Genomic DNA, 115,343 nt, shown 5'->3' on the forward strand with positions numbered 1-115,343 from the left:
GATTCCCCTTTCAGGCCCTGCCAGAAGGCTGAAAAACCATACCCCAACCACGGATGTCTGAGGATGGCCTCCCAGACCTGCTGCCAGATGGCCGTGCGCCCGGTAAGTGTCGCATCGCGTCCCATCAGGGCCACGAGCAGAGGGAAATAGACCCAGGCTGCCCATGCAGTTGCGACAGCGAGTACGATCGCCACGCCCAGCAGCATCGTCCGGGCCGAAGGCGCAGATCGAAACAGCAGCAGCAGGAACACATAGAGCCCCAGCACCACGGCGGCAATCGCCCAGGCACCGCGCGATCCACTCATGATCAGGACGGCCGTAAACAGAAGCAGGCACCCCAGACGGATGACATTCAGCCGTCCAAAGGAAAAGATGGCTGCAATGGCAAACACCATTGCGCGTCCGCAGGCATTCTTCTGGGTAAAGATGCCCTGCCAGTTTCCAAAGTGGCCTGTGGATGCCTCCAGTCCGATGGAAGGGACCGTCCATGCAAGTATGGAACTGGCCAGGGCCGCAACCAGCATCGTCATGCAAAAGAGAAAGAGCTGCTTTCTCACGGGAAATCTGGCCGCAAAGTACAGGCCGAACAGACAGGCCAGCACAAATGCTATCGAGCGGCGTGCTGTAGTTACAGGGTCCTGCGACCAGAGGGACGAGAGCGCCGCCCATGTTGCAAAAACTGCGCTCCATTGCAGAGCAAATCGCAGGCGGTAAAGCCTCCGCCATTGATGGACCACCAGCGCAGCAATCCAGCCGTCCACGATAAGCTGTGATCCGATGCCTGCAATCTTCATCCATGAAGTCGCCGCGGCATTTGTCATCTCCGCCGCCTGGTTGGGAGCAATTCCCGGAATGGCCCCCTGCATGGCAAAGAAGAGCAGAACCAAAACGCAGCCTGCCTCCGCAATGCCGGGCTTGCCTTTAGCGCGCTGCATAGATGGCCGCCGAGCTGGTGGAAGAAAGGATCCCCGATGCGCCTACCACAACATTTCTGGCCATGCTGAAGGGAATGTAAAGCACGTCGCCAGCTTCCAGTTCCATGTCCGGCTGGCTTCCTCGTTCCATGTCTTTCAGCGGAATGGTCTGCTCCTGATATCGGCCCTGGACCTTCCGCAGCAGGCGTGCGGCATTTTCTTTTGCCGAGCGGTTGGCGCCAGCAGCCAGTGCGATGGCCTGCAGGACAGTAAGCTTTGCATCATCCTGCATCACATAGCCGCCAGGACGTCCCACATCACCCAGCACATAGACCACGCCTGCCTTCGGCACCAGAACGGTATCTCCGGGATGGACCATCACCGTATTTTTCAGATCGGTCGAGGCATCGTTTGGAACAAAAACCGTCAGACTCCCGCTTTTATCTCCGCGCTCGATCGTGATGTGCCGGTCGGCGACATCTGTCAGTCCTCCGGCGAGAGAAAGTACGTCCAGAAGGCTGCGTGAGGTCATTAATGGGACCGCACCTGGGCGGGCCACCTGTCCCAGCACAGACACCTGCTGCGTCGCATACTCTTCAATCAGCACTGAGACCTGGGGATGGTTTAGATACTTCCCCTGTTCATACGCCTGCGCAATTTTCAGCGCAGCTTCTCCCGGGACGAGTCCGACCACAGAGACGGCACCGACCAGGTCGAGATCAATTTCACCCGAATCCCTCACGCGCACATGCTGCTCCAGGTCCGGCTCGCGAAAAACGGAGACATGCAATAAATCACCGCTGGAAATCCGCAGACTTTCTTTTTTGTCTGCAGCCCGTGCGGAAAGAGCAGAAAAGCAGAACAGGAGTGCGAGCAATATGCCTCTGCGGGCCGCTGTCCTAAGCCCCATGACCTTTACTCCGATATCCGTAGTATTCGTAGAAGTCAGACGAACCTTCCGGGACAGCATTCAGCACGGCCCCCATCACCATACCGGCCGGAGCATGGCGCAGCAGCGTGTCCCAGCCGCGCTTGAGTGCTCGTCTCTCCGTAAGGCCATGTCGGCAAAGAAGCAGCACAGCATCACAGTGCCGGAGCAGGACCGCAGCATCAGCCACTGGCAGTAGCGGAGGACCATCCAATACCACGAAGTCGTACTCATTTCTCCAACGCTGCACCAGATTCTGCATTCTGCGCGAACCAAGTAATTCTGCCGGGAAGGGAGGTGCCGGCCCGCCGAGCAGAACATCCAGATTCGGCATCTCCGGCAGTGGTTCCGGCGCCGGAGAGATCCCTTCATTGGACAGGGCCGCACTAAGGGCCGATCGAGACTGGACGCCGGTGCGCCCAGAAAGGACCGGACGGCGCAGATCACACTCTGCCAGCAACACCCGCGCGCCCTGCTGGGCCAGCACAGAAGCCAGCTCCAAAGAAACGGTGCTCTTGCCCTCACCCGCGCCTGGACTGGTGACCAGCAGGACCTGCGGCGGGTTGCTGCTTCTTGAAAGCATCAATGTGGTACGAAGCATCCGCAGGGATTCGGCGAAGGGAGCGTCTGTATAGCGGATGGTCATGATCTGGTCTGAGGCCCGGGCCTTCGTCATGGCTGGTCCGCAGCCCGGTACAGGTACCAGCCCCAGCACCGGCCCGCCCGTCATCTTCTCCACACTTTCCAAGGAACGGATGGTATGGTCCGCGGCGTGTTCCACAAAGGCGGCCGCAGAGCCAGAGAACAGACCCATGACGAGGGCCGCAGCAAAACAGAGCAGGACATTGGGGCTCTTCGGATGTGCGGGCGACGGAACTCGTGCAGGATTCACCACGGTAATGTTGGTGGACCGCAGACCTTCAAGCACGCCGGCCTCTTTCAGCTTGGCCAGAAGGTTCTCATAAACCTGACGACTCCCTTCTGCCTCCTGCTTTGCCAGGGCAAAGGCCACGGCCTTGTTGTTCAGATCGCCGGCCAGTCTCTTCTGTTTTTCAAAGGCAGTGTGTGCATCAACTTCTGCGCGCCGGGCAATCTCATAATCCGTGCGTGCCCGCTCTCCGATGCGGTGGACTTCCTCCTGGATGGCCTTCTGTATGCTGTTCCATTCGGCCTGTAGTTCAGCAATGCGCGGATAGTTCTGCCCATACCGTACCCGGTCCTGGTCCAGCTCTGCCCTGACTGTGGCCTCCTGACTGCGCAGGCTCTGGAGCAGACCAAGAGAATTGGCCATGGAGGGAATGCTGCCTGCGGCGGCGTTTCCGCCAAGACCGGAAATCAGCTCCGGGTCTCCGCTGCTGGCAGCGCGGTAGATGGATTCTTTCAGGATGCGGTTGGACTCTGCCTCGGCCCATGCCTGGTTCAGAGCTTCCAGTCTCGCCAGAACAATGTTGTGCGATTCGTCCTCGCCATACACGCCGGTATCGCGCTCCAGCATCAGCGCTTTGGCCTGGAGACGCTCCGTTTGTCCACGGAGATCGTCCAGCTGCGCTGACAGCCATTGAGAGGCCTGCGAGGTAGCCGCAAAACGGGACTGATACGAATATTCCATCAAAGCCGCGATGAGGTGGTTGACCACGGCGGCCGCCAGCTTCGGGTCCGGGCTGGAATAACGCACCTCAATCAGACGGGTCCCCGTGATGGGCTCAACCTTCAAATGCGAGGCGAATCTCTTGAGGGCCGCATATCTGCGGTCCGGCGCCTGGTCCAGCCCCACCGTGAGAGGCTCCAGCGGCTTCTTCCAGAAAAACAGCCAGGAGGGAAGGCCCCACTGATCTTTTTTCGGGGGAAAGAAGTCCTGCGTCGTCTCCAGATGAAGCTCTCGGATGACCTGCAAGGCCAGCGAGTCAGACTGGAGGATCCTGGCCTCAGTCTGCAGGGTCACATTGTAGTCAAGCGCATCGGAGGTCGGTGCGTCCGCTCCACCCAGCACGCTTTCGTCCAAACCAAAAGATCCCAGGGTCTCTTTCTGGACCTGGATCTGCCCAATGGCCTGATAGCGGCGCGTGGCCAGCGCACAGTAGAGGGCCGCGGCAAGCATACAGGCACCAAAGACAACAAAAAATGTCCTGCGCCTCTGCTTCAGAATGGCAAACATCTGCGCAGGAGAAGCCTCCTCATCCCGTAGGGCGCGCAGGTCCACTCCTGGCAGGGCGCTCATTGGTGTTGTCTCAGGCATTCCGCATCATCACAACAGAGCCATCAAAATCAAAGCTGAATTCCATCTCGTGCGCCCCGGCCTCTGCCAGAACGGTGCGGAGACGGTTTCTGTCCTGCGTGTGAAACAACAGGAACCCGCTGCCTCCTGCACCGACCAGCTTCCCGCCGGTCGCTCCTCCCTTGCTCAGCGCAACTTCGTACAGGGAGTCAATGCGACTACTGGTCATGCCCGGCGAACGCTTGCGCTTGCGCAGCCAGTGTTCATGCATCAACCTGCCGAACTGACCCACCTGCCCGGATTCAAGGACACTTCGGATCTCTTCTCCCAGCTGCCGGGCGAAGTGCAGGTCTTTGAGCATCTCCGGATCTCGCTGCTCAGAGCGCTTTTTCTGGTCGGCCAGCAGGCAGGAGGCGCAGCGCGTCTGCCCTACAAAGAAAAGCATGAGGGAATCGCGCAACTCCCGCAGCGTGGTCTCACTCAGATGCAGAGGAAAAACATGCACAGAATCGTCTGTGCGATATTCCTGGCACAGCAGTCCTCCATAAGCTGCAATGTACTGGTCCTGCTTGCCTACCGGCTCCTGCAGCCGGTTCATCTCAATTTCGATGGCTTCTCGGGCCAGGTCTTCGGCAGTCACGCGCTTACGCTCATAGGCATACAGCGCATGAAGAAGTCCGACGGTAAATGTCCCGGAAGAGCCTAGCCCGGTCCCGGCCGGAACATCCGCAATGCTGACGATCTCCAGTGGATAGGGCGTTTCATGCAGGGTCAGGGCTTCGCGAAAGAGCGGGTGCCGGATCTGCTCACAGCTCTGGACATGTTCCATTTCGGAATATTTGAGGAAGTATCCCGGAAGAAAACTCTTGTTGATGCTGATATAGACATACTTGTTAATGGCAGCAGAGATCACGAAGCCGCCAAACTCCCGGTAATACGAAGGAAGGTCCGTACCGCCGCCGCCAATGGAAATCCGCAGGGGTGTGCGTGTGAGAATCATCCCGCCACTCCTGGAGACAACAGATTCCGGGCCAGATACTCTTCTGTCATGCGCAGCCCCTCAAAGGAGCCGATTTCATAGAACCGTCCATCTACTTCATGCGCAGCCAGCAGTCCTTGTGCGGCCAGACGGCCCATGACCTCTTCCAGATCAAAACAGGCGCCCTCCGGCCAGGCCTGCAACACCTCGGCACGCAGAATGTTCAGACCATAATCGATGTACTGCATCCCGTCTGTCCGGCAGCTTTTGCTGTAGCGAACGATCCTTCCCTCGCGGACCTCAACATTACTGGCATCCCATCTGCCTTCATTGCGGAAGATGGTCATCAGCGCCGGTTTTCCGGAATACAGAAAGTCGTTCCAAGCCGCAGCAAAGCCAGCCGTCAGATAGCTGTCCCCGTAAAGAACGAAAAACTCCTCCCCCAGTAAAGGGAGTGCGCGGCGCAAGGCCCCGCCCGTGCCCAGTGGAGCATCTCCGTCGTGAGAATAGAAAATCCTGCAACCGAAACGGGACCCATCGCCAGCAAAACTCCGGACCTGCTCTCCCTGATGGCCAATACAGAGGACGACCTCGCGCACCCCATGCGCAGCCAGTAATCGTAGCTGGTGGGCAAGGAAAGGCTCTCCACAAACCGGAAGCAGTGACTTTGGAATAGATCGCGTCAGCGCTCCCAGGCGGGTGGCCAGTCCGCCGGCAAGAAGTGCGAGTCTGGGCAGCGCCTCAGGCATAGCACAGCCTTTCTTCCTTCAGGATTTCCAGGAGCGAACGCTGCATGGCTTCATAGCTGGTAAATCGAGGACTCCATCCGAGCCGCTGGATTTTCTCTGTGTTTAAACGCACAACCGGCACATCGCCCTTCCAGCCCCGGTCTCCGCCTGAATACTCAAACTCGGGCATGGCATCCAGCTTGAGGCATTGCACAGCAAGATGAGCAATTTCCGTTACGGTGATGGCATCCTGTGTAGCGACATTGAAGACAGAGAAGGCCTCATGGCAGCGCTCTTCCACACACAGAACGGCGTCCACAACATCAGAAACATGGATGTAATGCTTGCTTTGCCTTCCATTGCCAAGGATGCGCAGCAGACGCGGATTTTCCCTCAGTTTGCGGACAAAGTCGAACCCCACGCCATGTGTCTGTCGCGCCCCCACAACATTGGCAAAGCGGAAAGCACGCGCAGTCATTCCAAACATAGAACAGTAAGCAGAGACCATGGCTTCCCCCGCCAGCTTGCTGGCGCCGTAAGTAGAGACAGGAAACCAGGGACCTTGCTCCTCACTCACGCTCCTGGGTCCCGTATCGCCATAGACACCGCTCCCGGATGCGTAGAGCAGGCGCGGCACTCCGGTGCGACGCATCGCTTCCAGCACATTGCTGGTCAGTGCTGTGCCTTGGCGGAAATCGATCTCTGGATCGCTTGCGGCTCGGGCGATCTCAGGGTTGGATGCAAGATGCAGGACCACATCATGTCCTGCCATTTCGTGTGAAAGCAATGCCAGGTCCGCGGCCTCTCCCTGCACGAAGCGGAAGCGAGGGGACTCCAGATGATGGTGAAAGTGCCACTCCCGTCCAGAAGAAAGATTGTCGTAGACCGTGACTGCAGCCACGCTCTCATTGCTGAGTAGTGCGTCTGCAAAGTGGCTGCCAAGAAAGCCGGCCCCGCCCACAAGGAAATATTTTCTTCCGCCGCCGTTGTATGGGGGAGAAACAGACATAGGCGAAATTCCTCAAGCGCAGACAAGCTGCGCCAAGTTTGTAGCTTGTTAGTAAAAGCAACTTAGCAGAGATAACTTCGACGAAAAACATTACGTAAGTTTGCCCGCGCAGAGTGATTTGCTTGACTAGCAATGGGGCCACCGCGATATATAACAGCTAACTTACGAGTTAAATTTATCTTTTTTACTTTGTTGCCTTTTCTGGCCTTGGCCCCGTCTGTGTTGTTTTTCAACCGACATGCCTGCGCGCAGAAAGGCATTGAGGAGTGGCCGTGCAGGATTGCTCGATTACTGTTGGTCTGCCTGTCTGCAATGCGATGCCTTATCTGCCCGAGGCGGTCGAAAGCCTGCTCTCGCAGACAGCAACCAACTTCCGGATTCTTGCCATCGTTGACGGCGGCAGGGACGAAAGCCTCGAATATCTTCTCTCAGTCCGCGATCCCCGTCTTCGGGTCATTCCGCAGGTCCACTGCGGTCTGGCTTATACGCTCAACCGGATGCTGCGCGAGGCGGAAACACCATGGCTGGTGCGGCAGGATGCCGATGACGTATCTCACCCTACGCGCCTGGCGCGCCTGCTCGATGCCATCGCAGAGCATCCGGACGCGGGCATGTTTTATTCGCTGGCCGAGTATTATCCCCCGGACCATAGTCTGGGCCACTTTCGCTGCACGCGCGGCACACCGCAGCAGCTCCGCCAGATTGTGCAGTCTGGCTACCTGCTTTCCATCTGCCATCCTTCTGTGGCCCTGAATGTTCAGAAGACGCTGGCCCTGGGGGGATATCGAAATCTGCTTCACGCTGAAGACGCAGACCTGTGGTGGCGGATGGCCTTGCAATATGAGATTTACCTGGTCCCGGAAGTATTGGTCGGGTTCCGGCACAACACGAGCAGCATCAGCTCACAACATTCCTATACACAGGAACTGCACGGTCTCTACATTCAATATCTGCTTGTCTCTCACTTAATCGGAAAGACCCCGCAGCCGCTCAGCCAGATTGCGCCACTGTTGCAGGCCCAAATCTCAGACAGACGGTTTGCTGCCAAGCAGCACCTTCGCCACCTGAACATGCACCTGGCGGCAAATCGCTACCTTCGGGCGGTGGCGAGCCTGGGCCGGTCATTTCTTTCCTCACCCGGATATCTTCTCCAGCGCATTCGGGAAGAGTTGCTGCCCTTGGGAAAGATTGCAAACGGCATTTCACCCGATGTTTTCTACCGCAGCATGGAGCTCTTTTGGCCATGAAAAGCAGCCCACGCTTCACCATCGCAGGTGTCCCTGTAGACCATACCACGCTGCGAGAAGCAGCAGCCATGGTCCTGGGCAGGCTCCTTGCGCCACGCGGTCCGCAGCCTATGCTCATCATGGGGCCCAATGCTCACCTGATGACTCTGGCCCAAAAACATGCCCGTTTTGCAGAAGCTTTGCGCGCTTCCGACCTGAATGTCCCCGATGGTATGTCCGTGGTCCTGGCGTCACGCATCCTCGGTCATTCCCTGCCGGAGCGAGTGACAGGAGGCGATCTGATGGAAGAGCTTTGCAGACAAGCCGCCCTGCATGGCCTCAGTATTTTTTTGCTCGGCGGTCTGCCCATGGCTGCGCGCCTGGCGGCCCGGAAGCTGCAACGCAAATATCCCGGACTGAAGGTCGCCGGCACATATTGTCCGCCGATGGGCTTTGAATCCTGCAGGGAAGAAAATTCACGGATCCAGGACCTGATTGCCGCGGCCCGGCCCGATCTGCTCTTCGTGGCCTTTGGCGCTCCGAAGCAGGAGCTATGGATGCATGAGATCTGCCGGTCGCTGCCCGTAGGTGCAGTCCTGTCAGTGGGTGCGGCGTTGGACACACAGGCAGGATTACGCCGCCGCGCTCCCAGATGGACGCACCGGACAGGCCTGGAGTGGTTTTACCGCCTCCTGCTTGAACCGCGCCGCCTCTGGCGCCGCTATCTCCTCGGAAACCCCTATTTTCTCTATCTCGTTCTCAGGCAGAGGTTCTTCCCGAAAGACTTCTGCCAGTTGCTCCCGGAGTTGCACACAAAATCATGACCTCCCTCGAACATCTCAACATCAAATTGTTTTGCGATGCGGCCGATTTCAGCAGCCTGCTGGCATGGTCCGCGGACCCTCGCATCCAGGGCTTCACCACCAACCCTACACTGATGCGCAAGGCCCGCGTCCTGGACTACGAGGCCTTTGGCCGCGAACTGGTGCGGGTCATCCCTGACCGTCCCATCTCCTTTGAGGTTCTGGCCGATGATCCGGAGACCATCGAAGAGCAGGCCCTGGCCATCGCAGGCTGGGGACCGAACGTATATGTAAAAGTTCCGGTTACAAATAGCTGGGGTGCCTTTCTCGGACCGGTCCTGCAAAACCTCTCACGGGCCGGTGTGCAGCTGAACGTGACCGCCCTTCTTACGGTCAACCAGGTAGAACAGGTTGCGGCCTGCCTGCATCCCTCGACCCCGGCCATCATCTCTGTTTTTGCCGGCAGAATTGCAGACACCGGAGTAGACCCGGTCCCCATCATGCGCCAGGCTGCGCGCATTACCGCCTCCCTGCCGGATGCAGAGCTACTCTGGGCCAGCCCTCGTGAGCTGCTCAACATTTTTCAGGCCGAAGAGGCAGGCTGTGACATCATCACGCTGCTCCCGGACATCCTCAGCAAGCTCGACCTGATTGGAAAAGACCTGGAAGCCTATTCGCTGGAGACGGTAAACATGTTTTACCGGGACGCATGCGCCGCAGCGTATCACATTGACACGCGCAAACCCGTGGGGCTGACGGCCTGATCCGCAACAATCCTTTGCACCGCGGCCCATAGGTCCGCAGCGACCAAATCGGCCGTGGTCCCTGCGGAAGCGTGGCTGGACACAAAAACTGTCTTCACGCCTGCTGCAAGGCCGCAGTGCACGTCCGTAATGCGGTCGCCAATCATCCAGGATGCATCAAGCTGCACTCCCAGCCGATCGCGCGCCTGAAAAAGGAAATAAGGCGATGGTTTGCGGCAAAGACAAGGTCCGGTAAATTCCGGATGGTGAAAGCAATAATAAGCAGCATCCAGAAAGAGGGACTGCTCTCGCAGAAGCGCTTCCAATCTTGCGTGGATCGCATCCAGCGTCTGCATGGTTGCCTTGCCCTTGGCCGCATTCGGCTGGTTAGAGACCAGCACCAGCAGGTAACCCGCATCGCGCAACAGCTTCAGCGCCGGGACAACTCCAGGCAGCAACTCCATCCGTTCCGGTGCAAGAGGCGATTCATAGGCTTGCGTCTTCGGGTTCCAGACATTGCGGTTGAGCGTGCCGTCGCGGTCAAGAAAAACGGCGCGCTTCATGCCACCACCATTTCTGATTCCCACTTCATTTCATTTGCTTTTAAGCGGGGATGGGAAACGATCAGGTGCCATACCACCGCCTGAAATGCCTCCACCAGCGGCGTCACGGTGTCCTCGGAAACTGTGGGAATGACAATGCAGGCATCCGCAGCCTGCGCCGTATGTCCGCCATCGCGCCCAACCACGCCGAGAATACGCGCGCCTACCCGCTGCGCCAGCTCCAGGCTGCGCACAAGGTTCATGCTGATGTTCCGCTCGCGGCTTCCACCCCCAACTGAAAACACAAACACCGCATCCCGAGCATGGATTCTGCTGCCGCGCAGCCAGTTGGCATAGCAGCTCTCCCACCCGTCATCGTTGATGCGTGCGGTCAACTCGGAGACGTTGTCGCTGGGCGCATAGCACTCTATCCCGGCAATCTTACGGAAGTCGTTCACCGCATGGCTGGCGTGTCCCGCGCCCCCTCCCACTCCGAGGAAGAACACGCGCCCGCCGTTTTCGCGCACCTCTGCCAAATGGGAAACCATCTCTTCGACCTTCTCTCTGTCCAGAAGCCGCGTGATGGTCTGCACTTCATCCAGAAAACGCTCGGTGTAGTTCGTCATGCTGAAACCGCTCCTCTGCCCTTCCGTAGCATGGACCTCGCAGCGTCCTGCGCTTCTCTCCAGGAAAGACACGGAAGAGAAAAAACAAGATCGTTTGGCCAAGGCCCGGACGCCCCCGCATGAAACACTCCCGAAACAACTCTGCGAAAGCAGCGGCCCCTGCGCCAGCTTTGCGCGCTCGCGTCACACATTCTGTCGCAATGAAAAATGAATACGCCTTTGCGGTCATGCGTTCGCGGTTGGCCCGCGCCCACTCCAGAGAAACGCGCCAGTCCCCCGAGCTGCTGACGCTTTGCTGGCCGCCTTCAATCTGCATGACGGTCAGCGCATCCGGCAGCATCACAATCTCCACGTCTTTACGCTGCGCGATTTTCAGCAACCAGTCCCAGTCCTGGTGCCGCTTCAGTCCTCTCTGAAACGGAACTTCGAGCAGCAGTTCCCGCTTTGCCAGCAGTGTTGAAGTCTGCAACATGCCATCGCCATAGGCGAGACCTTTCCGGCAAAAGAGATATTCGCTTACATCCTGACCGCGACGATACAGCCTGCGCGGCAAGACACGTCCACCTGCGATCAGCCGCGAGCCCACAACCGGATACTCCGCACCAGATGAAAGAGCGGCCTGCATCTGCTTTTCCAGCTTTTCTGGAAACCATTCGTCGTCATCATCGAGAAAAGCAATCCATTCACCCGAAGCTGCACGCACTCCGATGTTGCGCGCCTCCGCGCCACCAACGTTTTCGCGCAAAGAGATGGTCCGCAATCGAGGAGCAGAGATTTCCCTTACTGCACACTCCGTGATTTCATCCGGCCCATCGATCACCACGATGACTTCAACCGGAGCATAGCTTTGCGCCAGCGCGCTGCTTACCGCGCGTACGATCCATTGCGGCCTCCCCCGGGTTGGGATGACCGCGCTTACCAGCGGACGAGCAGGCAATCTGCTTTTTCCTTCATGGGTGGAATTTGCTCAAAGCATACAAAAGCAGCAGACACTCTGAAAGATACGAAGGGACAAAAATCTAAACCAAAGTAATGGAAGGTTTAGTCGAATTTGCCTGCCAGCATCTTTTTTCTCTGAGCAGGTGAAAAATGCTCGATTGCGTATCGCAATGTAGTCCGCGGAATGTATGCGTAATGTTTTTTGAGAAAAGCAAGAAGCACATCACGGTCCTGCACCCTACTTCAGATTCTCCTTTGACGGTTTTGAAATCCCGCGCCAGAGACGCAGCACGCTCTGGATTGCCGGCGGCTTTCAGGGCGCGTTCCAGGTGTATCCGTGCAGATGGACTTCCTATACATTTCTTCACTACGCAGCAACCTGCAAAACGACTATGATGTCCTACATTCATGGCAAGCGCAGCCCAGGCGGTCCTTCATCGAATCTTTGGGCCGGAACAACCTTCTGCGGCCGGGCGAGGTCATCTGTTGCCGCGATGGATTTTCCTTCGTGCCCTGGGCCTGATCTATTTTTCAGCATTTTATTCGCTGCTCTTTCAGATACGCGGTCTCATCGGCCCGGATGGTGTCCTGCCAGCGCAAAAATATCTGGCCCTGGTCATGCGTTCTTTTCCTGGATGGGAGCGCTTCTGGTTTGCTCCGTCGCTCTTCTGGCTTTCCAGCGGAGACCACATGCTGATGGCCATCACGATCACCGGACTGATTGCGTCGCTGCTGGTGGTCGCAAACGCCTGGCCACGGCCCATGCTGTTCATCTGTTTCGTGTGCTTTCTGTCCTTTGTCAGCGCCGCCGGCGACTTCTCAAATTACCAGTCAGACGGAATGCTGCTCGAAGCCGGCTTCCTCTCCCTCTTTTTTGCACCGCGGGGCCTTTGGCCTGGATTTGGCGCAGTTGACCCGCCTTCCCGGGCCAGCCTGTTTCTATTGCAATGGGAATGGTTTCGCATCTATTTTGAATCCGGTTTGGTGAAGCTGCTCAGCGGTGACCCTCAATGGCGGCACTTTACCGCCATGGACGAGTACTACCAGAACGGCCCTCTGCCTACCTGGGTCGGATGGTATATGCAGCACCTTCCGCACTGGTTTCAGGCAACAGCAACGGCGGCAACGCTGCTCATGGAACTGGTCATTGTCTTTTTGCTCTTCTTTCCGCGCCGCTTCCGACTTCTCTGCTTCTGGATTGTGACCCCGTGGGAGATCATCGTCATCCTTACGGCGAACTATACTTTCCTGAACTATCTGGTGCTCTCACTAGGCTTCCTGCTGCTGGATGACGGACACCTGCTGCGCTTTGTACCCGCCCGCTTCCGCCCCGCCCAGATCTCTTCTACGGGCCATCTGGAGCAAAGCCCGGAACCATCCCAGCTTGAGCATCCTGGGCCAAGCGCAGCGGAGCCGAAGGCCCTGCTTGATGCTCCGGGGGCCGCTGTCTCGGAGAAATCCGAAACCACGCGTGCCTCTTTCGTCGCGCCGACGAAGGGTAGAGTGCGCAATCACCTCACTGCGCTCCGTCGCTCCATCAGCACTGTCTTTCTCCTCTGGATTTTCTACGCAACGACCGCCGAACTCCTCCACATGCTCTGGCGAGAGGCCCCGGTGCCCTTCTTTCCCGTCGCTGTACTGGAGCCGCTCCGCATCGCCAACCAGTATGGTCTTTTTGCGGTCATGACCCGCGGCCGTTATGAAATTGAATTTCAGGGCTCGAACGATGGCCAGAACTGGACCGCGTATCCCTTCCGCTACAAACCGCAGAGACCCGATGAACCGCCGCGCATCTACGCTCCCTACCAGCCGCGTTTTGACTGGAACCTGTGGTTTGCCTCGCTCGGCGACTGGCGGCAGAACTCCCTGGTCCCATTGACAGAAGAGCGTCTGCTCGAAAACAGCCGTGACACGCTCTCGCTCTTTGCCGGCAATCCGTTTCCCCAGTCGCCGCCAAAGTACGTGCGGGCGGTATTGTGGCAGTACTGGTTCACTTCCATGGCAGAAAAGCGTGCAACCGGGCTATGGTGGAAGCGCCAGCTTCTGGGCCTTTACGCCCCTGTGCTTACAATCAATCCGGACGGACAATTTGTGGCCATCCAATGGCCGGAGCCGCTTCCTCCCCATGAATGACGACACCAGCCTCCTCATCGGATCAAAGCACCAGCACCCACCCCATGCAGTCGTCATTGGCGCAGGCCCGAACGGTCTGTCCGCGGCCATTGTGCTCGCCCAGGCAGGATGGCAGGTCGAGATTTACGAAGCACAGCCCACCATCGGCGGCGCTTCGCGGACCCTGCCGCTGACGCTTCCCGGCTTTCAGCACGATTTTGGCTCTGCCATTCACGCTCTCGCCGCAGGCTCACCGTTTTTCTCCACCCTGCCGCTGGAAACATACGGGCTCGAATGGGTGCACGCTCCTGCGCCGCTGGCCCATCCCTTTGATGACGGGACTGCAATCACGCTTGAGCGCAATCTCGACGATGCTGCGTTGATGCTGGAAGCAGATGGGAAACGCTGGCGCCATCTCTTTGGCCCATTTGCAGAACACTGGGACCAGATTGCACGGGGAGTGCTGGGCCCCGTGCTCCGCTTCCCCACGCATCCGTTTCTGATGGCACGGTTCGGCGCGTTTTCCTTCATGTCTGCACAGTTTTTTGCCATGCGCTTTTTGCAGACACCGCGGGCGCGCGCACTCTTTGCCGGAATCGCCGCCCACTCGGTCCTTCCTCTCGATGCCCCCTCAGCGCCTCGGCTGGAGTCTTGCTGGGGGCCGCGGCCCATGCCCTCGGATGGCCGATGCCCCGCGGCGGTGCACAAACCACGGTAAATGCTCTGGCGGGATATTTCGCTTCGCTGGGCGGAATCGTCTATACCAGTTCGCCGATTACCTCGCTGGAAGGCTTTTCGCCCCACACCGTCCTCGTCTGCGACCTCAGTCCGCGGCAATTGCTGGAGATCGCCGGCAACCGGCTCGAACCGGAATTCCAGCGGGAGCTGGGCCGCTTCCGCTATGGGCCGGGCGCATTTAAGGTGGATTATGCCCTCTCCGCACCCATTCCATGGAAGGCCGCGGACTGTGCACGGGCCGGCACGGTCCATCTGGGCGGAACACTTGAAGAAATTGCTGCGTCGGAAAGCGAAGTCTGGCAGGGAAAACACCCAGAGCGCCCGTTTGTCCTTCTTACGCAGCCAACCTTGTTTGATCCGTCACGCGCGCCCGCAGGAAAGCACATCGCTTGGGCCTATTGTCATGTGCCCAACGGGTCCACCTTTGAAATGACGGAACGGATTGAGGCCCAGATTGAACGCTTCGCGCCGGGCTTCCGCGACTGCATCCTGGCGCGGCACGTCTCATCGCCTGCGCTTCTCCAGACGATGGATGCCAACCTCGTTGGCGGAGACATCAACGGCGGGGCCATCTCCCTGCGTCAAGTGGCCTTCCGCCCCACATCGCGCCTATACACTACGCCCGATCCGAGCCTTTTTCTTTGCTCGGCCTCAACTCCGCCGCTGGGCGGAGTGCACGGCATGTGCGGTTATCACGCAGCCCGGACTGTGCTGCAAAAGATACGGTTCAGACCTTAGTAGCGTCGGCGTCCCGAATCCCGCTGCTGCCGGCCCCCGCGAGATCCGCCGCGGTTGCCTGCCTGGGCCTGATAGCAGCTCTTGCAGAAAACAGGACGGTCGCCCCGGGGTTCGAAGGGGACCGTGGTTTGCTGCCCGCAGCCGGCACAGATGACGCTGGTGCCCTGTGGAGCGGACCAGCGCTGGCCGCCTCCAAACGAATCACTCTTCTTCGCCTGACGGCAGGGCTTGCACCGCTTGGGGGTAGAGTAGCCGCGCTCCTGAAAGAACGCCTGGTCGGCCTCGGTAAAAGTAAACTCCTGTCCGCAGTCGCTGCAGGTCAGTTGCAGGTCCCCAGCCATAGATTCAGTTCCTCGCTTTCTTTGCGTTCCGGCTGGAGAGTTCCTGGAAAACTTGCGTACGGGAAATCCGGTCAGCGGTCCGACGATTGGCTTATTATCGCACTTCCCGGCCAATCTTGATAGCGGCCCGCTGATAAACTGAAAGAGACCACCATGTTTGAAAATCTCTCAGAAAAGCTCCAGCGGGCATTTAAAAACCTTCGCGGGCAGGGCACCGTCACAGAAGAAAATATCGGTGAGGCGCTGCGCGAGATCCGCGTTGCCCTGCTGGAAGCCGACGTTAACCTCAATGTCGTCAAAGACCTGATCGAGCACATCCGAACCAAGGCCCTGGGCCAGGAGGTGATGACCGCGCTTTCGCCGACCGAGCAGGTCATTAAGATTGTCCGCGACGAGCTGATCACGCTTCTGGGCAAGGACACGGCCCGCTTCAATTTTGCTTCGCGGCCCCCCACGGTCATTCTGATGGCCGGCCTTCAGGGTTCAGGAAAAACGACCACTTCGGGCAAGCTCGCCGCTTGGCTGAAAAAAGGCGGCCACCGCCCGATGCTGGTTTCCGTGGACGTCTACCGTCCAGCTGCCAGAGAGCAGTTGAAAGTCGTCGCCAACTCCATCAAGGCCAACCTCTATGAGGGCGATACAACGGGCGAACCAGCCGGCACGGCTCTGGTTGAGCGGCTGGCAAAAGAGGCCCGGCGCGAGGCCGTCATTTCCGGCTGTGACACGCTCATCGTAGACACCGCCGGCCGTCTGCACCTGGATGAGGAGCTGATGGGCGAAATGGAATCGCTCAAGAAACTCCTTGCCCCACAGGAGATCCTTTTTGTCGCCGACGCCATGACCGGGCAGGATGCCGTCAACTCCGCCGAACAGTTCCACAAACGACTTGGCCTCACGGGCGTCATCCTTACCAAAATGGACGGCGATGCCCGCGGCGGCGCGGCGCTTTCTATCCGCCATGTGACCGGACAGCCGGTGAAGTTCATCGGCGTGGGCGAAAAGCCGGACGCATTTGAACCTTTCCATCCGGACCGTATCGTCAGCCGCATCCTGGGCATGGGCGACATCATGACGCTCATTGAAAAGGCGGAGGAAAAGCTCGACCGCAAAAAGTCAGAAGAATTTGCCCGTAAGGCACTTTCCGGCGACGGCTTTTCCCTGGAAGACTTCCGCGACCAGCTCCGCCAGATCCGCAAGCTGGGCTCATTGCAGAGCATCATGAAAATGCTGCCCTCGGTCGGCCCGCTGGCGGGGATGCAGCAGATGGCCGATCAGGTGGACGAGAAGCAGTTCATCCGCGTCGAGGCAATCATCAACTCCATGACGCCGAAAGAGCGCAATCACCATGAGATCATCTCCGGCAGTCGACGCAAGCGCATCGCAGCCGGGTCAGGGACTACCGTCCAGGAAGTGAACCAACTTCTGCGGCAGTACGCGCAGATGCGCAAACTGTTTAAGAATGTTGGCAAAGGTGGGCTGCTCCAGCGCCGCGCCATGAGCATGTTAAGCGGCATGAGGGGCGGCTTCCGCTAAATTTTGCGAAACAGGAGCCGCCCGGAACGCAACCGTATCTCACTTGCAGAAATACAAGCCTATGATTGATCTCGACCATCGCCTGCAGGACCAACTTGACGAAATTACCGCGAACACGCGCAAGCTGGTACAGCCCGAACGGCTGGCCATCGCCGAGCAGGCCGTGGCCGACCTCTTTGCAAGCGGCATTGAGCAGCAGATTCTTTCCGTCGGCGAGAAGGCCCCGGAGTTCGCTTTGCCCGACGCTTCCGGCCGCATGGTCCATTCCTCTGACCTGCTGGCGGTGGCACCCCTTGTGGTGAATTTTTTTCGGGGCCGCTGGTGTCCTTATTGCGTTACAGAGCTGGAGGCCTGGCGCGATCTTTATACGGTGGTGCGCGAAAGGGGAGCACTGCTGGTAGGCATCTCGCCCCAGACCGTCCGGCAAAGCGACTTCACCGTCAGCCAGCACGAAATTCCCTTTCCCCTGCTGCATGACTCTCACTGTGACGTGGCCCAGCGCTTCGGACTGGCCTATAAGGTCCCACCATTTCTCCAGAACTACTACCGGAGCATCCTGGTAAACCTTTCGTTTATCAATGGCGATGAAAGCTGGCTGCTCCCTCTACCGGCAACCTACGTCCTGGCACAGGACGGCACGGTGCTCTTCGCAGAAGCCCATGCCGATTTTCGGGTGCGCCCGGAACCTGGAGAGGTCCTGAAATCTCTGCCTGTCCGCAAGTAGGCGCTGCCGATCCTCTGTCCACTTCCGGACACTCGGGTTCCGCAAATGGACACTGGTTCTGGAAGGCCCCTGGGCGCGGGCCGTTCATCCTGTTCATTCCAAATGGCCTGCTGCCAGTTAGAAAATGGAAGTTCACTTGCCTGGCACTCAGGAGAGGGCCCCGCCATGCAATCATTCCTGCAGGATTTTCGATACGCCGTGCGGCAATTGAGAAAGTCACCCGGATTCGGGCTGACGGTCATTGCCACACTGGCCTCAAGCATTGCCATCACTGCGGCAGTCTTCAGTGTGCTGTATGCCATGGTGGTCCGGCCTCTTCCTTATTCGCAGCCGGAAAGGATTACTGTGCTCCAGCCTTACTCCCCCGAGGGATATACGCAGCCGGCGTCGTATCCGGAGTATCTGGATTGGCGCAGGATGAACCACAGCTTTTCCGCCCTTGCGGCCTATAATCCGTACTACAACGTGAATTTTGAGGGCCCGGCGGGACCAGCTGCGCTACAGGCGGTGCGGGCAAGTGACAATTTCTTTGATGTCTTTGGCGTGCGTCCGGTCCTGGGCCGCACCTTTGCCCCCGGAGAAGACCAGGACGGCAAAAATGACGTTGTTGTCCTGAGTTATGAAATCTGGCAGCAGTTTTTTGGCTCACAGAAAAGCGTGATTGGCCAGAAAGTGAAGCTGGACGGGCGCCCCTACACCATCATCGGCGTCATGCCAGCCGGCTTCCGTTTTCCGATTGGAAAAATCAACGCGATTTACATCCCGCTGCATCTGTCGCAGCAGCAGCGCGAAGGACGCGGAAGCCACTGGCTGCCTACCGTGGGCCGTCTGAAGCCTGGGGTCTCTCTGAAGCAGGCCCAAGCCGACCTGGACCAGGTTTTTGCCGACCTGGGACGCTCCTACCCTGACACAAAGGGCAGAAAGGTCAAGCTATTGGAGGTCGCAAACTTCTTCCTGGGCGACACGCAGGATGCGCTGCGGCTACTCCTTTGCGCGGTGCTTGCGTTGCTCGCCATTGGTTGCGTGAATGTAGCAGGTCTGCTGCTGGTGCGCGGCGTCAAACGCGAGCGGGAGATGGCGCTGCGTTCCGCAGTGGGTGCAGACCGCCTGCGGATCGTCCGGCAGATGCTGACCGAGGCCCTGCTCTTTGCCCTCTGCGGAGCGCTCGGCGGTGTTCTGCTCGCTTATGCCCTGCTGCGCGGAATCCAGATGCTGCTGATTGCGGCTTTGTCTCGTGGCGCAGAGGTTGAGCTGAATCTGCCTGTATTGCTGGCGGCCTTGTTCGTCTCGATCCTCGTTACCATTCTGGCCTCCCTTGCCCCTGCTCTGCGCCTGTCCCGGACCTCCCCAGGGCTGGCCCTGCGATCTGGGGGAAATACCGGAACTTCCCGTGGGCAGCACCGCCTGCGGGCCGGATTTGTCATCACCCAGGTGGCCCTCGCACTGGCCCTGCTGGTGGTTTCCGGATTACTTCTCCATATGCTTGGCGGACTGAAAAATACGGACCTCGGATTCTCTCCGGACCGCATCCTCACTGCAGAAATTGACCTTTCTCCCGGAAGATACGGGGGCCGGGACGTCATGACTGATTTCTACAACCCGCTCTTTGAGAAGGTCCGCGCCATCCCCGGAGTCCGGGCCGTCGGCGTCATCCAGGTACTTCCCATCCAGGACTGGGGATGGAATTCTGAAATCCATGTTGCCGGCACGCCGGTCCCTCCGCCAAACGTAAACACGTTGGCCGAGCTGCGCATCGTGTCTCCGGGTTATTTTGACGTCTTTCAGGTCCCGCTACTGCGGGGCCGCCTGCTCGATGCTGGCCTGGACACGCCGGCATCCAAGCCAGTCATTGTCGTGAATGAAGCTTTTGTAAAAAAGTTCATCCCCGCAGGGCAGGACCCGATTGGCATGCATCTGGATACTGACGAAAAGCCAGTCATCATCGGAGTGGTGAAAAATATCCGCCAAAATCTCACCGAACCACCGCTGGCAGAAATGGACTATATCACCTCTCAGGTCCCCCGAGAGGAAAGCCTGCGTGTACTGGGAAATATGACGCTGGTCATCCGTACGGGCGTGCCTCCGGAAAGCATCATTCCCGCACTGCGCAGGGCCTATCACGAGGTAGATCCGGCACTCCCGTTCCGCACTCCTGTAACCATGCGCACCGTCATCGCTGATCGGTTGATTTTTGAGCGGCTGGAAAACTGGCTGTTTGGTGCCTTCGCCGCTCTGGCCGTTCTTCTCGCCGTCATTGGACTTTATGGCCTCATCTGCCATGAAGTTGAATTGGAGACCCGAGACATTGGCATTCGGATGGCGCTGGGGGCCAGTCGTCGCCATGTGATGGCTGACGTCTACCGTCGCGTAGGCTGGATGCTCAGCAGCGGGGTGATCATTGGTCTTGTCCTCACCTGGTCCATGCGCCGGTATATCAGCTCCGTGGTGACTCTGCGCCTGGAACAAGACCTGCTCCGGATCATGGCCCTGGCCGCTTTGCTGGCCGCAACAGGCCTTCTGGCTGCGATCTTCCCGGCTCGCCGCGCAGCTTCCATAGAACCTGTGGAAGCCCTCCGCGACGAGTAGTGCTCGGCTGCTTCTGCTCATGCGGCATTGGCTCCAGCCCAACATCGGCCTGATAGCATGGATGGAGAAACAGAAATTCTCTTTTCAGCTATGAGTTCATCTGCAGGTTTTATCCGTATTCAGTTTCCTGACGGCTCTCAAAAGGAAATGCCGGCCGGTTCAACGCCGCTGGACATTGCAAAAAGCATCTCACCCCGGCTCGCATCTGCCGCCGTGGTCGCACGCATCCGCCCATTGCATGGATTGGCCGCCTCCGATGCGGCCGCTTCTGCGCAGGAGGCCGAGGCTGAGGCAGCAATGTACAGCGCGGAAAACCCTCAGGGAGAGCGGCTGGTAGACCTGGACGCTCCGCTGCAGGAAGATGTGGCCATTGAACTCCTCACTGAAAAAGATCCGGAAGCACTCAAGGTGCTGCGCCACTCTGCGGCGCACGTGCTGGCGACCGCAGTACTGGAGCTGTTCCCGGAGACCAAGCTGGGACATGGTCCGGCAACCGACACAGGCTTCTTCTATGACTTTTACCGCCCGACGCCCTTTACTCCCGAAGACCTGAAGAAGATTGAAGAGAAGATGGCCGAGGTGGTGGCGCGCGATGAAAAGTTCGTCCGCGAGTGGGAGCCGCGCGAGGCAGGACTGGCCCGATTCAAGGCGGACAACGACTTCATGAAGGTCCATTTTATTGAGCGCTTCACAAAACCAGGCGAGCAGATCTCCCTTTATCGCAATGGCGCATTTGTGGACTTTTGCCGCGGGCCCCATGTCCCTTCCACCGGGCGCGTGAAAGCGTTTAAGGTCACGAACCTTGCCGGGGCCTACTGGCTGGGCGATGAAAAAAACCCACAGCTGCAGCGCGTCTATGGTACGGCTTTCTTTTCCAAAAAAGAACTGGATGAGCATTTTGCACGCCTGGAAGAAGCGGCCCGGCGCGACCATCGCCTGCTGGGCAAGCAGCTTGACCTGTTCTCGATCCAGGAACTGGCCGGTGCCGGACTCATCTTCTGGCATCCGAAGGGCGCCATCATCCGCAAGGTGATGGAAGACTGGATGCGCGAAGAATGTATCCGCCGTGGTTACGATCTGGTATACACGCCTCACGTCATGCGGACGGAATTATGGAAAGTCAGCGGCCACGAGGGGTTCTACGCGCAAAACATGTTTACTCCCATGGAGCTGGACGATGCAGACTATCGTCTGAAGCCGATGAATTGTCCCGGCCATATTTTGATCTACAAAAACTCGCCCAAAAGCTACCGCGACCTGCCGGTACGTCTGGCCGAGCTAGGAAATGTCTATCGCTACGAACGCTCCGGCACCATGCACGGCCTGCTGCGCGTACGTGGCTTTACCCAGGACGATGCGCATATCTTCTGCACGCCAGAGCAGATTGAAGATGAGGTGGTGGCCTGCATTGATTTTGCCCAGGCTGTCCTGAAGACCTTTGGCTTCAGCGAATTTAAGGTGGAGCTTTCCACCTGGGACCCGAAAGACCGTAAAAGCTATGCCGGTTCAGACGACAAGTGGGAACTGGCCATCCGGTCTCTGGAAAAAGCGCTGCAACGCAAAGGAATCACCTACAAAACCATCCCCGGTGAAGCAGCGTTTTACGGGCCAAAAATTGACGTAAAGCTGGTGGACGTTCTGGGGCGTCTGTGGCAGCTTTCGACCGTGCAGTTTGATTTTAATCTGCCTGCAAGGTTCGAGCTGGAATATGTAGGTGAGGACGGAGAGCGGCATCAGCCCGTCATGGTGCATCGTGCCTTGTTCGGCTCCGTAGAGCGTTTTTTTGGCGTCCTGATTGAGCACTATGCCGGGGCATTTCCACTGTGGCTTGCTCCCGTGCAGGTTGGCCTGGTGCCTATCAGTGAGCGGCATGTGGAGTATGCAAAAAAAGTGCAGCTACAGTTACAAAATGCCGGACTTCGAGTGGAGCTCGATGCGCGCAACGAGAAGATGAACGCCAAGATTCGGGACTTCACTCTGCAAAAAGTCCCCTACGTCCTGGTGATGGGCGACAAAGAAGCCGAGGCAGGCGCAGTAAGTGTACGTACACGCGGCAAAGGCGACCAGGGACAGATGCCAGTGGATGCATTTCTCACCCAGGCCGCCAGGCTGATTACGGAAAGGTCTACAGATCTGACATGACGCTGAACAATCTCCGCGTTCTGTTCATTGCTGAAATTGGTTATGGCACAGCAAGCGTGGGTCGATGGAACGCTTTACAGCGTCTTGGGCTGGATGAAGCCCAATGCATCAATGTAGAGGAGCACCTTCCCCTCTCAAGCACACTGGACAAGGTCCGCTATCGCACACAGTTCGGCCCAAAGATATGGAAATTCAACCGGCTTGTCTTAGACACGGTTGAAAAATACAGAATCAATGTTCTGCTCGCCGACAAGCCGCTCTCACTGACTCCCGGAACGTTGCGCAGACTTCGAAGCAGGGGCGTGTTTCTCATTGACCTGTTCATTGACAATCCCTTCGGCCCGCGCAAAGACCCGGGGAACCGCCTTTTTAAGAAGGCCCTCCCGGAATTTGACTTAAACGCCGTGCAGAGGAAAGTCAGCATCGAGGCATTTAAGGCCCACGGGGCAAGAGAGGTCATGCTGACACTCGTCGGCTTTGATCGCGACATACACTTTCCACCTCCATGTCCACTTACAGACAACGACAGGGTCAGGAATGTTTCCTTCATCGGGACGCCCTATGATCATCGGGCCGAATGGTTTACCGCCCTATGGCGTGATGGAATTCCCCTCGACATCTCGGGACCTCGCAACCGCTGGGAAAAAAAACTTGCACCTGAAGTGATGCAGGCCATCTTCAGAGATGGCCTGTTGCTAGGCAAGGAATATCGTGAAGCACTTTGGAAATCGAAGATCAATCTTAGCTTCGTGACCAAATCCAATCAGGATGAAGCTGCCGCGCGATCTTATGAAATCGCCGCCTGCGGAGCGTTTATGCTGGCGGAGCGGACACCAAAACATCTTGAGCTGTTCAAGGAGGACGAAGAGGCTGTCTTCTTCTCTTCCAGAGAAGAGTGCATCGCCAAAATCCAGCGCTATCTGCCCGATGAAGCTGCTCGCAATCGTATTGCAGCTGCCGGATGCCGGCGTGCGTGGTCCTCCGGATACGACCATGACTCGCTGATGAAGGAAATCCTGCAGAAAGCCATCGAAATCATGGGACGCAGCAAGGTATCCTCTACGGATGAAGCACAGGCCTGATTACGGCCCCGATGCTCCCGGCGTGCTGCGCACTTTGTTTCTCTTGGAACACCCGTCCTCATCGTCCATGACCATCCTCTCCATGCGCCTGCGGATGGTTTTCCGCGCGCATGGGAGAAGGCTTCTGCATCTGGGCGTGAGGATGTTCCTCCTGGGGACGCATTGGTTCCTGATGCTGCGGCTGGGCACGCATCGGCTCCGGACGCTGCTGTGGTTGTGGACGCATCTGTTCCGGGCGCTGCTCCTGCGGCCTCACTTCCTGCCGCGGTTGAGGAGCAGGCTGCGGACGGGGCTGCTGCTCGGCAGGTCTTGCCTGTTGCGGATGGACTTCAGGCCGAGGCTGGGCCTCTGGGCGGTTTACCGGCGATTGCGGACGGTACATCTGTTCCGGCCGCTGCTGCACTGGCTGCGGGTGCGCCTGTATCTGTCCTGTCTCCGGATGGACTCCCGGCCGTATCAAGTTAGGACGGCCCTGCTGCTCAGGATGGATCTGGCTGACGGGCGCCGGCTGCGGTGACTCCGGACGATGGATATTTTCCGGTCGCGCCTGCTGCTCGGCGCGATTGAACTGCGGTGTAGACATCCCACGCTGCGTCCGCACAAATCCCGGGTTCGCCACGCCACGCACGGGCGGCTGCGTGGCCGGTGCATGGTACGGCGTGGCCAGCGGATGGTCCAATGCCACCATCTGCGGACGACCACGGTTGGCTTGAAAGAACTGCGCACGGTTCTGTGCCGCCTCCCGGACAAGCTGCGTCTGCGCGCGCAGGGGAGGAAGATGACGCTCGCGCATCGCAATCTGCTCTGATGGCGTGGGACGCGCCTGAATGCCTCCAGGACCACCGTTATAGCTTATGCGGGTGACGTTGTAGTTATTGATGGTGACATTGTGCACATACACATTTCGGACAATGGTCATGTTTACGTTCGTCACAGCACGGTTGTAGAAGAAATTGCCGCGGTTCCAGTATCCGCCGTAATAGCCGTGTCCAATGTATCCGTTCCCGTAATTGATTCCACCGTAGTAACCAATGTGCGGGCCCCAGTATCCGGGATGCCACAGGAAGTGTCCCAGGGAGACAAACAACCAGAAGCCCGGCGTCCACAAAGCTCCGGTATAGGGAGCCAGGACCCATGTCCCCGGCACCCAATAGTATCCTGCTGGCGACCACGCCCAATATCCTGGCGTCCAGATATAGTTCGGGCCTGGGCACGGCGGCTGCACATACTCAGGAATGGGAGGCGGCGCTTCTGAGGCATATACGGGCTGCGCATATGCCGACTCATCGTAATATCCGCTCTGGTCCGGACTGATTTCGCTGTCAGGCACCGTGTTGTCTGCCGGATAAGGATTGCTTTCCGGATAAGAAGCAGAGGACGCCGACTCATCTGGCGGCGGGGGCGGTGTGCTGTCTGTGTCCGTACTGTAGGAGGGCTGCGCAGCCTGCCTCGACGTGCTGCTCGTCTGGGCCGGTACGCTCGAAGACGCTGCCCCTGCGTCGTTCGAATCAACCGGAGCCATATTGGCTGCCGCCGGGTCCGTACCCTGGTCCTGGGTCTGGTCCGGGACCTGCTGGTCACTCTGTTTATGACACCCTGCTGCCCCCAGAATGAGCCCGACCGTCAACGCAGGTGCCGCCATCTTCCTGAAAATTCGTTCCATCTCCCTGCTCCGAAGGCTTAGATGCAATCCTGGACGAAAAGTCGTGGTGTCCCACAAAAAAGCCCCTTTTTGCACCACGCCATGAATGGATATACCGTAGGCAAAGAACAGCTATGCCAGAAGAAGAACAAAACTCCAATCCAGCCACTCTGGCCCCGGGTCTGTATCTGGTAGGCACACCGATCGGCAATCTTGAGGACATTACTCTGCGCGCCCTGCGTGTCTTACGCTCAGCCAGCCTAATTGCATGTGAAGACACGCGCCAGACGCAGAAGCTCCTGAACCACTTCGGCATTCAAACCCCCGTCATCAGCTGCCACGAACATAACGAAGGCCAGCGAATCCCGGAACTGATTGCCGCCCTGCTGCGGGGTGAGCGCATTGCCGTTGTATCCGATGCGGGAATGCCCGGAATCTCTGACCCTGGAATGCGCCTGGCGGAGGCTGCCATCCGCGAAGGCATCCGGGTCTATCCGGTGCCGGGACCCAATGCTGCGCTCAGCGCGCTGGTTGCTTCTGGGCTCAACACCGAATGTTTCCTCTTTTGCGGATTTCTTCCCGCCAAAGCGGGTGCGCGCCGGTCCGAACTGGAGCGCCTGGCCGCAGGCACCGCGGAGGGCACCACACTCATCTTCTACGAGGCCCCACACCGCATTCTGGAAACGCTCGGCGACATGAAAGCCATCTGGGGGCCCGGCTGCCGGGTCGTGATTGCCCGCGAACTTACCAAGATGCATGAGGAGTTCCTGCGCGGCCCCATCGAAGAGGTCGCAGCCACGCTGAAAGGACGCGAGCGTATCCGGGGCGAGATGACCCTGTTGATCGAAGCGCGCCCGCCGCAGAAAAAGTCAGAACAATCGAGCATTTCCGACCGCATCGCGGCTTTACAGAACAGCGAGAACCTCGACGAGAAGGCCGCACTCAAGCGGATTGCGCGCGAGCGGGGCCTTTCCCGCAGTGAGGTTTACCGTGAACTGCAACGGGAACGCGGCAGATCGTAGTCCCCAGCAGTTCCCTGCATAGCGGGCCTGACCTGTCAGATAAACATACAGACAGGACAGGCCCACATGCGCTTCCGCCTTTTATTGCGCCTTGAATGCCGCCATCAGCGCTACCCATGTGTCCGAACCAGGGTCCGTGAAGGTCGCCGCCGTGCTCGTCGCATAGACAGCCAAGGCATCTTCTGAGATCGCAGAGAAGCCGCTGCTCCCCCGCAAACGGAAACCCGACCCTGCAGCGACCTGGTTCGATACGGCATCCGCATAACCAAAGACAAGATCATACGGAGCTGTAAGGGTCGCCGAGCCGCTGTTGAAGCTGCCCGAACTGGTCCCGGCCGATGAGCTGACCACATCCAGCGGTTTTGAAGTGTTCACACCGTGGTATTCGTGGATGTAGAGGACCGGATATTGCACCGAGGCGCTGAAGGTGAGCGTCACTGTGTCTGCGCCGGCCTTCGGGGCCACAGCATAGTAGATCCTGGAGGTAGAGGCAGAATTGTTCCAGGTCTTGCTCACTGCATCGTCCCAGGCAGAGGCCAGCGAGTCACCCACTGTAACAGTGCCGCCACCGCTCCAGCTCATGCCGATCACCAGCAGGTCCCCTGCCGCAACATTTGTCGGGAAGGTGCACCGCAGCGTCGTTCCTGAGCCTGCAATGCAGCTCTGGGACTGCACATAGGCAATTTTTGTGGAAGAAGCTGGGGCGAAGTTGGCCGTAACCGTGGTCGAGGCCGACAGGGTGACCGAGCAGGTGCCTGTGCCACTGCAAGCGCCACTCCATCCCGTAAAGGTAGACCCGCTTGCCGGGCTCGCCGTCAGTACCACCTTTGTCCCGGATGCAAAGGTCGCCGAACACTGGCTCCCGCAAGAGATGCCGCTGGGCAGACTTGTGACGGTGCCACTGCCAGTTCCATTCTTGGTCACGGTGAGCACAGGGGCAGCTGTTGCCGGCTTAAAGGATGCCAGCAGCGCCACCCAGCTCGTATTTCCCGGCAGGCCAAAGGTCGCCCCATAAGTGCCGCTCTTTGAGACAATGGCGTCTTCCGAAGCCGCCGAGAATGAGCTGGTCATACGCAGGGCGAATCCGCTGCCCGCGGTCATGTTATAGTTCACGCTGTCACCATAGGCAAACAGCAGCTCGCCGGAACTCGAAGCGCTTGTATTTCCGGTAACCGGGCTGGCTGAGGCCACTCCGGAGCTCCCGGTCGCGCCGTCCAGCGGGGAATTCGGCGCTACGCCTTTGTACTCATGCACGTAGACCGTTGGATAGCTGACCGTACCTCCAAATGAAACGTTCAGCGTATCTGTGCCGCCCGCAGGAGCAACCGCATAATACAGGCCGGAAGTGGCTCCGCCGTTGTTCCACGAGCGGGTCACGGCTTGCGTGAACTTGCTGTGCAGTGAATCAGAAATCGTTGGCGAGCCGCTGCCTGTCCATGACATGCCCACCACGATCAGGTCGCTCGCCGTCACCGGACTTGAAAAGGCGCAGGAAACGGAAGATGCAGAGTTGGAAACACAGGACTTTCCCTGCACCCAGGTGATTTTATTTCCTGACCCGGAACCAGAGCCGGTACCCGAGCTGGAGCCGCCGCTGGAGGTCCCACTCGATCCGCTGCTGCTCGATGACTGGTTAAACGTGGCTGAAACGGAAGCATTGCTGGTCATGCTGATCGTGCAGGCTCCTGTGCCCGTGCACGACCCGCTCCATCCGGCAAACGTGGAGTTTGAGCTGGGCGTGGCCGTCAGCGTGACTGATGTTCCGGTCGCATAAGTTGTACTGCATGTTGTACCGCAGGAAATTCCCGCCGGCGAACTGGTCACAGTCCCGGATCCGGAACCACTGGTACCCACACTCAGCGTATAGCTTGTCGTCGTCGTCCCCGTCGCTTGATAGGCACCCAACGTCCATCCTCCGGAAGAGGGACGTGTCGCCCCGGTGATGTCTATCGAAAAGTAAGAGGTAAGGTTCTGGCCAGCCGCAGTCAAAGGAGAACCCGCCAGGGGAGCCAGCAACGCTGACAGCAGCGGATTGGCCGTAACCATGTGAGCATCTCCCTGGGAAGGAGTGTTCCAGTAGGCCGTGTAATCATGCGACATGGACCCGGTACCGTCATCATTGGCAAAGGCCGTACCGCAGTTCACAAAGACATTGTTGATGGCCTTGCTGGCCGAGCCCAGTTCCCAGTGGATCGCATTTCCTCCAGCGCTCTCGCAATCCAGCGTGTTGTTATATACCTGACCGGAAGTGATGTTCTCCTTCATCTCCACGAGTCCATTGGTTGGGCCATACGGACCAGTATTGTTCAGCAGGTTGTTGTAGACCATCGGCGAAGGCATCGGGCCCTGGTCAGCTTCCATAAAAATGAAGGCCGTTGTGTGCGCGCCCCAGCTGCCATCAATGGTGTTGCCATAGACTCTGGGTGCATTCTGCTGGCCTCCGGACGACGTCCACACATGGATGCCATCGTTGTGGTTCCATACTGAGCAGCCACTCCAACAGCCGTCCCAGTTTGCACCGTCATGGATGTGGTTGCCGTGTATCTGCACATTGCTGATCGTGGTCCCGCTGCCTCCATCACCCAACACAATGCCGGTGGAGCAGTTGTACACATCGTTGTTGTAAACGTTCAGTCCGCTGGCATTGGGTCCACCCGTGTCAATGCAATAGTAGGCATCATGAAATTTTGAATTGCGGATGGTAAGGTTCGGTCCGCTCTCGGACGAAACACCAGAAGCAAGCTGGTTGCTGTCGCTGCTGCTGGTCCTTACATACAGTGGACCGCATTCTATGTTTTCGATGGTCACATTTGCAGCGTTCGAGTCGGTCCGGATGCAAACGCTGTCCTGTGCGATCTTGCCCGTACCCGAGTTTGTATCGAAAATCTGGCCATTTGCCCCGCCGTTGATCACAATCCAGCTCTGACCGTTCAGTGTGATCGCAGCCGGGTTCCAGACCGGCGCCTGCATGGAAGCACCGCTTTCAAAAAGCAGCGTGATCGGCGCCGAGCTGGTGCCAGAACCATAAAACGTAATCGGCGAACTAATGACTCCGCACAGATGCACCGTGTCTCCCGGTCCCACCTGCGCCGATCCCGTACCCCAGTTGGACGAGGAATTGAGCCATCCTACCGAATGCGCGTTGGAGCAGCTCGACCCAGAGTTGGCGCCCGCGGCGCTTTGTGCGATGTAGATGTCGTTCGCATGGGCCAGAGAGACTGCTGTGAAGACAAAACACAAAACAAAAATTACTTTTTTAAATGACATGAGCACTGCAAACCCTAATGCCTGAACCAGTCACACTTCGCCTCAAGGCGCAGCAGAGCTGTCCAGACCGAAACTTAGGTTGAAACTTTACAGATGGAGGAGAGGCAGCAGGAGCAGTCGAGCGTATGAAGAGGATTTCTCCCTGTCCACCCGGTATACCGGTGAGCGGTAAGAAACAAAATTACATGTGCTTCCATGCGGGCGGACCCGCGCCGGACATGAGCAGTACGAGGTTCATGGGGGAGGACCTTTCTGCCTTTCTATAAAATTAAGGATTTTGCAGAGCGGCAGTGCAAACGATTTACCATTTCACACTGTCCACCTCTGCCGAAAGAATTCAATTACTTACAAATACCCGCACTTTAGACACCCGTGTATCTATTACAAAGGGCGGTAAAAACTGCACTCCTGGACTAAGAAATTATTTCTTATTCGTAGATAAGAAAAACCCCATCCCTCAGGCAACGCTTTTTTGCGTTTGGGTTTACCCAAGCACATGACCAAAGTCATCGAATCCACTGTGGATTTTTGAGTTTTTTCTTGACTTTTTACAAAATTTATTATGTTTGCTAAAGCTCAATCCGCGGCGTCGAGGCGATCAGCGTCCGGGTGTATTCCTGCTGCGGAGAGCTGCAGATTTTGTCAGACGGCCCGTATTCCACGATCCGGCCCCGATGCAGCACGGCAATGCTGGTCGAAAGATAGCGGACCAGCGGCATGGAATGGCTGATAAACAGATATGTCAGTTGAAATTCGCGTTGGAGGCTGCGCAGAAGATTCATGACCTGCGCACCCACGCTTACGTCCAGCGCCGAAACAGGCTCATCCAGCACCAGCATCTCCGGCCGCAGCGCCAGCGCCCGGGCCAGATTGATGCGCTGTCGCTGCCCGCCTGAAAATTCGTGCGGCCAGCGGCTGAGCGCCGATTCCTCCAGCCCGACGGCCCGCAGCAAATCTGCCGCCCGATTGCGCAGATCCCTTCTGGGAACAGTGCGATGGATGACCATCGGCTCGGTAAGAATTTCCAATACCCGCATTCTTGGGTTGAGCGCAGCAAAGGGGTCCTGAAAGACCGGCTGCATCCGCCGCCGGATGTCATGCAAACTGCGCTGGGTTCTTCCGCTGATGGGCTGACCGTCGAAGCATACCCGTCCCGCTGTAGGTTCGACCAACCCCAGTACCATGCGTGCAATCGTGCTCTTGCCGGAGCCAGACTCGCCAACCAAGCCGAGTGTTTCGCCGCGTTCAATGTGGAAGGAGACACTGTCTACCGCGAGCACCTGCCGGGAGCGCAGGCCAACCCGCCGGGGGTAGCTCTTGGAGAGGTGCTCGACAGTAACCAGAGGCACGGTTTACGTTTCGCTCTGTAAAGACTCAACCGCCTGGGCCACGCGGAGAATCATGGCTTCCTGAAAATGGCCGCCAAGGACCTGCAATCCGATAGGCAGCCCCTCAGAGGATTTTCCGCAGGGCACGGAAACCCCGCAGATGCCCGCCAGACTCGCCGTTACCGTGTAAATATCGGCCAGATACATCGAGACAGGGTCATCGGTCTTCTCGCCCAGTCTGAAAGCAGGCGTAGGCGCTGTAGGAGTAAGAATGGCATCCACTTCCGCAAATGCTCTCAGAAAATCGTCCGTCAACAGGCGGCGTACCTGCTGCGCCTTCTTGTAATACGCATCGTAGTAGCCGGCACTCAGGGCATACGTGCCCAGCATGATGCGGCGCTTCACCTCCGGCCCGAAGCCCAGATCGCGCGAGCGGCGGTACATGGCGGAAAGGGTGTTCGCCTCCGCGGCACGGAAGCCGTATCGCACGCCATCAAACCGCGCCAGATTGGCGCTGGCCTCGGCCGTGGCAATCAGGTAATAGGTGGGAATCGCATAGCGCGTGTGCGGCAGTGAGATCGGCCGTATCTCTGCGCCAGCAGCACGAAGCTCATCCATGGTCCGCTCCACCACCGCCCGCACCTCAGGGTCAAGCCCCTCGGCAAAATACTCGGAGGGAACTCCAAGCTTCAGTCCGGCAACCCCCTGGTCCAGACCAGCGGCATAGTCTGGAACTGGCAGCGGAGAGGAGGTCGCATCCATCGGATCATGTCCTACCAGCACGCCCAGCACCGTCGCGGCATCGCGCACATTGGCAGCAAAGGGCCCCACACGGTCCAGCGAGGATGCAAAGGCAATCAGTCCATAGCGTGAAACGCGACCGTAGGTGGGCAGGAGGCCAACCACACCGCAGAAGGATGCCGGCTGGCGGATCGATCCTCCAGTATCCGTGCCCAGGGCCGCCACCGCCATGCCCGCCGCCACAGCTGCTGCCGATCCGCCGCTGGAACCACCCGGCACGCGGTCCAGCGCATGCGGGTTGCGTACCGGACCATAGGCTGAGTTCTCATTCGAAGAGCCCATGGCAAATTCATCGCAGTTGATCTTTCCCAGAATCACAGCACCCGCCTCTTCCAGCCTGCGGACAGAGGTCGCCGTGTAAGGAGCGATGTAGCCTTCCAGGATCTTCGATCCGGCCGTCGCCGGCAACCCTTCAATCGTGAGTACATCTTTGATTCCCACTGGCACCCCCGCCAGTGGAGGCAGTGGATCTCCTTTCGCCGCCATTTCATCGATTCGGCGCGCCTGCGCCAATGCACGCTCAGGGTGCAGCGAAAGATAGGCGTGGATCTGCGGATCGCGCAGACGGATCTGCTCGAAAACGGCCTCCGTCCATTCGACGGCCTTCCTGCTGCCAGATTCAATGGCGCGACGCACTTCACCAATGGAAGGCGGCCTGGAAACTGCTGTTTCAACTGTCATTACCGTTCAATCACTTTCGGAACTTTGAAGAAGGTCCCATCGGTCTCCGGGGCCGAAGCCATCACCTGCACTCGGTCCAGCGAGGAGCGCACCTCGTCCTTACGCAGAAAGGTGTCTGCCTGGGCCTGCTGCACAACTTCGCTGACCTGCGCCATCGGCTCTACATCCGATGTATCCAGTTCATTCATCTGCGCAACGTGGGCAAGAATGGCATTCAAATCACGTAACATGCGGCCTTCTTCTTCCGCTGTCAGTTCCAGGTTTGCAAGTTCGGCCACGTGGCGAACATCGTCAAGAGACACGCTCATGGATAGGCACTTTCCAGGGGACAACCAACCCCTTCTCCAAAGTATAGCGGGAAAGGGCTGGATGGAAGACGGGCTAATCGGCGCCAGGAAATTCAATTACAGGAACAGGGACGGTCTGCCGGGAAAGGCAGGCGGTGAGCGTTGACCACAGAAGAGCAAAGTCACTCCGCCAGGTTGCGCGCTGCATATATTCCCAATCCAACTTGGCCTTCAGAGGCTTGATCGTGCGTGCGTAGAAGTAATCCAGCTCATGTTGCGGGATTTTTTGCAGAATCTCCTCCTCGCAACGGAATGCAAGGGTCGCCGCTCCGGTGATTCCTGGACGGAAAGGCATGTGCAGGCTTTCATGGTGCGGCAGCTTGGGCCGTGGCCCCACAAAGCTCATATCGCCCTTGAGGACATTGATCAACTGGGGCAGTTCATCCAGTTTGAATTTCCGCAAAATGGCCCCGACTCGGGTAATGCGTGTATCCCCCTGCACCGTAATGGAAGGACCGTTTTCTGCCCCGTTTACCATCGTGCGGAATTTATAAATCGTAAACAGGCTTCCTCGCCTGCCCATGCGCTTCTGGCGGAACAACACCGGTCCCGGCGAGGTCAGAGCAATCGCAGCAGCAATGACCACCATGAGTGGAGAAAAGACAATCAGCCCCAGTGTCGCTGCCACCAGATCAAACATGCGCTTGCCATCGGAAAGACTCCAGGCGTTCCTGTGCAGTTGCGGGTGTGCGGCCGCCCGGCCCTGCGGGAAAGCAGGCGTGATTTGCACCTTTACAACTTCTTGCGATTCCAGATGAGACACAGAATTGGGCTTCAGAACAACGGGGGTAAAGTTCATAGCTCGATTCCTGATAGGGCAAAAATTACACTGCGCTTCTGCTTTTCTGAAACTCTGGTCTAGAAACTAAAACTCCAATTGTTGGACTTTGTTGTGGGCAAACTGTAAGTCTTTAATTTCTCAAACCAACCTCTTGTTTCTCAGAAAGGTGGCAACACCAGATGTCTGTCTACCACCTCGGCATCAAAAGCAAATCTTAAGGGATGGAGTACGATTGATTTTTTTAAAGTAGTGAAAATGTAGCTAACATCGTTTCAATTCGGGAACTGCATCCCGAAATTGCCTTTTTGATTATAAATTTTCTTTGGCATTCACTGGGTTGAGACGCTTCCACAAACCATCTGGGTTTTCTAAATAACGCTGATGGCGGCAGCACCTAACGCCAGCTGCGAAAAGAGCTGTGACCAGTCCAGGATACCGCGCAAAATCGTCGGCCGGAAGGTCTTCTCCGGGACCACAATCGTATCTCCCGGATAAATCTTTGCCGATTCAAACGTATTTCCCCAAAGTCCGCTGTTCACTGTGCGGCTCACCACTGACCCATCCGCACGAATGATGAACATGTGCTTTTTGTCCGCATCGCGGTTGGGACCACCTGCCATCTTCAGATAATCGCCCACCCGACGTCCGGGCATGAACATGAACGAATTCTGGTCATAAACTGCGCCTACAACGTTGACCGTGGAGGGCTTCGGAGGCACCACGAAGACATCGCCATCTTCCAGAGGCAGATCGGGAAGGCTGTCTACGCCTCTGGCATCGGGCCGGATCTGCAGAACAATCCGGCCGGTCGCACGTAGCTGGTGCAGGCGGGAGAGCAGGTCGCGGGCGCTGGCCTGCGCGGAAGTTGCACTGGCCACATCCTGCGCGGATGCGGCCGAAGCCGTTCCGGCAAGTACGCCGCGCTGTGTCTCCAGCTCCACACTCTGTACATACTCATCCAGACGCTGCTGCTGCAGTACACGGGTGGATTCGCGGGTAAATTCCGAGCCGTAAAGATAGGCCCCAGGGGTCAGGCCTCCGGCACGGACCACAAGCTGCCGCAGTGTTTCTCCCGGACGCACGCTGTAGATTCCAGCACTGACAAATTCTCCTTCCAGACGTACAAATTTCGTCTGCTGTTCCTGAGGCACCCGCAGATCGGCCTGCGAGAAGACCGTCACCACGTCTCCCGGCTGCAACGCCAGGTCTTGTGTGGGATCGTGTTCCAGCACCAGCTTGCCAAGATCAAAAGGGACCAGGGAGGTCTTCAGGGTCTGCGGGTCCATGCGCTCGATGACAGCATAATGCCAGTCAATCTCTGGCGCTGAAAGCTGCACATCATTCCGTCGCGTCGCCGAAGCTGTGTTCTGGGTTATCACCCGCCGGAATCCCAGGCTTCCGCTGCCCGTCAGTTGCGAGGGGTTCAGGGTGCTGCCGGACGACTGCATCGGGGAGGAAGAAGAACTCCCGGATTGCTGAAGCTGCAGGTTTTGAAAAAGATCAGTCCCCGTGCCGGAGGATGGTGCACCATTGGCCTGCGTTGGCGGGAGCAGCCCCTCATACTGTTGCGGCTGCTGGAGATACACGCTCCCCTGCGCATAAGGATATTCATTGGCGCCCGCTCGCCCCTGGCCGGTCTGACCATTCTGGTTTTGCTCATCAGGTCCGGGAGCAACCAGAGCATACTGTCCGTTCGGCAGCTTCTGGAAGCGGTTCTGCATCTGCCACTGCTGGTAGGCCTGCCGCGATTGCAGGTCCACCGGATGCGAAGGCTGATACTGCACCGGCCCGGAAACATAAGGCTGAAACTCCGGAGTCGGCAGCCCTAACTGGGCGCGCTTCCAGTAATAATCGCGCGTGATGAGGGAGTCCTTGTCCGGGATGAGGTCGCTCAACTTCATCCCCTCGTGCCAGGCAAAGCGCCCGGGATTGGCCGTATTGCCGCGAAGCGTCACCGTCTTTTCAAATCTTGCAGGGATCGAAAGGATGCGCAGCACATCTCCATCCCGCAGCACAGTGCCCAGACCAGCAGCGTTATAGGCAACTTCCATGGCCTCCCGCGCCTGGTGCCCATCGTTGCGCTCGATGGAAATGCGGGCGTCTGCCGCAAGGGAGGAAGCCCCTCCGGCATAGGCCAGCACTTGCTCGATCGTGGTCTTCGCATCCAGCAGCTCATAGATGCCCGGGTGGCGCACACTTCCGGTAAGCGCTACCTGCGGCCCGGCAGGTGGAATAAAGATGACATCGCCGGCAAGAAGCTGCACGTCCCTCGATTTGTCGCCATTCACAAGCAAGTCATAAAGATCAAAGTGCGTCACCGTCTGGCCATTGCGCTTCAGTTGAATGTCGCGCAAAGACCCCTGGCTCGATGGCCCTCCGGAGGAAAACAGCGCATTCACCAGCGTACTGAGTGCGCTGACGGTATACATGCCCGGACGCCTCGCCTGCCCCACCACATACACCTGGATCGAGCGGGTCTGTCCAATGTCCACGGTCAGATCAAAATTGCGGTAGACCCGTCCGATTTCCGTACGCAGATGCTGGTCCAGCGCCGAAAAAGGAAGCCCCGCGACATGGATGCTCCCCACCTGCGGAAGATAAATGGACCCCGTGCGGTCCACACGCACATCTGCATTGAAATTGACCTGCCCCCAGACCCGGATACGCAGCACATCGCCTGCGCCAATGACATAATCCGCCGTGACCGGCGCCTGTTCCAGCGGAGTAAACGTGGTGGGCACGTAGCGGAACAGGTCAGCCCCGAAAATCGGCAGCACTTCTCCTGTGGTTCCGGCCACAAACTTCTGGAACTCGGTCAGCGGTTCGGGAGGAGCAGGAACCGTTGTTGGCAGGATGCTTCTTTGCTGTTGATTACCGGAGGTCCCCAGGTCCGTGTATGTCCGCGTGCCCAGGGGTGCGCCCAGAGGAACATTTCTCTCTCCCGTCCCGGCGCCAAGGCCCAGTCCAAGGGACCCTTGGCCCGCTATGTCCACTGCTCCGCACGCTGCGGAGGCAGCATTGACCGGATCGGAACAGTCTACCTGCCCCTGGTTCTGGCTTTGCGCATCCATGTCCATAGCGCTTTGGGAGTGGACCTGCGTTGTGGCCGCCAGCAGGAACACCGCGAGAGGAAAGACCAGTTGCTTACGCATAACACATGCAGCACGCCTCTGAGGCCGGCCGCGTATTGACTCCTTGAAACAGCGTGTCGTTTTCAATCCCACGTGCAGGGGCCTTGCGCTGCTGCAACTCTACAGGCGGCCCCGGTGCGCCATCGTGCGCTCTTGCATCACTGCTTTTCGACTACATGGACGATAAACTTCATTTCCGCATGGCCCGCACCGCAAAACCGCGAGCAGCTTCCCGGAAAATCTCCTGTCTGCTCGGGAGTGACCTCTACTTCCACGGTCTTGTGCTTCGGCATCTCCTCACGGATACCAAGCCCTTTGACGGCCAGTCCATGATCCACATCATCTGAGATCAGCACCAGCCGCACAGGCTCGCCCTTCACCAACGTGATCTCTCCGGGGACAAACTGATACCGCTTGGCATGAATGGTGATGGTGCGTTCCGCCTGCGCCCCCAGAAAAGCAGGCACAACCCATACCATCATCAGAAAGACAAAGAAACAGCGCCGGACCTGGTTCACGAATCCTTTACCCTTGACTTCTTTTGAATCCCTAACCCTGACTTCCTTTATTGTACAGACGGGCGGGGGAAACAAAGGCGCTCCACGGCGGGGAGGATAAAACTGCTCAACCCTCTGCATCTTCAGGACCGCCGGCGAATCTTATCCTTGACATAGTACAAGCAGACTCCATGCAGCACAGAGGAGGACCAGACTTGATCCAGCAGCGCAGATTAGGACGACAGGGACCCACCGTTTCCGCCATCGGCCTGGGATGCATGGGCATGTCTGACTTCTACGGCCAGCAGAAGGACCGTGATGAGGCCGGGGCCATCGCCACCATCCACCGGGCAATCGAGCTGGGAATCAACTTCTTTGATACATCTGACATCTACGGCCCGCATACCAATGAGATTCTGGTCGGGCAGGCCTTGCGGCCATACCGGCAACAGGTCCTCATTGCCACGAAATTCGGCATCATCCGCAAAGAAGACGGCACCCGCAGTGTGAATGGCAGGCCGGAATATGTCCGCGCCGCCTGCGATGCCAGCCTCCGGCGTCTGGGCGTGGAGACCATTGACCTGTACTATCAGCATCGCGTAGACCCGGACACGCCCATCGAAGAGACCGTGGGTGCCATGTCCGATCTCGTCCGCCAGGGGAAGGTCCGCTATCTTGGCCTCTCTGAGGCTGGCCCGAAGACCATCCGCCGCGCCCATTCCGTCCACCCCATTGCCGCCCTGCAAAGCGAGTATTCCCTCTGGAGCCGCGATATCGAAGAAAATGGGGTCCTCGCCACGCTGCGGGAACTTGGAATAGGCCTGGTTGCGTATTCTCCGCTGGGAAGGGGCTTTCTTACGGGCCAGATCCGCAGCTTTGAGGACCTGGCGCCAGAAGACTGGCGGCGCACTTCACCACGTTTTCAGGGAGAAAACTTCCAGAAAAATCTGGACCTGGTGGCAAAAATAGAACAGCTTGCCCGCAAGAAAGGCGTTCGGGCCTCGCAACTGGTTTTGGCCTGGGTCCTAGCGCAAGGAGAAGACATCGTCCCCATTCCGGGGACCAAGCGGTGCAGCTACCTCGAAGAAAATGTGGCAGCAGTGGATGTCCAGCTGACCGTGGAAGACCTGGCAGAGCTCGATGCAATTGCACCCAAAGGGGCCGCAGCAGGAGATCGTTACGCTCCTGCCATGATGAAAATGTTAAACCTGTAATCCTTGTCCGGAAATGGACAGGCCATGCCCATTTCCGGACAGCATCGGGACAACGATGCTGGAAACGAAACCCTTATCCTTGCAACAATGGCCATGTCTTCTCGTGCGTTGGCCCATGGTTTGCTAACAGTTACAGAAAAAACAAGTCTTAGCTGACAAGGTTGCTGAAGAATTTTCCTTATGAAGCAGTTTGGTTGCTTCCGGATCGATGCTCAGAACGAATTGCTTTGGCGTGACGGCAAACCGGTGCCGCTCGCACCCAAGCCATTTGCCGTCCTGCGCTATCTGGTGGAGAGCCCCCAGCGCCTGATTACCCATGACGAGCTTCTTGATGCGCTCTGGCCGGAAACCTATGTTCAGCCTCAGGTACTGCGCACTTATATCCTGGAGCTGCGCAAGGTCCTCGGCGATGACCCTGACCGTCCGCAATATATTCTGACCGTTCCCAAGCGGGGATATCGCTTTGTATGCGGAGTTGAGGAGGTCCACGGTTCCTCACCGTCCGGCGCATCCGCAACCGAAGCAGGAGTGGGCCTTGTTGGACGTGAAGCCGAACTGGCAAAGCTTGAAAGCGATTTTGCCCGGGCCCTCCGGGGACAGCGCCAGATGGTCTTTCTCTGCGGCGATGCGGGCATGGGGAAGACCTTCCTTGTGGACGCCTTTTGTGAGCGTGTCGGTCACAGCAGCCATCTGCGGATTGCCCGGGGCCAGTCGATGGAGGGTTTCGGCGGCAAGGAGGCGCTCTACCCCGTCCGCGAGGCACTGGGGCAACTGCTAGCCTATGAAAGGCCCAGCCAGGTCCTGGCCAGACTGGTCCCGGGCTGGTTTGGCAAAAAGGCCGAGGACCCAGGCAGGCCTCCTTCCCTGGGAGAATTGTGCGAGGCAGTCGAAGCACTGGCACAGGAGGAACCGCTTTTACTGGTCTTTGAAGATCTGCATTGGGCCGACGCTTCCACGCTCGACTTCATCTCTGCTCTGGCCCGCAGGCGCGGGCAGGCCCGTCTGATGCTGCTGGCAAGCTGCCGTCCGGGAGAATTGGATGGGCAGCATCCGCTGAAGCGCCTGAAAGAGGACCTGACCACGCACCGCCTCTGTTGCGTCATCCCTCTTCTGGCCCTCGACCGCGAAGCCGTCGCCGGATATCTCAAGCGTCAGCTTCAGACCAGTTGCCTGCCCTCCGGCCTGGCCAGTTTCGTCCATCAGCACTCTGAAGGCAATCCGCTGTTCATGGCCGCCATTCTTGACCATTTGCAAAGAGAGCGTCTCATGGAGAACCAAAATGGCACCTGGCAGCTGTCGCTCCCTCTGTCAGAGATCGAACTGGGAATCCCCCAGGGCCTGCTCGGCATGATGGACCTCCAACTGGAGCGCCTGTCTGAGGCGGACCGGCGGCTGCTTGAAGCTGGCAGTATCGTCGGCGCCATTTTTCCTGCCTGGGCCGCAGCCGCTGCCTTAAAGACCGGCGTACCGGATGTGGAAGATGAGTTTGCCTCGCTTGCCAGGCGGACGCGCCTGCTGAATCCGGCCGGGCAGGATGAGCTGCCGGACGGTACGCGCTCCACGTTTTATGTGTTCGCGCATGGACTGTTTCGTGAAGCCCTCTACTCGCGACAGCCAGCGGCCCGCCGCGCAGAGCGGCACCGCCGCGTCGCAGAACATCTGAAGACCATGTTTGCCGGAAGTGAGGCAAATATTGCCTCGGAGCTGGCCCGTCACTATGAAGCCGCAGGCTGCTGGCAACAAGCCATTGAAGCGCTGCATCTGGCCGCCGACACCGCCGGAAACCGTGAAGCACAACACGCCGCCTGCGAGATGCTCCGCCACGCGCTGGACCTGTGTACCCATCTGAAGGCGCAGGAGCGCAAGGCCCTTGAACCGGTCCTCAAGAAAAAGCTGAAAAAATACTCCGAATGGACCTCGATGGAGATCGCCTGACGGCTTGGGCGGTACGTCTGCAGGTTGAGCGGGTGGGCTATGGCTGAACTTTGCCTCAGCGCGTGGGAATCGCAGTAGGCCGCACCGGCCCCATTTCTTTGGTCATCTGATAGGTGTAGCGGATACGATGGATGACGGTGATCGTGGAAAGAACGGCCAGCACCCAGAGCACAGGCGCCATCACCCCCCAGCGATTGAAGAGCGCGCCCAGAATGATCAGCACAATGCGCTCGGGACGCTCCATGAAACCCACTTTGCATTGCCCGATAAGCGCTTCGGCCCGCGCCCGCGTATAGCTGACCATCAATGAAGTGACCATGACAAAGGCGGCCAGCACCACGTAAAAGAAGCGGTTGCCCCGGGCATAAAACACGAGCAGCCCGAAGAACAGCACCACGTCCGAATAGCGGTCGATCACGGAATCAAAAAACGCCCCGAAGACCGTCACCTGGTCAGTCTGCCGGGCGACCCGACCATCCACCATGTCAAAGATTCCTGCGCCAATGATCACCAGGCCGGCATAGAGAAACATCCGCACGTAGTTGTGTTCGTTGGCGTAACCAAACAGAATGGCGGCAATCGTGTTGATCAGAAGCCCAATAAAGGTCAGGACATTCGGCGAAATGCGGGTCAGCGCCAGGCCATTCACGATGGCCTGGAGCAACACTCCACAGGCCCGCCCAAAGGCATTCGTCCAGCTTTTATTGGAGGCCATGACAGCTTATTCCGCTTTTGCTTCCACTTCATCGTGGATGGTCGTCAGCTTCAGGATCTCAAGCTGGCGCTTTCCATTGGGCGTGACTACGGTGACTTCATCGCCCACCTGTTTGCCGACCAGGGCCCGACCGATGGGAGAGGTGGTTGAAATCAGCCCCTTGCTCACATCAGACTCCTCACTGGTCACCAGCTTGTACTCAATTTCCTCGTCCTTGGAAGGATCATAGACGACCACTGTGGAGCCGAATGCCACGCGGTCTTTGGGAATATTGGCTAGATTGACCAGAGACAGCTCCGCCATGCGCTTTTTCAGCTGGCCCAGGCGCGCATTCACAAATTCCTGGCGCTGTTTGGCCATGTGATATTCGGCGTTTTCGCTCAGGTCCCCCAGCGCTGCCGCTTTCTTGATCTCCTGAGGAAGCTCGTGAGCAAGTTCATGCTCAAGCTGCTTGATTTCTTCGAGCAGTTTTTTCTTGATATGTTCAGGCATGGAAAATAGTCCGTCGCGGCCCTGGAGTTTAGGCAGGGCCGTTCCAGCACGGCCAAACCAGATCACCGCTGAACTTTTATTATACCGTCCCGGCGGCAATCACAAAGAGGGACCGCTCGTCTCTGGCCCCGGGGCATCTTGCCTTCTCGTCTCCAGGAACTCCTGGAGGACCAGCACAGCGGCCACCTGGTCCACTACACGGCCGTGCTCAGCACGATGACGTCCGGCCTCATACAGAATACGGTGCGCCTCGGCCGTTGTAAGCCGCTCGTCCCACAGATGGACCGGAAGCGCGGCCACCTCGGCCAGTGCCTGCGCAAATTTCTGGACTTTCTCTGCCTGCCGGCCCCTTTCTCCTGAAAGGTGGAGCGGGTGGCCCACGACAATCTCCTGGCAGCCATATTTTCTTGCCAGCCGCGCTAAAGAACGCAGGTCGGCCCGTGGGTTCTTACGCTCCAGTGTCAGCACCGGCTGCGCCGTCAGGCCCAGAGCATCGGAGACAGCCACGCCGATGCGGCGGTTTCCCACGTCCAGTCCCAGGATGCGCGGCACCTCTTCCATAAGAGTCATCTTACGCGCAGAATGGCCCGTCTCGATCTGGCGAAAAATACCCGCATCATACAATTCAGATAGGGAATCAAAACAACTTACAGGTCACTCTGGAATTGCGACGTCTATTACTTCTTGCAGTCATTGCAGTCCTGCTCTTCATCGGGTTTTCCCTTGATGTGCCTCGCGGGCCACGGTCGGAGACGTTTTTAGACATCCCGCCACGTACAGGATCCAGCCAGATCGCCGCGCTCTTGCAGTCTCGCGGCCTCATCTGGAACCGGTATGTGTTCGACGCCATGCGTCTCATCAAGGGTGGGACCCTGAAGGCCGGAGAGTATCGCTTTGATCACCCGGCGCGTATGTCTGAGGTGTACGCGCGTCTGGAAAGAGGAGACGTCTATACCGTGGCCTTCACCATCCCGGAAGGGGCCAATATTTTTGATGTGGCCCAGCGGGTGGAAACTGCCAGACTGGGCAGCAGAGAGGCATTTCTCCAGGCGGCACACAAGGACGTGAATTTGATCGCGGACATGGAGCCAAATGCACAGACCGTGGAAGGATACCTCTTTCCCGACACTTATCACTTTTCCCGTCACGCCACACCGGACCAGATGATCGCCGCCATGGTCCATCGCTTCCGGCAGGCGGCAGACAGCATTGACCTGCTGGGGAATTATCATGCAGTGGTGACCCTGGCCTCTCTGGTCGAGCGCGAAACCCCCATCCAGAGCGAGCGCCCGCTGGTGGCCAGCGTCTTCGTCAATCGCATGAACAAGGGGATGCCTTTGATGACAGACCCTTCTGTGATTTATGCCGATCTGTTAGAAGGGAAGTACAGGGGCACCATTTTCCGCTCCGACCTGGACGGCGATTCGCCCTATAACACGTATAAACATACGGGACTGCCGCCGGGTCCCATCTGCAATCCCGGTATCGTATCGCTCCAGGCCGCGATGCATCCGGCAAAGACCGAGTTTTTATACTTTGTCGCCGCAAGCGCGGACCCATCCGGCAACTCCCGCTTTGCCAAGACACTCGAAGAACACGAGAAAAATGTTCAGGCTTATAGAGAGTCCCAGAGGATGGCGGGACTGAAAAAATAAGGGAGCAATCGAGGAAACCTGCTCGGTTGGCGCTCGGAAATCGACCGCTGCCACCAGACTGGACGCCCCTCGTTTTTCCCTCGGAATCAAAAGCACAAAGACCTCTGTGAATATGGACCTTAAGGCCAGGATGAGAAGACTCTGGATTCAAGCATGTGCGACGACCTGTTTGCTGCCGGTCCTCACCGGATGCCTGATCCATACCCGCAAGGTCCCTCAGCCCAAGATGCCCAGCGTGGTCCTTTCCGCCGATGCTCAGCAGCTTGTCAGCAACATCAACCGGCAGTACGACTCTATCCAGACGCTGAACGCCACTGTCGAGTTCCAGGCCACCGTAGGGGGTGAGAAAAAAGGAAAGATCACCGACTACACCTCGATCCGAGGCTATATCCTTCTGCGCAAGCCCGAGATGCTGCGCGTGCTGGGGATGCTGCCCGTCATCAGTACACGGGCCTTTGATCTGGCCAGCGATGGTGACACTTTCAAGCTCTGGATCCCGCATGAGAACAAGGCCATCGTCGGCACCAATACAGTGACCAAGCCTTCGCCGAATGCTCTTGAGAACATGCGTCCTTACATTTTCTTTGATTCCCTGCTGATTCACAGCATCGGGCCCGATGATCTGCTCTCGCTCACCACAGACACCCGCACCATCACCGACCCCAGGCGAAAGGAGCTCCTGCTCCAGCCTGAATACAATCTGAATGTCTTTAAGCAGGACAGCGGCCAGAGCAATCTACTCATCCCGGCCCGGATCATCCATGTGGACCGCACCACCCTGCTGCCCAGCGGCGAAGACATTTACGACAAGGACGGCAACATCCAGACCCAGGCCATCTATGGACCCTACCAGAATTTCGGCAGCTTCCGTTTCCCCGGCAGTATCACCATCCGGAGGCCGCTTGAGGAATATCAGATTGTGATTACCTTCCAGAAGGTGACCGTCAACCAGCCTCTGCCAGACGACCAGTTCCAGTTGAAGATTCCCGAGGGCACAAAAATCCAGAAGCTGCCCTAGCTAAATCTTGGCCCGCATCTCCTGCCCAGCGCCAGAAGACGTCGGCACCACCGGCCTTGTCGCGGCCACCCCGGTGGTCTTTCCACCTTGCGACGCCGCGCTTCCGACCGGAGCACCCATCGGCCGCAGATGCACCGCCGGTTGATGCACGGTGGGCTGGTGCATACTCACGATAATGGCTTTGGCGGGGTCCTTTCCCGCACATCGATAAGAGTGAGGGGTACTGGCGTCAAAATAAACGCCGTCGCCTGCTTCGAGTACGTGGAGCTTTTCTCCGTGTCGGATCTCCAGCTCACCTTCGAGCACATAAAGAAATTCATATCCCGGATGCACATGGGACTGAATCGGAACCGGCTTCTTTACCGGGATAAACTCCGCATAGTATGGATCCAGCTGCCGGTCTGGCACCATATAGCCCATGCTTTCAAAGTAATAAGTGGGGTCATCTACGCCTGTCTGAGGAAGGCGCACACGATCACTCTTTTTGTGGATGCGGAAGACGGTATGCGGCTCGCTTTCAAAGAAGTAAGAAAGGTCTTTGCCAAAGACCATCGCAATGCGCGCAAGGTTGCGCAGCGTCGGCACCACCCGTCCGGTTTCAAGCTGGGACAGAAAGCTGGCAGACAGGCCCGTGTGCCGGCCCAGCTCCACCAGTCCCATGGACTTTTTCAGCCGCAGCCTCTTGATCCGCTCGCCGATATGCTTTTCGGCAATAAAGGATTCCGCACTTCCGGGGTCAATCGAAGACCGTTCTGCTTCCGGCCGTTTGCTTTTCATCTGACACCCCCACCCTCTAAGCACATGGATGCCGGGAAATCCCTGGATATGTTGCCTGCATGAAAAACTGTTTCAGGCATACACAATCGATGAATTTCCGTCAAGCCCGTCTTTATACGCATCTTACGTAGCATTACGCAACTTTCTCGTCTTCTGGATGTCATTTCAATGTCATTTCTCTGTCCCTAGGGAAGGAAACATGCATGTACTCGTCAGTGGCGCTTCCGGACTCATTGGTTCAGCACTCGTGCGTCGTCTGGAGTCGCGCGGTTCCAGTGTGCTGCGCCTCGTCCGTCGACAGCAGGGTAAACCGGGAGAGCTCTCCTTCCCTGAAGAGGGCAAAGCACCGCAAATCAGTGGTTTAACGGCGGCCATCCATCTTGCTGGAGCAGGGATTGCCTCCCACCGCTGGACCGCTGCCTATAAGCAAGAGATCCTGGAGAGCCGGGTCCGGCCAACGCGCAGGCTGGCCGAGTGGCTGGCAAGCCAGCAGGACCTCCCGCAGTTGCTGATCTGCGCCTCCGCCATAGGTATTTACGGAGACCGCGGCGAAGAGGTCCTTACCGAGGACGCTGCCGCGGGAGATGGCTTCCTGGCCGAGACCTGCCAGGCCTGGGAGGCTGCAGCCCAACCGGCGCGCGATGCCGGAATCCGCACCGTGCATCTTCGTTTTGGGATTGTCCTGGCGGCGCAAGGTGGTGCTTTGGCCAAAATGCTCCCGGCCTTTCGCCTGGGACTCGGCGGCAGACTGGGGAGCGGGAAACAGTGGATGAGTTGGGTTGCGCTGGAAGATGTTCTCCGTACCATTACTTTCGTCATGGAAAATAGCGCCATCTCCGGGCCTGTAAACACAACAGCCCCTCATCCGGTCATCAATGCGGCATTTACTCATGCCCTGGCCAGCGTCCTGCACCGGCCCGCTCTGCTCCCCGTCCCAGCCTTTGCCCTGCGCATGGCCCTGGGCGAAATGGCAGACGAGGGCCTGCTCGCAAGCACCCGCGCCGTCCCGCAAAAACTTGAACAGGCTGGTTTTCTCTTCGCCTGTCCGCATCTGCACGACGCGCTCTCTGCTACGCTGAAAAGGGAATGAGACTGAGGGCGAGTACATTTTCTGGCGAATTCATCCTGCTCGCCCTGCTTCTGCTGCTGACCTCCTGCGGACTGGAGTCCGCCCCTCACCCGCCCAGTCTCTATCTGCCCCAACCTGTCACAGACCTGACCGCCGAACGCATCGGCAATGAGGTCCACCTGCACTGGACCATGCCCAAGCGCTCCACGGACCGCGTCAAGCTGGAGGGCCTTCAGCAGGCGGTCCTGTGCCGCGGCCTCGCCGGCACCCCCTGCGAACGAGTAGGAAAAGCGGCCTATGCGCCCGGAGCGGCAGCCGACTTCACAGACCATCTCCCGACCAGCCTGGTCTCTGGCCCGCCGCAACTGCTTGTCTACACCGTCGAGCTGACCAATAGGAAGGGACATTCCGCCGGCGCTTCCAATCCCGCTTACACCGCCGCCGGAGCAGCTCCGGAAAGCATCACCGGTCTTTCAGCCGAGGTCCATGCCGACGGCATTCTGCTTCGCTGGCAGCCAGCTCAAGGAGCGGGAAACTTCGTCCGCCTGGATCGTGTCCTGACCAACCCGCACCAGACCTCCTCTGACTCCATGGCCGGCGTTCCCCCGCCGGTGGAACAGAAACTCGAAACTGCTTATGCGGCCAACCATGACCCCGGGGGCACGCTGGACGAAGATGCGGCATTGGATTTTATCTACCGCTACACCGCGCAGCGCGTGGCAACGTTTGAATCCGGCAGCCACAAGGTGGAAGTGGCCAGCACTCCGAGTGGACCGATTGTGGTCAACGCCCGCGATGTTTTTCCTCCTGCCGTACCGACAGGACTGGCCACTGTCGCCAATCCTGAAGGCCATTCGATTGACCTTTCGTGGACGCCGGACCAGGAAAGCGATCTTGCCGGATACATCGTCTACCGTCGCGAAGCCGGGTCCAATGCCGCTCCGGTGCGCATTTCGCCCGCACAGCCCATCACCGCACCTGCATTCTCTGACACACCCGTAAAATCCGGCCTGCGCTACGCATATTCTGTGAGCGCCATCGATAAAGACCATAACGAAAGCGCCCGCTCGGCAGAAGTAGAAGAGACCCTGCCGCAGCAGCAAGAATGATGACACGATGAAATACTGCCGTTTTCTCCTGGATTCCTACCCTCAATATGGCGAAGTGATAGACCGCGACGGGACGCCCTGGATTGTGCGGCTTCTTCCGCCGTTTGAAGAAGACCCGTGGACAAAACCTTCCAGCTCGCGTTTTACGCCCCTCCCGCTCGACCAGGCAAAGCTGCTGCCACCCACCCTGCCCTCCAAAATCGTTTGCGTGGGCAGAAACTACCGTGAGCACGCGGCCGAGCTGGGCAATGAAGTCCCGAAAGAGCCGCTGATTTTTCTCAAGGCCCCCTCCTCACTCATCGGCCATCAACAGGAAATCCGCCTTCCTTCCCTTTCTCAGCGTGTGGATTTTGAGGGCGAGCTGGCCCTCGTCATCGGCAAACGATGCTCCAAACTCGGCCCGGATGACGATGTGCGCTCTTTCATTCGCGGATACACCATCGTCAATGACGTGACCGCTCGCGACCTGCAAAAGCCTGACGGCCAGTGGTGGCGCGCCAAAGGCTTTGATACCTTCTGCCCCGTGGGGCCGATTGTGACCGATGAGGTTGATCCGGAAGCAGGCCTCACCGTCCAGACACGTTTGAACGGCGAGCTGAAGCAGAGCGGAAATACCCGTGATTTCATCTTCCCCATCGCGCATCTGCTGCGCCACATTACCGCTGCAATGACGTTGTACCCCGGCGACCTGGTCCCGACCGGGACCCCTTCCGGTGTCTCTGCCATGCAGCCCGGCGATACGGTAGAGGTCACGATTGACGGCATCGCAACACTCTCCAACCCCGTAATCATGGGATAATGAAAGAGACCGCGATTCGCTCTGCGGCATCCAAACAAGAGAGACCCGCGCCAGGAGGAACCATGCCGAAGACCCTGCTTGAACAACTCCGCGCAATGACCACCGTCGTTGCTGATACCGGAGACATTGAAGCCATTGAGAAAGTCAAGCCGCAGGATGCGACCACCAACCCGTCCCTGATTACCGCCGCCGCGCAGATGCCGCAGTATCAATCCATTGTGGATGGGGTGCTGCTGGATGCCCATAAGCAGCTCGGCGAAGGGGCCAGCGACAAGGACGTGGCGAACCTTGCCTTCAAACATCTGGCCATCGAGTTTGGCAAGCGGATCCTGCAGATCATCCCAGGGCGCGTTTCCACCGAAGTAGATGCTCGCCTCTCCTATGACACCGAAGGCACCATCAAGACTGCCCGCGAGATCATCTCCCTCTATGAGAAGGCCGGAATTTCCCGCGAACGCATCCTGATCAAGATTGCTTCCACCTGGGAAGGCATTCGCGCCGCTGAGCAACTGGAAAAAGAAGGAATCCACTGCAACCTGACCCTTCTTTTCGGACTCCATCAGGCCATTGCCTGTGCGGAAGCCGGTGTGACCCTGATTTCCCCCTTCGTCGGACGCATTCTCGACTGGTACAAGAAAAACACGGGCAAGGACTACAAGGGCGCGGAAGACCCTGGAGTCCAGTCCGTTACCCGCATCTACAACTACTTCAAAAAGTTTGGTTACAAAACCCAGGTCATGGGCGCCAGCTTCCGCAACACGGGTGAAATCATCGAGCTGGCCGGCTGCGACCTGCTGACCATCTCTCCGCAGCTGCTGCATGAGCTTGACTCTACCCAGGGAGAACTGCCGCGGAAGCTGGATCCGGAAAAGGCCAAAGCTGCGGACATTCAGAAGATCCCCATGGACAAGGCGACCTTCGATAAAATGCACGCCGAAGACAAGATGGCCTCGGACAAGCTGTCGGAAGGCATCGAAGGCTTCAGCAAGGCCCTTGAAAATCTTGAGCAGCTGCTGGCCAAGCGGCTGGCTGAGATCGAATCACGCCAGACCGTCAGTGCAGACTGAATCTCCCTTGAGCACTTCAAACAAAGGCGGCCCTCCGGCCGCCTTTTCCCTTTTCAACCCGGCTCGGAAAGGACCAGTTTCTCCGCCGGAAGCATCGCCCGGACTACCAGCGACACACCAAAGCAGATCAGTACACACTTCAACAGAAGCCAGGCATTGTAGCGCCAAGCCAGGACCGCAAAGCAGATGGTGGTGGAAAGGTAGTAGCCCTCCGCCACGACTGCCCTGCCCCATTGCGGCCGCCTTCCATGCCCTGGGACACGTGCGTGCAGACTCCACCCCAGGCGCGGCACGCGCTCCCGGTAGGCGCGATATGGCTCGCCCTGCTGCGCGAGAAGGTGGGCCTCCTCGGCCAGAATGAGACGAAAAAAGAAGACCATCTCCGCCAAGAGAAAGAAAATGGCCCCGCTCGGAGGCATGAGCAGCGCAACTGCCACGGAAAACAGCAGGCTGCCCAGATACAGTGGGTTCCGTGTGTGACGATAGGGGCCGTCCGCAAGAACGCTTCCTGCATACAGCGCTGGGCTTAACACCACCCCCGCACCCAGGTACGCCGTCCCCCACACGCGCAGAAAGGTCCCTGCGCAGGCCGCCGCCAGGGCCACTCCGGTAACCCCTAGCGTCGCAGTATCTAAAGAGAACCAGTGCGCGCTGGCCAGTGCTCCGGAAAGCTCCAGCCAGGCCGTGGTCGTAGGAGACGGACTTCCCGTATAACGCGACCAGGGTGACCAGAAGCCCAGCGTGTAGATGGCAAAGACAATCGCCACGCGGTGGCGAAATTCAAAGGAGGTGGCCTTCATTGGGGAATCCTTGAGGTCCAGCCTACAGCAAGAGCGTCGCGCTCCCAAGATATATCGGGAGCATTTGCTTTTTCGACTGTTTTTCGATATATCTTAAGTTATATCGAAGGAGTATTTTTATGTTTGAATCTTTTTCTCACCCCGAAGGTGGATCATGCAGCCCCTGGAAACACTTCCGTCGTCGCCGCGGCTGGTTTGCTGAGGCCGGTGAGTTCTGGGGACGGCATGGTCACCGCTTTGGCGGGGACTTCGGCGGCCGCCTCTTTGATCACGGCGAGCTGCGCTATGTCATCCTGCAGATGATCGCCGAAAAACCCAGCTACGGGTATGAGCTGATCAAGGCCATTGGCGAGCGCCTCTCCGGGGTCTACTCCCCCAGCGCTGGAGTTGTCTATCCCACCCTGACCCTGCTTGAAGAGGAAGGGCTGGCGACGGTCACTTTCGCCGAGGGTGGCAAAAAGCTCTACAGCATTACCGAGGCCGGACGACAGGAGCTGAAGGCCAACCAGGCGCTGGTGGATGCCATCTTCCACCGCATGGACAAAGTGGGCGCGGCCTTTGGGCGCGGTCGCTCGCCGCAGCTCATGCGCGCCATGCAGAACTTCAAGCTGGCCCTCAAACTGCGCTTTGCCAAAGGCGACCTTACTCCAGAAAAGATCAGCAAAATTGCGGAGATCATGGATGCAGCCGCAAAGCAAATCGAATCGCTCTGAAGAAGATGCACTGCTTGAGCGCCTTTATGAGCTTGAGGTGAAAAATGCTCAGCTCCAGACGCTCGTTGTCGAGCTGCTGGACAAAAACGAACGTCTGCGCATGGCGCTGGAGCAGACGGCTTCCTTTTAAAAAAAAACAAGACCCGGAGAGTGGCCGTCCCCGGGTCGATCGGGTGCCGCGGTTTATGCCCGCCCGATTGCCATGTGATGGCCCTCCAGCGAGACACCCGCGCGGCGCGTGACCTCAAAAGTGAGCCTGTTGGAGCGTGGATCCGCGTCGACCTTCACTTCGTCACCATGCAGGATCTCACCGTCGAGGATTTTGATCGCCAGTGGGTCCTGCACCAGCTTCTGCATCGCGCGCTTCAGCGGACGCGCCCCATACGCGCGGTCAAATCCCTGCGTAAAGAGCAGATGTTTTGCCGCATCGGTGAGCGTGATGAGTATATTGCGGTCGGCCAGCAGCTGCTTCAGGTCGTTGAGCCGCAGATCAATAATGTGTGTCAACTGCTCTTCGCCCAGCGGACGGAAGATCACAATATCGTCCACCCGGTTCAGAAACTCGGGACGGAAGTGTTGCCGCAGTACCTCCATGACCTGCTGCCGCGCCTTCTCAAAACCAACTTCGTCCTGCAGCGACTCGGCATTGAGAATGTGCGCACCCAGGTTTGAGGTCATGATGATGACCGTGTTCTTGAAGTCGACCGTGCGCCCCTTGGAATCGGTCAGACGCCCATCATCGAGTACCTGCAGCAGGACGTTGAAGACGTCCGGATGCGCCTTCTCAATCTCATCGAAAAGCACCACGGAGTAGGGCCGCCGCCGCACTGCCTCCGTCAGCTGACCGCCCTCATCAAAGCCCACGTAGCCCGGAGGCGCACCAATCAGCCGTGCGACGGCGTGCTTCTCCATGTACTCCGACATATCGATGCGCACCATCGCCTGCTCATCGTCAAAAAGGAACTCGGCCAGAGCGCGCGCCGTCTCCGTCTTACCGACTCCAGTCGGCCCCAGAAAGAGGAATGATCCAATCGGGCGCTTGGGATCGCTCAGCCCTGCCCGGGAACGCCGGATGGCATTCGCCACAATCGAGAGGGCCTCGTCCTGCCCGATGACGCGTTCGCGCAGCCTTGCTTCCATCTGGATGAGCTTCTTGACCTCGCCCTCCAGCATCTTGGCCACCGGGATTCCGGTCCACTTCGAGACGATGCGGGCAATGTCTTCCTCGTCCACCTCTTCCTTCAACATGCGCTGCGCATTCGCGTTGCCGTCCTGCGCGGCGTTCAGCTGCTTCAACTCCGCTTCGAGACGGGGCAGTTCGCCGTACTGGATTTGGGCGGCGCGCTCCAGATTGCCCTGACGTGTCTGCTCTTCGGCCTCAAAGCGCAGGGCCTCCACCTTCTTCTTCAATTCCGCAAGCCGCGTGATCGCATCGCGCTCTTTCTGCCAGCGCGCGCGCAGCCCGGTAATCTTCTCGCGCAGTGCCGCAAGTTCTCGTTCTACCTCCTGCAAACGTTTCTTGGAGTTCTCGTCGCTCTCGCGCTTCAGCGCCGCCTTCTCAATTTCGAGCGAAGTGGCCTCACGCTCCAGCTGGTCAATCTCGGTCGGCACAGAGCCAATCTGGATGGCCAGCGACGCCGCGGCTTCATCGACCAGGTCAATGGCCTTGTCGGGCAAAAAGCGGTCTGAAATGTAGCGGTGCGACAGCTCCGCCGCCGCGATGATGGCCGAATCTTTGATACGGACATTGTGATGCGCCTCGTAGCGCTCTTTCAGTCCGCGCAAGATGGCGATGGTGTCCTCCACGCTTGGCTCGCCCACATATACCGGCTGGAAGCGCCGCTCCAGTGCAGCATCTTTCTCAATGTACTTGCGATATTCGTTCAGCGTGGTAGCGCCTATGGCGCGCAGTTCACCGCGTGCCAGGGCCGGCTTTAGCATATTGGAGGCGTCAATTGCGCCTTCCGCCGCGCCTGCACCTACCAGCGTGTGCAGCTCGTCAATAAAAAGAATGATCTGCCCCTCTGACTCTTCGATCTCTTTCAGGACGGCCTTCAGGCGGTCTTCAAACTCGCCGCGATATTTTGCCCCAGCCAGCATCGAACCCAGGTCCAGCGAGATGACGCGCTTGCTACGCAACACCTCCGGCACGTCGCCTGAGACAATGCGCCGCGCCAGCCCTTCCACAATCGCTGTCTTGCCCACGCCAGGCTCGCCAATGAGCACCGGATTGTTCTTCGTGCGCCGCGAGAGCACCTGCACCACGCGACGGATCTCCTCATCGCGCCCAATCACTGGATCCAGCTTGCCCCGCCGCGCCAGTTCCGTCAGGTCCTTGGCGTATTTTTCCAAGGCCTGGTATTTGGCCTCAGGATTCTGGTCTGTGACGCGCTGATTGCCGCGCACTGCAGTCAGGCTCTTCAAAATTGCATCATGCGTTGCGCCGAAGGAAGCCAACAGCAACTGTGCGCCATCGTTCTTTTGCTGCGCCAGCGCCAGCAGCAGATGCTCCGTGGAAACGTACTCGTCCTTGAAGTTGTCTGCTTCTTTGAAGGCCTGCTCCAGGACCTTGTGCAATGCCGCAGACATGCCCGGCTGCGCTGCCGCCCCGGAAACCTTCGGCAGGCGGCTGATGGCTTCCTGCGCTTTCAACAGAAGCTGCGCTGTGGGCAAGCCAACCTTTTCAAGGACCGGCACAATAATGCCTTCCTTGTCCTGCAGCAGGGCGGCAAGCAGATGCAGGGGTAACAGCTCCGGATTCCCGTGTTCGGCTGCCAGAGAGCTTGCGGCCTGCACCGCTTCCTGCGATTTCACCGTGAATTTGTCCCAACGTATCGCCATAATTCAGTTCTCGATTCTGTGGTCTGTTGCTGGCCTTGGGTCCCCCCGAAATCCTGAGCGCCGCAAACAAGCCAGACAGAGCCAGACGGAGATGGATGGGCTTTTCCCCTTTCCATAGGACCCGGTCGAATCGGATAGGAAAAGCCGGGACCGGAAAGAGCCAACCTACAAAAGCGGCGGGGAAGTTACCCCGCCCCCATCATCGTTCGATGATCGTTCCAGCTTACGCGGCAGGTTTCTCACTCTTGCCTGCCTCAATCGGTTTGGGCGAAGAGCCAACATTTACCTTGATCTGCTTCGGCTTGGACTCAGCCTTCTTCTGCATCTCGATCTTCAGGACGCCGTCCTCATAGCTGGCCTGTACCGACTCAGTGTCCACCGTGCTCGGCACTGTGAAGGCACGATAAAAGCTGCCATAGCGCCGCTCAATGCGATGGAAGTTTTCCTGCTTCTCTTCTTTCTCAAATTTGCGCTCACCCCGGACCGTCAGAGTGTTGTTTTCCACACGAATGTCCAACTCCTCCTGTTTGATCCCAGGGACTTCCAGCTTCAGGACAACCTTATGTTCGTCCTCATAGATGTCCACCGGCGGAACAAAGGCGGCCGTCGTCAGAGCGTCCTGCTCACCCTGTCCACGCGTAAAGTCCTCAAAGAGCGAGTTCAGACGGCTCTGGAGAGCGAGTACGTCACGGAATGGGTCCCAACGAGTAATGGCCATAAGAGATTTTCCTCCTGCGTTTCTCAGGTTTTTCTGACTTACACCTCATCTGATTCAGACTATAGCATAACGGTTGCATAAAATATGAGTGATTTATTATCAATTTTGAGGGAAAAATATAAACTGCTATAAATCAATGGCTTACATGGAATGGGAAATGCCTCCCCATAGGCATTGCAGAATTTCCTTGGCGTGTGGAGGGGAAAAGAGGGCCGCTTTAAGTGGTAAGAAGACGCTGCTCGCCTTGGAGGCAATGGCCCTCAGTGGGCGGCAATGGGCGGTTTTCTTCCCGACTGCACTTTGCGGAACATCCACACCAGCAGCGTGCAGCCAAAACAGGTGAGAGCAATGTATCGGAAGACGTCCACGAAGGCCCAAAGCAGAGACTGGTGTCCGAGCTGCTGATAGAGCTGCATCTGGCTTGCTGCAACAGCGTTGGCGGGCGAGGTCTGGTGCCCCAGATAGCTGCTCAGGCCGGCCAGGCGCTGCTGCAACCAGTAATTTGAGCGCGCAATGGCAGCAGCCAGATCGTGTTGGTGCACATCAGCGCGCCGCGTCAGCATGGTCTGGGCCAGAGAGATCCCCACCGACCCGCCGATATTGCGGACCAGGTTAAAAATACCGCTCGCATTTCCAATCTGCTCATTTTTCAGCGTGGAATAGGCCTGCGTGGTAATCGGCACAAACACAAAACTCATGGCGAAACCGGTAATGATGATGGGCCATAGCAGCGTGGTGGGACTGGTATCCGGAGTCACGCTGCCAAAGATGAGCGAGGTGACGCCGAAGACACAAAACCCAAAGGTAAGCAGAAACCGGGCGTCGATCCTGCTTCCCAGAGTACCTACAATCGGCATGGCGGCAATGGCGCCAAACCCGCGCGGTCCCACCACCAGTCCCGCGGTAAAGGCGGTGTATCCCAGCACCTCCTGGTAGAAGAGCGGCAGGACGGTGATGGTAGAGTACACACTCAACCCCAGCAACAGCATCAGGGAGCACCCGATGGCGAAGTTCCAGTCCTTGAGCGTGCGCAGGTTGACCAGAGGGTCCTTTTTCCGCCAGGAATGGACAATAAACCAGACGAAGGCCACCACCACGGCCAGCACCGCCCAGCGGATCCAAACCGCCCCAAACCAGTCATCCTCCTGGCCCTTGTCCAGGACCACCTGCAGGCAGCCGGTCCATACGGCAAGCAGGCCAAAACCCAGGTTGTCAAAGGGACTGGCCTTCGCATTCCGGATGTAGGGCGGGTCGTGCACAAAGCGGCTGATCATGTAGATCGCCAGTGCCCCCACCGGAATATTGATATAAAACGCATACCGCCAACTGAAGGTGTCCGTCAGCCAGCCTCCGAGCGTAGGCCCCAGAATGGGGGCCACGACCACTCCAAAAGCAAAAACAGACATGGCCGCGGCCCTCTTCTTTGGAGGAAAACTCTCCAGCAGAATCGCCTGGGAAAGCGGCTGCAACGCCCCTCCGCCTGCCCCCTGCACCACGCGGGCAATCAGAATAAACGCCAACGATGGGGCCGCCCCACAGAAAAACGATGCGATGGTAAAAATCACCACACAGCTCAACAGGAAGCGTTTGCGCCCGAAGCGCAGCGAAAACCAGTGACTCGCCGGCAGAATGACGGCATTGGCCACCAGATAACTGGTCAATACCCATGTGGCTTCGTCGGTTGAGGCCGACAAAGACCCGGCAATGTATGGCAACGCAACCGAAGCGATGGCCGTGTCCAGAACCTCCATAAACGTGGCCAGCATCACGGACACGGCAATCAGCCAGGGATTGACCTCTTTTTCCGGCATAGGAGCAACAAAAAGGAACGGATTCCTTCTTAGATACAAAAAACTGCGAGAGCGATTCAGGATGCAGAATCAATTACTTACATTTTTTCTGCTCCCTCTGCATCCAGGTTTCTGAATTCCGCATCAGATAAGTTGACAATAAATGACTCAAGTGCGAAGCTGGAATAAAAGCAAGCGAACTCCAGCCGCGCACAAAGGCAGTGGGGCACAAGTTTATGGCAAAAATTATCGGAATCGATCTGGGTACAACCAACTCTGTGGTTGCCGTCATGGAAGGCGGCGAACCGAAGGTCATCGCCAACGAGGAAGGTGGCCGCACAACCCCTTCTGTTGTCGGTTTTACCAAAAGCGGGGAGCGTCTGGTAGGACAGGTGGCCAAACGTCAGGCCATCACCAATCCGCAAAACACCATTTATTCCATTAAGCGGTTCATGGGACGCCGCTACAACGAAGTCAATGACGAGATGAAGATGGTCCCCTACAAGGTGGTCCAGCAGGGAGACCATGTGGCGGTGGACGTTGAGGGCAAACTCTACACCCCACCGGAAATCTCGGCCATGATTTTGCAGAAACTGAAGAAGGCGGCCGAAGATTATCTGGGCACCACGGTGACCGAGGCCGTCATTACAGTCCCGGCCTACTTTAACGACGCCCAGCGTCAGGCCACAAAAGATGCTGGCAGAATTGCCGGTCTGGACGTAAAGCGCATTGTGAATGAGCCGACAGCGGCAGCGCTGGCCTATGGCCTGGACAAGAAGAAGGACGAGACCATTGCGGTTTACGACTTCGGCGGCGGCACCTTCGACATTTCCATTCTTGAGGTCGGCGACGGCGTGATTGAGGTCAAGTCCACCAATGGCGACACGCACCTGGGTGGCGACAACATCGACCAGCGCATTGTGGACTGGCTGATTGACGAGTTTAAAAAGGATGAGGGCCTCGACCTGCGCTCGAAGGGCAATGAAATGGCGCTGCAGCGTCTGAAGGACGCGGCGGAACGCGCCAAGATCGAGCTTTCGACTGCGCTGGAGACCGAGATCAATCTGCCCTTCATCACGGCCGACGCAACCGGCCCCAAGCATCTGGTCAAGAAGCTCTCGCGCGCCAAACTGGAGCAGCTGGTGGAAGACATCATCCAGCGCTCGGTGGAGCCCTGCAAAAAGGCCATGGCCGATGCTGGAGTGGATGCCAGCAAGATTGATGAAGTCGTGCTGGTTGGCGGCCAGACGCGCATGCCGCGCATCCAGCAGGTGGTCAAAGAGCTGTTTGGCAAAGAGCCGCACAAGGGCGTCAATCCCGATGAAGTCGTTGCCGTAGGTGCTGCTGTGCAGGCCGGTGTTCTTTCCGGTGAGGTGAAGGACCTGCTGCTGCTCGACGTCACTCCGCTGACGCTCTCGATTGAAACGCTGGGTGGTGTGGCCACGCCGATGATCCCGCGCAACACAACCATTCCGACCAAGAAGACAGAGGTCTTCTCGACGGCGGCCGACAATCAGACCGAGGTCGAAGTGCATGTGCTGCAGGGTGAGCGGCCGATGGCAGCGCAGAACCGCACGCTGGGCAAATTCAAGCTGGGCGGCATTCCTCCGGCCCCGCGCGGTGTGCCGCAGATCGAGGTGACGTTTGATATTGACGCCAACGGCATTCTCAATGTGACGGCAAAGGACCGCGCCACCGGCAAAGACCAGAAGATCACCATTACCTCGTCTTCTGGCCTGAGCAAGGAAGAGGTGGAGCGCATGGCCAAAGAGGCCGAGGCCCATGCCGCAGAGGACAAGGCCAAGCGCGAGGAGATCGAGGCCCGCAACCAGCTCGATAACCTGGTCTACAACATCGAAAAGATGCTGAAGGAGAGTGGCGACAAGGTCTCCGGCAGCGATAAAGCCGATGTGGAATCTGCGCTCGCCGAAGCCAAAAAGACGCTGGAGGGCACGCCTTCTGCCAGCGAGCTGAACGCGGCGCGCGAAAAACTCACGTCCGCATCTCACAAGCTGGCCGAGGCCATGTACAAGGCCAACGCTGCCGGTGCGGCCACGGCCCCATCCGATGGCCCCCAGGCCGCCGCGGGCACCACAGAGGAAAAGAAAGACGAAGGCGTGATTGACGCCGAATATGTAGACGTCGAAGACAAAAAATAAACGGGCGTTTTGCTCGCATCTCAATCAAGGGCGCGCCCGCGCGAAACGTTGGCGCGCCCCACGTGTTTATCAGAATGAAGAATGGAGTATTGGACACCATGACTGAAACCGTTTGGAAATGCGAACAGCTACGGGCAGGACAGGTGTACACGACCATGCTGTTTCAGACACGCGAAGAAGCTGAAAAATTCAAAGCGCAACTGCTGCGGGTGTCTCCAGACATGTTCTGCCGCATCGAACCTGTCCCGGTGAAGATGGTCTGGAACTAAGACCCTGACCTCCCGCTGCAGCATTCGTGGCGGGAGCTTCCTCTTTGTCCTACTGGTCATACCTCGAAATCACCCGCGTGTCCCATCCTGCGGGACACGCCCTGCCCAAGCGGTCGCAAGACCCCTTGCAATCCTGCACTCTTGTCCTCCCGGCCCCTCATTCCGGGTCAGTTTTTGCTTGACAATCGTATCTTCGCGCGAGCACACTCCAAAGTTCTGGAAGTGGTCTGACCTCATAGGAAGACGATTTCCCGAATGAAATTCTTTGTAGCAGTTACCAGAAAGAAGAGCCTGGAGCTCTCAAAGAACGCAAATTTCCTTCAGCGGAGGCGGAAGTGAAGCAAACAGCAGTGATTTCCAGGCTGTTCGCCTGTCTTGTACTTCTGGTCAGCACGGCCTTTGGCCAGTTGGCCGGAAAAGGCTCCATTCAGGGTACAGTCACCGATTCCACCGGCGCAGTCGTCAGCGGCGCCACAGTCACGGTCATCAATCAGGCCACCAACGTCAGGTCTGAGACGCGAAGCACGGGCGCAGGCGATTTCCAGTTCTCTCTCGACCCTGGCATTTACACGGTTACCGTCACAGCCACAGGCTTTAAGTCGGTGACCCAGGAACACGTCCCCGTGAACGCGCTGGAGACAGTCACCGTCAATACAACACTACCGGCCGGTTCTACGGCAGAGACCGTCACCGTAACCGCAGCGCCTCCGGTGATTGAGACCTCCAACGCCATGGTGGGCGCCACCATGCAGCAGGAGATTTACTCCTCCCTGCCCGTCCTGCAGAACGGGACGCAGCGACGCGCAACGGACTTCATCGCGCTTATGCCCGGCGTCAATGCGCAGCCCACCAATGGCGGCCTGGATACGAATGTCGGCGTAGTCAACGGATCAGGCAGCCGCGGGGCCGTTTCCGGTGTTTACATCAATGGAGTGCCCATCACCTCTGTGGCCGGAGAAGGTGACCCGCGTTTTATCTGGACCGCGATGCCGCTGGACTCCATCAACCAGTTCCAGGTATATACAGCTGCCTATCCGGCCATCTATGAGGGCCAGGGCGTCATTAACTACGACGTGAAGAGCGGCAGCAATCAAATCCACGGCAGCCTTTTTGAATTTTTCCGCAATACTGCGCTCGACACCTGGGGGTATCTTGCACCTGCTGCTGTAAACCCCGCCACCGGAGTGGCCACGAAACCTGCCGAACACCAGAACGAGTACGGCTTTACCCTTGGCTTCCCCGTGCTCAAAGACAAGCTCTTTCTCTTTGGAAGCTATGACGGCTACCGCTACATTGCGCCGCCGAACTACCAGTATGAAACCATTCCAACGCTGGCCATGCGTCAGGGGGACTTTACCGCAGCCGGATACAACATCTACGACCCGACCTCGACCGTCTGCACCTCGGCCAACGTCTGCACCCGCAAGCAGTTTATGGGTGTGCAGAATGGAGTGGCGACACCCAACGTCATTCCGTCCAATATGTTCTCCGCAGCTGCGCAGTACATGCAGAAGTTTCTGCCCACGCCCACCAATGATGCGGTAACGAACAATTACCTCACCGGTCCGGTCACCGGCCGCAGCAACTGGTCTACCGCCAACCGCATTGACTGGCACATCTCACCCTCGCACACAGTCTCCGGCGTGATTGCCTTCGGACGGCAGTCCACAACGGGAGCAGGCGGCGGCATTTCTGGCGCCCTGAGCACAAGCCAGAACCAGGCCGCGCCACCGTTCATCTCCTACCAGCAGTTTTTCGTCAAGACAAAAGTCTTCATTTTTGAAGACGACTATGTCATTTCGCCGCACGTAGTCAACCAGTTCAAATATGCCTTTGGCCGTTATGATTCCACCGGCCTGAACCAGGACATCAGTTCTGTATGGGCCGCATCGGCGGCAGGCATCACCGGACTGCCTGCTGGTCAGGCCTCCAGTTCCTTCCCGACAGTCAGCTTCAGCGGCAACTCCCAGAACATGAACCGCTGGGCCGGATACTCCGGCAATCGCAACGTCGCCAATGGCTATGTCGCGATTGATAACGTGCAGTGGCAGGTCGGCAAGCATACGCTTACCCTGGGCGGCCAGATCGCCTGGATGCAGTACAACTTCACCAACAACTCTACCGGGACCAACCCGCTCCAGTTGACCTTCAGCTCTTCGGAAACGGCAAAGTTTAAATCTGGCAGCACGCTGGACACGACCACTGGCTTTGCCTATGCCAGCTATCTTCTGGGAGCGGTCAACAGCGGCACCTTCACCCAGAGCGCCGCTCCGGAAACCGGAGCGCGTTTCCGCCCCATCTCACCTTATGTGCAGGATGATTGGAAGGTCTCTCCGAGGCTGACGGTCAACCTTGGCCTCCGTTGGGACTACTTTCCAAGCTACCGTGAAGCGGAAGACCGTCTCTCCTGGATGGATCCCGGCGTCACCAACACCCTGGTCAATTATCCCGGCGCCCTGGTTTTTGCCGGCCACGGCAGCGGCAAATGCAACTGCCGCACCAACGTAAACAACTACTATAAGAACTTTGGTCCGCGCATCGGCTTTGCCTTCCAGAGCGATCCCAAGATGGTGTGGCGGGGAAGCTGGGGCGTTTTCTACACCCACGGGAACAACGTCGGCGGCAGTGCGCTCTCCCGTCAGGGTGCCGGACTGCAGGGTTACAGCACCTCACCTAAGACGACGGTGACACAGCCTTCTCCCGGACAGGTGGGCACGCAATACTGGCAGCTGGACACTCCATTCCCCAGCTATCAGGCACCGCCGGTCTTTGATCCGACCCTCGGCACCTACTACACCACGGCCAGCACCGCCTCTTCACAGACGGTCACCTATGCTGACCCATACTATGGCGGACGCGCACCGCAATACATCAACTGGACCTTCGGTTTCCAGCGTCAGCTTACCGACAATATGGCCCTCACCATGACCTATGTCGGCTCGGAAGGACACTTCACCTATCTGGATTCCAACAACGCCCGCGGATACGCCTCCAACCAGCTCAATCCCAAATATCTTTATCTGGGAAATCAGCTCAGTAATAAGGCGACGGCCGCCAATCTGGCCGCTGCCGGAGTCACCGCGCCCTTCCCCACCTTCAGTCCCAGCACCGGAACCGTCGCCCAGGCGCTCAAACCCTTCCCGCAGTACAGCGGGGTCTCCGACGCTTACGGCGAAGTGGGCAACACTTCCTATCATGCGCTCCAGATCATGGTGCAGCAGCGTCTGAGCCGCGGATTTACCTTCATGGCCAACTACACCTGGTCCCGCAGCATCGACAATGCCGGCAGTTTCCGCTCCGGCTATGACATCCCCGCTGCCTTTGCCATGGACGGACAGTTCCACAAAGCGCGCTCTCTCGACCGCAGCCTCTCACTCAGTGACCAGCCGCAGAAGTTCGTCTTTACCGGAACATACGACCTTCCCTTGGGCCGTGGTCACATCGGCGATGGAAACGCTCTGGTCCGCGCCCTGGCCGGAGGCTGGCGGCTCTCGGCCATCTACCAGGCATACTCCGGCTCGCCTCTTGGCGTGGTCATGAGTTCCTGCAATACAAACCCCTCACAGACCACCTGCGAGCCGATCCTCAACCCTGGCTTTACCGGACCGGTGCGCATCAATGGCAATTATGGGCATGGTGCGACAGCACAGACGCTGAGCAAGATCCCCTACATCAACACAAATGCCTTTGCCAAAACTCCGGACTACATGTTCAGCACCCTGGCCCGTACCGCCCCGCTCAATCTTCGCAACTCTGGCAACTATGACCTGGATGCCAGCCTGCGGCGCAGCTTCCCGCTCTTTACTGAACGGGCAAAACTGAGTATCCAGGCCGACATGTTTAATGTGACTAACCACACCCGCTTTGGCTTCGCCACCAGCGGCACCACCATCAACTGGGGCACCTCCAGCTTTGGGACCGTGGGTGTTCTTAATAACTCAAGAGATGTGCAGCTTGCCGCGCATATTGACTTCTGATGGGGACAAAACCTGAGATGGCGGGCCGGTCTTCGGACCGGCCTTTTTTATGCTCGGGACAAGGACACGACGCCGGCTGCTCCCATCAGCCCTGCCCGCTCAGCGTCTGCCAGAGCAGAAATCCATTCAACGCTACGATGATGCTGACGGCAAACCAGCCCACGCTGCGAATCAGCCTGTTGTTGACGAAGGCGCCCATGACGTCGGGATTGCCAGTGAGCACCAGCAGCGGAATCAGCGCAAAGGGCAGGGTAAAGCTCAGGCACACCTGCGAGAGAATCAGGATCTTCAGCGGGTCCAGCCCCATAGCAATGACCACGATGGCCGGCACAAGGGTCAGCAGACGGCGCAGAAAGATGCTGAATTTCACATCCAGAAAGCCTTCCAGCACCACCTGGCCCGCCATGGTCCCTACGGTTGAGGAAGAAAGCCCGGAACAGAGCAGCGCAATCGCAAACACAGTGGCGGAAGTAGGCCCGAGCAGCGGTCCCAGCGTACGATGGGCTTCCTCAATGGACATCCCGTTCTGCCACTGGCGTCCTGCAAAGGCGGCGGCAGAAACGACGATCATGGCCGAATTGACCAGCCATGCTCCATTCATGGCGGCAAAAACGTCAATGGTCTCAAAGCGCAGGTGGCGAAGCCGTGCCAGATACTGGCGGCGCGGCGTATCGGACTTCTCTTCCTGGACGCGCGGCTGCACCAGCGCCGAATGCAGGTAGACAACATGCGGCATGACCGTCGCGCCCAGCATTCCTACGGCGATGTAGATGCTTTTGCTGTCGATCGTAGGAATGAGCGTGTGATAAGCGATGGCCTTCCAGTCCGGGTGAACGAAAAAAATCTCCACTGCGTAACAGAGGCCGATGACGCAGACGAAGCCCATGATGGCCATTTCCAGCTTGCGGAAGCCATACAGCTCAAGGGCAAGAATGGCGAAGACGCAAACGGCTGAAACCAGCGCAGCGGCCAGCAGGACCTGGGTCCGACTCCAACCAAGGCCCTCCAGCCAGGGGCCAAAAAGCAGATAGAAGCCCAGCGCAGCGCCCAGAAACTCCGCCAGATCGGTCGCCAGCGCCGAAATCTCCGCCGCGATCCAGAGACCAATCGTTGACCGCCGGGAAAAACGGTTGCGGCAGTTTTGTGGCAGGGTCTGGCCAGTCGCAATCCCCAGTTTGGCCGAAAGATATTGGATGAGGATGGCCATCGCATTGGACCACAGCAGCACCCACAGCAGCCGGTAGCCAAAACGCGCGCCGCCGTCGAAGTTTGTGGCGAAATTTCCCGGGTCAATATAGGCTATGCTGGCCACAAAGGCCGGTCCAAAGTAATACCAAAGCTCCGACGAGCGCATCCGTGGCAGCTTTTGCCGCTCCGTTTCCACCGATTGTGTCGGTATAGGGGCCATCGCTCTTGTGTGTTTTGAGTATAGGACGATTTTGCCTGGAAATAAACCATAGTTAACAAATTTTTGTTAATAATTATTCATGCATAACCTCTTCTGATTTCGAATCCAGCGGGTGTCAGGGAATTTCCCTTCATCCTGATAAAATAAAAATTGAAGGTCTGAAAAAGCACATCCGACGGGACGACGGACAAGTTTCTTCTTTTCTGATTGCTCCTGCTTAACCCATGCAGAATGAGGAATTTACAAATAACTCCTTGTCCATCAAGAATTTAGCTCTTTTTCTTTTTAGCAAGGTCCCGCACCCCGCTGAGAAAAATCCGAGGACCCAGGTCTCGCAACCCATTTTGTTTGAAGAATTTACAAAAATTGATGCTACAGAGGACGACTTCCCCTCGCGCCAAAGGCCGCTTCTTTGGGCCTGTAAAATAAAAGCGCATGAAGGTCCTCGTCATTGGTTCCGGAGGCCGCGAGCACGCGCTCGCATGGTCCCTTAGCAAATCGCCCCGAGTCAACGAAGTCGTATGCGCGCCAGGGAACGGCGGCATCGCGCAGGTAGCACGGCTGGCCCCGGCCAGCCAGAAAGACCTGAACGATCTGCTGCGCGTGGTCGCGGCTGAGGGCCCGGACCTGACGGTAGTCGGCCCTGAGGCCCCGCTGGCGCTCGGCCTGGTGGATGAGTTGCGGCGCCGCGGCCTCCTGGTCTTTGGCCCGACACGCGCCGCCGCCATGCTGGAAACCAGCAAGTCCTTTGCAAAAAGATTTATGCAGCGGCACAAGGTCCCTACGGCAAACTATGCCGTCTGTACGACGCAGGAAGAGGCCCTGGCCTCGCTGGACCTCTTCCACTTACCGGTAGTGATCAAGGCCGATGGACTCGCCGCGGGCAAAGGCGTCCTGATCTGCCAGACAAAAAAAGAAGCGCAGGAGGGCATTCAGGGGCTCTTCAATGGAAAGCTGCTGGGCACGATGGAAACCAGCGTGGTGATTGAGGAATTCCTTGAAGGGGAGGAACTTTCCTTTCTCGTCCTGAGTGACGGAAAGCATGTCGCACCGCTCGTCCCCGCGCAGGACCACAAGCGGATCGGGGAAGGCGATACCGGCCCGAACACCGGCGGAATGGGCGTTTATTCTACGGACGCCATGCTGGACCCGCAAATGCGCGACTGGATCCTGCACCACATTGTGCAGCCTACGATTGACGGCATGGCCGCCGAGGACACTCCCTTTGCTGGCGTGCTCTATTGTGGCCTGATGATGACCGCACGCGGGCCGATGGTGCTTGAATACAATGCGCGCTTTGGCGACCCGGAGACACAGGCAATTCTGGTGCGCCTGGAAAGTGACCTGGTGGAGGCCCTGGAAGCCAGCGCCAAGGGCCAGTTGAGCGACACCGAACTCCGCTGGAAACCGGGCGCTTCCGCTTGCGTGGTGGCAGCATCGGAGGGCTATCCCGGCAGCTATACGACTGGACACCGGATTACAGGGCTGGAAGAAGCCGCTCAAATTCCGGGGGTCCAGGTCTTCCACGCCGGGACAACATTTTCAGAGGGAAGGTATCTGACGAATGGCGGACGCGTGCTGGCCGTGACCGCTGCCGCGGACACATTGGAAAATGCGCTGGGGCTGGCTTATGAAGGCATTGAAAAGATCCATTTCGAAGGCATGTATTATCGGCGCGACATCGGACACCGCGCATTGAAAAACAAGAAGTGATTCGCGCCCCATACTGCGCTTGACCTCGAACCATCGCTCGCAAGCAGGCAAGGAACGCTCAGCTGTCCAGCTTCTTGGTCACGAGTTCATTCAGCAGAGCTGGATTCGCCTGTCCTTTTGACAACTTCATCACCTGGCCAACAAAGAAGGCTGCGACGGTCTTTTTCCCGCCGCGATACTGCTCTACCTGCTTCGGATTGGCGGCGATGACCTCGTCAATCATCTTTTCAAGGGCGGCGGGGTCGGTAATCTGTTGTGGCTTTTCCCGTTCGTAAACCACGGGAAAGTCCTCGCCCTTCTCAAAGGCGATATCGAAGAGCTGCTTCAACTGCTTGCTTGAGAGTTTGCCCTCTTCGGCAAGATCGGCGGCCATGGCAATGCCCTTCATACTGATGGGCGATTGCTCAAGCTCCAGTCCTTTGGCCTTCAGGCGGCTGGTCAGCTCGCTTTGTACAAGGTTGGCCACGCGTTTCGGGTTCTTTGCAGCGCGGGCCGCGGCCTCGAACTGGTCAGCAAAGGCACGGGTTGCGGTAAGCGTCTGCGCATCCTGCTCGCTGATCTCGTATTCGGCGACCATGCGCTTGCGGCGTGCCTCCGGCAGCTCCGGCATGAGTTTTGCCACTTCTTCTTTCAGCCGGGGAGTGAGTATGAGAGGCGGCAGGTCCGGTTCAGGGAAATAACGGTAGTCATGCGCCTGCTCTTTCGAGCGCATGGAGTAGGTACGACCTTCGTTCGCGTTCCAGAGCCGAGTTTCCTGCACAACGCGGCCGCCGCTTTCAATCACTTCAATCTGCCGCTCAATCTCATACTGGAGTGCAGCCCGGATGAAGCGGAAGCTGTTGACATTCTTGACCTCGGCCTTGGTACCGAACTTCTGGGCTCCGCGCAGGCGCACGCTCACGTTGGCATCGCAACGCAATGAGCCCTCTTCCATATTGCAGTCGCTCACGCCGGTAAAGAGCAGGATCTCCTTGAGCCGCGTGAGATACTCATAGGCTTCATCGGGTGTGCGGATATCAGGCTCGCTGACGATTTCAATTAACGGAGTGCCGCAGCGGTTCAGGTCCACGTAAGTGCGTGTGGCCGAATCGGGGAAGCCATCATGCAGGCTCTTGCCTGCATCCTCTTCCATGTGCAGGCGCGTAATGCCGATGCGTTTCGGACCGTCAGAGGCGGGGACTTCAATCCATCCATGCTCGGCGAGCGGTTTGTCGTACTGGGAAATCTGATAGCCCTTGGGAAGGTCGGGATAGAAGTAGTTTTTGCGTGCGAAAACCGAGCGGTCGCGCACCTGGCAATTCAGCGCCAATGCGGCCAGTGTGGCGTACTCCACGGCCTTTTCGTTCAGAACAGGAAGGGCACCGGGCAGTCCCAGGCAGACCGGGCAGATATTTGTATTCGGCGGCGCGCCGAACTGGTTGGCGCACCCGCAAAAGGCCTTGGTTGCCGTCAGAAGCTGGACGTGGACTTCAAGCCCGATGACTGCCTCGTACTTCGCCAGAACGTCTGGCGACACGCTCGCTGTTGTAGCCATAGATAGGTTGATTTTAGCAAGCGAAGATGACCTTCGCTGCGATCTGGCGGCATCGGCACCGCAGCATGCAGGATTTACTTTGTAAAAGAACTTTCCTACTTTTTGTCATACGTTGGAGAAAAGATGGCAGTGCGCCCAGAGTCCAGGGGCTGAAACGCCCTCGGGAACCCAATCATCGTGGCCGGTGGAACCCTTGTTAAACTAGTCCTTGCATGGTCCTCCCGTTCGTCCGTGAGCTGCTCGCGGACCTGGAGCATTCCTCAGCATTTGAACAGGCGCGAAGGCATCTGGCCCTTGCCCGTGGGCGCCGTCGTGTCTCCGGACTGACTGCAACGGCCCGCGCCCTCTATCTTCCTCTGTTTGCCAAGGCCGCAAATGTTCCGGTGGTTGTGGTTGTGGCGGACAATAAGGCCGCCGAAGCACTTGAAACGACCCTCCGCGCCGGATGCGAGCTGACCGGGGCCATTGCGCCGGAGCGTGTTTTGCGGCTGCCCGCGCATGATGTTCTGCCCTTTGAGAACCTGTCTCCGCACCCGGACATTCAGGAACAGCGCGCAGCCACTCTCTGGAAGATGGCCACCGGAGGGGCATCCATCACCATCGCACCGGTAGAGACCGCGGCGATGAAGTTCTTCCCGGCCGAGTACTACTCGGGGCTGGCGCAGACGCTAAGGCGCGGCGAAGAGATGGACCTGGATACGCTGATGGCGCACCTGAGCAGCGTGGGCTACAGTACCGCGGACATTGTTGAGATGCCTGGACAGTTCTCGCGGCGCGGCGGCATTCTGGATGTCTATTCGCCAGAGGCCGACCGGCCGGTGCGCGTCGAGTTCTTCGGCGATGAGATTGACTCCATCCGCAAGTTTGACCCTGAATCGCAGCGCTCTTCTACGGCGCTTGAGGAAGCAACACTGCTTCCTCTTACTGAAACGCCGATTACAGAGCGACTGCTGGCCGCAGTCCATGCGCGGTTAAGCGGAGCACGCATCGAAGCGACGGAAGACCCAGAGCTTGTGGCAGAAGCCGTGGCGGCTGGCGGCGTCAGCGTATTTCCAGGATGGGAGTTTTTTGCTGCAGTTGCTGGTGCTGATAAGACCCTGCTGGATCTGTTTCCACGCTGTGTCCTGTTTGTGGAAGAGCCGGCGATGGTCCGCAACCAGATAGACCGGTGGTGGAACAAGGTGGAACAGCGGCACGACCGCAGCGGTATTGGCTCACTGATCCAGCCACAGGACATCTACATGCGGCCTGAGAAGTTACAGGCATTGCTCCACTCGCATCCGGGGCTTGATCTCGACCAGCTCGGTGCGGTGGATGTTCTGGAAGACGACGCAACGCTGGGTGAAATTGAATTTGCCTCGCGGCCCACACTGCGCTTTCATGGCTCGATCCCTGCTTTCATCGAACAGATTCGCACGCTCATGCAGCAGGAAACGCGCATGTTGCTGGCTGTGCCCAACCAGGGCGAAGTCGAGCGACTGGCAAACCTTCTGCGCGAGTATGAGATCCCATACCGGTTGGGAAGCCGTATCCATCATTCGGGAAGCGAGACGGTCTACGATGAATCGAGCTATCTTGCCGGCGACCTGCGCACACCGATTCTGGTGCGCACGCAACTGGCGACAGGGGTCAGCCTGCCGGATGCCAACCTTGTCATCTTTGGCGCGAACGATTTTTCAGACGAGGCCGATGTTACGGCACGCCCGGCCCCCAAGAAATCGAAGACCTCAGCATTTGTCTCTGACTTCCGGGACCTGGCCGTGGGCGATTATGTTGTACACGTCGAACATGGCATCGCCCGCTACATGGGTCTCAAGGAGATCGCGCAGGACGGGGTCAACATCGAGTTCATGATTCTGGAGTTCGCGGAGCAGGCGCGTCTGTATGTTCCGCTTACAAGGCTGGACCTCATCCAGAAATACCGATCGAGCGAAGCCGGCACAGCGCCTGTGCTGCATAAACTGGGCTCGCAGCAATGGGCCAAAACCAAGGCCCGCGTGCGCAAGGCCATGCAGGACATGGCCGATGAGCTGCTGAAGCTCTACGCCCAGCGCAAAGCGGCGCAGGGCTATGCTTTTTCGCCGGACAACGAGTTTCAGCGCGAGTTTGAAGACGCCTTCGACTACAACGAAACAGAAGACCAACTTTCGGCCATTGCGGACATTAAACATGACATGGAATCCAACATGCCCATGGACCGCCTGTTGGTAGGGGATGTGGGCTACGGCAAGACCGAAGTGGCCATGCGCGCGGCCTTCAAGGCTGTGCAGGACGGCAAGCAGGTCGCAGTGCTGACGCCGACAACAGTCCTTAGCTTTCAGCACTTTGAGACGTTCAAGCGGCGCTTCCAGCAGTTCCCCATCACAATTGAGATGATCTCGCGCTTCCGCACGGCAAAGGAGCAGAAACAGATCATCGAGAGGGTCGAAGCAGGCAAGGTAGACATTCTGATTGGTACACACCGGCTGCTTTCAAAAGACATTCAATTTCATGATCTTGGACTGCTGATTGTTGACGAAGAGCAGCGCTTCGGCGTGCGCCACAAGGAACGGCTGAAGCAGATGCGGCAATCCATTGATGTACTGGCCATGTCGGCCACACCGATCCCGCGCACGCTGCACATGTCCCTGGTGGGCCTGCGCGACATGAGTGTGATTGAGACACCGCCCAAAGACCGCATGGCCATCCAGACGGTGGTGGCCAAATTTGATGAGAAACTGATCCGCTCTGCCATCGAGCTTGAGCTTGAGCGCGGCGGGCAGGTGTATTTTGTCCACAATCGCGTAGAGACGATTTACGAAATCGCAGCCAAAATCCAGGAACTGGTGCCAGCGGCGCGAATCACCGTAGGCCATGGTCAGATGAGCGAGGGCGAGCTGGAAAAGGTGATGCTCTCCTTTATGCACCATGAACACGATGTTCTGGTGGCGACGACCATCATCGAAAACGGGCTTGATATTCCGCTGGCCAACACCATAATCATTAATCGGGCCGATCGGCATGGATTGTCCGAGCTTTATCAGTTGCGAGGGCGTGTGGGCCGATCCAACCGTCGCGCCTATGCGTATCTGCTGATTCCGCCAGAGCAGGAACTGACCGACATTGCGCGGCGCAGACTGGCAGCCCTTAAGGAATTTTCTGACCTCGGCGCGGGATTCAAGATTGCAGCGCTCGACCTTGAGCTGCGCGGCGCAGGCAACATGCTGGGCGGCGAACAGAGCGGACATATTGAAGCAGTTGGTTTTGAGCTGTACACCACGATGCTCGAAGAGGCAGTGGCCAAGCTCAAAGGCGAGGAGCGAGTGGAGGTCCCGGTCACGCAGCTCAATCTGGGCATCAGCTTGCGTATTGACGAGAACTACATCAAGGAAGAAAACCAGCGTCTGCGGATCTACAAGCGCATCGCAGGAGCGCAGACCGAAACCGCGGTGGCCGATGTACGCGCCGAACTCGAAGACCGCTATGGTCCGCTCCCAGACGGGGTGAAGCTATTGCTGGAAGCAGCCTTATTGCGCGCTGAATGCGAACGCATTGGGATAGCGCAGATAGACCGTAAGCGTGACCAGTTGCACATCCGTTTTACGGAAAAGGCCCAGGTGGACACAGGCCGCCTGATGAAACTGGTGGCCCAGAATGCCAAACGCGGCGCACAATTCACGCCGCAGGGAATTTTGCACTACCCGCTAACGCAAACCAGGCCGGATGAGATACTCATGGAAATACGCTTGTTGCTGGATGATTTGACGCCGGAAGCTGTGGGTGCAAATTAAGGAGAGTGGGTTTTCTACACTCCGAGTAAGAATTCAACAGTGAAAGGGGGCCTTTTGAAAACAGCACAGATTTTTCTTGCTCTTGCTTTTGGGGGAATGATGACAGCCACTGCTGCACATGCCGACGCAAACGCGGACTTTCGCACGCTGGCCGACCAGTATTTTGACCAGGTGACATTTGCTTTCAGCCCATCCCAAGGCACGTCGGTGGGCTTTCACCAGTACGATGCGAAGCTGGAGGACTACAGCCGCCGCAGTATCGAGGCCGAGATCGCGGCACTGCACAACTTTGAGAAAAAATTCGAGGACCTTCGCCCAACCCAGCTCGACCTGTCCACGCGCGGCGATTATGAGATGGTCCTCAATGACATCCGCAGTAAACTGCTGACACTGGAGGTCATCCGTCCGTGGGAGAAAAACCCGGACACCTATTCAAGCGGGATCACGGCCAGCGCATTCACGCTGATGGAGCGCAAATTTGCCCCCGCCAATGACCGCCTGCGCTCTCTGGTCTCGCGGGAAAAACAGATGCCTGCCGCCCTGAAGGCTGCGCGGGAAAACCTGAAGAATCCACCGCGTATCTATACGGAAATTGCGCTCGAACAGATCCCGGGCCTCATCAGTTTTTTTGAGACCGACGTCCCGTCGGCATTTCAGGATGCCACCGACGCGAAGACGATTGCTGAATTTCATCAGACCAACGCTGAAGTCATCGCCGCGCTGCGCGAGTACGAATCCTGGCTGAAACAGGAAGTCCTTCCGCGATCCAATGGCGACTTCCGACTGGGTGCAGAAACTTTCTCCAAAAAGCTCCAGTATGACGAGATGGTAGACACGCCTCTGCCCAAGCTGCTCGATATCGCCTATGCTGACCTCCGCAAGAACCAGGCTGAGTTTGCGAGAATCGCGAAAGAAGTGGACCCCTCGAAAACACCTCAGGAAGTGCTGGCAGAGCTGGCAACGATCCACCCTGCACCGGACCAGCTTTTGCAGACCTTCCAGAACACATTCAGCAGCCTGATTTCTTTCATCAACTCTCACCACATCATCACGATTCCATCCGATGTGCGTCCTACTCTGGAAGAGACACCGCCTTTTATGCGTGCCACGACGCAGGCATCGATGGACCCGCCAGGGCCGTTTGAGACGCACTCGACAACGGCGTACTTCAACGTGACTTTGCCGGAAAAAAGCTGGTCGAAGGAGCACATTGCCGAGCACATGGCTGCTTTCAATGACGGCACCATTATCAGCACCTCGGTGCATGAAGCGTATCCGGGACACTATGTGCAATTTCTCTGGACCAGATATGCCAATCTGAGCAAGGTCCGCAAACTCATCGGTTCGAACACCAACATCGAAGGCTGGGCGCACTACTGCGAGCAGATGATGCTGGACGAAGGATACGGCCAGCCAGGCACAGGTGCGAAAGACGAGCGGGAAGCGAAACTTATCCGCCTGGGGCAGTTGCAGGATGCCTTGCTGCGCGATGCACGGTTTATCGTCGGTATCAAAATGCACACGGAAGGGATGTCTCTGGATGAAGCGCGCGCCTTCTTTGTAAAGGAAGGCTATCAATCGCCTTCGATTGCCGATGTTGAAACCAAGCGCGGCACCTCGGACCCGACGTATCTTTACTACACTCTGGGCAAGCTGGAGATCATGAAGTTACGTTCTGACCTGCAGAAGAAGGAAGGCAGTAGCTTTTCTCTGCAGAAGTTTCACGATGACTTTATGCGGCAGGGTGGCGCGCCGATTCAGATTGTCCGACAGGCGATGCTGGGGGACAACTCGCCTGCACTCTGAACAGAAAATCTGCATCCTATCCGGAGGGCAGTCACTGCCCTCCTGTACTTTTCTGCGGTACAATCCTCTGTCACGTGAGGGACCATCACTTCAGGTAAGGACATCGAATGAACAAAAAAGTGCGTAAAGCAGTATTTCCTGCAGCTGGACTCGGCACCCGGTTTCTTCCCGCCACCAAATCCATTCCGAAAGAAATGCTTGCCCTCGTAGACAAGCCCATCATCCAATACGGAGTGGAAGAGGCGCTCGCCGCGGGAATTGAGCAGATCATCATCGTCACGGGGCGCGGCAAGAGCGCCATTGAAGACCACTTTGATGTGAGCTTTGAGCTCGAAACCACACTGGAGCGCCGGGGCAAAAAGGAACTGCTCGCCATTACCCGCAATGTGTCAAACATGGTCGAGCTTTCGTATGTCCGACAGAAAGAGGCCCGGGGCCTGGGCCATGCTGTGCTGATGGCGCGCGACCTGGTGGGCGATGAGCCTTTCGCGGTCATTCTTCCTGATGATGTGATTGATGCGCCGGTCCCTTGCCTAAAGCAGATGCTGGAGGTCTTCAATCAGCACCACGGTTCCGTGCTGGCCACGCAGATTGTCGAGGGGCCGGCAATCTCTGCTTACGGCGTGCTGGATGGCAAACCGATCTCCGGAAATCCCCGTGTCATGGAAGTCAGAGGCATGGTGGAAAAACCAAAACCGTCCGAGGCCCCCTCAAAGAATGCCATCATTGGCCGCTATATTCTCACACCAAAGATCTTTGACCTGCTCGAAAAGACCCCGCTGGGTGCAGGCGGCGAACTGCAACTGACAGATGGTATCAAGGGCCTGCTTGAAACTGAAAAAGTCTACGGCTACACCTTCGAGGGCATCCGGCATGATGCCGGTGACAAACTGGGAATGCTGAAGGCGACCGTTGACTTTGCCTTAAAGCGGGACGACCTGGGACCGGCGTTTCGTGAATATCTGAAGTCGCTGTCTCTGTGAAGGAAACGCTCACCGGGGCTTCGCATGTTCCCGTCCTGAATGCGCAAAGCAGTGCGGTCCAGGATGGGAACATGCCATCGCTTCCCGGGCCTTTTCTATAAATTTTCTTGCCTGGATGCCCAGTGCTACTTCCACTTAATATTGCAGCCAATGCTTGGCTTTTGCACTGGATGAATGGGCTGCTCTGACAACAAAGCATCCATCGCGGCGCGGAGGTCCTTGCCTGTGACAGGAACATCGTTCCCCGGACGGCTGTCGTCAAACTGTCCGCGATACACCAGCTTCAGGTTTTGATCGAAGAGGAAGAAGTCCGGCGTGCAGGTTGCATCGTAAGCGCGGGCGATTTCCTGTGATTCGTCATAAAGATACGGGAAGACAAAGCCCAGCTCACGGGCCTGCACCGCGAGGCTGTCAGGAGCATCGTCGGGATAATTGACCGCGTCATTGCTGCTGATGGCCACAATGCCGATACCTTTGTTCTGGTAGTCCCGCCCCATCTGGGCCAGGGCCTTTTCCAGATGCTTGACAAAGGGACAATGACGGCAGATAAACATCACCAGCAGTCCTTTCGGCCCTGCGGCAGATTTCAAATCCACCGTCCTTCCGCTGACCACATCAGGAAGCGAAAATTCGGGTGCAGGTGTTCCTAATGGAAGCATGGCCGATTCCGTGCGTGCCATGGCAGTCTCTCCTCCTTTTTGGATTCAGTTCCAGTTAAAAAAGCGTCGGGTTCTGCCTGCGCGGCAGTGGCAATCCGAAATGTTCATAGGCAAGCCGGGTCGCCACGCGTCCGCGGGGCGTGCGTTCGAGGAAACCAATCTGGATCAGGAACGGCTCATAGACCTCTTCCAGGGCATCCTCTTCTTCGGCCAGAGTTGCTGCTAACGTGCCCAGTCCTACGGGGCCCCCATCATATTTTTCGATGATGGTTTTCATTAGACGGCGGTCCAGTTCATCAAAGCCATGCGCATCGACTTCAAGCAGCTTCAGCGCCTGCTCTGCAGTAGGCCGGTCAATGATGCCCGAACCACGCACCTGGGCAAAGTCGCGCACGCGCCGCAGCAACCTGTTGGCAATGCGTGGAGTACCTCGGGAACGCATGGCGATCTCCGCAGCGCCGTCCGGATCAATGGGGATATTCAGCACCTCAGCCGAGCGCTCGATGATGTAGCGCAGCTCATCATCGGTATAAAACTCAAGCCGCAAAAGAATCCCGAAGCGGGAGCGCAGCGGAGAGGAAAGCAGACCGGGACGGGTCGTAGCAGCAACAAAGGTAAATGGCTTGATGTCCATCACATGCGTACGGGCCGCCGGACCCTGTCCAATAATGATGTCCAGTTTGTAATCTTCGAGTGCCGTATAGAGCTTTTCCTCAAGCACGGGTTGCAAGCGGTGGATCTCGTCCAGAAACAGCACCTGCCGCTCACGCAGATTGGTCAGGATGGCCGTCAGGTCACCCTGGATCTGCAAGGCCGGCCCGGAGGTCTGCTGGAACCCGACATCGAGTTCATTGGCAATGATCGTGGCCAGGGTGGTTTTCCCCAGTCCGGGGGGGCCAAAAAGCAGCACATGGTCCAGCGCCTCGCCACGATTCTTGGCGGCCTCAAGCGCAATTGCAAGCTGCTCCTTGATCTTTGTCTGGCCGATGAATTCCCTGAGCCAGCGTGGACGCAGTTTCAGCTCAAAGGAGCTTTCGTCCTCTGCCCGCGCGGCACTGACCAGCCGTTCCGGATCCTCTTTTCCTGCCATCACTTCGGAGTGTAGCAGCTACAGGCTGCTCATGCAGAGGACGGCCTGGGTGAGGAGGATTCCACCTGTAATCCAGAAAAAAAGCCTTTGATATCGGGTCTCAAGTATGTCGGCAAAGACACCGCCAACAAACGTCAGCAGAAAGGGCACCGCCCAGAGCCAGGTTTCCGACTGCACGCCAGTAGTCATCAGCACCAGCAGCAAGGCAGAAACCAACAGCGGTGTAGTATTTCCAAAATAGCGGGAGCGCCGGAAGATGAGGTACAGCCCTAAAGACGCGGCGACGGCAATCGTGATTCCGGCATTCTGCAAAGGTAGAAACAAATCGCGTGCCGACCCCAAAGAAAACCACATCTTGCCTGCGGCACTGCGGAAAACATAGCTGAAGGCGTCAGGACGGAAAGCATAGGAAGCGAACAGCAGGAAGAAAGCGCCCAACACCCAGAGAATCAGCAAAGTTGGCAGATACGAACGGCGACCTTCGGCCACATACGCCATAAAGAGAATGGCGAGAACCAGCCCCACGATGAAGGCCGAAATATGGGCGGCGGCCGTAAATCCGAAAGCAAGCGTCAACAGCAGGATGCGCGGCCGCCACTTCTGCTTCGGGCCCTGCATCGCATGCGCTACGCCAATCGCAAGGTACACGGCCGAATAAAGCCCCAGCGCTGCGAGAATTTCGTTATTCGGTGAGGTGCAGGCATGGATGATGGGCGGGGCAAAGCAGTAGAGCCCTAGTGCGATGTATCCGCCAGTGTTGCCGTATAGCCTTCGCGTTACCCACCAGAGACATGCACCCAGGGCCAGCCCCGCGGCGATGAATGGTAAGCGCAGCAGCAGTAATACATAGCTAATCTCATGCCGCATCTCCCAGGTCGAGGTGGAGGACGCCTGTCCGGCAAAGATCCGCTGGATGGTCAGCGGCAGCCCGGCTGCGCGATAGGCCAGCGTGCCGTCATGAATGTTGCCGCAAGTCGTGAAATATCCGGCAAGCGGAGAGGGTCTTTCCCACATCTCTCGCCCGCAGCGGGCAAATTCATAATCTGTCTGACTCAGGACCTGGCGCCGCACCACCCAAAGACACTGTCCCAAAAGAACGAGCAGCAGAACTGCGGCAATCTGTTGCGGGCGGTTGAAGCGAAATTTGCGCAGGCTGTGTGCTGTCGAAGGTGGCATCGTATCGTGAAATGCCAGTGTACAGGAGAAACATGGATCTCCAGCGCAGGGCCAGGCTAGGCGCCTATTTGTCCTGGGCTGCAAGAATGACGCATCCCACTGTCAACGCTACAACGATGATCACTAAGTTGCGCAGATGATGGCTGTGATGCGTAGATGGGGACTGGTTCTGTGTATTGGTCGGAGATGTTTGCCCGGCAAGAGGAGGCGCGATGTCCTTGCTTGCTACCGTCATGCTTACTTCCATCTGGGTCCCACATTGACAGTTTCCGGTCCTAAGAATGGAAGGACCTGCCGCTTTAAGGCTTATGGGAATTTGGTCCTTGAGGACAGAAGCCGTTGCGCTTTGTACAGAAGCAGCGACCATGATGACCATCATGAAAATTGTTGCTCGTGTTTTCACTCCAGTTTTCCTTGCTGAATTTTATCCTGAGGTTGCTGGTGATCTGGTCGGACTTCACAACTGTGGACTTGTATGCCCTTCGCTCTGCGGAACTGCCTTGTGTGCTCCGTCTGCAATTTGCCGAAAACCAGCAAACAGACGGATGCCCACCATTGTTCGCAACGCCCGGGGCAAACCTCTCAGCTGCTAAAATCAACTTTAGCAATTGCAACTAAAATCCGTCACGAGAGAAATTCAAAGAAGCCTCCCAAGTCAGTTCCTGCAAACCCCTGAATCCAATAGACTAAGCCCGGATTGCTGACCTGTAACTATTTTAGTATCATAGAGATAGATTCATTTCATCCGGCTATTGTCCTGTCTCTGCTGACGTGATGGCTGTGTGAAATTTTCGTGACATCTATCTATGGCAGACGAACAAAACCCACAACTTCCTCTTGGCGATGGCGGTAATGGCGACATCGGCCCCGGCGCAGCCAATATCCTCCCGATCAACGTGGAAGAGGAGATGCGGCGCTCGTATCTCGACTATTCGATGTCAGTCATTATCGGGCGCGCTTTGCCGGATGTGCGTGATGGCTTTAAGCCTGTGCATCGCCGCATCCTGTACACGATGCACGAAATGGGGCTCCAGTACAACAAGAAGTACACGAAGTGCGCCAAGGTCGTCGGGCAAGCGATGGGCCAGTACCACCCGCACGGCGACTCAGCCATTTATGACGCACTGGTGCGTTTGGCGCAGCCCTTCAGCATGAGATATCCGCTGGTAGACGGCCAGGGAAATTTTGGGTCTGTGGATGGCGACCCTCCAGCGGCCATGCGTTACACCGAGTGCCGCATGATGCGCGTTGCTGGCGAACTGCTGGCCGACATTGACCAGGAGACCGTAGATTTTGTCCCCAACTATGACGAGTCGACTTACGAGCCTTCTGTTCTGCCTACCCGCATTCCAAATCTGATTATTAACGGCGCAAACGGCATCGCCGTAGGTATGGCGACCAACATTCCGCCGCATAATCTGACGGAAGTCGTCAACGCCGCCATCGAGATGGTCAACAATCCTCATGCCGGGCTGGCCGAGGTCCTTAAGCACGTACAAGGACCAGACTTCCCAACCGGCGGCTTCATCTATGGTCGCAGCGGCATTGCACAGGCTTATAAAACCGGCCGAGGACGGTTCCTGATGCGCGCCAAATGCGCCATTGAGAACCTGACGCAGGGCCGTCAGGCGATCATCGTCAGCGAGATTCCGTATCAGGTCAACAAGAACACGCTCATCAAGCGCATTGCTGAACTGGTCAACGATAAGACCATCGACGACATTTCGGACGTTCGCGATGAAAGCGACCGCGATGGAATGCGCATCGTGATTGAGCTGAAACGCGGGGCCGAACCACAGATTGTCCTGAACCAGCTTTACAAGCACACGCAGATGCAGGAAAGCTTCTCGATGATCTTCCTGGCCGTCGTCAATGGCCAGCCGCGCGAGCTTTCCCTGCCTGACGCTATACGCCATTTCATTGATCATCGAATCGATGTTGTCCGTCGCCGCACCGCATTTCTCTTGCGCAAAGCGCGCGAACGCGAACACATTCTCATTGGCTACCAAATCGCGCTGGACCATCTGGACCAGGTCATCCGGATCATTCGCGGATCCAATTCCCGAGCCGATGCCCGCGAAAATCTGTTCCAGTTCTTTTCCGGCAAAACAATTACCGTCGGTGACCAAGCGCTCAAGGGCGTCACGCTCGATCCGGCAAAGTATGCCATTGATCCGGCAACGCTGATCGCGCCTACGCTCACCCTGAGCTACCGCCAGATTGATGCCATCCTTGAACTGCAGCTCTACCGCCTGACGCAGCTTTCCATTGACGAGCTGCTGAAGGAACTAGCCGACGTGCGCGACCGGATTGCTGAATATGAGTCCATCCTGGCCTCAGAAAAGAAGCTGCGTTCTGTGATTGTGAAGGAGCTGGAAGCCATCCGCAAAGACTACGGGGATGAGCGCCGCACTGAAATCATCGACGAGGCGGCAGAGCTGAAACTGGAAGACCTTATCGCTGACGAACAGGTTGCTGTCACAGTTTCCCACCAGGGTTATCTCAAGCGGACACCAATTTCCACCTATCGCCAGCAGCGGCGCGGCGGCCAGGGCCGCACCGGCATGAAAACGCGCGACGAGGATTTTGTTTCACAACTCATCGTCGAATCCACACATGCCTATCTGCTCTGCTTCACCAATACAGGGCGCGTCTATTGGCTCAAAGTCTATGAGATCCCCGATGTAGGCGCAGCAGGCAAGGGCAAATCGATTCAGAGCCTGCTCAGCCTGCAGCCAGGTGAGACTGTCCGTACCATTCTTGGCGTACGAAACCTTGAAGAAGAAGGCAAGTACATCTTCTTTGCCACGCGCAATGGTACGGTCAAGAAGACGCCGCTCAAGGACTTCTCCAACGTAATGTCTCGCGGCATCATCGCCATCGGGCTGGACGAAGAAGATGAGCTGGTGGGTGCACGCATCACGGACGGCAAGCAGATTGTGTTTCTCGCCACACATGAAGGTATGGCCATCCGCTTTGATGAGGAGGACGTCCGCTCTATGGGCCGTCCGGCACGTGGCGTGCGCGGTATCGAACTGGGTAAGAACGATTATGTCGTCGGCATTGCCGTCACTCCCAAGGAGCGCAAAAACGAAAACGGCGTAAGCTGCCCCTGCCTCATTCTCAGCGTGACGGAAAATGGCTATGGCAAACGCACCGACGTAGACGAATACCGTTTGCAGTCGCGCGGCGGCAAGGGCGTCATTAACGTTAAAACAACAGCGCGAAACGGCAAGGTCTCCTCCATCCAGCTCGTGGATGAAACATCAGAGCTGATGATCATCAGCCAGTACGGCAAGATTATCCGTATTGATACCAAGACCATCCGCGAAGCCGGCCGCTCTACCCAGGGTGTAAAGCTTCTGACCCTTGAGGAAGATGACAAAGTGGCTGCCGCAGTTGTCATCCCTCCGGAAGAAGCCAAGCAGGAACAAGAAAACGGCACCTTGCTCCAATAGCTGTGCCTTCTGCAATCTCTTCGTCCAGGCACCGCTAATGCGGTGCCTTTTTTGCTGCACCGGACCGGGCAGGTCGTGATATCAGCTTTGCCGAAACGGCCGCGCTCTGCGTATACTCCCAATGCCAATCGAGAGAGGATTTCTTGTGCGGCGAAATGTTATCCCCGGGGGCCCCGGTTCTTTATGGACCTCGTTCTTGTACGCATTCTTTTTGCCTTGATTTTTGCCGCTGCCTGCTACTATTTCAGGCCCTTCGGGCTGTCAGAGATTGTTTCAGCATCGCTTGGAGTTGCCATCGCCGCTGTGGTCATCGTCTTTGAGGTGCGCGTGCGGGCCCTGAGCCTGCGGCGTCTGATTGGCGCAGTTGCCGGAAGTGTTCCGGGTATCTTTGGGGCCTTTCTCTTCTGCCTGGTGCTGTCCAGCAGCCTGCCCGCGGGGAGCGCACGCAGTATTCTACAGATTTTCGTCCTCCTACTCATGTCCTATGTTGGACTCGTTGTAGGAGCCAGTAAAGGTGACCTGCTGGACCTGACGGCACTTGGCGGCCTGTTCAGCAGCGAACGGCAGATAAAACATGCGGTAAAACTGCTGGACACCAGCGCCATTATTGATGGACGCATTGCCGACATGGCCGAAACTGGTTTTGTAGATGGCACCCTGGTGGTCCCCGAATTTGTACTGCATGAATTACAAATGGTGGCTGATTCCGCTGATGCTTCCAAACGGCAGCGTGGACGCCGCGGTCTGGACGTGCTGCAACGCATGCAGGGAAATTCCCTGTTGAATGTACAGATCGTCAAAGATGATTTTCCCCAGGTACGCGAAGTAGACCTGAAGCTGATTGAACTGGCCAGGAAATTGGAGGCCAAAATCATCACCAATGATTTCAACCTGAACAAAGTGGCGCAGCTACACCGCGTTCAGGCATTAAATATCAATGATCTGGCCAATTCGCTCAAGCCCGTTGTCCTGCCAGGAGAAAAGATGCACGTGGCCATTCTGAAAGAAGGCAAAGAGTATGACCAGGGCGTAGGATACCTTGACGATGGAACAATGGTGGTGGTGGACCATGCGCGGCGCATGATTGGGCGATCGGTAGAAATCTCTGTGACCTCTGTTCTGCAGACGGCTTCAGGCAAAATGATCTTTGGCAGGGTGGAAGAAGTCCCGCAAAGATCGGAAGCCATGCGCAATGTACCGGATGTCCGGGGAGTGTCCGGCGAATCGGAATACCAGCCGTCTACAAAGTAAGCCCAGAAATCTTTTCAGTCTTCCCGCTTCAATCTGCGGTGTTCGGCCAGCATCCCCATGCTATGCATCAGGTTCTGGAGAGTCACGATTCCAATCACTTTGCCACCCTCGGTGACAGGCACGAGCGACATTTTGCCGCCTGCCATGCGGCGGATCATGGCCCCCAGAGAATCATCGGGCTGGGCGGCGAGAAGGGCGCGCGACATAATGGACTGAACGTATCCATTCCCCTCACTACGTAATGCCTCGATGATGCCCTGGCGTGAAACCACTCCAACCAGGTTGGCCCCGCGCACCACCGGGAACTCATCCTGCAGACTGTGGATCGCCTTGGACAAGGCATCTTCGAGTGTGTCAGAAGGAGAGAGGGTCGTGAAGTCGGTCAGCATGACGTCACGCATGGTTACAGTGTCTACAACAAACTGGAACATCAGCCCCTGGTCTTCAAGCTGTGCGCCGACGAAGATAAAAAAGCCGCTCATGATGAGCCATGGACTAAGCTCTGTACCCAGTCCAGCCCCGGGAAGAAAGAGCAGCGCTATGCCTACCAGTACGGCCAACAGGCCAATCACTTGTCCCAGTCCGGAAGCGGCACGCGTTGCCTTGACCATGCCGTGGGCGCGGCTGAAGCCGCTGCGGAGGACCCGACCGGCGTCCAGCGGGTAGGCGGGGACGAAATTCAGTGCTCCCAGAATCACATTGAGCCAGACGGTCGAACGCATCAGATGCAAGGGAGTGACCAGAGGCCTGGCAAATACCGGGACATCCGGGGAGGCCCCAGCGATGAGGCATCCTACTGCCAGGGCAAAGGCAAAATTGGTCAAAGGACCAATCGCAGCAATCGAGGTCTGTACCTTGCCTTCACTGGCGCGTTCTGCGCTGTCAGGATTGGCGTAAGAGAAGAGTCCTCCAATGGGCAGCAAAAGAATACTGCGCAATTGAACACCGTGATAGGCCGCAGTGATGACGCGCGCAATTTCACGGACGAGGACCGCAAGTAACAAAATTCCCCAGAGAAAAACCGCACGCCAGGTAGGCACATTCAGGCTTGTGGCCAGCAGACAAAGGCCGAGCAGCAACAAAAAGAAGGTATGGATGCGCAAATCTACGCCCATCCAGCGACCCAGCGGAAATGACCAGCCGCGCATTGCCGTTCTTCCTCGTCATTTCAATTGTATATGGCGTTACCATCTAGAGAATGCGGGTGATTGCCGGGAAATTCCGTTCACGCACTTTGACTGCTCCTCGCGGCATGAATACGCGACCAACAAGCGACCGTCTGCGTGAAACGCTGTTTAATGTGCTGGCCCCGAGGATTGAAGGCGCTGCTTTTCTGGACCTTTATGCAGGCTCGGGTGCAAACGGAATTGAGGCACTGAGCCGGGGGGCCAGATGCGCGGTCTTTGTAGAAAAATCTGCCGCGGCCATCTTCTCTCTGCGCAGAAACCTGAAGGGACTGGGCATTGATGATGGCTTTCAGCTTGAAGCACGAAGTGTTACGCAGGCGCTTCAAAATCTGCAAAAAATGCAGAGGAAATTCGACATCATTTTTCTCGATCCTCCTTATCAAGCCGAGGACCAGTACAGAATCACGATGGAAATGCTTGGCGGAGAAATGGCCTCTCTGCTTGCTGCAGACGCCATAGTCGTGGCAGAACACCATCGTAAGCAGGCACTGGAACCTATATATGGCACGCTTTCCCGATATCGCCTACTGGCGCAGGGAGATGCGGCCTTGAGCTTTTACAAGACTCTGTTATAAAGCAGACCGTCCAGGAACTACAGATGTTTCTTTGATTTTGGCGCCGGAAAGCGTCTCCCAGCCACGCCGCGAGAGGTCCCACTTGATGAGATATCCGGCAACAGCCGCCAGCACCAGCAGCACGGTCCCGGCCATCCATTCACCGAAAACATATTTGCCGAGCCCGAAGAGTGTGCCGTACACCAGAATGCAACCCATCACAGTATCAAACGCGTTTGCGGCGAAGTCGTGTACCTGCGGCAAGTCCGGAGCAAGCTGGGCAATGTGCTTCCATCCATAAGCAGCGGGCAAAACGCGCCGATAGAAATTGAGCAGCGTCTCTTCTTTCTCCGGCCTGGTGAGGAAAGTAAAGGCAATCCATGCAACAGTGGTGATTCCCGCAGTAATCAGCGTGGATTTGGCAAAGACCACTGCATCATTTCCGGTGAAGTGGACATGCGATAGGGCCATTGCCACCACTGCGGCCACGATCATTGCGGAAATCTCACTCCACGCATTCACGCGCCACCAGAACCACCGCAGAATATAGACCGCTCCTGTACCTGCGCCCAGGTTCAGAACCAGTTCCCATCCGGCGCTGATCGAAGTAAGCTGGCTGGCCACATATCCGCTGGCCAACACCAGAACCACAGTAATGATCTTGCTGACGAAGACGTAGTGCCGTTCGCTGCCCTGCCGGACCCAGAAGCGGCGGTAAAAATCATTCACCAGATAGGATGTGCCCCAGTTGAGCTGTGTCCCAATTGTGGACATATAGGCGGCCAAAAACGCTGCCACCATAAGCCCACGCAGCGCAGGAGGCAGATAATCGCGCAGCACCATCACATAGCCCTGCTGCGGATTGGCTGCAAAGGCCGCGCTGGGATGCAGGCCGCCATGCGGCGAGTAGACCGCGAGCGCCACCAGCCCGGTTACAATCCACGGCCACGGACGGAGTGCGTAGTGCGCAATGTTGAACCACAGGGTCGCACCCAGCGAATGCTGCTCATTCTTTGCGCTGAACATGCGCTGGGCCACGTATCCGCCGCCTCCAGGCTCTGCTCCCGGATACCACGAGGCCCACCACTGCACGCCAATGTACATCATGAAGGTGAGCAGGGGCAGTGTCCAGAGATGGTTTGTGACCAATCCAGCATGAAAGTCGGGCAGGAACGAAAGAACATTGGAAGTCGGCTGTCCAGCTGCGCGAGTGGCCGCATCTACCACGGAAAGCTGCACCTTGAGAGCGTGCATTCCGCCGAGGTCTACCACTGCAATCCAGGCAAGGACGATAATCATCGCCATCTTGAGCGCGAACTGGAAGAGGTCGGTCACCAGCACACCCCACAGCCCGCCAAGAAATGTATACAGGCCGGTAAAGGGCACCAAAATGAAGATGCAGATGGCAAGCGCCGTATGACGCGGATCGCCCAGCATATAGTGCATCAGCGCGTGCCCGCCGATGCTGAGCTCCAGAACGCGCCCCTGAGCTATGACCGGACCGAGCACGACGGCGATGATGTCCACCATCGCACGCGTCACCCATCCCAGGATGAAGCAGTTCATCAGCAAACCGAGATAGATTGCCTTAAATCCGCGAAGAAACGCCGCAGGCCTGCCGCCATAACGAATCTCAACCAGCTCCACGTCCGTAAGGATTTCCGCGCGCCGCCAGTAGCGCGCGAAGAAAAAGACCGTTGTCATGCCGCTCAGGCACAGACTCCACCAAATCCAGTTGCCAGAGATGCCCTGTGTTGCTACCAGTCCACAGACCAGCAGCGGAGTATCGGCGGCAAATGTTGTCGCCACCATCGAGGTACCTGCGAGCCACCAGGAAACATCGCGCCCCGAAACAAAAAAGTCCTCGGTGGAGCCACTGGCCTTGCTGCGATAGTAAAGACCAATCAGCAGATTAAAAAGCAGGTATCCGGCAATGACAAGCCAGTCAGTCAGGGTAAGCGGCATCGGGGTTCTCTCTGAATGCTGAATTATGGATGTGCAAGCAGTATATACAGGTTTACATCCCCAGAAAACAACTTTCTATGGATTGAATCAGAGAGTCCTTCTTCTCTTTCTCGCTGAGGATGTTGACGGGAGGCATACTGCAGCCAAATTTTTCCCGCCAACAGCCTTCTCTTCTGTTGCGTTCCAGCAACGGCATCAGGGTGTGATGACAGAAACAATCTGCTGGTCCGGAGCGCTCCATGCCTCAGCTCCGGTATGAGTAAGCCTTTGATGCGCATCGTCCCAATGGAGGTGGGTGATTTTTGCGTCCCCCTTTTCATAGGCATATGTGGTGCCATCGTCATCAAAAAGGGTAAAGTCGGCATCTGCTCCGGGATAGATACTGACTTTGACAATCTTCTGCGGCTGCGCCGTACTCTCAATATACGAACCCAACGGAACAATCGAGCCCGCGCGTACAAAGAGGGGAAGTGTATCAATCGGTGCGTTTACAGTGATGGTCTGGCCACCCTTGATTCGCTCCCGGGTCCAGTAGTTATACCAGTCAGATCCAGCAGGAAGGTAGACTTTACGACTGGTTGCGCCCTGCACCGTCACAGGGGCAACCAGAAATGCCGGCCCGAACATATACTCATCGCGTAGATCGCTTACGTTTGGATCCGTCGGGAAATCCATGAAAAGTGCACGCATAAAAGGCGCTCCCGTTTTATAAGTCTGGTACCCCAGCGAATAAATGTAGGGCAGCAGTTCGTATCTCAGCCTCAGATACTTTTCCAGAATCGGCTCAGCCTGCTTTCCATACGACCAGACTTCGTTATAGCGACGGCTGCCGTGCGTGCGGAACACAGGCAGGAAGCTGGCATACTCAAACCAGCGGGTATACAACTCAGGGTAATCGTCGTCATCATAGACATTTTCGCGTGCGTCGGAGGGGTCCAGTAGCGGAGGGTGCTCAGGATGATGCACTTGCGGCAAAGGCTGCCATCCTCCCGTGTCATTACTCCAGTAAGTAAGCCCAGTCGCAGCGAAGTCCAACCCGGTAGGGACCTGGCGCCGAAAAGCATCCCAGGTGGGTGTAATGTCTGAAGACCAGAAAATTGCTGCATTGCGCTGCGCCCCGAGATAGGCATCTCGTGAAAGGATGAGGGCGCGATGGGGCATGTCTTTGCGAAAGCCGTTGTAGATCGCTGCGGTATGGAACAGAGGATATACGTTGAAATACTCTGTGCCGGGCCCGATGTGCAGATAACTTCCGTTGGGCGGCAGATCCGGTTCAGTCTCATCGGCCCAAATAGAATCAAACCCTTTGCTCAGAATATTTTCTCGAATGCGGTCCCAATACCAGTGGGCGGCATCCGGGTCCGTAGTATCGATGTCGGATCCGGCCTTGTCGTAAGGCAGGCCATTGGTCGGGGTGCCATCGGCCAGATGCTCAAACCATCCCTTTTGCAGCAGAAAGTCGTAGTAGCGTGAGCCGGGTTCAAAACGAGGCCAGACGCTGATCATGGTCTGAAAACCCATCTGATGAAGCTGCCTGTTCATTGCCAGCGGGTCAGGCCACAAAGAAGGAATGAAATCCATCTGCCCCATTTTGGTGTAGTAGAACCAGTCCACCACAATCACATCTGCAGGAAGGTGGCGCTCGCGATAGCCTCTGGCCACAGCGAGGACCTCATCCTGAGACCGATACCTTTGTTTGCATTGGATATATCCGTAGGCGGCCTTTGGCAGCATGGGCGTGGGCCCGGTCAGCAGGCGATAGCCGGCGTAGATCTCATCGATATTTTTGCCCGCAATCAGAAAGAACGAAACACGGTCCCCCACGTCTGAGGTCCACGTGGTGCGATCGTTAAATCCAGGGGCTACAGTGGTCTTGGAAGGATTGTCCCAGATCACACCATAGCCATAATTTGTAACCATAAAAGGTACACATACGCTTTGCCCGCCGGGTGCATTGTAATCATGCCAGCAATGGACCACATGCCCTCGATGATCGAGGTACCCTTCCTGGTTCTGGCCCAACCCATAGTAGTGTTCATCTGCGGGCGACACAAAGCTTGCTCCAACCTGGTAGAACTCCGGATCGGAAGGCCGGCGGTCATAGAGGAGCTGTGAGTTGCCGTCTTTGTGGTTCAGAACAGACATGGACCAGCCATCCATTTCGGCAAGTTTCTTCCCCTCTGGGGTGGAAAAAACAATGTCCGCGCCAGGAGTGGAGCCGCTGAAGTATTTTCCAGGATCCATCACAGACTGGGGCACGGGATATTTTCCCGGCCGCCATCCTTTGATCGTCACGACCATACGCGGCGACTGATACACCTCATCCATGGCTTTGCGCTGATGCGTCCAGCCGGCAGCATCAGGGGACGCTGTCACACCATATCCGGGAGGAGCCAAAGCAGCGTCCCTCTTCAGACTGAGCGTTACGCGAATCACGTTCGGCGCATACGGTTCCAGCACGATGGTGGATGGGCCACGCTCCACGACGACACGAGGTTCTGTGGTCTGTGTATGCGCAAAAAAAGACACTGCCAGACAGATGCTAAAGAAAACGGTCCTACGGATCATCGGCGCAAAGCTCCTGAGTGATCTAGCGCCATCATTGTAAATCGTTTTATTCATTTGCGCTTCCACTTGTCACGATTCCTGCACGACCGCACAAAGTCTGTAGCGGAAGGCGCGATACAGGGCATAATATGGTTGCCCCCATGCAAACGCACCCGACACAGATACACATCCGCCGCGCAGCCCTGAATGAGATGGACGCTGCTTATGAAATTGTGTGCGAATACTATGAAGCTGTTGGAGTTCTGGTGCGCGAAGACAGAGCTTCCTTTGAACATCAGTATTCGGGAGAGGGAGCCGGGGTCTGGCTGGCCTCAGCCGCGGGGGAGGTTGTTGGCTGCATCGCCCTGCGCCGCCTCTCCCCTCGCTCAAAGAGCGGCGAGATCAAGCGTCTGTATGTTCGTCCGGAACATCGTGGACATGGGATTGCTGAGGCGCTTCTGCATCATTTGGAAAAATACGCCCGGAATTGTGGATATAAAACACTTTTCCTTGATTCGAAAAAAGATCTGATGCCCGCGGTCCGTTTTTACCGCAGGCATGGATATGAGTTCTGTGGCCGCTATAACGACAACCCCCAGGCAACCATCTTCATGCGTAAAGAGCTTTAGGCCTGTCCGGGAAAGGCCATAACCAGACGACCTGTTTCTGATAAACTAAAGTGGCACCTGACATGATGCCGACGTAGCTCAGTTGGTAGAGCAGCCGATTCGTAATCGGCAGGTCACCGGTTCAAGTCCGGTCGTCGGCTCCAGCATTTTGGGGCATTTTCTATCGCCCAGCATTTCGGGCCTTGTTACTCAAAACGCCCCGGAGACCAATCTTTTCAAAACTGGGCCAGTGTTTCCAGAAGTTTGCGGGCCACAGCCTGTCTGCCCTCTTCGTTCAAATGGCCGCCATCATACGTGTACTCCGGGGCCAGAGTGTAGATTTTTTCCCCATGAGAGATGAAATATACGCGAGACCCGTCGGGAAGAGTGGACTCTGCCTCTGCAAGGTCAAAGAGAGGCTGTTTTCCGGCATATTCCTGTCGAAGAAGCTGATTGAAGTGATGTCGTTTTTCTGCGATGGCGCGCTCGGTAGGACGACCAAGCAGGTTTTTCAGCCATGCCTTCCATGATGGCTCGACGGTCGTCAGCGGGATCGTGACATGAATGAGAGTCAATTGCGGATAGCGTGCGGCCAGCATACGCATGTTCTCCCGGTAGTCTGCGAACATTTTGTTTATGTCTGTCTCAGGACGAATGTCCACAAAGCAGTATTTGTAGAGGGCGATGCCTCCCTGCTCTCCGAATCCTTTCTCGATGATGTCGCGAAAAGCCAGATTTTTCGACTCAGGGTCTCCGTTACGACCGATATGCGATTCCATCCATGCCGGCCCCGGCACGCGATGCGGGTCCTCACTCGAAATGATGTGCAGATTGTTTCTATGAGCCTGCTTTTCAATATCGCGCACACCGTCCAGTATGTTTTCTCCGACCGATTGATGACCGAAGTAAATGCGCAAAGATTCAAGCTTTTTCCATTGTGTCTCTGAGATCATGACCGGCTGATGTTCCTTTTTTTGGCAGGAAGAGAGTACTGGTAAAACAAACAGGAGCGCTATGGCCAACTTTTGCATTACGATGCCACAGTTTTGCATTCCCGCAGCGCGGCCTTCACCACTTTGCCAGATGCATTTTTGGGCAACACATCCAGAAAGACAAATTCTTTGGGAACCTGCATGGATGGAAGGGTCCTGAGGCAGAATTCACGCAAAGACAGCTCCGTTTGCGATGCCTTGCCCTCACGAAGAACGACATACGCTTTCACTGCTTCTCCTAAGATTTCATCGGGCACGCCAATCACGGCAGCCTCCAGCAGGTCTCCACACTCAAGAAGTTTCTCTTCGATTGCGCGGCAGCTTACACGGTTCCCACCGCATTTGATGAAGTCCTTGGCACGGTCCACCACGTAGATATAACCATCGCTATCTACTGTGGCCAGATCACCAGTATGAAGCTGGCCATTCTGGAAGACGGCCGCTGTGTCCTCAGGCGAGCGCCAATAACCCTGGGCAATGTTCTCGCCTTCAGCAACAATCTCTCCCACTTCTCCTGGGGCGGCCTCCCGTCCTTCACACAGGACCCGAAGCTTGACACCCGGTATTCCCTTTCCGATCGATCCCGGCTTGCTGTCCAGCATTTGCGGAGGCAAATAAGAAAGCCGTGCTGTCGCTTCGGTCTGCCCGTACATAAGAAAAACCTCAACCCCGGGCAATGCGTCGCGCAATTCATGTACGAATGCCGGGGCCAGATGTCCTCCAGCCTGCTGCACATAACGGAGACATGGGAAGCTATATTTTCTTAACGACGATTTACGCAACAAGATCTGGTAGTGGCTTGGGACCCCAGCAAAGCCCGTACAGCGGGTCTCAAGCATTCTCTCCAGAATCTTCTCAGGAAACAGAAAGCGCGGATCGATTACGAGGCTTCCTCCTACGCGAAGATGGGTATGCAGAAGAGAGGCCCCAAAGCAATAGTGGAAGGGCAGGACCGTCATGATGCGGTCACTGCTGGTAAGCCTTAGATATTCAAGAATAGATTGCGTGTTAGCAATGATGTTTCCATGCGAAATCATCACCCCGCGGGGCCTGCCTGTGGTACCGCTGGTGAACATCAGAGCTGCAAGGTCCTTGCGGCAGATTTCAGGAAAGTCCAGATCTGAACCGAAGCGGTTTTGCTGCTGCTGGACCGACCCTTCCTGCCGGTATAAAGGAACATCCGAAATTACCGGCACGCTCAAGGAAAGCTTATTCTTCAAAAACACCCGGGCCGGAGCACAGGCAGCTTTTGGCGCGGCCACTTCGAGAATGTAGGCCAGTGTTTCCTGATCAACATTCGCTGGCAGCGGCACGCAGACCAGACCGGCCCGCAAAATCCCAAGATAAGCCGCAACCCAGAAGTACCCGTTTTCTCCAATCAGGAGCACGCGGTCTCCTTTGCGACACCCTAGCTGCAGCAGATGGGAAGCCATGCACTGTGCTCCAAACGCCAGATCGCCATAGGTCTTCTCAGAATCCAGCAGGAGGAGCGCTGTCTGCTCCGGATCTTTCCCGGCGAGCAGGTAGTCATAGACACTTGAAGAAGCTTCGTTTTCTGGCGTTTGGGTTTCGTGCGTCCCAGACTGGAGCAACAAGGGTCTTTTCCTTTCTCTTCTTTGGTTTTCGAGGGCCCGTCGGGTCAAATCTCGCATTCATCCACGGGTTCCACCAGCAGAGGTTCCATGCGCAGATATCGCGTGACAGACCGCTTCGCGTCAATCTGTTGATAGGCGCGCTCCACTGCACTGACGGAAAGTCCTGCACACTGGGCGATTTCCTCGGGCGGCAGTTCATGGTTCCGGCCAAAAAGACAGAGGTCAAACTGACGCAGAGGCATCGAAAAGTAAAACTCTTCCTGAGTCTGCTCCAGAGAATAGGTGTCGGTTGTTGGCGGCCGCTTCCGTATCTCCTCAGGGACGCCCAGATACTCAGCCAACTGATACACCTGGGACTTATATAAATGTGCAATGGGCTTAAAGTCCGCCGCTCCGTCCCCATTCTTCACAAAAAAACCCTGATCGTATTCAAGACGATTCGGCGTGCCAGCCACGGCAAACTGGTACCGGTCTGCATAGTGATACTCAATCATCTTGCGGGCGCGCTGCTTAAAGTTGGTTGAGGCAAGAATGCCCAGGTAAGCCTCCGCCGTAAGTCTTCTCTTGTGGACCGTACCATCCGGGGCCTGTACAACGAGAGAAAAGAGGGAATACTTGCTGTCTTCGTGAATGGAAGGCAGGACAATCTTCATTTTGTATCCCTGCCCATACTCGGGAAAAACCGTGCGGATGGCTTCGTCCCGCCGCTCATAGCAACGGGCGCCTTTTAAAATGGGGCTGATGTCTTCAATAAACGCGCGCGCACCAAGTGCTTGAGCGACGCTCTGGCCGAGACGCAGACTGTCATTGGAAGAATCAAGCTCGGGCGTAAAGAGAAGGACGGTACGTTCCGGGCCGAGAGCGCGGGCACACAAAAACGCCACAACACTACTGTCAATTCCGCCAGAAACACCGATCACAGCACCCTTGCGCCTCAGGCGCCTGAAGACCATCTCCCGAATAGAAGACTCGATACGCTGCACCTCGGCTTCGGCATCCAGTCGCAGCGGATCGCTGAGCAAGGTCATGGACTCTGTTTGCTTCACGGTTTGTCTCCGTTCACACCTGCAGCTGCAAGTTCCGGCTCTGCAGAAGCCGACTTCAGGGCCAACTTGCGGGAAATATAGGCGACGAGGTTGTCGATTGAGTCCAGGTTTTCCGGAATGAGCTCGTGGTCCTCAACCTGGATCTGATACGTCTCCTCAATATGGAGAACGAGTTCCAGGACACCGGTGGAATCAATTACGCCCTTGCTGATAAAAGAATCTTTGTCTGTCAGCCCGGCGTCGTCACCGAACAGATAATTCGTTACGATGAAATCGCGAAGTTCTCGCTGTAGGTCGTACATTCGCTTTCCTGCTTTCTCTCTATTTTTCGATTCTGGTCAATCAATTGGTCTATCAGGAGTGACGTGGAGAGGATGCCAACCAACGCCATATTGTCTCCGGCATTGGTAGGCCGCCCGGACCGGAATTTCTCCAACAGCATCCGGACTGGTTCTGGTTTAAAGATGCCTGTATTCTTCAGCGCTTCAGGCGACAAAAGCTCGTCTACATAGCTGCATGCTTTTCCGGTAACAAAACTCCGGCCATCCGGAGCTCGATAAGGCTGCTTGGGGCGCGACAGAATGGACTCAGGCACGAGCCCTTTGGCCATGCGCTTCAGCAGATGTTTCTCATCAAGCGCCTTCATCTTCAGCCTGGGCGAAAGACGTGAAGCAAATTCGACGACGCGGTAATCCAAAAACGGATAGCGGCCCTCAATCGAATGAGCCATGGCCACCCTGTCCCCTTGCGCCGAGAGAATATAGCTGGGGAGAAGATGTGCAGTCTCCAGGTACTGGGCCTGACAAAATCCGTCCCACCCTGAAAATCCTTCTGGAAGACCATCCAGCATCTCAGACATGCAGTCATAACCGGCAAGCTGAGAGTGCACTTCATCACTGAAGAAGTTTTTGGCACGCGAGGTAAGCGTCCAGCGCGGCAGATGAGAAAAGAAAGGATCATTTAAGCCAGATGGATCTACGTGAAAAAACCGTTGCAGGTAGGCAGGAGATTGCTTTTGCACCGATTCTATATAGGGGTAGAGCTTCTTGAGCAGAAGAGGACGCAACCTGGAATTCAAGTCCCTGGCTATGAAACGGCGCACCTTCGCCTCTTTGAAGATGTCATAGCCTCCCAGTATCTCGTCGGACCCCTCGCCTGTAAGGACAACCTTGAATCCGTTCTCACGCACCAGCCGGGACAACAGATAAAGCGGAGCAGGTGCCGTGCGCAGGACAGGCTGCTCCATATGCCAAACTACATCGGGGAAAATTTCTCCAATGTCCTGTGCTGAGCAGCGGATGGTTTCATGCCGGGTCCCAAAGAATCTTGCAGCTTCGCGCTGCCAGAGGCTCTCATCAAGATCCGCATCCTCAAATGCGACAGAGAATGTTTGCAGATTTTCCGGAACAAATCTGGTAATGAGCGCGGTCGTGACTGCCGAATCCAAGCCGCCGCTCAGATACGCTCCTACCGGCACATCGGCACGAAGGCGGATCCGTGCCGCGTCCAGAAGCAGTTCAAAAAGCAAGTCAGAGGCGCGGTCCGCCGCCTGAGGCGAGTCGTCCACATCCCACTCATAATGCAGCTTCCAGTATTGCCAAACTTTAAGATCGCCATCTTTCAAAATGGCGGAATGCCCCGGAGGAAGCTGATGAATGCCTTTAAAAATTGTCCGTGAAGGAAGCGGGCACCAGAAAGTGAAGATCTGATCGAGTGCCTGCAAATCAATCTGCCGAGGGACACGAGGGTAGGTAAGGATGGCCTTTATCTCTGAGGCAAAAAGAAAGGCCCTCCCCACGCTTGCATAATAGAGTGGCCGAATGCCCAGGCGGTCACGCGACAAAAACAACTGCTGCCGGATATCGTCCCAGATGGCAAAGGCCCATTGACCATTCATCCGCTGAACAAAATCCGGGCCATACTCCTGATAAAGATGCAGAATGACTTCTGTGTCTGATTTGGTCTTGAACGAATGCCCCTTCTGCTCCAGCTCCCGTCTAAGTTCGATGTAGTTAAAGATCTCCCCATTAAAGGTAATCCACAACGGAGCATCGTGAAGCTGCATGGGCTGTTGCCCACCGGCCAGGTCCAGGATGCTCAGGCGCGCGTGCCCCAGCGACGCAGTACCGTCGATATGCAGTCCCTGCTCATCGGGTCCGCGGTGAACCAGCGTCTGCACCATGCGCTCCAGTGCAAGAGCCCGGAAGGCAGTGGAATCCTGGCTGATGATCCCGGCAATGCCACACATAATTCAGCCTCTCACCCGTATCAGCAAGCAATTTGGCTTCCAGAAAAGGCACCACTGATGGCCGGAACAACAAATAACCCGCACCTTGCGGTAGGAATTTTGCCTTGAAATACAGGCGAGACGGCATAATGACCCACAGGCCACAAATGATTTTCCCTTTGAGAAAAACTTTTCACAAAGGCGGCAGCACGTTGCCGCCACGAGAAAGGCCGTCCCTCTTCATGCGTTGGCCCAAAACTTAAATTTGCGGATCTCGCCTTTCGGCATTCGGTTTGCAATGTAAGAAACAGGCTTCATTTCACCCAGGAGTAAGAGGTCCGTCCCCAAACAGATGAAAAATACAATCCATCGACCAAAGTACGTGATGCAGACGCTGTTTTTCTGTTTCGCCCTGAAAGAGAGAAAGTAATCATGCGCGAAACGGATCCCAGCTTGTTTCCTGCAAGAATGCCGATTGAACTTCGGTTTCCTGACGATGGTCCTGTCCTTGAGGGGGTGATCGCAGAAGTACGGGGGAGAAAACTCTTCTTCTACACGAATTGCCAGATGAAGCAAGGAGATGTTGTTTTTGTCGTGAGTATTCCTCCTGAACTTACGATGGAGCCTACGATCAACATTGCCGGCTCAGGAAGGATTCTGGACATTGAGACCATTTCGGCCAGAAATTTCTATGTTGAGATGGAAATTGACGAAGCGGCACCTTTGACGAGGGCCGCTTCTCATTATCCGTTTGCCAATGTACGAACGCCCAGAACGCGATAATCCTTGATCGCGCTTTTCGGAATATAGACAAGCCTGTTGTTGCTGCCAGGATCCGATGGATGCAGAAAGAACCCATCTGCAATTAAATGATGGATGGAGTTGTGTACTGTGCCCTCCATAATCTCATCATCCTTGAATTGGACTTCCACCCAGATGGCCCCGACCTCTGGACCGTGAATATAGTAGCGCAAATTGTTACGCTCGCTGTTTCCCGTGAAGGAATTCACAAAAAACATGGCCTTGATGCTAGAAAGGTCTACCTGCACGGGGCTTCTGTCTTCTGAAGAAAAAACAGTGATCGTTTCCTGAAAATTCTGCCGAGGCCTTTCCAGTACAGATTGCAGGTCTTTCGGATCTTCGACAGGCAGGAAACCTTTTACAATCTGCCCACCTTCTAGATGGACCACTACCTTTTCTTCCGATTTTGAATTTCTTTTCTCTTTTACATGCCTGGATGCTGTATCTTCTGCCTCTGTTTTCATCTTTATGCCCTTATGGATTGAGGTTCAGAGAGACCATAGTCCCGGATCTTATACAAGAGCGCTTTGTAACTGATCTTCAATTCTGCTGCCGCCTGGCGTCTGCTCCAGTTGTTGCGATCGAGGGCCGCCACGATGGCTTCGGCTTCTGCATCGGCCTTCACACGGCGTACGAGCTTTTTCAGGCTCATCGCAGTTGTATCAGCACTCTGATTTGCACTAGGGAAAGACCTGCGATCTCCGCGCAATTCGGCCATCATCATCTGCTCATCGCCCAAGACAAGAAGGCGCTTAACAAAGTTTTCCAATTCCCGCAGGTTTCCAGGCCAGGGATAACTCTTACAGGCACGCAGCATTTCATCGGAAAGCGTCAAAGACTTTTGTCCATACTTGTCCGACAGCTTGCGTACAAAGTGGCGAATCAGGATGGGAATTTCTTCTCTCCGCTCGCGCAAGGGTGGCAAGTGAAGAGAAAAACCGTTCAACCGATAGAAAAGATCTTCCCGGAAGCGGCGTTCCGCAATGGCCACCTTCATATCAATATTTGTGGCCGCTACCACTCGCACGTTGACTTTGATTGTGGTGCGCCCGCCTAACCGGGAAAAGCTGCCGTCCTGCAATACATGCAAAAGCTTGGCCTGAAGCGCAGGAGGCATTTCACCAATTTCATCAAGAAAAATAGTGCCGTTGTTGCAAAGTTCAAATTTTCCTGGCTTCGCTTTTACAGCGCCCGTAAATGCACCCTGCTCATAGCCGAACAACTCGCTTTCCAGAAGGTCTGCTGGCATTGCGGCGCAGTTGACCTTGAGAAAGGTTCGATGGGCCGCGGGTGACATCTTATGAATAAACTGGGCCAAAACTTCTTTGCCCGTACCGCTCTCTCCCAAAATGAGCACTGGCAGATCCACGCGAGCAATGGTTGTGCATTGAGAAAACACCGTCCTCATGCGCTCGCTGGCAAATACAAAAGAATTACCGTCAGCCAGGGGGACCTCGCGCGCCTGGTTTTCCAGAGAGCAATCCACGATTTGAACACAGCGACGGAGCGTTTCGACCACATCGTTCTTGAACAGTGGCTTCAGAATGACGTCGAGTGCCCCGCGTCGCATGGCATCAACAATTAGGCGCGGGTCATAAGAGCACGACATAATGACACAGGGAACGCTCGGATAGATCTCGCGCACCATTGATAAAAAAGCAAGCCCATCTTGCCCTTGCAAGTGCGCGTCAATAAGAATCGCGTCCGGTCGAGGACCGCTCTTGAGTTTTGCCAATGCTTCCTCGCTTCGGGAAGCTCCGGTGACCCGGCAGGCTTCGCCGGCAAGAAGTGAGCGTAGATGTTCCAATACTCCTGGCTGATCGACCAGAAATATCTGGGCGCCATTGAGTCCAGAGTTAAGGCCAGAATGAAAACCTGGATTGGCAGGCGGCAGAGCTTGTACGGTTGCCATGTTCGTTTCTCCAAGGCGATACGGATTTCTTCCATGAAATACTGCGTGTCTGGTCCATGGTGGCAGACACCAGTTATATCCCTGCTCGTGTTCAGGAACACCCTTAATGGAAGCGCACCATGAATTGCTTGCCAAATAGTGTTTCCCGATCAAACATCGTTACGGCAACTACGGGGAGGGATTTTTGCTGCCAGACGCACTCTCATCGGTGCGCTCCAGCGCCACTTTCATACTTTAGGGGAAAGGTACAACAGGAACGACTATACAAAAGCAAAATTTTGCATGTCAAATGAAAAAGTATTTACACAAACGATTTTTGAATAAGTGTTGCAGAACCGAACATATGACTCAAGATATAGTACTTTCTTCTTATTTGTATCAGCACTTATTACTCATCGTAGCTGCTGCAAGCCGCAAGATTTGGCCAGAGAAATGCACAACTATTCTGAAACACTATGCACCTGGAACTCGATACGATCTCCTTACTCTCGGCCGAATGGAAGCTACCGCCACCAGACGTCATTTTTGGCGAGAGTGCCGTGATGAAAGCACTGCGGAGCAAGCTGGTGCGCATTGCTGAAACAAATATCCCCGTACTGATTCGTGGAGAGAGCGGAACTGGCAAAGAAGTAATCGCGCGTCTTTTACATATGATTTCTCCAGGGAAGCCAGGGGCCTTTGTAAAAATAAACTGCCCAGCAATTTCCGCCACACTGCTCGAAAGCGACTTCCCAGGCAATGTGCGTGGCACCTGGCCCGGTGTTCTTTCCAGTTCATCTGAAAACTCAGAAGATTCTCCACCCGGGACTTTGTTTCTCGATGAAATCGGAGATCTGGATACTGATTTACAAGCCAGATTGCTTGAACTACTCCAGGATGGGAGTGTTTGCCGTACCGGAGAAAGGGCGGAAAAGCAGTTCCCTACCCGTATTATCTCCGCATCGAACCACAACCTGGAAGAAGATGTTGTCGCCGGAACATTTCGCGAGGACCTTCTGTACCGGTTGGATGGCGTCACAATCTCACTACCACCTCTACGCGAGCGTAAAGAAGATATTCCGCGGATGATCGATTTTCTTATGGCGCATCATGGCGAGGCACTCAATTGTGCAGCCCGACCTCTGTCATCTTCTGCAATGCAGGCAATGATGGACTACCCCTGGTATGGAAACATTCGCGAGCTAGAAAATGTGGTCCGCAGGTACATCATCTTCGGACAGGAAGATGCCATTCTGGATGATCTGACCCGGGGAAATGCTCCGTTCTTTGCCGCAGCTCCATCTTTTGATGCTGACTTTTCGCTAAAGCGGATTACCCGGCAGACCGTACAGGAATTAGAGCGAAAACTTATCCTTCAAGTATTGGCAGCTAATAACTGGAACCGCAAAAAAGCTGCACGCATACTCAAAATCAGTTATCGATCACTCATGTATAAAATCCGAGAAATGAACGTTCCGCCTTTGCGTGCAAGAGATACACAGCAGGCAGATCCTGCATAAATTTACGCCTTCTTCTTTTCGAAAGGGATTTGCTATCGCACAATCAATGTGACAGGCACACTTTTCGTCAGACCATCCAGCGTCGCATGGATCTGGACTGTGTAAGTGCCGGCCTGCAACCCTGCTGGCGCTGTAAAGCTTCCGGGCTGAATACCACAGGCCAGGGATGCTAACAATATCCCAGAGACCAGGCAAAATAACATGGTGCGCATAAGATAGCGGCGCCGTTTCAACCCTGTGAGAAATGGGAGAAAGACTGCCAGACTGAATGCGGTCGTCTCAAAAGATCTTGCAGTCGATTGAGGACCAATACTCACAACCGCATTAAAGGTTTGCCCATTCGCGGAGGCCGCCGCACTCCCTAGCTGCTGCACAGTACAAATTGTATTTTTCGGAAGGCCAGAGCAAGTAAAACTCGGCTTATCATTCGATGCGCCTACAAACGTAAATTGCAATTGATAATTTGCAGCCTGACCGCTGGTCAAGATTTGCGAAGATTGGCCAATGACGGCAAGCAGAAAATCAACCCCTGTGCCTTGAAGCGGTACGACCAAAGATGAGGCTAGATTAGTGCCGGATACGGTCAGCATTCCGGTACGGCTTCCTGTTTGTGTTGGAGTAAAAGTAATACCCAGGATGCAGGAGCTGCTCACTGCCAGTGAGCTTCCTGCGGGGCATGTATTGCTGGCAACCGCAAAATCGCCACTTATCGTAAAACTCAGCGCCGTAACTGGGGCGCCTCCGTTGTTGACCAGGGTAATCTGTTGGGGGCTACTGGTTGTATTAATTCCTTGTCCGCCAAAACCTGAGAGAGTTGAACTCAGCGAAAGGAGTGGCGGAGAAAGCCCTGTGCCGGAAAGCCTGACTTCCTGGGCACCAAAGACTGTACTTACCTGAAGCACTCCCTCTTCTACACCACTATGTGTCGGAACAAAAGTTACCGACACCGGACAGGACGTATGGCCTGCAAGTTGTGGAGCGCAACCATTGTCCATGGTGAAATCTCCGGAGAGGCTAACGGTCACCTGCTCCAGTGACGCATCACCATTATTAGTCAACGTCAATACCTGGGACGTGCTCTTATTTCCAACGATTACAGGAGAGGGAAAGGTCAGCATGGATGCCGAGAGATCTGCCGTTGCCTGCGTCAAACCATTTCCAGAAAGCGCTACCAGATGGCTACCTTCCGCATCCTGGATGCTTAATGTTCCTGTCCGCGTTCCGGAGAGTTTCGGAGCAAAAGCAACTGCGACCGTACAACTGGCGCTCGGCGCTACGGACGTTCCGCAGGTGTTCCCGCTAATTGTGAAATCACCGCTGACAGTGGACGATTGCAATGTTGCACTGCTATTTCCTACATTCGCGACGGTGACAGTCTGTGTAGGTGTTGTGTTGCCGATAACTGTAGCGGGGAAGTTGACTGCGCTTGGTTGCAATTGAAGTTTTGCTTGCGTCTGAGATTGTTGCGTGGTGGATGCTTCTATCCAGCAACCCAGAATTGCGGCTCCCGTGTCAGGGCCGATTGTACTGGTCAGCGTCGTTGAGGCCTGCGTTCCGGATGGGACCTCACCCCACATCGTCACCAGGTTTTTACCTGGATAATTCGCACTTTGTGGATTATGGAAGTTTGTAACATCGAGCAGCGTGAAGTTATTTGTAACCGAGAAGTCTGATATCGGAGGCGTGGGCACTTGATTTACACCAGCGGCACCAATGCAGACGTCTTTGGTCCCTGTAGTGGCGGAAGTGGGACCAAGTGTCCAGGACGTGTTGTAGTAAAGGGGATCGGCAGCATAGGTATCTGTTGCGGTTACCGGACCGATATCATAAACATAGAGATTCCATGCACCCCAGAATTGTGGCGGCACCAATGTAATGATGTCTCCCGCATTCAGGGGATTTTTGAGCACCGAGGACCAGGCCCAGATTGTGTCTGCTGTGCCTTCGTCCTGCTGTGTTGTCAGGTAAGTATAGGTATTGCCTTCTGTGTCTGACACAGCATTGGTGGCAATGGTTGTTGTGCTGGGGAACGAGACGAAGACCACCACGCCGTGTCCGGCAGGTACAGTTACTCCGCTGGGCAGAGTACAGGTGGCCGGCGAAGCTGCTCCACCGTTGACCTCAGCCTGGGTAAGACAAATGCGATAGACGCGAGCATTGCCACCGCCGCCTCCAATGGTTCCTCCGCCCTGGGTTGTGATTGGGCCTACGCTTGTGGCTGGCTCGGTAGCAGCGTACTGCCTCACGAGTACATTTTCAAATTCGGCGGTGGAACCAGTTTCGCCATACAGCGCGATTCCGCCTGAAGGTAATGCATTGGAACTATCTGTTACGGAAACAACCGGGACATTATTCGCAAGGATGTCGATCACGTTTCCGTGTACTTTTGCGGTGAGACGGTTCCACGTGTTTGCAGTGATCGTTCCCGCATTGCCGCCACCCAGGGTCGCTGTAGCATTTCCCCCTGAATTGTTTACCCAGCTATAGGCATACAGATTTGTACCGCCATTCAGGTCATCATAGAGATTGATTGAGTACAGATTCGAGCCATTGGTGGCGCGAACACCGAGTCCCCAGACGCGCCCTGCGGTCTGCTTGCCAAAAACGTCCGCAACATAATTCGTTCCGGAATACGTCGAGTAAAGAATTTGCCGGTTCGTAGTAATTCCCTGGGCTACGGAGGACATTACGCCATTTTCATTTGTATCGGAAACAACGGACCATGTTCCGCCGGAAGCAGTCCAGTTGCTCGAATTGATATTGCCTTCACTGAAATCATCAAAGAAGAGAAAGGTTGCAGGGCCATTAGATGCCGTGGTTGCCGAGGGATTGCCATAGTACATGAAAATGGTTGTCCCTGTAGTGGGGATTGAAGGCACATTGACCCAGAGGACCGCACTCGTACTATTCCAGCTCTCAATCCAGAACGGGATTGCCGTCAGCCCGTCCGATGCCGTAAAGCGGATGTCCGCACCGTTCGCTGCTGCCTTCGTAAAGTCAAAGTTCGAACCAAGCTGCACCTTTACCTGGAAGTTGGAGAGCGTCGATCCGTTCGAGTTCGTGATTGTCACGGCACTGCGATATTGCCAGGAAGGCGAGAACCAGTTCCCTGAGGCCGGAGCAATCGTAAGGCTGGCCGTACTTGACGACCCCAGACTGGAAGCTATGATATTGGCTGTCGTATTGGCAGAGACCGTTGTTGTCGTTACCGTAAAGGTTGCGCTTGTGGCCCCGGCTGCAATCGCCACAGTTGCAGGAACAGATGCAGCACTGTTGTCACTCGACAGATTCACTACTGTACCACCGCTGGGTGCTGCCCCATTGAGCGTCACCGTTCCCTGCGTGGTATTTCCACCAAAAATATTATTCTGGCTCAAGGAAAGCGACGCCAGCACGGGCAGCACTGTAATAGATGCTGTCTGGGTACTGCCCATGTAAGAAGCTGTGATCGTAGCAAGAACGCTCACAGCCGTGGGTCCGCCGCTGATTGTAAAGTTAGCTGAAGACGCACCTGCCGGGACCGTAACCGCAGCAGGCACACTTGCTGCGGCGTTATTACTGCTTAGAGAAACGGTTGCTCCTGTTGATGGAGCCGGACTGCCAAGAGTTATCGTCCCTTGGGTTGTTGCGCCGGCAAGGATCGACGATGGAGCGATGACAAACGATGACAGCGGAGGCTGGATGGTCAGGGTCGAACTGACGCTTGCTCCCGAATAACTGGCAGTTATCTGTGCCGCAGTGGTTGTGTTCACCGCGCTTGTGTTAATCGGAAAGACACCTGAGGTTTGTCCGGCTGGAATCATGATGCTTGCCGGAACTGACGCAACGGAATTGCCGCTCGAAAGAGTTATCGTCGCGCCGCCTGAGGGCGCAGGTGCGTAGAGCGTAACAGTCCCCTGGGAAGGACTTCCTCCCTGCACGGTAGAGGGCGAAATCGACACGGATGAGAGATATGGATTGATGGAGAGTGTTGCCGTCTGACCGGAGCTTCCATAGGTTGCGGAAATGGTTGCAGAAGTTGTCGTGGCAACAGACGTAGTCGTTATCTGAAACGATGCAGAGGTTGCGCCAGCAGGCACCGTTACGCTGGCAGGCACCGATGCAGAAGAAGAAGTACTGGATAGAGAAACAACTGCTCCGCCTGCAGGCGCGGCAATCGCCAGAGTGACTGTTCCCTGCGAGGTTGCACCACCCAGCACAGAAGATGGAGAAACGGTCAGAGAGGAAATTCCCGCCTGAGTAGCTTGCCCAACAGACGCAGTTGGATCCACGACCGCATATTTTCTTACCAGCAGATTGTCCCACTCCGCATTCGAACCAGCTTCGGCATAAAGGGCCACGCCACCAGTGGCCAGAGTAGAACTTGAACCCTGCGCACTTTGGCCGTTTGTGTCTACTTCAATTGTTCCCTGATGGACCTTGGTAACTATCTTGTACCAGGTATTCGGCTGGATATTGCCTGCCTGTAGCTGCAGCACCTGCATGTTGGCAATATCGCTGGTGTTGTTAAACCATCCATACGAATAGAGGTTGTAGCCGCCATTCATATCTCCATAGAGATTGACGGAATACAAGTTGGACCAGGCCGTCGCATGGACCCCCACTCCCCATACATCTCCCAGAATTTCCCTGCCGCTGGCCTGCACGACATAATCACCTGCGGAATAATTCGATGTGACCAGGACCTGCCTGGATGAGGTTTGCGCCTGCGCTACATGTCCCTGTGTTCCATCCGGCTGCGTGGCAGGAACAATTGCCCAGACGCCACCCCCGCTGACCTTCCATTTGGAAGGGTTAAAGGTTCCGAAGGCCTGCGGTCCGGCAGAAAGACTTGCAGTGCGCAATTGCAGTGTCCAAACGCCATTTGTCTGCTGGCAGTTGTAGTTATAAAGTGTGCTTCCGAAAGCCTGCTGGAACATGCAGGCCCCACCATTGGCCAGGACGGGATTTCCGGGAACGAGTGTAAATCCGGACTTCGGGGAGCTACTTGAATAAACATTCGTGACCCACTGCTGCGTGGGATCTGTCCCCTCAGTGGAAAGATAATATTTTCCGTTGTAGTAGAACATGCTGGGAGCAGCCATCTTCGCCTTTGAGCTCAGCACAGTCGAGGTTGCAGCCGTGTCCAGCGCTGTAATCGAAGACGCGCTCCTTACATAAATGTTGAAGTTGGATGAATCGTCGCCATGATAGTAGTACAAATACCAAAGATTGTCGTTCGGATTAAAAAACAGATTCGGATTCTGGTTTCTTAAACCAGATTGCGCCTTCACAATGGGCTTCACATCGGTGAAATGGAGTCCATCGGTGCTGGTAGCAAGCTCGATATAACTGCTGCTGGTGCAGAAGTTCTTTTCATACAGCATGTAGTAGACACCGTTGACCAGCTGCACGGTCGGCCAGCGGCCGCCGCTGATAAGCGGGTTACCGGTGTACTTTGTCCAGTGGGTAAGGTCATTACTGTAAGCAATACCAATTCCGTCGCATTGGTAAGTGCCATAGTAACCCGAATAAGTGTAGCCATTTTGGTTTGCCTGTACCACGCTCAGGGTGTGCGGAGGATTGGCCTCCCAGGTTTGGTCCTGCACCATAACAGTAGTGGGACTGCTCTGGGCAAAATATCCCGTCTGCGTGCCATAAGGAGTTTCAAAATCATCAAAGAACTCAAACACATTGTTGCCGTTAGAGGCCGTGGCTGCATTAGGGTTCCCGTAATAGATAAAAAGAGTGGTACCTGTGGTTGGAAGATTCGGCACCTTGACCCAGATGCTGGCCTTCGAGGAAGCCGCATTCCAACTCTCAATCCAGAATGGAAGCTGCGTCACGCCATCGCTTGCAGTCACTCGAAGATCAGAGCCGTCGCTTTTCGCCGCTGAAAAATTCGTCTCGCTGCCCAGGTTGATGTTGACCTGAAATTGTGAAAGTACGTTCCCGCTGGAGTTATTGATGGTGACTGGGTTACGGTACAACCAGGCAGGATCCATCCAGGCTGCGTTCTGGGCGTGCGCCGGGCGCAGAACGACGATACAAAGTGCGATTGCGAATATCAGGTTTCTCTTCATTCTTTTTTCCAGTCAGAAACAGACAACTGGCCCCATCCTGCAGGGACAAGCTTGCATGTGAAATGCCATTTGCTCCCCGGCCCCAAAGTGGCTTAAGACATCTGCACAGCAAGTCTTGATGCGCAAGACTTTTCACATCCGTGGAACAGGTGTCTGTTTTGGTGGATCTAGATCGCGCTTGTCTCGGCAGGGACAATGGAAGAAGACATCTGTTTCCGCTCTGCGGATTTCGCGCGCGCAATCAAGAGCCATGCAAACGCTATGGTCCAAGTGGCATGTGCCAAGTAGGCCAGGAGCCTTGCAAGCCCAAGTCCGAAGGCCCCACGATGGACAAGCAGCAGGGTGCTCGCAATAAACACTGCAGCCCAGCCGGCATTCATGACCATGCCCGTCCACATGCGCCCGGATGCCGCGATGACATCTCCAACCGGAATGAGCACAGCAAAAATGGCGGCGGTAAACAGGACCGCAACAAGCGTGGACCAACCATGTGCATACGCCGGTCCGTAAAGTCGCATGATCCATGGACTCAGGGCCGAGCCCAGGAATGCCGCAGGCAGCACAATCACCGCATTCAGACGCAGCATAAAGAGCAAAACTTTTCCCGAAGAATGGCTGTCTTTGTTTCCCATGCGCTCAGAGAGCAGCGGCAATAATCCACTGCCAAGGACAGTCGGCAGAAAAAGCAAAGCACCGTACCACTGGTTCGCAGCGTTATAGATGCCCATTTGCGCATAACCTTTGGGCTGGTTTACCAGCATCGCAGCACAGATCCAGTTCACTGGTGCAACCATGACACCCGATAAAAGCGCCGGAACGCTGTACTTCCATAGAACATGGAGCTCCTGTGTCCAACCCTGCAGGCGAAGCGGAACACCGCTCTTGCGCGACTCCTCAAGCAAAGCAAGACGACGGAGAAACCAGTCTGCACCGCGGCTGGCCACCATACCCCAAAGTACGCCGTTCAGCCCATCGGCCCAATAGCCAATCAGGCTGAACGGAAGGTTTAAAAGACCTACAATCGCCTGTATCTTTGCGGTTGTGCGAAACGCCTCAAACCCGTAAAGAGCGCCCTGTTGGGCTCCATTGATGGCGGCCAGCAGCAGAATCAAAGAACCGATGCGCAGCGATCCTGTGAGCTGTGGAGCGTTCAGCGTATGGGCTGCCAGATACGGCGCGGCCACATAGAGCACGATGGCCGTAATGGTCGCGGTAAATCCCGCAGTTACAGTGGAGAGCGCCAATATCCGCCCTGCACGTTCTGGGTCTGTGGCCCGCAGTTCGGCCACATGTTTTGTCGCGGTCAGCCCCAGTCCGAACCCCGCAAATACAATAAAAAGATCCACGCTGTTGTTGATGACGCCAAGCTCGCCATAGTGCGACGGCCCCATCCACCGGGCAAGAATTACAGAAACCGGAATCGCAAGGACACGTGAGGCAACGGTACCGAGGAGCGTCCAGAACGCGCCATGCGCAAGACGCCGCCCCAGAGGATTATGACTCATCCATTGCTGAACCGGTCGGGAAACGAAGTAAAGGAGCTGTTTCATTTGTGTGCGCTACTGGTTTCTGCCTGTTGCGATGTGAAAGTTTTTTCCCATAGCGGAAATCTGGTCGCCGTTTTTTCCTCTACCTTGAGAAGCGCACGCCGAGTTGCCTCCAGAAATGCTTGAGCAACCTCGTGTGAAGAACACAATTGCCGCAATGCTTCATGAGGAGCAAGCTGCTCAAGTGTTCCATTTTGCTGCGCCAGACTGAGGCCTTCGAAAACCGCTACCAGCCGATCACTGTCGCCTTCCCGGATTTGCGTGAATCCTGTACCGAAGGCGGCCAGGTCTGCAACGACCCCTTTTTCCGGACTGAACGTCAGAATTGGCTTTCCTGCAGCGATATAGTCAGCACACTTGGAAGGGAAAAAGATTCCCTCTTCCATGCGGGCCTCAACCAGAACACATACTGTAGCGCTGGCGATCCAACGCAGGCTTTCTTCGTAACTCACCGGGCCGACGCTATGCACAAACTCCTGCAGTCCAAGCATGCGGACCAGATTCGCTGTTTCTGGGTCTTCCGGGCCCACCAAGGTAAGAAAGAATTCGGATGGCCTGGGTTGATGCTTCTGGACGAATGCAGCCATTCCATGGAGAAGCGTCCGAGTCGAGCGGCCAGTAAACTCATTGGCGCCCAGCTTTCCTGCATGAACAAGATGCAATCCCTGGCCTGGGCGGGAAGGAAGGCTCCAACCGATGTGCGGCAGAACAGTACTCCGATGCGGAATATCTGCCAACGCCAGATGATAATTGCGGAGTCGAGAGGAACAATATGTGACGAGATCCGAATTGCGAAATGTTTTTCGCATCCAGTAGTTTGAAATGACTTCAACACGTTGAAAATACAAAAGAGCACGCACTGCATGGATATACCGGTGCAGTCGATTTCTCCGCATCGCATCGGGAAACAAGTGAAAGTCCCACGGATCATTGATGTTTGCATTCCATGGAATGCTCAATCTTTTCGATACGTGATATCCGGCAACATGCGCAATCATCGGTAGGGATCGAGACTGCACAAGATCGAATGGATTCGCTGCATGGAGCTGCTCAGCCAGGTCGACAACATCGCGCACCCACCGGGAAAAGAAGACCGTTCCGAATCGCAGGACAGATGGAATGGACTTGACCCAACTTCCAGACGTAAGTGGAAGGTCATGGGTAAAAGAAGAAAATTCCTTCCATAGACGCGAATTGTCTCTGCGTACTGCACCTGGATAGTTACTACAGGAAATTACCTCCACATCGCAGCCAGCATCCCGAAGTGCCTGGGCAGTCTTCCCTGCGCAGAAGGCCTCAGAATCCGCAGCGGGCGGAAACAAAGGACTAATCATCAGGACACGTTTGCGAGAGGTCGTCACTGGCCCACCGCCACAGGCAAAAGTTCTTCCTGCTGTACCGGTGCAACATCAAAACGCGCAGCAATCGCGTCCAGAATCCTCTGCGTCGCCTTGCCATCGCCATAAGGCAGGCAAATGCGCGACATGGCATGACAATATGCAGCATCGCTTAATAGCCTGGACGCTTCGCGCACGATGGCCTGGCGGTCTGCGCCCACAAGTTTTACCGTTCCACCCGTCAGCGCTTCCGGGCGCTCCGTTGTGTCGCGCGTTACTAAAACAGGTTTTCCCAGCGCCGGAGCTTCTTCCTGAACGCCACCTGAATCCGTAATCAAAAGAGTGGCACGCTCCATCAACGCTACAAATGGGAGGTACGAAAGCGGTGCAATGAGATGAATATTTCCAGAAGAGGATCCAGACAGCATTCTCATCACTGTATCGCGCACCTGCGGATTGAGGTGAACGGGATACACAAACTGCACCTCAGGAAATGCCTCGGCAAGTTCAAGAATGGCCGCACAAATGGCTTCGAGTTTTTCTCCAAAACTCTCCCGTCGATGTCCTGTAATCAATACGAGCGGTGTTTCCCGGCTAATGAGTTCGGAGGACAAACCGGGCACCTGAGGAAAAGAACTTCGTACACGGTCCACCGCAAGATACAAAGCATCAATCACAGTATTTCCCGTAACAAAGATGTCGTTGTCCGGAACACCCTCCCGCAGCAGATTCTGCCGCGCGCTCTCCGTTGGGGCAAAATGCAGCTTGGCGAGACGGCTTGTAAGAACACGGTTTGCCTCCTCTGGCCATGGAGACCGGAGGTTCCAGGTGCGCAGACCGGCCTCCACATGCCCGACCGGGATCCCGTGATAGAAAGCAGCCAATGCAGCCGTAAAGACTGTAGTGGTGTCGCCCTGGACAAGAACAATGTCTGGCCGCTCCCGCGCCAGATACCCATCCAGCGCGGTCATTGCGCGCGCCGTCAGGCCGCTCAATGTCTGGCCATCGGTCATCAGGTCCAGGTCCGCATCTGGAGTAATACCAAAGACTTCCAGCACCTGGTCGAGCATCTGGCGATGCTGCGCAGTGACACAAACATCGCATGTGTACTCGCAGTTTGCTTTCATCGCCAGGATGATGGGCGCTAGCTTAATGGCTTCGGGGCGCGTCCCCAAAATGACAGACACTTTCATACGCAGTGCTGTCTTGCATTCTCCAGACCAAACCCGTTTTCAAGGCAAAAAGAGGCTTCGCCCAGATACCTTGTTCCAACCAGCATCGCAGAGGACGCCTTGCTGTCATTGAAAGGAAGGGGTTTGCCAAAGATCTGTGAAAGAAGTGACTTTACCTAAAAGGAAAAGATTTTCTCCCGGAAATCGCTGGCGCTTGTTCACTTCATGCGCAAGTCTTTGCACAGGTGTAGTGCAGGAAGCAGATACCTTGCGGGAGCCATGCCGGATGATGCTTTGGCATCAGGATTGCTGTGTTACATGCAGAAATTTTTGATGACATCCCCCCGGAGGCAGGATGGGAGAGATACCGGTTACAGTGAATGTGCGTCCTGTGATGACAGAGGCGCCATTGCTTATGCCCATGCCGTGGGCAAATACTGCACTCCACTCCACGCTCAAATCGGATGTGCTGCGAGTTGGAGTGGTTGGCTATGGATATTGGGGGCCAAACATCGTCCGTAATTTTAGTGCCCAGGAGCACTCCCGGGTCACGATGGTGTGTGACCGCAGGCCGGAAGCCCTGGCCCGCGTCATGAAGGGGCATCCGGATGTGGAGGCATCCACCGATGTCATGGAAATGATTCGCTCTCCGCACATTGATGTGGTCGCCGTCGTGACTCCTGTCTGGACACACTATGAATTGGCGAAAGCGGCCCTGTTGCAGGGAAAACACGTTTTTGTGGAAAAGCCTTTCACGTCCAACTCGGCCCAGGCAGAAGAGCTGATTGAGCTTGCGGAGCGCAAGGGGCTGAAAATCATGGTCGACCATACTTTTCTGTTTACCCCCGCTGTACGCAAGATCAAGCAGCTGATAGAAGCGCGCGAACTCGGTGATATCTACTATTACGACGCCATGCGTGTAAACCTTGGCCTCTTTCAGCATGATGTCAATGTGATCTGGGACCTTGCTCCGCACGATTTTGCCATTATGGATTACCTTTTGCCGGAGCGCGCTGAGGCCGTGGTAGCCACAGGACAGAAACATGTAAATGGCGTGGAAGATGTGGCGTTTGTCACGATCTACTATCCAAACAAACTGATTGCCCATGTCAATGTCAATTGGCTTTCTCCAGTAAAAGTGCGTACGACGCTTGTTGGCGGGGATAAAAAGATGCTCATCTGGAATGACCTTGAGTCCGATGAGAAGATCAAGGTCTACGACCGCGGAGTCAAGCATACGAGGACAGGCGAGGGAATCTATGATCTGCTCGTCAGTTATCGCTCAGGCGATATGTGGGCGCCGCAGCTGGAAAACGCTGAAGCACTCAAGCTGGAAATCGAGCACTTCAACGAGTGCATTCGCGAAAACAAGCAGCCCATCAACGATGGGAACTCAGGGCTACGGATTGTCAAAATGCTTCAGGCCGCTGACGAATCGCTGAAAAGCCGTGGAACACAGGTGTTAATATGAGCGAATTTGTTTGTATTGCCCCCGATGTCAAACTGGGGAAGGACGTTAAGCTGTCGAAATTCATCAACCTCTATGGTTGTGAAATTGGCAACAACACAAAGATCGGCGCCTTTGTTGAAGTCCAGAAGAATGCAAAGATTGGCAGCAACTGTAAAATTTCAAGCCACACTTTTGTCTGTGAGGGTGTCGTGATTGAAGACAATGTATTTATTGGACACAATGTCGCCTTCATTAATGACACCTATCCTCGTGCTACAAACGCAAAAGGTTCACTGCAGACGGAACAGGACTGGAAGGTGGAAAAAACGTTGGTGAAAAAGGGCGCCTCGATCGGATCCGGCGTCACCATTCTTTCTCAGGTCATTATTGGTGAAAATGCAATCGTCGGCGCTGGGAGCGTAGTTACACGAGATGTCCCTGATAACACAATCGTCGCCGGAGTACCCGCTCGTGTGATGCGCTCTCTCGAAGAAGAAAAGGTCCTGATGCCATGAACAGAAACATTCCATTCCTTGACCTGGTAACGCCTCATGTGGAACTCGAAGAAGAGCTGGTCCATGTCTTCCGGAAAGCTTTGCACACCGCCGGATTTATTGGGGGGGCCGCGCTCCAGAATTTTGAAAAAAACTTCGCTGAATTCTGCCAGACAAACGAATGTGTAGGAGTGGCCAGCGGAACAGATGCGCTCCTTCTGGCGTTTCTGGCCGGAGGCATCCATCCTGGCGAGACGGTGCTGACCGTAGCCAACACCTTTATCGCTACCGCTGAAGCCATCACCCAGGCTGGCGCCGTTCCCGAATTCGTGGACATCGAAGAGGGCACATACACCATGGATGCGCAAGAGCTGCGCCGCTACCTTGAAAGCTGTCCCTCGGACCCGGTGACAGGAAAACGACTCAGTCGACGGACTGGCAATCCCATAACTGCTGTTGTTCCTGTCCACCTGTACGGCCAGATGGCCGATATGGACAGCATTATGGAGATCGCGGACGAGTTTGGCCTGCAGGTTTATGAAGATGCGTGCCAGGCCCACGGAGCAAAGTATTTTTCCCAACGGGAAAATCGCTGGCTGACCGCGGGATCCATTGGCCGGGCGGCGGCGTTCAGCTTTTACCCAGGCAAAAATCTTGGCGCTTGCGGCGAAGCAGGTGCTGTTACCACCAACGATCCGGAAATTGCACGGAAGGTACGCATCCTGCGCGACCATGGACAGCCGCGCAAATACTTTCACGAAGCCATTGGCTACAATGGTCGCCTTGATTCCATCCAGGCAGGTATCCTGGACGTGAAACTAAAACACCTGTCGCGATGGACAGAACAACGCCGCGCGGCGGCCAAGGTTTATGACAAATTGCTTTCCGAGATCGAAGGAATTTTCCTTCCATTGGAAAGAGAGAACTTCCTGTCGGTATACCACCTTTACGTCATTCATACCAGAGAGCGCGACAGCATTCAGCAGAAACTGACAAAGAAAGGCATCGGTACCGGCATTCATTATCCTGTGCCCCTGCACTTGCAGCCGGCCTATGCCTTTCTGGGGTATGGGGAGGGTGATCTTCCGGTCACAGAAGCTTCGGCTGCCATGACTCTGTCCTTGCCGATGTATCCGAACATTTCCTCACAGGACCAGGAATACGTTGCGCAGGTATTGTCTTGTGCCATGGAAGAAGCGATTGTTACGGTCTGAAACAGGCATTCCATCTCTCCCCCAACACATCCCTTTTAAGGTGAGCTTCCGAGCAGAAGGAAATTCTTTTCCGTGCCTTCCCCTGCTCTTCCTAATCCATGATGGTGGACCGTGACACAGGCCGGCACAAAAGATTTGGTCCTGACTCGGTTTTTCCTTCTTCTGGAACAGTAATTGCTTCTCATACAGGTGGCGCAATGGACTCCGTGAAGCATTGCGCTTGAGGAGATTATGGTGACTCGATCCGTTGCAGGACTCTCATTTGCCTCAATCCCAAGGCGAACGGAAGACCAGGAACACTTCCTGCAGAAACTGGCGCACGAGTGGAGACGCGCTGAGCGATCACGCCGCCCGCTCCTGCTTGTTCTATTCGAGGCCGCTGACGGCGATGCAACACAATTGAAGAGAATTCCGCAGCTTGTTGCACCAGACACCCGTGAGACGGACATCTGGGGATGGTTTGAACAGAACACAATTCTGGGCGCTATTTTCGCAGAGTTGGGGAACACCTCAGTAGATGAAGCTCGCGACTCCATTGTGAGAAAAATCCGCAGATCGCTGGACGCCTCTGCAATTAAAAATGTTCATCTCTCAGCCTATGTTTTACCGGCCCGCTTTGCGTCCGGGCAAAGAGATCAGGAGGAAGACCTGTCTCAAGTTTTCTCCGTTCTTGCACCCAGGGAAAAGCAATTCCAGCAAGCAGTCAAGCGCGTGGGAGACATATTAGGGTCATCTCTGTTGTTGTTTTTTCTTTCTCCTCTTTTTGCTTTGATCGCAATTGCGGTCAAATGCACCTCCGGAGGACCCATACTTTACCGTCAGACTCGGGTGGGGCAGCATGGGAGACATTTTACTTTCATGAAGTTCCGCTCCATGAAGGCCGGCAATGACCCTTCGCTCCATGAAGCCTATTGTCGCAAGCTAATTGAGGGCAAGGCCGAAAAACACAAGGACGAAAACGGAGCAGAGGTATTTAAAATTACGAGCGACCCTCGCATCACTCCCGTTGGCAAATTTCTGCGCAAAACAAGTCTGGACGAGCTTCCCCAACTTTGGAATGTACTCAGAGGCGAGATGTCGCTGGTCGGCCCTCGGCCGCCTATCCCTTATGAAGTCTCTTGCTACGACGTGTGGCACAGAAGACGGGTGCTTGAAGTGAAGCCCGGAATGACCGGGCTATGGCAAGTACGCGGGCGTAACCGCACCACCTTTGACGAAATGGTACGGCTCGATCTTCGCTACGCCCATAAATGGTCTCTCTGGCTGGATCTGAAAATCCTTCTGGAAACACCCTTTGCCGTGCTGAAGGGAGCGCACTAAATGCCGGACCCCCTGGTAAGCGTCATCATCCCTACTTACAATCGCGCCCATTCGTTAGGACAGGCCATTGAGAGTGTTCTAAAGCAGCGATATTCTGAGCTGGAGATCATCGTGATTGACGATGGCTCTACCGATCACACTGCAGCACTCCTCACGCAGAAGTATCCACAGGTATCTTATGCATGGCAGAGCAATCGGGGACCCTCAGCCGCACGGAACCATGGTGTTCGCATCTCCTCCGGTGAGATCATCATGTTTCTTGACTCCGATGATACCTGGCTTCCAGGCAAGGTGCGACGCCAGGTAGATTTGCTGCAGAAGGCCGGGTCTTCTGTCTGCTGCTGCGTCACAAATGCCATTCTGCGCGGAGAGCGTGGAGAGCACAGACTTTCGTTTGAAGTAGCAGAAATCTTTCCTCGCCTTCCACAAGGTCTTTGGACCAACCCTTCACAAGTGCTGGCCTCCAGATTTCTCTTCTTTAATCAGGTCGCAGCAGTCCGGCGCGACGCTTTGCTTCTCTGCAAAGGATTCGATGAACAACTGACCTTGCTGGAAGATTGGGACCTGGCCCTCCGTCTCTCTGAACTCGGTTCGTGGGTCTACACCATCGAACCTTTCGCTGTCTGGAACCCGAATAGCAATGAGAGCCTCGTGACTCGCGCAAGTAAAGACCGAATTTCACTGCGGGAATCGGCGCTATGTGTACATAAAAACGCTCTGGCCAGGGCCCAAGGAGCCCTCAATCAATCATCCATGAAATTACTCGATCGCAAGATCAAAAGCACGCAACACGAACTGTTGGGCTTGCGCCTTTCGCGCTCCAGGAATCCATTGAAGAAGGTACTGGGAAATGGAATTTCGTTGGCTGAACGAGGCAGCGCTGCCCTGTTTAAGAGGTCTCGCTACTGGCCGGCCATGGAAGTTACAGCCTTAAGCCATCATCCCGTGAGAGATTTTGCAGCAGCCACCGCATAAGTGAATCGGTGGGTAAGCGTCAGGAAAAGGGAATGTTTCGCATAGACAGAGCAATTTCGGTACATCTTATGCAACCCTGGTGCAAACGCAGGGGCATACCCATTCTCATGTACCACAGCGTTTCAGATATCTCTTCCGCCAGGCGTCATCCTTATTACGAACTGCATACTCCAGTAAGAGTTTTTGAAGAACATCTAGACTGGCTTGCCTGCAATGGATACCAGACACTCCATCTAAGCCATCTTGCATCTTCTCTGGCACAAGATCCAACGCAGAATTTCGTTGTGATCACATTCGATGATGGGTTCCGCGACTTTTATACCAGTGCATTTCCTGTTCTCAAAAAGTATGGATTCACCGCGACTGTATTCTTGCCTACAGCGTATATCGCCAATCATCGTCAGCAGTTTCTTGGCAAGGAATGCATGACATGGGATGAGGTTCGTGAGTTACATCAGGCCGGTATTGAGTTTGGGTCCCACACCGTTTCTCATCCATTTCTTTATGATTTGACCGATTCCAGGCTCGAAAAAGAGATCGCGGAATCAAAAGAAACCATTGAAGAGGAGCTGATAAGTCCTGTTGCTAGCTTCTCCCATCCTTATGCATTTCCGGCAGATTCGACCTATTCTGCACGTCTTCGGGCATTGCTTGTCAAGCATGGCTATACAACCGGAGTATGCACAACATTGGGGACGGCGAATTCCTCTTCTGACCCCTATTTTCTTCGCCGCCTTCCCATCAATGGTTTTGATGATCCTGTACTCTTTCAAGCCAAGCTTGAAGGCGCTTATGACTGGCTCGGGATCCTGCAGTCCATGAAGAAGTCCATTTCCAGGAAGAACCAGCATGGATGAGCAATTCAAACAATACGTCATCATTTCTCCCGTAAAGGATGAGGAGCGCTTTGTTCGGGAAACCCTGGAATCCGTAACGCAGCAAACGGTTCGGCCGGCACGGTGGGTTATTGTCGATGATGGATCTACCGACAGTACTCCGCACATTGTCCAGGAATTTGCTGCGCGCTTTGACTGGATCAGGCTTGTGCACACCCAGGGCGGTCCCCGTCAGCCGGGTTCCGCCGTCATTCGCGCCTTCCAATACGGGACCCAGTTTTTAAGCGACCTGGATTATGACTTCATCGTAAAACTCGATTGCGATCTGCGGCTGCCTGCTTACTATTTTGAGCTCCTTCTTCTTCGTTTCGCTCTCGACCCGGCCCTCGGAATAGCATCAGGTGTCTATCAGGAGAAAAAGCGTGGTCGAATGCAAATCGTCCCCATGCCCAAGTACCATGCAGCCGGAGCAAGCAAGCTCCTGCGCAGAAAGTGCTTTGAAGACATTGGAGGATTCATTCCAGAACGCGGATGGGACACCTTGGATGAAGTCCGTGCACATCTGCATGGATGGAAGACCTGCCATTTTTCCGATCTGGTCATGGACCATCTCAAGCCAGAAGGAACGGGCATTGGATGGATGCGCACGAACATCATGCACGGAGAAATTTACTACAAAACAGGAGGCAGCCTTCTGTTCTTTTTAGGGAAACTGGCTGCGCGGGCCATTCACGGACGGCCTTTTGTATTTGGCAGCGCGGCGATGCTCTATGGCTTCGCCGCTCCATACTTTCAAGGCACAAAACGCCTGGTAAATGCGGAAGAAGCGCGTCATTATCGTTCTCTCTTGAATCAGCGACTCCTGGAGGGAATGAAGCGCGGACTCGGGAGGA

89 protein-coding genes and 1 tRNA gene (2 of these 90 running past the window's edge) are annotated in these 115,343 nt (G+C 56.3%); 43 read left to right on the plus strand and 47 right to left on the minus strand.

All coding sequences use genetic code 11. The features are described from left to right. The 6 genes in view from N655_RS0104520 to N655_RS0104545 are tightly spaced (at most 10 nt apart) and all read right to left on the minus strand, a layout consistent with a single transcriptional unit that may run on beyond the window. Positions 1–935: the 5' portion of an O-antigen ligase family protein gene (locus tag N655_RS0104520; RefSeq protein ID WP_026442036.1), read on the minus strand. The gene continues 370 nt to the left of window position 1, outside the view; the window shows 935 of its 1,305 coding nt (coding positions 1–935); it begins with the start codon at positions 933–935; its stop codon lies beyond the left edge, outside the window. Further along, on the minus strand, positions 922–1,824 hold the full coding sequence (locus N655_RS0104525) for a polysaccharide biosynthesis/export family protein (RefSeq protein ID WP_162173486.1): 903 nt from the start codon (positions 1,822–1,824) through the stop codon (positions 922–924). Before N655_RS0104525 ends, N655_RS0104520 begins: the two co-directional genes overlap by 14 nt. Continuing rightward, entirely contained in the window at positions 1,814–4,060 is a 2,247-nt protein-coding gene (locus tag N655_RS0104530; RefSeq protein ID WP_026442038.1) for a GumC family protein, read from the minus strand. The genes N655_RS0104525 and N655_RS0104530 overlap by 11 nt, the downstream gene beginning before the upstream one ends. A 10-nt stretch (positions 4,061–4,070) precedes the next feature. After that, on the minus strand, positions 4,071–5,057 hold the full coding sequence (locus N655_RS0104535) for a GHMP family kinase ATP-binding protein (RefSeq protein ID WP_026442039.1): 987 nt from the start codon (positions 5,055–5,057) through the stop codon (positions 4,071–4,073). Then, positions 5,054–5,785, minus strand: a complete 732-nt coding sequence (locus N655_RS0104540) for a nucleotidyltransferase family protein (RefSeq protein WP_026442040.1) — start codon at positions 5,783–5,785, stop codon at positions 5,054–5,056. Before N655_RS0104540 ends, N655_RS0104535 begins: the two co-directional genes overlap by 4 nt. Next, positions 5,778–6,773 carry an NAD-dependent epimerase/dehydratase family protein gene (locus N655_RS0104545; RefSeq protein WP_044933966.1) on the minus strand — a complete coding sequence of 332 codons (996 nt, stop codon included), beginning with the start codon at positions 6,771–6,773 and terminating at the stop codon, positions 5,778–5,780. The genes N655_RS0104540 and N655_RS0104545 overlap by 8 nt, the downstream gene beginning before the upstream one ends. A gap of 266 nt (positions 6,774–7,039) precedes the next feature. Between N655_RS0104545 and N655_RS0104550 the strand changes: the two genes are divergently transcribed. From N655_RS0104550 to N655_RS0104560, 3 genes are read left to right on the plus strand one after another with little or no spacing between them, the layout of a single operon-like run. Then, on the plus strand, positions 7,040–8,020 hold the full coding sequence (locus N655_RS0104550) for a glycosyltransferase family 2 protein (RefSeq protein ID WP_026442042.1): 981 nt from the start codon (positions 7,040–7,042) through the stop codon (positions 8,018–8,020). Continuing rightward, on the plus strand, positions 8,017–8,823 hold the full coding sequence (locus tag N655_RS17275) for a WecB/TagA/CpsF family glycosyltransferase (protein ID WP_049961249.1): 807 nt from the start codon (positions 8,017–8,019) through the stop codon (positions 8,821–8,823). Before N655_RS0104550 ends, N655_RS17275 begins: the two co-directional genes overlap by 4 nt. Beyond that, a complete protein-coding gene (locus N655_RS0104560) occupies positions 8,820–9,566 on the plus strand; it encodes a transaldolase (protein ID WP_026442043.1) in 747 nt (248 codons plus the stop codon). The genes N655_RS17275 and N655_RS0104560 overlap by 4 nt, the downstream gene beginning before the upstream one ends. On the opposite strand, the gene N655_RS0104565 is transcribed toward N655_RS0104560, so the two are convergent. The 4 genes from N655_RS0104565 to N655_RS21165 all read right to left on the minus strand — a co-directional run bounded on the left by N655_RS0104565 (position 9,527) and on the right by N655_RS21165 (position 11,889). Beyond that, positions 9,527–10,108 (minus strand): D-glycero-alpha-D-manno-heptose-1,7-bisphosphate 7-phosphatase, encoded by a 582-nt coding sequence (locus N655_RS0104565; RefSeq protein WP_044933968.1) that lies wholly within the window; start codon positions 10,106–10,108, stop codon positions 9,527–9,529. The two genes, N655_RS0104560 and N655_RS0104565, sit on opposite strands and share 40 nt — an antisense overlap. Continuing rightward, positions 10,105–10,713, minus strand: coding sequence for an SIS domain-containing protein (locus N655_RS0104570; protein WP_044933970.1), 609 nt, complete (start codon positions 10,711–10,713; stop codon positions 10,105–10,107). The genes N655_RS0104565 and N655_RS0104570 overlap by 4 nt, the downstream gene beginning before the upstream one ends. Continuing rightward, positions 10,682–11,650: a glycosyltransferase family 2 protein gene (locus N655_RS17280; RefSeq protein ID WP_044933972.1), complete on the minus strand. Its 969-nt coding sequence runs from the start codon at positions 11,648–11,650 to the stop codon at positions 10,682–10,684. The genes N655_RS0104570 and N655_RS17280 overlap by 32 nt, the downstream gene beginning before the upstream one ends. Before the next feature lie 104 nt (positions 11,651–11,754). Next, on the minus strand, positions 11,755–11,889 hold the full coding sequence (locus tag N655_RS21165) for a DNA alkylation repair protein (protein WP_155987509.1): 135 nt from the start codon (positions 11,887–11,889) through the stop codon (positions 11,755–11,757). Positions 11,890–12,060: 171 nt separating this feature from the next. Between N655_RS21165 and N655_RS0104585 the strand changes: the two genes are divergently transcribed. Genes N655_RS0104585 through N655_RS20855 form a run of 3 tightly spaced genes read left to right on the plus strand, consistent with a single transcriptional unit; the run spans position 12,061 to position 15,240 of the window. Continuing rightward, positions 12,061–13,785 (plus strand): lipase maturation factor family protein, encoded by a 1,725-nt coding sequence (locus N655_RS0104585; protein WP_026442046.1) that lies wholly within the window; start codon positions 12,061–12,063, stop codon positions 13,783–13,785. Beyond that, positions 13,778–14,482, plus strand: a complete 705-nt coding sequence (locus N655_RS20850) for a phytoene desaturase family protein (RefSeq protein WP_238324486.1) — start codon at positions 13,778–13,780, stop codon at positions 14,480–14,482. The genes N655_RS0104585 and N655_RS20850 overlap by 8 nt, the downstream gene beginning before the upstream one ends. Then, positions 14,452–15,240, plus strand: a complete 789-nt coding sequence (locus N655_RS20855; RefSeq protein ID WP_238324488.1) for a phytoene desaturase family protein — start codon at positions 14,452–14,454, stop codon at positions 15,238–15,240. The genes N655_RS20850 and N655_RS20855 overlap by 31 nt, the downstream gene beginning before the upstream one ends. On the opposite strand, the gene N655_RS0104595 is transcribed toward N655_RS20855, so the two are convergent. Beyond that, positions 15,237–15,581, minus strand: coding sequence for a CxxC-x17-CxxC domain-containing protein (locus N655_RS0104595; RefSeq protein WP_026442047.1), 345 nt, complete (start codon positions 15,579–15,581; stop codon positions 15,237–15,239). The two genes, N655_RS20855 and N655_RS0104595, sit on opposite strands and share 4 nt — an antisense overlap. 153 nt (positions 15,582–15,734) lie before the next feature. On the opposite strand from N655_RS0104595, the gene ffh reads away from it, so the two are divergent. The 5 genes from ffh to N655_RS17290 all read left to right on the plus strand — a co-directional run bounded on the left by ffh (position 15,735) and on the right by N655_RS17290 (position 23,648). Next, entirely contained in the window at positions 15,735–17,114 is a 1,380-nt protein-coding gene (gene ffh, locus N655_RS0104600) for a signal recognition particle protein (protein WP_026442048.1), read from the plus strand. A 61-nt stretch (positions 17,115–17,175) separates the two neighbouring features. Next, positions 17,176–17,838, plus strand: coding sequence for a peroxiredoxin-like family protein (locus N655_RS0104605; RefSeq protein WP_044933974.1), 663 nt, complete (start codon positions 17,176–17,178; stop codon positions 17,836–17,838). 165 nt (positions 17,839–18,003) lie between these two features. Continuing rightward, entirely contained in the window at positions 18,004–20,424 is a 2,421-nt protein-coding gene (locus tag N655_RS0104610; RefSeq protein WP_026442050.1) for an ABC transporter permease, read from the plus strand. A 147-nt stretch (positions 20,425–20,571) separates the two neighbouring features. Further along, the gene (thrS, locus tag N655_RS0104615; protein ID WP_238324490.1) at positions 20,572–22,566 is read left to right on the plus strand and encodes a threonine--tRNA ligase; all 1,995 of its coding nucleotides are present in this window, start codon (positions 20,572–20,574) and stop codon (positions 22,564–22,566) included. After that, complete coding sequence (locus N655_RS17290) at positions 22,563–23,648, plus strand: CgeB family protein (RefSeq protein ID WP_044933976.1); 1,086 nt, start codon at positions 22,563–22,565, stop codon at positions 23,646–23,648. Before thrS ends, N655_RS17290 begins: the two co-directional genes overlap by 4 nt. A gap of 58 nt (positions 23,649–23,706) precedes the next feature. On the opposite strand, the gene N655_RS17295 is transcribed toward N655_RS17290, so the two are convergent. Next, positions 23,707–25,311 carry a YXWGXW repeat-containing protein gene (locus tag N655_RS17295; RefSeq protein ID WP_081823563.1) on the minus strand — a complete coding sequence of 535 codons (1,605 nt, stop codon included), beginning with the start codon at positions 25,309–25,311 and terminating at the stop codon, positions 23,707–23,709. Positions 25,312–25,424: 113 nt separating this feature from the next. Here N655_RS17295 and rsmI point away from each other — a divergent pair, with 113 nt between their 5' ends. Beyond that, positions 25,425–26,312 (plus strand): 16S rRNA (cytidine(1402)-2'-O)-methyltransferase, encoded by an 888-nt coding sequence (gene rsmI, locus N655_RS0104630; RefSeq protein WP_026442052.1) that lies wholly within the window; start codon positions 25,425–25,427, stop codon positions 26,310–26,312. Positions 26,313–26,393: 81 nt separating this feature from the next. Here rsmI and N655_RS20515 read toward each other — a convergent pair whose 3' ends face one another. The 7 genes from N655_RS20515 to N655_RS17305 all read right to left on the minus strand — a co-directional run bounded on the left by N655_RS20515 (position 26,394) and on the right by N655_RS17305 (position 37,166). Then, a complete protein-coding gene (locus N655_RS20515) occupies positions 26,394–29,579 on the minus strand; it encodes an InlB B-repeat-containing protein (protein WP_026442053.1) in 3,186 nt (1,061 codons plus the stop codon). Between the two features lie 569 nt (positions 29,580–30,148). Next, a complete protein-coding gene (locus N655_RS0104640) occupies positions 30,149–30,928 on the minus strand; it encodes an ATP-binding cassette domain-containing protein (protein ID WP_026442054.1) in 780 nt (259 codons plus the stop codon). A 3-nt stretch (positions 30,929–30,931) separates the two neighbouring features. Further along, positions 30,932–32,389 carry an Asp-tRNA(Asn)/Glu-tRNA(Gln) amidotransferase subunit GatA gene (gatA, locus tag N655_RS0104645; protein WP_026442055.1) on the minus strand — a complete coding sequence of 486 codons (1,458 nt, stop codon included), beginning with the start codon at positions 32,387–32,389 and terminating at the stop codon, positions 30,932–30,934. Beyond that, positions 32,389–32,697, minus strand: a complete 309-nt coding sequence (gene gatC, locus N655_RS0104650) for an Asp-tRNA(Asn)/Glu-tRNA(Gln) amidotransferase subunit GatC (RefSeq protein WP_026442056.1) — start codon at positions 32,695–32,697, stop codon at positions 32,389–32,391. The genes gatA and gatC overlap by 1 nt, the downstream gene beginning before the upstream one ends. Before the next feature lie 73 nt (positions 32,698–32,770). Beyond that, positions 32,771–33,535, minus strand: coding sequence for a sugar transferase (locus N655_RS17300; protein WP_202900314.1), 765 nt, complete (start codon positions 33,533–33,535; stop codon positions 32,771–32,773). Positions 33,536–33,885: 350 nt separating this feature from the next. Continuing rightward, positions 33,886–36,669 (minus strand): SLBB domain-containing protein, encoded by a 2,784-nt coding sequence (locus N655_RS0104660; protein WP_044933979.1) that lies wholly within the window; start codon positions 36,667–36,669, stop codon positions 33,886–33,888. A 137-nt stretch (positions 36,670–36,806) separates the two neighbouring features. Beyond that, positions 36,807–37,166, minus strand: coding sequence for a cupredoxin domain-containing protein (locus N655_RS17305; RefSeq protein ID WP_162173487.1), 360 nt, complete (start codon positions 37,164–37,166; stop codon positions 36,807–36,809). A 170-nt stretch (positions 37,167–37,336) separates the two neighbouring features. Here N655_RS17305 and N655_RS0104670 point away from each other — a divergent pair, with 170 nt between their 5' ends. Both N655_RS0104670 and N655_RS0104675 read left to right on the plus strand, forming a co-directional pair. Then, positions 37,337–38,359, plus strand: coding sequence for an aldo/keto reductase (locus N655_RS0104670; protein WP_202900315.1), 1,023 nt, complete (start codon positions 37,337–37,339; stop codon positions 38,357–38,359). 180 nt (positions 38,360–38,539) lie between these two features. After that, positions 38,540–40,294 carry an ATP-binding protein gene (locus N655_RS0104675; protein WP_026442060.1) on the plus strand — a complete coding sequence of 585 codons (1,755 nt, stop codon included), beginning with the start codon at positions 38,540–38,542 and terminating at the stop codon, positions 40,292–40,294. A gap of 55 nt (positions 40,295–40,349) precedes the next feature. On the opposite strand, the gene N655_RS0104680 is transcribed toward N655_RS0104675, so the two are convergent. The 3 genes from N655_RS0104680 to ruvX all read right to left on the minus strand — a co-directional run bounded on the left by N655_RS0104680 (position 40,350) and on the right by ruvX (position 42,062). Next, entirely contained in the window at positions 40,350–41,009 is a 660-nt protein-coding gene (locus N655_RS0104680; protein WP_026442061.1) for a CDP-alcohol phosphatidyltransferase family protein, read from the minus strand. A 6-nt stretch (positions 41,010–41,015) separates the two neighbouring features. After that, a complete protein-coding gene (locus tag N655_RS0104685) occupies positions 41,016–41,501 on the minus strand; it encodes a GreA/GreB family elongation factor (protein WP_026442062.1) in 486 nt (161 codons plus the stop codon). A gap of 99 nt (positions 41,502–41,600) precedes the next feature. Then, entirely contained in the window at positions 41,601–42,062 is a 462-nt protein-coding gene (gene ruvX, locus N655_RS0104690; RefSeq protein ID WP_026442063.1) for a Holliday junction resolvase RuvX, read from the minus strand. Between the two features lie 104 nt (positions 42,063–42,166). On the opposite strand from ruvX, the gene mltG reads away from it, so the two are divergent. Both mltG and N655_RS0104700 read left to right on the plus strand, forming a co-directional pair. Continuing rightward, complete coding sequence (mltG, locus tag N655_RS0104695) at positions 42,167–43,156, plus strand: endolytic transglycosylase MltG (protein ID WP_081823568.1); 990 nt, start codon at positions 42,167–42,169, stop codon at positions 43,154–43,156. Between the two features lie 130 nt (positions 43,157–43,286). Further along, positions 43,287–44,174 carry a DUF4292 domain-containing protein gene (locus N655_RS0104700; RefSeq protein WP_026442065.1) on the plus strand — a complete coding sequence of 296 codons (888 nt, stop codon included), beginning with the start codon at positions 43,287–43,289 and terminating at the stop codon, positions 44,172–44,174. On the opposite strand, the gene N655_RS17310 is transcribed toward N655_RS0104700, so the two are convergent. Then, on the minus strand, positions 44,175–44,951 hold the full coding sequence (locus N655_RS17310) for a helix-turn-helix domain-containing protein (RefSeq protein ID WP_081823570.1): 777 nt from the start codon (positions 44,949–44,951) through the stop codon (positions 44,175–44,177). A 199-nt stretch (positions 44,952–45,150) separates the two neighbouring features. Here N655_RS17310 and N655_RS0104710 point away from each other — a divergent pair, with 199 nt between their 5' ends. The 4 genes from N655_RS0104710 to N655_RS0104725 all read left to right on the plus strand — a co-directional run bounded on the left by N655_RS0104710 (position 45,151) and on the right by N655_RS0104725 (position 48,995). Further along, positions 45,151–46,041 (plus strand): TIGR01777 family oxidoreductase, encoded by an 891-nt coding sequence (locus tag N655_RS0104710; RefSeq protein WP_026442066.1) that lies wholly within the window; start codon positions 45,151–45,153, stop codon positions 46,039–46,041. Further along, entirely contained in the window at positions 46,038–47,129 is a 1,092-nt protein-coding gene (locus tag N655_RS0104715; protein ID WP_026442067.1) for a fibronectin type III domain-containing protein, read from the plus strand. The genes N655_RS0104710 and N655_RS0104715 overlap by 4 nt, the downstream gene beginning before the upstream one ends. A gap of 7 nt (positions 47,130–47,136) precedes the next feature. Then, positions 47,137–47,928 (plus strand): fumarylacetoacetate hydrolase family protein, encoded by a 792-nt coding sequence (locus N655_RS0104720; RefSeq protein WP_026442068.1) that lies wholly within the window; start codon positions 47,137–47,139, stop codon positions 47,926–47,928. A gap of 62 nt (positions 47,929–47,990) precedes the next feature. Further along, the gene (locus tag N655_RS0104725; protein ID WP_026442069.1) at positions 47,991–48,995 is read left to right on the plus strand and encodes a transaldolase; all 1,005 of its coding nucleotides are present in this window, start codon (positions 47,991–47,993) and stop codon (positions 48,993–48,995) included. Between the two features lie 53 nt (positions 48,996–49,048). Here N655_RS0104725 and N655_RS0104730 read toward each other — a convergent pair whose 3' ends face one another. Further along, complete coding sequence (locus N655_RS0104730) at positions 49,049–49,795, minus strand: methyltransferase family protein (RefSeq protein WP_026442070.1); 747 nt, start codon at positions 49,793–49,795, stop codon at positions 49,049–49,051. Between the two features lie 119 nt (positions 49,796–49,914). Here N655_RS0104730 and N655_RS17315 point away from each other — a divergent pair, with 119 nt between their 5' ends. Both N655_RS17315 and N655_RS20520 read left to right on the plus strand, forming a co-directional pair. After that, entirely contained in the window at positions 49,915–50,508 is a 594-nt protein-coding gene (locus N655_RS17315; RefSeq protein ID WP_044933983.1) for a PadR family transcriptional regulator, read from the plus strand. Continuing rightward, a complete protein-coding gene (locus tag N655_RS20520; protein WP_155987510.1) occupies positions 50,477–50,638 on the plus strand; it encodes a hypothetical protein in 162 nt (53 codons plus the stop codon). Before N655_RS17315 ends, N655_RS20520 begins: the two co-directional genes overlap by 32 nt. A 53-nt stretch (positions 50,639–50,691) precedes the next feature. On the opposite strand, the gene clpB is transcribed toward N655_RS20520, so the two are convergent. The 3 genes from clpB to N655_RS0104755 form a co-directional block, all read right to left on the minus strand. Next, positions 50,692–53,349, minus strand: a complete 2,658-nt coding sequence (gene clpB, locus N655_RS0104745) for an ATP-dependent chaperone ClpB (protein WP_044933985.1) — start codon at positions 53,347–53,349, stop codon at positions 50,692–50,694. Positions 53,350–53,572: 223 nt separating this feature from the next. Further along, positions 53,573–54,067: an Hsp20/alpha crystallin family protein gene (locus N655_RS0104750; protein ID WP_026442072.1), complete on the minus strand. Its 495-nt coding sequence runs from the start codon at positions 54,065–54,067 to the stop codon at positions 53,573–53,575. Between the two features lie 260 nt (positions 54,068–54,327). Beyond that, entirely contained in the window at positions 54,328–55,878 is a 1,551-nt protein-coding gene (locus tag N655_RS0104755; RefSeq protein WP_026442073.1) for a DHA2 family efflux MFS transporter permease subunit, read from the minus strand. 215 nt (positions 55,879–56,093) lie between these two features. On the opposite strand from N655_RS0104755, the gene dnaK reads away from it, so the two are divergent. The 3 genes from dnaK to N655_RS0104775 all read left to right on the plus strand — a co-directional run bounded on the left by dnaK (position 56,094) and on the right by N655_RS0104775 (position 62,262). Then, entirely contained in the window at positions 56,094–58,016 is a 1,923-nt protein-coding gene (gene dnaK, locus N655_RS0104760; protein WP_026442074.1) for a molecular chaperone DnaK, read from the plus strand. A gap of 98 nt (positions 58,017–58,114) precedes the next feature. Beyond that, on the plus strand, positions 58,115–58,285 hold the full coding sequence (locus N655_RS20740) for a hypothetical protein (RefSeq protein WP_202900316.1): 171 nt from the start codon (positions 58,115–58,117) through the stop codon (positions 58,283–58,285). Between the two features lie 335 nt (positions 58,286–58,620). Then, entirely contained in the window at positions 58,621–62,262 is a 3,642-nt protein-coding gene (locus N655_RS0104775) for a TonB-dependent receptor (protein ID WP_026442075.1), read from the plus strand. Between the two features lie 85 nt (positions 62,263–62,347). On the opposite strand, the gene N655_RS17325 is transcribed toward N655_RS0104775, so the two are convergent. Next, entirely contained in the window at positions 62,348–63,670 is a 1,323-nt protein-coding gene (locus N655_RS17325) for an Nramp family divalent metal transporter (protein ID WP_081823571.1), read from the minus strand. A 435-nt stretch (positions 63,671–64,105) separates the two neighbouring features. On the opposite strand from N655_RS17325, the gene purD reads away from it, so the two are divergent. Next, on the plus strand, positions 64,106–65,383 hold the full coding sequence (gene purD / locus N655_RS0104790) for a phosphoribosylamine--glycine ligase (RefSeq protein WP_026442076.1): 1,278 nt from the start codon (positions 64,106–64,108) through the stop codon (positions 65,381–65,383). A gap of 58 nt (positions 65,384–65,441) precedes the next feature. Here the strand turns inward: purD and gatB are convergent, their stop codons facing one another. Next, positions 65,442–66,917 carry an Asp-tRNA(Asn)/Glu-tRNA(Gln) amidotransferase subunit GatB gene (gene gatB / locus N655_RS0104795; RefSeq protein ID WP_026442077.1) on the minus strand — a complete coding sequence of 492 codons (1,476 nt, stop codon included), beginning with the start codon at positions 66,915–66,917 and terminating at the stop codon, positions 65,442–65,444. A gap of 212 nt (positions 66,918–67,129) precedes the next feature. Between gatB and mfd the strand changes: the two genes are divergently transcribed. The 3 genes from mfd to galU all read left to right on the plus strand — a co-directional run bounded on the left by mfd (position 67,130) and on the right by galU (position 73,476). Beyond that, positions 67,130–70,687 carry a transcription-repair coupling factor gene (mfd, locus tag N655_RS0104800; RefSeq protein WP_026442078.1) on the plus strand — a complete coding sequence of 1,186 codons (3,558 nt, stop codon included), beginning with the start codon at positions 67,130–67,132 and terminating at the stop codon, positions 70,685–70,687. A 96-nt stretch (positions 70,688–70,783) separates the two neighbouring features. Beyond that, positions 70,784–72,493, plus strand: a complete 1,710-nt coding sequence (locus tag N655_RS0104805) for a DUF885 domain-containing protein (RefSeq protein ID WP_044935227.1) — start codon at positions 70,784–70,786, stop codon at positions 72,491–72,493. Positions 72,494–72,600: 107 nt separating this feature from the next. Then, positions 72,601–73,476, plus strand: a complete 876-nt coding sequence (galU, locus tag N655_RS0104810) for a UTP--glucose-1-phosphate uridylyltransferase GalU (RefSeq protein ID WP_026442080.1) — start codon at positions 72,601–72,603, stop codon at positions 73,474–73,476. A gap of 125 nt (positions 73,477–73,601) precedes the next feature. On the opposite strand, the gene N655_RS0104815 is transcribed toward galU, so the two are convergent. The 4 genes from N655_RS0104815 to N655_RS0104830 all read right to left on the minus strand — a co-directional run bounded on the left by N655_RS0104815 (position 73,602) and on the right by N655_RS0104830 (position 76,804). Beyond that, entirely contained in the window at positions 73,602–74,156 is a 555-nt protein-coding gene (locus tag N655_RS0104815; protein ID WP_026442081.1) for a thioredoxin family protein, read from the minus strand. A 34-nt stretch (positions 74,157–74,190) separates the two neighbouring features. Continuing rightward, positions 74,191–75,225, minus strand: a complete 1,035-nt coding sequence (gene ruvB / locus N655_RS0104820) for a Holliday junction branch migration DNA helicase RuvB (RefSeq protein ID WP_044933990.1) — start codon at positions 75,223–75,225, stop codon at positions 74,191–74,193. 18 nt (positions 75,226–75,243) lie between these two features. Next, the gene (locus N655_RS0104825; protein ID WP_044933992.1) at positions 75,244–76,401 is read right to left on the minus strand and encodes a hypothetical protein; all 1,158 of its coding nucleotides are present in this window, start codon (positions 76,399–76,401) and stop codon (positions 75,244–75,246) included. A gap of 64 nt (positions 76,402–76,465) precedes the next feature. Beyond that, positions 76,466–76,804 (minus strand): hypothetical protein, encoded by a 339-nt coding sequence (locus N655_RS0104830; RefSeq protein WP_155987511.1) that lies wholly within the window; start codon positions 76,802–76,804, stop codon positions 76,466–76,468. 403 nt (positions 76,805–77,207) lie between these two features. Here N655_RS0104830 and gyrA point away from each other — a divergent pair, with 403 nt between their 5' ends. Both gyrA and N655_RS17330 read left to right on the plus strand, forming a co-directional pair. Next, positions 77,208–79,859, plus strand: coding sequence for a DNA gyrase subunit A (gyrA, locus tag N655_RS0104840; RefSeq protein WP_026442086.1), 2,652 nt, complete (start codon positions 77,208–77,210; stop codon positions 79,857–79,859). A gap of 183 nt (positions 79,860–80,042) precedes the next feature. Continuing rightward, a complete protein-coding gene (locus tag N655_RS17330; protein ID WP_044933996.1) occupies positions 80,043–81,110 on the plus strand; it encodes a PIN/TRAM domain-containing protein in 1,068 nt (355 codons plus the stop codon). Between the two features lie 14 nt (positions 81,111–81,124). On the opposite strand, the gene N655_RS0104850 is transcribed toward N655_RS17330, so the two are convergent. Then, entirely contained in the window at positions 81,125–82,258 is a 1,134-nt protein-coding gene (locus N655_RS0104850) for a CBS domain-containing protein (RefSeq protein WP_026442087.1), read from the minus strand. 50 nt (positions 82,259–82,308) lie between these two features. On the opposite strand from N655_RS0104850, the gene rsmD reads away from it, so the two are divergent. Next, complete coding sequence (gene rsmD, locus N655_RS0104855; protein ID WP_026442088.1) at positions 82,309–82,872, plus strand: 16S rRNA (guanine(966)-N(2))-methyltransferase RsmD; 564 nt, start codon at positions 82,309–82,311, stop codon at positions 82,870–82,872. On the opposite strand, the gene N655_RS17335 is transcribed toward rsmD, so the two are convergent. Both N655_RS17335 and N655_RS17340 read right to left on the minus strand, forming a co-directional pair. Next, positions 82,867–84,816 carry a sodium:solute symporter family protein gene (locus N655_RS17335; protein WP_044933998.1) on the minus strand — a complete coding sequence of 650 codons (1,950 nt, stop codon included), beginning with the start codon at positions 84,814–84,816 and terminating at the stop codon, positions 82,867–82,869. The genes rsmD and N655_RS17335 overlap by 6 nt on opposite strands. Positions 84,817–85,011: 195 nt before the next feature. Then, positions 85,012–87,438, minus strand: coding sequence for a glycoside hydrolase family 31 protein (locus N655_RS17340; protein ID WP_238324492.1), 2,427 nt, complete (start codon positions 87,436–87,438; stop codon positions 85,012–85,014). Positions 87,439–87,512: 74 nt separating this feature from the next. On the opposite strand from N655_RS17340, the gene N655_RS0104875 reads away from it, so the two are divergent. Together N655_RS0104875 and N655_RS0104880 are read left to right on the plus strand one after the other, a co-directional pair. Next, positions 87,513–87,992 carry a GNAT family N-acetyltransferase gene (locus tag N655_RS0104875; protein ID WP_238324494.1) on the plus strand — a complete coding sequence of 160 codons (480 nt, stop codon included), beginning with the start codon at positions 87,513–87,515 and terminating at the stop codon, positions 87,990–87,992. Between the two features lie 67 nt (positions 87,993–88,059). Further along, positions 88,060–88,135 (plus strand) — tRNA-Thr (locus N655_RS0104880). A 72-nt stretch (positions 88,136–88,207) separates the two neighbouring features. On the opposite strand, the gene N655_RS17345 is transcribed toward N655_RS0104880, so the two are convergent. From N655_RS17345 to asnB, 5 genes are all read right to left on the minus strand, one after another. Beyond that, positions 88,208–88,924: an SGNH/GDSL hydrolase family protein gene (locus tag N655_RS17345; RefSeq protein ID WP_155987512.1), complete on the minus strand. Its 717-nt coding sequence runs from the start codon at positions 88,922–88,924 to the stop codon at positions 88,208–88,210. Between the two features lie 77 nt (positions 88,925–89,001). Further along, complete coding sequence (locus tag N655_RS17350; protein WP_162173488.1) at positions 89,002–90,558, minus strand: class I adenylate-forming enzyme family protein; 1,557 nt, start codon at positions 90,556–90,558, stop codon at positions 89,002–89,004. A 44-nt stretch (positions 90,559–90,602) separates the two neighbouring features. Beyond that, the gene (gene nadE, locus N655_RS0104895) at positions 90,603–91,604 is read right to left on the minus strand and encodes an NAD(+) synthase (protein WP_202900317.1); all 1,002 of its coding nucleotides are present in this window, start codon (positions 91,602–91,604) and stop codon (positions 90,603–90,605) included. Beyond that, positions 91,601–91,906 carry an acyl carrier protein gene (locus N655_RS0104900; protein WP_026442091.1) on the minus strand — a complete coding sequence of 102 codons (306 nt, stop codon included), beginning with the start codon at positions 91,904–91,906 and terminating at the stop codon, positions 91,601–91,603. Before N655_RS0104900 ends, nadE begins: the two co-directional genes overlap by 4 nt. After that, complete coding sequence (gene asnB, locus N655_RS17355; RefSeq protein WP_069955807.1) at positions 91,867–93,852, minus strand: asparagine synthase (glutamine-hydrolyzing); 1,986 nt, start codon at positions 93,850–93,852, stop codon at positions 91,867–91,869. Before asnB ends, N655_RS0104900 begins: the two co-directional genes overlap by 40 nt. Positions 93,853–94,263: 411 nt before the next feature. Here asnB and N655_RS20525 point away from each other — a divergent pair, with 411 nt between their 5' ends. Next, positions 94,264–94,614, plus strand: a complete 351-nt coding sequence (locus N655_RS20525; protein WP_155987513.1) for a hypothetical protein — start codon at positions 94,264–94,266, stop codon at positions 94,612–94,614. Here the strand turns inward: N655_RS20525 and N655_RS0104920 are convergent. Beyond that, positions 94,575–95,021, minus strand: a complete 447-nt coding sequence (locus N655_RS0104920) for a DUF6982 domain-containing protein (RefSeq protein WP_155987514.1) — start codon at positions 95,019–95,021, stop codon at positions 94,575–94,577. The genes N655_RS20525 and N655_RS0104920 overlap by 40 nt on opposite strands. A gap of 77 nt (positions 95,022–95,098) precedes the next feature. Continuing rightward, positions 95,099–96,544 (minus strand): sigma-54-dependent transcriptional regulator, encoded by a 1,446-nt coding sequence (locus N655_RS17360; protein WP_049961254.1) that lies wholly within the window; start codon positions 96,542–96,544, stop codon positions 95,099–95,101. A gap of 455 nt (positions 96,545–96,999) precedes the next feature. Between N655_RS17360 and N655_RS17365 the strand changes: the two genes are divergently transcribed. After that, a complete protein-coding gene (locus N655_RS17365) occupies positions 97,000–98,043 on the plus strand; it encodes a sigma 54-interacting transcriptional regulator (protein WP_044934000.1) in 1,044 nt (347 codons plus the stop codon). A gap of 32 nt (positions 98,044–98,075) precedes the next feature. Here the strand turns inward: N655_RS17365 and N655_RS0104935 are convergent, their stop codons facing one another. The 4 genes from N655_RS0104935 to wecB form a co-directional block, all read right to left on the minus strand. Beyond that, positions 98,076–104,105, minus strand: coding sequence for a DUF2341 domain-containing protein (locus tag N655_RS0104935; RefSeq protein WP_026442095.1), 6,030 nt, complete (start codon positions 104,103–104,105; stop codon positions 98,076–98,078). Positions 104,106–104,272: 167 nt separating this feature from the next. After that, on the minus strand, positions 104,273–105,610 hold the full coding sequence (locus tag N655_RS17370) for an oligosaccharide flippase family protein (protein ID WP_162173490.1): 1,338 nt from the start codon (positions 105,608–105,610) through the stop codon (positions 104,273–104,275). 41 nt (positions 105,611–105,651) lie between these two features. Beyond that, complete coding sequence (locus N655_RS0104945; RefSeq protein WP_155987515.1) at positions 105,652–106,986, minus strand: glycosyltransferase; 1,335 nt, start codon at positions 106,984–106,986, stop codon at positions 105,652–105,654. Between the two features lie 23 nt (positions 106,987–107,009). Beyond that, a complete protein-coding gene (gene wecB / locus N655_RS17375) occupies positions 107,010–108,182 on the minus strand; it encodes a non-hydrolyzing UDP-N-acetylglucosamine 2-epimerase (protein WP_044934002.1) in 1,173 nt (390 codons plus the stop codon). Between the two features lie 334 nt (positions 108,183–108,516). On the opposite strand from wecB, the gene N655_RS0104955 reads away from it, so the two are divergent. From N655_RS0104955 to N655_RS17390, 7 genes are all read left to right on the plus strand, one after another. Further along, positions 108,517–109,632 carry a Gfo/Idh/MocA family protein gene (locus tag N655_RS0104955; RefSeq protein ID WP_238324496.1) on the plus strand — a complete coding sequence of 372 codons (1,116 nt, stop codon included), beginning with the start codon at positions 108,517–108,519 and terminating at the stop codon, positions 109,630–109,632. Further along, a complete protein-coding gene (locus N655_RS0104960) occupies positions 109,629–110,126 on the plus strand; it encodes an acyltransferase (protein ID WP_026442098.1) in 498 nt (165 codons plus the stop codon). The genes N655_RS0104955 and N655_RS0104960 overlap by 4 nt, the downstream gene beginning before the upstream one ends. Then, positions 110,123–111,319: a DegT/DnrJ/EryC1/StrS family aminotransferase gene (locus tag N655_RS17380; RefSeq protein ID WP_044934004.1), complete on the plus strand. Its 1,197-nt coding sequence runs from the start codon at positions 110,123–110,125 to the stop codon at positions 111,317–111,319. The genes N655_RS0104960 and N655_RS17380 overlap by 4 nt, the downstream gene beginning before the upstream one ends. A 231-nt stretch (positions 111,320–111,550) precedes the next feature. Beyond that, positions 111,551–112,639, plus strand: coding sequence for a sugar transferase (locus N655_RS0104970; RefSeq protein WP_049961256.1), 1,089 nt, complete (start codon positions 111,551–111,553; stop codon positions 112,637–112,639). Beyond that, positions 112,640–113,614, plus strand: a complete 975-nt coding sequence (locus tag N655_RS19695; RefSeq protein ID WP_049961257.1) for a glycosyltransferase family 2 protein — start codon at positions 112,640–112,642, stop codon at positions 113,612–113,614. A gap of 284 nt (positions 113,615–113,898) precedes the next feature. Continuing rightward, a complete protein-coding gene (locus N655_RS0104980; RefSeq protein ID WP_162173491.1) occupies positions 113,899–114,471 on the plus strand; it encodes a polysaccharide deacetylase family protein in 573 nt (190 codons plus the stop codon). Further along, a protein-coding gene (locus N655_RS17390) for a glycosyltransferase family 2 protein (protein ID WP_049961258.1) crosses the window boundary here: on the plus strand, positions 114,464–115,343 show its 5' portion. Its footprint extends 8 nt past the window's final position; 880 of the gene's 888 nt are visible here — the first part of the coding sequence; it begins with the start codon at positions 114,464–114,466; its stop codon lies beyond the right edge, outside the window. Before N655_RS0104980 ends, N655_RS17390 begins: the two co-directional genes overlap by 8 nt.

Origin of the sequence: Pseudacidobacterium ailaaui (assembly GCF_000688455.1) — a bacterium.
GTDB classification, from domain to species: Bacteria; Acidobacteriota; Terriglobia; order Terriglobales; family Acidobacteriaceae; genus Pseudacidobacterium; species Pseudacidobacterium ailaaui.

Coding starts and splice junctions, on each gene's coding strand:
- N655_RS0104525 (WP_162173486.1), bottom strand. CDS start 1,824: ATGGGGCTTAGGACAGCGGCCCGCAGAGGCATATTGCTCGCACTCCTG.
- N655_RS0104530 (WP_026442038.1), bottom strand. CDS start 4,060: ATGAGCGCCCTGCCAGGAGTGGACCTGCGCGCCCTACGGGATGAGGAG.
- N655_RS0104535 (WP_026442039.1), bottom strand. CDS start 5,057: ATGATTCTCACACGCACACCCCTGCGGATTTCCATTGGCGGCGGCGGT.
- N655_RS0104540 (WP_026442040.1), bottom strand. CDS start 5,785: ATGCCTGAGGCGCTGCCCAGACTCGCACTTCTTGCCGGCGGACTGGCC.
- N655_RS0104545 (WP_044933966.1), bottom strand. CDS start 6,773: ATGTCTGTTTCTCCCCCATACAACGGCGGCGGAAGAAAATATTTCCTT.
- N655_RS17275 (WP_049961249.1), top strand. CDS start 8,017: ATGAAAAGCAGCCCACGCTTCACCATCGCAGGTGTCCCTGTAGACCAT.
- N655_RS0104560 (WP_026442043.1), top strand. CDS start 8,820: ATGACCTCCCTCGAACATCTCAACATCAAATTGTTTTGCGATGCGGCC.
- N655_RS0104565 (WP_044933968.1), bottom strand. CDS start 10,108: ATGAAGCGCGCCGTTTTTCTTGACCGCGACGGCACGCTCAACCGCAAT.
- N655_RS0104570 (WP_044933970.1), bottom strand. CDS start 10,713: ATGACGAACTACACCGAGCGTTTTCTGGATGAAGTGCAGACCATCACG.
- N655_RS0104585 (WP_026442046.1), top strand. CDS start 12,061: ATGGCAAGCGCAGCCCAGGCGGTCCTTCATCGAATCTTTGGGCCGGAA.
- N655_RS20850 (WP_238324486.1), top strand. CDS start 13,778: ATGAATGACGACACCAGCCTCCTCATCGGATCAAAGCACCAGCACCCA.
- N655_RS20855 (WP_238324488.1), top strand. CDS start 14,452: ATGCCCCGCGGCGGTGCACAAACCACGGTAAATGCTCTGGCGGGATAT.
- N655_RS0104595 (WP_026442047.1), bottom strand. CDS start 15,581: ATGGCTGGGGACCTGCAACTGACCTGCAGCGACTGCGGACAGGAGTTT.
- ffh (WP_026442048.1), top strand. CDS start 15,735: ATGTTTGAAAATCTCTCAGAAAAGCTCCAGCGGGCATTTAAAAACCTT.
- N655_RS0104605 (WP_044933974.1), top strand. CDS start 17,176: ATGATTGATCTCGACCATCGCCTGCAGGACCAACTTGACGAAATTACC.
- N655_RS0104610 (WP_026442050.1), top strand. CDS start 18,004: ATGCAATCATTCCTGCAGGATTTTCGATACGCCGTGCGGCAATTGAGA.
- thrS (WP_238324490.1), top strand. CDS start 20,572: ATGCCGGCCGGTTCAACGCCGCTGGACATTGCAAAAAGCATCTCACCC.
- N655_RS17290 (WP_044933976.1), top strand. CDS start 22,563: ATGACGCTGAACAATCTCCGCGTTCTGTTCATTGCTGAAATTGGTTAT.
- N655_RS17295 (WP_081823563.1), bottom strand. CDS start 25,311: ATGGAACGAATTTTCAGGAAGATGGCGGCACCTGCGTTGACGGTCGGG.
- rsmI (WP_026442052.1), top strand. CDS start 25,425: ATGCCAGAAGAAGAACAAAACTCCAATCCAGCCACTCTGGCCCCGGGT.
- N655_RS20515 (WP_026442053.1), bottom strand. CDS start 29,579: ATGTCATTTAAAAAAGTAATTTTTGTTTTGTGTTTTGTCTTCACAGCA.
- gatA (WP_026442055.1), bottom strand. CDS start 32,389: ATGACAGTTGAAACAGCAGTTTCCAGGCCGCCTTCCATTGGTGAAGTG.
- gatC (WP_026442056.1), bottom strand. CDS start 32,697: ATGAGCGTGTCTCTTGACGATGTTCGCCACGTGGCCGAACTTGCAAAC.
- N655_RS17300 (WP_202900314.1), bottom strand. CDS start 33,535: ATGAACTTTACCCCCGTTGTTCTGAAGCCCAATTCTGTGTCTCATCTG.
- N655_RS0104660 (WP_044933979.1), bottom strand. CDS start 36,669: ATGCGTAAGCAACTGGTCTTTCCTCTCGCGGTGTTCCTGCTGGCGGCC.
- N655_RS0104670 (WP_202900315.1), top strand. CDS start 37,337: ATGCAGCACAGAGGAGGACCAGACTTGATCCAGCAGCGCAGATTAGGA.
- N655_RS0104675 (WP_026442060.1), top strand. CDS start 38,540: ATGAAGCAGTTTGGTTGCTTCCGGATCGATGCTCAGAACGAATTGCTT.
- N655_RS0104680 (WP_026442061.1), bottom strand. CDS start 41,009: ATGGCCTCCAATAAAAGCTGGACGAATGCCTTTGGGCGGGCCTGTGGA.
- N655_RS0104685 (WP_026442062.1), bottom strand. CDS start 41,501: ATGCCTGAACATATCAAGAAAAAACTGCTCGAAGAAATCAAGCAGCTT.
- ruvX (WP_026442063.1), bottom strand. CDS start 42,062: ATGGAAGAGGTGCCGCGCATCCTGGGACTGGACGTGGGAAACCGCCGC.
- N655_RS0104700 (WP_026442065.1), top strand. CDS start 43,287: ATGAGAAGACTCTGGATTCAAGCATGTGCGACGACCTGTTTGCTGCCG.
- N655_RS17310 (WP_081823570.1), bottom strand. CDS start 44,951: ATGAAAAGCAAACGGCCGGAAGCAGAACGGTCTTCGATTGACCCCGGA.
- N655_RS0104710 (WP_026442066.1), top strand. CDS start 45,151: ATGCATGTACTCGTCAGTGGCGCTTCCGGACTCATTGGTTCAGCACTC.
- N655_RS0104715 (WP_026442067.1), top strand. CDS start 46,038: ATGAGACTGAGGGCGAGTACATTTTCTGGCGAATTCATCCTGCTCGCC.
- N655_RS0104720 (WP_026442068.1), top strand. CDS start 47,137: ATGAAATACTGCCGTTTTCTCCTGGATTCCTACCCTCAATATGGCGAA.
- N655_RS0104725 (WP_026442069.1), top strand. CDS start 47,991: ATGCCGAAGACCCTGCTTGAACAACTCCGCGCAATGACCACCGTCGTT.
- N655_RS0104730 (WP_026442070.1), bottom strand. CDS start 49,795: ATGAAGGCCACCTCCTTTGAATTTCGCCACCGCGTGGCGATTGTCTTT.
- N655_RS17315 (WP_044933983.1), top strand. CDS start 49,915: ATGTTTGAATCTTTTTCTCACCCCGAAGGTGGATCATGCAGCCCCTGG.
- N655_RS20520 (WP_155987510.1), top strand. CDS start 50,477: ATGCAGCCGCAAAGCAAATCGAATCGCTCTGAAGAAGATGCACTGCTT.
- clpB (WP_044933985.1), bottom strand. CDS start 53,349: ATGGCGATACGTTGGGACAAATTCACGGTGAAATCGCAGGAAGCGGTG.
- N655_RS0104750 (WP_026442072.1), bottom strand. CDS start 54,067: ATGGCCATTACTCGTTGGGACCCATTCCGTGACGTACTCGCTCTCCAG.
- N655_RS0104755 (WP_026442073.1), bottom strand. CDS start 55,878: ATGCCGGAAAAAGAGGTCAATCCCTGGCTGATTGCCGTGTCCGTGATG.
- dnaK (WP_026442074.1), top strand. CDS start 56,094: ATGGCAAAAATTATCGGAATCGATCTGGGTACAACCAACTCTGTGGTT.
- N655_RS20740 (WP_202900316.1), top strand. CDS start 58,115: ATGACTGAAACCGTTTGGAAATGCGAACAGCTACGGGCAGGACAGGTG.
- N655_RS17325 (WP_081823571.1), bottom strand. CDS start 63,670: ATGGCCCCTATACCGACACAATCGGTGGAAACGGAGCGGCAAAAGCTG.
- purD (WP_026442076.1), top strand. CDS start 64,106: ATGAAGGTCCTCGTCATTGGTTCCGGAGGCCGCGAGCACGCGCTCGCA.
- gatB (WP_026442077.1), bottom strand. CDS start 66,917: ATGGCTACAACAGCGAGCGTGTCGCCAGACGTTCTGGCGAAGTACGAG.
- mfd (WP_026442078.1), top strand. CDS start 67,130: ATGGTCCTCCCGTTCGTCCGTGAGCTGCTCGCGGACCTGGAGCATTCC.
- N655_RS0104805 (WP_044935227.1), top strand. CDS start 70,784: ATGATGACAGCCACTGCTGCACATGCCGACGCAAACGCGGACTTTCGC.
- galU (WP_026442080.1), top strand. CDS start 72,601: ATGAACAAAAAAGTGCGTAAAGCAGTATTTCCTGCAGCTGGACTCGGC.
- N655_RS0104815 (WP_026442081.1), bottom strand. CDS start 74,156: ATGGCACGCACGGAATCGGCCATGCTTCCATTAGGAACACCTGCACCC.
- ruvB (WP_044933990.1), bottom strand. CDS start 75,225: ATGGCAGGAAAAGAGGATCCGGAACGGCTGGTCAGTGCCGCGCGGGCA.
- N655_RS0104825 (WP_044933992.1), bottom strand. CDS start 76,401: ATGCCACCTTCGACAGCACACAGCCTGCGCAAATTTCGCTTCAACCGC.
- gyrA (WP_026442086.1), top strand. CDS start 77,208: ATGGCAGACGAACAAAACCCACAACTTCCTCTTGGCGATGGCGGTAAT.
- N655_RS17330 (WP_044933996.1), top strand. CDS start 80,043: ATGGACCTCGTTCTTGTACGCATTCTTTTTGCCTTGATTTTTGCCGCT.
- N655_RS0104850 (WP_026442087.1), bottom strand. CDS start 82,258: ATGCGCGGCTGGTCATTTCCGCTGGGTCGCTGGATGGGCGTAGATTTG.
- rsmD (WP_026442088.1), top strand. CDS start 82,309: ATGCGGGTGATTGCCGGGAAATTCCGTTCACGCACTTTGACTGCTCCT.
- N655_RS17335 (WP_044933998.1), bottom strand. CDS start 84,816: ATGCCGCTTACCCTGACTGACTGGCTTGTCATTGCCGGATACCTGCTT.
- N655_RS17340 (WP_238324492.1), bottom strand. CDS start 87,438: ATGAATAAAACGATTTACAATGATGGCGCTAGATCACTCAGGAGCTTT.
- N655_RS0104875 (WP_238324494.1), top strand. CDS start 87,513: ATGGTTGCCCCCATGCAAACGCACCCGACACAGATACACATCCGCCGC.
- N655_RS17345 (WP_155987512.1), bottom strand. CDS start 88,924: ATGATCTCAGAGACACAATGGAAAAAGCTTGAATCTTTGCGCATTTAC.
- N655_RS0104900 (WP_026442091.1), bottom strand. CDS start 91,906: ATGTACGACCTACAGCGAGAACTTCGCGATTTCATCGTAACGAATTAT.
- asnB (WP_069955807.1), bottom strand. CDS start 93,852: ATGTGTGGCATTGCCGGGATCATCAGCCAGGATTCCACTGCCTTCCGG.
- N655_RS20525 (WP_155987513.1), top strand. CDS start 94,264: ATGCGCGAAACGGATCCCAGCTTGTTTCCTGCAAGAATGCCGATTGAA.
- N655_RS17360 (WP_049961254.1), bottom strand. CDS start 96,544: ATGGCAACCGTACAAGCTCTGCCGCCTGCCAATCCAGGTTTTCATTCT.
- N655_RS17365 (WP_044934000.1), top strand. CDS start 97,000: ATGCACCTGGAACTCGATACGATCTCCTTACTCTCGGCCGAATGGAAG.
- N655_RS0104935 (WP_026442095.1), bottom strand. CDS start 104,105: ATGAAGAGAAACCTGATATTCGCAATCGCACTTTGTATCGTCGTTCTG.
- N655_RS17370 (WP_162173490.1), bottom strand. CDS start 105,610: ATGAGTCATAATCCTCTGGGGCGGCGTCTTGCGCATGGCGCGTTCTGG.
- N655_RS0104945 (WP_155987515.1), bottom strand. CDS start 106,986: ATGATTAGTCCTTTGTTTCCGCCCGCTGCGGATTCTGAGGCCTTCTGC.
- wecB (WP_044934002.1), bottom strand. CDS start 108,182: ATGAAAGTGTCTGTCATTTTGGGGACGCGCCCCGAAGCCATTAAGCTA.
- N655_RS0104955 (WP_238324496.1), top strand. CDS start 108,517: ATGGGAGAGATACCGGTTACAGTGAATGTGCGTCCTGTGATGACAGAG.
- N655_RS0104960 (WP_026442098.1), top strand. CDS start 109,629: ATGAGCGAATTTGTTTGTATTGCCCCCGATGTCAAACTGGGGAAGGAC.
- N655_RS17380 (WP_044934004.1), top strand. CDS start 110,123: ATGAACAGAAACATTCCATTCCTTGACCTGGTAACGCCTCATGTGGAA.
- N655_RS0104970 (WP_049961256.1), top strand. CDS start 111,551: ATGGTGACTCGATCCGTTGCAGGACTCTCATTTGCCTCAATCCCAAGG.
- N655_RS19695 (WP_049961257.1), top strand. CDS start 112,640: ATGCCGGACCCCCTGGTAAGCGTCATCATCCCTACTTACAATCGCGCC.